The organism is Paraburkholderia phytofirmans, from assembly GCF_046028095.1.
GTDB classification, from domain to species: domain Bacteria; phylum Pseudomonadota; class Gammaproteobacteria; order Burkholderiales; family Burkholderiaceae; genus Paraburkholderia; species Paraburkholderia phytofirmans_A.
This window is the reverse complement of record NZ_JAQQDJ010000003.1, coordinates 56,288-171,203: the sequence shown is the minus strand read 5'-3', so window position 1 is coordinate 171,203 and position 114,916 is coordinate 56,288. Positions and strand designations below refer to the sequence as shown.

Genomic DNA, 114,916 nt, shown 5'->3' with positions numbered 1-114,916 from the left:
AGCCCTAATTAATCCGTGTATTGCGAAGCGCGCACCGTTTGATTCGCGGTGCGCGCTTTTACTTCGATTAGAAACTCACGGTTGCAGGACCTGCACGTGGACGAGGCTATTTCCCTCTGGCAAACATCGGCAGAATCGACTGCACGTCAACCCTCAACGGAGCAGTAGATGAAAAAGATCGTCGTGATCGGCGCCACCGGCACGCTGGGCCAGGCGGTGAGCGCGGAGCTGAAGGCGCGCCATGAAGTGATCGAAGTGGGCGCGACGCGCGGGCAATACCACGTCGACAGCACCGACCCGGCGAGCGTCGAGCGGCTCTTTCGCGAGATCGGCAAAGTGGATGGCGTGGTCACCGCGACCGGCAAGGTGCATTTCGGTCCGCTGCCCGAGATGAGCATCGAGCAATTCTGGGTCGGCCTGCGCGACAAGCTGATGGGCCAGGTCAACGTGGTGCTCGCGGCTCAGCAATATGTGAACGACGGCGGCTCGTTCACACTGACAAGCGGCATCCTCGCCGAAGAACCGATTCTGCAAGGCGCGAGCGCGACCACCGTCAATCTGGCACTCGAAGGTTTCGTGCGCGGCGCGGCGATCGAATTGCCGCGCGGCATTCGCATCAACCTGGTGAGCCCGACCGTCCTCACCGAAGCGATGGACGCTTATGCACCCTACTTCCGCGGCTTCGAGCCCGTGACGGCGCAGCGCGCAGCGATGGCTTATCTGCGCAGCGTGGAAGGCGCGCAGACTGGCCGCGTGTATCGCGTCGGTTATTGAAGTGAGGATTCACGCGATGCGGTTATTGAGCCGCATCGCGCCCTGTTCCCACGTTGTCGACGCGCTGCGCTCTCGACGGCCCTTAATGACTCAGTGAATCTCCGGCTCGCCCGTATTGTTCGCGGCTTCCGCATCCGGGGCCGCGTGCGCGCCGCCGCGTTGCAGGAAATCGAAATCGCAGCCTTGATTCGCCTGCATCACATGCACCTGATGCATCGCGCCGTAGCCGCGCGTGAAGCGCGGCGCCGGCCTGACCCACGCAGCTTTCCGACGCGCGAGTTCATCATCCGTCACCAGCAGATTGAGTTTGCGTCGCGGCACGTCGAGCTCGATCATGTCGCCGCTCTCCACCAACGCAAACGGCCCGCCGATGAACGACTCCGGCGCGACGTGCAGCACGCACGCGCCGTAACTCGTCCCGCTCATCCGCGCATCCGATATGCGCACCATGTCGCGCACGCCTTTCTGCAGCAATTTCCGCGGGATGGGTAATTGCCCCCATTCGGGCATCCCGGGAGCGCCGACCGGTCCCGCATGCTGAAGCACGATCACGCAGCTCTCGTCGATGTCGAGCGCGTCGTCGTCGATGCGCGCGGCCATGTCGTTGTAGTCCCTGAACACCACCGCGCGCCCGGTATGCACGAGCAGATGCGGTTCGGCGGCGCCGGGTTTGATCACAGCGCCGTCGGGCGCGATGTTGCCGCGTAGCACGGCGAGCCCGCTGTTGGGCAGCAGCGGCTTGTCACGCCGGCGGATCACGTCGTCGTTGAAAATCTCTGCGCCTTCCAGATTCTCACCGAGCGTGCGGCCGTTGACGGTCTTCTGCGAACGGTCGATCAGCTCGCCCAGTTCAGCGAGCAAGGCCCGCAAACCGCCCGCATAGAAAAAGTCCTCCATTAGATACGTGCCAGTCGGACGAACGTTCGCCAACACCGGCGTGTGGCGCGAGATGTCGTCGTAGCGATCGAGCGTCAACTCGATGCCGGCGCGGCGCGCAAGCGCGATCATGTGCACGATCGCGTTGGTCGAGCCGGACAGCGCGAGGCAGGTGGTCACAGCGTTATCGACGGAACCTGCCGTAAGCAGGTCGGACGGCTTGAGGTCCTCCCACACCATCTCGACGATACGCTTGCCGGTTTTTGCCGCCATCTGCGCATGACGGGAATCCGCTGCGGGAATCGACGCGAAACCGGGCAGCGTGAAGCCGAGTGCTTCGGCCGCGCTCGTCATGGTCGACGCGGTGCCCATGGTCATGCAGTGCCCCGGCGAGCGCGCAATGCCGCCTTCGATGCCTTGCCAGTCGTCCTGCGTGATCGTGCCCGCGCGCAATTCGGCCCAGTATTTCCAGACGTCGGAACCGGAGCCGAGCGTCGTGCCGTTCCAGTTCCCGCGCAGCATCGGGCCGGCGGGCAGGAAGATCGCCGGCAAGTCCATCGAGATCGCGCCCATCAGCAAAGCGGGCGTAGTCTTGTCGCAACCGCCCATCAGCACGACGCCGTCGGCGGGATAGGAGCGCAGCGTTTCCTCGGCTTCCATGGCGAGGAAGTTGCGATACAGCATCGTGGTGGGCTTCTGGAACGGCTCGGAGAGCGTCTGCACCGGCAGTTCGACCGGAAAGCCGCCGGCCTGCCAGATGCCGCGCTTCACTTCCTCGACACGCTGCTTGAAATGCGTATGGCAAGCGTTGATCTCGCTCCACGTGTTGAGAATCGCGATGACCGGTTTGCCGGCGTATTCCTCGCGGTCATAGCCCATCTGCGCGGTGCGCGAACGGTGGCCGAACGAACGCAGATCGTTCACGCCGTACCAGCGGTGGCTGCGCAGTTCTTCGGGTGTCTTTCGCTTCGTCAACGTCTGCTCCACGATGTCTTTCGCCATGCCGCGAGAGCGGGTTATGTTCGGGCGTATTCAGCGCTTCTGTTCTTTCACGCGCGACACGATCTGCGTCGGGCTCACGAATTGCAGTGCGATCAGCACCCAGATCAACGTGATCGCCATGTAGATCATCGCCATCGCATCGATCGATTGCGGCGCGCGCACGCCGGTTGAAAATACAGCGTAGTACAGCGCGACCACGAGCGTTTGCGTCGCGGGGCCGGCAGTGAAAAAAGTCAGTTCGAACATGCCGATGGTGCGCACCAGCACCAGCAAGCCCGCCGCCAGCATGCCGGGCACGAGCAGCGGCAGCAGCACGTAGCGGAAATAGCGGAACGTGTTGGCGCCGAAAATACGCGCCGCCGCTTCGAGATTCGGATCGATCTGCTCGATGAAGGGCGTCATCACGAGAATGACGAACGGCAACGCCGGCACGAGGTTGGCCAGAATCACGCCGCTCAGCGTACCGGCCAGGCCGACCTTGTACATGACCGTCGCCATGGGAATGCCGTACGTGACGGGCGGCACCATCAGCGGCAACAGAAAGATCAGCATCGCGATGCGCTTGCCGCGAAATTGCACGCGCGCAAGCGCATACGCCGCCGGCACGCCCAGCAGGACCGACAGCAGCACGACTGCGCCGACCACTTCGACGGTCACCCACAACACGCTCGCCAACTGGAAGTCGCTCCACGCCTGCGCATACCAGTGCAGCGTGAAGCCCTGCGGCAGCAAGGTGCCGAACCAGCGCGTCGCGATCGAATTGACCGCGACGGTCGCGATCAGCAGCACTACGTTGACGAGAAAGAACACCATCGCGCCCCACACCAGCACGCGCCAGATGCGGCCGGGCACGCTGGTGCGTTGCCGGGTGTGACCGGTGCGCTTTTCCGGCTCGCGCGCGCCGTCGTCGTGATCGTTCGATGTGGACGCGGACCACGAAGGCTGCGCCGCGTGATGATCGGTCGTCATCAGCCTTTGCCTCCGGTTGCCGGACCGCTGTAGAAGAAGCGGCGCGCGCCGAGCAGCGCGGCAACCACCAGCAACTGTACGAAGCCCATTACCATCGCGATCGCGGACGCCAGCGAATAATCGTAGCTTTCGAACGCGGCTTCGGCGGCGGCGATCGACATCACGCGCGTCGGCCCGGCGGGCACGCCGAGCAGCACCGCGGATGGAAACACCGAAAACGCCTGCACGAACGACAGACACGCCGCCATGGTCAGCCCCGGCACCAGCAGCGGCAGGTAGATGCGGCGAAACTGCTGCCACGGACTCGCGCCGAGCGTCGCGGCCGCGGCGGCGAGCGTCGGGTCGATGCCGGTCACGTACGAGAGCGTCAACAGAAACGCAAACGGAAAACCCGATACGATCAGCGAAATCAGCACGCCCCAGAAGTTATGCGTGAGGCGCACTTCGCGCGTATAGAGATGCAGGCCCTGCAACGCTTGCGGAAACCAGCCGTTCGGGCCGAAGTATGTGAGCATGCCGTCGGCGATCAACACAGTGCCGAGGGTCACGGGAATCACCAGCAGCGTCGTGACGAACTTCTGATAGCGCGAGTAGCGGCGCAGCGCGAACGCCACCGGCACAGAGACACCGACGTTGATCAGCGTGGCCGGCACCGAGAGCTTGAGCGTGACGAAAATCGTCGGCCACATCGACGTGTCGGTGAAGAAGGCCAGATAGTTGGCCCAGACGCTGCCGCCGTTCATCGGCCGGAACGACAGCACCAGACCGTACGCGAACGGATAGATGAACAACGCGACGATGAAGAGCAACGCCGGCGCGACCAGCCACGCCTTGGCATCGCGCGGCACCAGCGGCGGCGACAGCGTGGGCGTATTCATGCCGCCTCTGCGTCGTAGACAAGCGTGCGCGACGGCGGCACGCGCAGGCTGATGCGCTCGCCTTCTTCGAATTCTCCGCCGACGCGCGCCCAGATATCGCCAAACGCGGTCTTCACGCGCAGCAGCGAATCGCGGCCGCCGTATTCGACGGTCGTCACCAACGCGTCGAAGGCGTTCTCCGCGCCGGGCGCGGCGCGCTCCATGTCCTCGGGACGCAGCGCGACGCTCACGCGTTTGCTATTGAAGCCGGCCATCGGCGTGCCGAGCAGACGCACACCGTTCGCGCTCACCATTACGCCTTCGCCTTGCGTGCCTTCGAGTTCGAACTCGGCCACATTGCGATAGCCCATGAAGCGCGCGACATGCAGATTCTGCGGCCGCGTATAGACCTCTTTCGGCGTGGCGACCTGCTGCACCACGCCCTCTCTCATCACGACGATGCGATCGGCCATGGAGAGCGCTTCGTCCTGATCGTGCGTCACGTAGAGCGTCGCGCGTTCGAGCTGGCTGTGGATGCGGCGAATCTCCGCGCGCATTTCTATGCGCAGCTTGGTGTCGAGATTCGATAGCGGTTCGTCCATCAGAATCAGCGGCGGCTCGATCACAATCGCGCGCGCAATCGCGACGCGTTGCTGCTGGCCGCCGGAGAGTTGTCCGGGCAGCTTGCGTTCATGTCCGACGAGTTGCACGAGTTGCAGCGCTTCGCGCACCCGGCGCACGGCTTCGCTCCTGCCGATGCCGCGCATTTTCAGACCGAAGCCGACGTTGTCGAGCACGCTCATGTGCGGGAACAGCGCGTAGTTCTGAAACACCATACCGAAGCCACGCTTCTCCGGCGGCAGCACGTCGATGCGTTTGTCGTCGAGCCAGATGCCGCCGCTGCTCAACGGCTGCAATCCGGCGATGCAATTGAGCGCCGTCGATTTGCCGCAACCCGACGGCCCTAGCAGCGCGATGAACTCGCCACGCTGGATGGTCAGATCGAGTCCACGCAGTGCCGCGATCGCCTGGCCTTCCGCATTCGTGAAACTGCGGCTCACCGAGTCGAGCCGCAACTGCTCAAAGTGATGCTTCATGGCGGTTTCCTGATACGCGCGATGCGTGCGCCGTCATGGATCACGTGGGGATCGAGACGGCATGCGTGCGTGCACGGCCGGCGCGAAGGCTATTTGGTCTTCTGCGCGCCGACCTCGGTGTCCCATTTCTTGAAAGCCGCAACCATCGCCGCGGCATTCAGCGGCAATACGTGCGGACGCTCGGCCAGCAGCTTCGCGTACTCCGGCCGGCCGTACTTCTTCAGCACGTCCTGGCTGTGCGCGGGCGCCTGCTCGACGCTCACACCCTTGATCGCCGGACCGGGATAGAAATAACCGTCGTCATAGGTCATGGCCTGCTGCGCCGGCTCGAGCATGAAGTTCATCAGCTTGTAGAGCACGTCGAGTTTTTCCTTCGGCACGCCTTTCGGAATCACCATGTAGTGCGCGTCGTTCACCCACGTCATGTTGTCGAACGCCTGCACGCGGAATTCCGCCGGCACGATGCCGAGCGCGCGCGGATTGATGTCCCAGCCCGTTACGGTCACGGTCATGTCGCGCGTGCCTTCGCCGAGCTCTTTCATCACCGCCGACGTGCCGCCCGGATAGTAAGGAATGCAATCGTTCAGCTGCTTGAGAAAGGCCCACGTCTTGTCCCAGCCGTGAATCGGATCCTGCGGATCCTTGTCGCCGAGCACATAAGGCAAGCCCATCAGGAACGTGCGGCCCGGACCGGAATTCGCCGGCCGTGCATAGATCAGTTTGTCCGGATGCGCCTTGCACCACTGCAGCAATTGTTCAGGCGTCTTCGGCGGGTCACTGACTTTGGCGGGGTTGTATTCGAGCAGCGGGCCGGCGGGCATATACGCCACTTCGAGCCCGTAGCCTTGCGCGAGATCCTGCATCTTGCGCGGGCCCGGCGCGTATTTGTCGAGCACGCCGGGGAACGCCGCCGCGTTCTCGGGCAGCAGCTTCATCCATAGACCCTGTTCGATGCCCGCGGCGAGCGCGTCGGTGCCGGTCAGCACGAGATCGATATCGGAGCGGCCCGCGCCTTGCATCGCCTTGATCTTGCCGGGCAACTGCGGCGCGGGCGCATTCGTGAAGGTGAGATTGGCGACGAGGTTCGGGTACTTCGCCTTGAAGGCCTCGAAGCCCTTTTGCGTGAGTTGAAGGTCACCGGCCACGTCGACGATATTGAGCGTGACCGGGTCGGCCGCGTGCGCGGCGGATGCGAAAGCGGCGCTCGCCGCGAGACATACGGACACCAGCCTGAGCGCCAACCTGTCTGAAACAGTCATTGCGTCTCCTCGCTTCTTGGTATGGAAGTCCGCCGGTCGAATGCGCTGCGGGCGGTGTCTTTCTACCAAAGGAACATAGCGAAGCGGGACAGCTGATGTCAAGCAAATACTCGTGGCGGCAATAGGCTCGCGAAAACCGCAGTTTTCGTGATGAATGCTTGCCGCTCAACGGCTTGCGCGCTGCATCCAAGGGCAAACCCGAAGCTGCGCATGAACTCTGACGACAACTTGTCAGGCAACTAGCCGCCTTGCACGCCTTGCGTATTCACGTAGAGCGAATAGAGCCCGTGGCTTGCCGCCATGAACAGCCGGTTGCGATGGCGCCCTCCGAAGCATACGTTCGCGCAGCGCTCCGGCAACGCAATGTGGCCGAGCGGCTCGCCTTGCGACGTAAAGACGCGCACGCCGTCGAGTTCGTCGGTGCCCATCCCCCAGCCGCACCACAGATGGCCGTGGACGTCGACGCGAAAGCCGTCCGGCGTGCCCGGGCCCGCGTCGATCAGCACGCGGTTGTTCGACAGCGCGCCGCCGGTGCCTTCGACGTCGAATGCACGGATTTTGCGATTCGGCTCGCCGCGCGATTCGACGATGTACAACACCGACTCGTCCGGCGAGAACGCCAGACCGTTGGGACCGAGCACGTCGTCGGCGACGACGGTGACTTCGCCGGATTGCCCGTCGATGCGGTACACGCACGCCGGCAATTCCGACTCCTGCCGCTCGCCCTCATAGAAGCTGTCGATGCCGAAGGTCGGATCGCTGAACCAGATCGAGCCGTCCGATTTCACGACCACGTCGTTCGGCGAATTGAAGCGCTTGCCGCGATAGCGGTCGGCGAGCACGGTGATCGAGCCGTCGTATTCAGTGCGCGTGACGCGTCGCGTGAGGTGCTCGCAACTGACGAGGCGGCCCTGACGGTCGCGCGTATGGCCGTTGGCATTGTTCGACGACTGGCGAAACGTCGACACCGTGCCGGTGGGTTCGTCCCAGCGCAGGATGCGGTCGTTCGGAATGTCGCTCCACAGCAGATAGCGGCCGTCGCCGAACCAGACCGGGCCCTCGGACCAGCGCGCGCCGTGATACAGGCACTCGACGGACGCGGAAGCCAGGATCAACGGTTTGAAGCGCGGATCGAGCACGCGGATGGAGGGATCGGGATAGCGTAGGCTGTTGTCGGTCATGCTGGCGTTCAAGGCTCGAGGTAGGGGTTGGCTTGCGCGAATTCATGCTCCAACGCGAGCAGCACCCGCGCGGCGTGCTCGATCTTCGCACGATGCTCGGGCGGCGTCGAACTGAGCAACGGCAAAATCGGCCCCATGTCGGCGATCCTGGAATACGTTACGGCGTCGTGGAGCACGCGAATCAGTGAGATGTCGTCGCGCAAAGTTTCGAGCGGCAGGAAGGCGTCGTAAAGACGTTGCGCCGTCTCGCGAGCGCCGGTTTTGACCGCTTGCAGCAAGGCGGTGACCATGCGCGGCGCGATGCATCCTGAGCCGGTGGTCCATGCGGCAAGGCCGAATTCGCGCAGATGCGTGAGCGCCGGCCGCTCGCCCATGCCCGACACCACCTTGGCCGCCGGTACGTGTTGCAGTAGCCGGCGCAGGTAAGGGTCGTCCGCCGGATTCTCGCGCACAATCGCGTATTTCACGGCGATGAGCGTGCCGCGATCGATCAGGCGAGCCAACGCATCGACGTCGATGTAATTCTCGCTTTTGACATACAGCGTGAGCGACATGCCCGCCATATCGGCGATGCGCGTGAGGCCCGCCTCGACGCCTTCGGACGTCGTGAAGCCGCCGAGCGGCAGCACCATGGCCGTCCGGTAACGGGTTTGCGCGAGGATGCGCGCCTGATCCAACATTTTTCCGTAGTCCGGGCCGATTGCCGGAATCACGCGCGTGCCCTCGCCCGCGGCGTCGGCCAACAGGTCGAGCAAATCCCGATATTCGCTGACGGCGATGTGATACAGATTCGCGTTGCCGCCATACAGCAAGGTGCGGACGCCGCCGGCTTCGATATGGCGGATCAGTGCGCGATTTTGCGCGGCGTCGAGCGTGTAGTCGGCGCGGCGGGCGAGCGGCGGCACAGCCATGACCGAAGCGGCCAACTCGTCGTCGCGGATCGGGGATTCGTTCATGATGGATCGCACCGTGAGCGGAGCGCTTACGGTAGCACTGGGTCGAGAATGTTGTCAAACAACTTGCTGAGAGCCCGCTTGGCGAATTCTTCGCATGGATCGCGAACGGCGCAAACTACGCGAGGCTGCTTTTGTATGACAATAGAGCTTGGTTGCGACACTTATCTCGCGATAGATCGCGACGCATTGGAACAAACCATATCGGCAATCAGTGCGATTTTGACTGAAATTTTGGCAGCGGCCGCTTATTAAAATGCTTCGCAATAATGTGTCCAGTGAATGGCATCAAATCGGCTACCACGAGAAAATTAACCACATAAACGATCGGTGAATGTTATTTCGATCAGAAAATCAGTTACAAAGAGCGATTCATGCGCATTCTCACCAAATCACCCTCGCGAGCATTTTGTTAAAAATCAGTTCTCGCTTTGCGAAATAAATTTTGGTGATAGATTATGAAGACAAAAAACCATCGGACGGAATGCCGTACCGCAATTCACCGCAACGGGATGTCTGTGAGCCTGAGAGAGTAAAAATTGTCGCTACATTTTATCGAGCAGATGGCACCGCTACTGAACGCCGCCGACGAAGCGGAATGGTTCGGTGCAATCGCGGGCCTTGCCGAGACGTGGGGCTTCGACAGGCTTTTGATCGCCATGCTGCCGCGCCCGACCATTCGTCTGGAAGACGCTTACGTGCGCAGCACGTACTCACCCACCTGGCGACGTACTTATGACGAGCAGGGACTGGTTCACATCGATCCGACCGTTGCGCATTGCGCGACGCGTGCCGTGCCGCTGATCTGGTCACCGGATATATTCAAGACCGCGCCGCAGCTGTCCATGTACGAGGAAGCCCGCGCGCACGGGTTGCGCTCCGGCATAACGTTGCCGATTCACGGGCCGAACCAGGAAGCCGGCATGATGTGCTTCGTCAATGACAACAATCCCAACGACGAATTCTGGCGCCATATCAACGAGGCATTGCCGAACCTGGTGTTATTGCGCGACCTGGTAATCGATACCAGTCAGCGCCATTTGAATACGCACGCTCAGACCTTATTGCCCAAGCTAACGCCGCGTGAACGCGAATGCCTGAAATGGACCGCACGCGGCAAATCCACCTGGGAAATATCCCACATCCTGAACTGTTCGGAAGCCGTGGTGAACTTCCACATGAAGAATATCAGGACGAAATTCGGGGTGAATTCGCGGCGTGCGGCGGCCGTGATTGCCGCACAGCTCGGACTTATTGACCCGGGTTGAGCAAGGCGGCCGCGTCGCGGCTGTACAGCACACGTTCGGCGCGGCCCAGATCGGCGTCGGACACGGTTTTGGTGAAGTACAGACCCAGCAGGATCGAAACCGGCGGCGGGATTTCAGCACCCGATTCGAAGCGGCTGCCGCGCGATTGGGTGACGCCGAAGCGCGCCCAGAAACGGCGCTGGCTTTCTTTTTTCTTCTTGCGATAAGCAATGATCAGAACGCGGTCAACCGCCGTGGAAGGCTCAGCCGGACGGAGTTGAAGGCCGGTTTGCGGTTGCCAATGATTTTCGAGGAGTTCCATTTTTTCGGTCCTGTCGGTTGAGTGCAGTGCTTGTCTCGAATTCTGCGTTACCCGATAAGCATGCACACCTATCCAGGTAGGTAGGTGGCGGAAACATTCAAAATGCATAAGTTTTCTTGCGTATTGGGTACCCCAACACGTTCAGGAGAACGTCATGCAAACAGCAATCCGGATTGGAATGCGTCAGGAATTCGATAACGCGGACATTAACGAGATGTATCGCCTGCGGGCGCGGGTGTTTCATGGGCGGCTCGGGTGGGATATTCCGACCATCGCGGGCATGGAGATCGACGGCTATGACGCGCTCGGGCCGCATTACATGCTGATCCAGGCCGACGACGGGCAAGTGCGCGGCTGTTGGCGCCTGATGCCGACCGAGGGCCCCAACATGCTGAAGGACACCTTCCCGCAGTTGCTGCATGGCGCGGCGGCGCCGGTGGGACGGCACATCTGGGAATTGAGCCGGTTCGCGATCGAAACCAGCGGCGAGGAGCAGTCGTTCGGCTTTGCTGACCTGACCATGCAGGCGATTCACGAACTGGTGACGTTCGCCGACCAGATGGGCATCACGCGGTATGTCACCGTGACCACCACGCCGATCGAGCGACTGCTGCGCAAGACCGGCATCGACATCAGCCGGCTCGGGTCGCCATTGCAGATCGGTGTGGAGCGAGCGGTGGCGCTGGATATCGCGGTGAGTCCGAAGACTCGTACCGCGCTGTTCGGACCGATGGCCGTTGCTGCCTAGCTGTCGCCTGGCTGCCTGCTAGTTGCAGCCTGCTTGCTGCCTGGCTGCCAGTCGGCGGCCGGGTCGCTGCCGCGAAAGCGGCGATTCGCCGCCGCGTCGAGCCGCCTTGGGAGTGCATATGCCCAGTGGCGCGGCAGCTCGCCGCAGTCTTGGCGCGCGGCGAGAGCTGGCGGCAGGTCAGGAGCCGAACATCCGCTCGAGCGCGTTCTCGAGATGCGCTCGCATGGCGCTCGCCGCGCCTCGCGCATCCTTGCGGCGGATCGCGTCGAGCACAGCCCTATGCTCCTCCTGCACGAGCCGCTGCCGCGCCACCGTCTTCACCAGCGAAAGATTGCGCGACAGGTTCATGCTGAACAGAATCTGCTCCTCGATGAACGACATGACCGTGATGAAAAAAGGGTTCTTCGATGCACGCGCCACCGCCAGGTGGAACATAAAGTCGTCTTTCGCGCCGATCCCTTGCGTCTCGATGATCCGCTCCAGTTGGTCCCATGCGTGCTGGATGGCGGCGATGTCGTCGGCGTCGGCTTTGAGCGCCGCCTGCTCCGCGGCACCCGCTTCTGTCACGATGCGAAACTCATAGCAGCGACGAATATCGGACAGCGTTTCGAGCGGCGCGAAGCGGCGCACGTCCGGGTCCGGCCGGCGCGCGACCGTCGTGCCCGAGCCGTGCCGGGTCATGATGATGCCGTCCGCCCGCAAGCGCGCCAAGGCTTCGCGGACCGTCGGCCTGGACGTCGCGAAACGCTCGGCCAGCGCATGCTCGGTCGGCAAGCGCTCACCTTCCTTGTACTCGCCTTCGACAATGCGGTTGAGAATGTCGCCGTAGATCTTGTCGGGCAAGCCCGTCGTTTTGCGCTCGTTCATCAGCGGACTGAAGCAGCTTGTCTGAATAGGTTGTAATTGTAAGGCAAACTTTCCCTTGTCCTGGTCGTGGATATGCATTGCGAATGGGAGCGAAGTCCCGTCAACGCTTGCCCACAGGCGCTCGCCGAACCCGACAGCGCCGTCGAAAAATTTGACAAGAGTTTGATTTACATCCAGGTCCAGCGCATGTTTTTCAGCGATGATTCAGGCTTACATCAGCGATGATCGTCATTGCGCCCAGCCGGTTGGAAACGGCTGAGGCATCCGGATTCTTCAGACGCGGAGTCGATATGTACACACGCATTCTTGTAGCGGTCGACGGCAGCAACACCTCCCGCCGTGCATTCGAAGCGGCGCTCGCGCTCGCCAAAGCCAGCGGCGCGGTCTTGCAGCCGTTATATGTCGTCGAGAACACACCGATGTATTTCGAAGCGCCCGGCTACGACCCGTCCGTCTTGCGCAATCGTCTCGTCGAAGAGGGCAAGGAACTCGGCGCCGAATTCGCCAAGGCCATGGCCGAGCAAGGCGTGAAAGGCGACCTTGTGGTGAGCGAGGCGTCCACGATCGACGACGTTTCGGTGGTCGTACTCAAAGCCGCGGCCGACTTCAACGCCGATCTCCTGGTCATGGGCACGCACGGGCGGCGCGGTTTTCAGCGCCTGATTCTCGGCAGCGTCGCCGAGCGCTGCGTGCGGCAGGCGAGCCTGCCCGTGCTGCTCATTCCGTCCGCTGCGGGCAAGTCCGGCGATGCGGACTGATGAGCGCCGCGCTGGTGCGCCATGCGATTGACTGTCGTATCGGCCGCGCGTGCGCTCGATCGGCAAAAGCGTTCTTCTTCTGCCAAGGTATGAGCCGGGTTTGCCTGCTCACCTTCGTAGCAGTCCATAAACAAACTCACGAACGCCGGTGTGACATTGCTCAACACGCCTGACTGCCCGAACGCGTCATTTTGACGCGAAGCGGGCAACGCGGTCGATGGGACAATCTGTCAATACCCTCACTGGCTGCAGAACATGCTCACTCCTACTGCTGTTACGCACTCCGCCGGCACTGCCGATTCCGCAGCCTCTGCCGCACGTTCGTCGCCGGTGCGCGGGAGCCGCCGCGCGGCGCCGTCACGGGCAAGCGCGCGTTCCGCCGCTCGCTGTTCGAGTTGCGCGATGCGGCAGCTCTGCATGCCCCAAGGTTTGTCGCCCGACGAACTGATGAAACTCGAAACGCTCATCTGTTCCGCGCGTTCCGTTCAGCGCGGCGAAGCGCTGTATCGCAGCGGTGACCGCTTCGACAACATCTACGCCGTGCGCTCCGGTTCGATGAAAACCGTCATGACGCACCGCGACGGCCGCGAACAGGTCACCGGTTTGCGGCTCGCGGGCGAAGCGCTCGGCCTCGACGGTATCAGCGACGACGTGCATGCCTGTAGCGCGCTCGCCCTCGAAGACAGCACCGTCTGCATCGTCCCCTATACCGCGCTCAAGTCGCTGTGCCGCGAAATCAGTTCGATGCAGGAACGTATGCACAAACTGCTGGGCGAGCAGATCGTCCGCGAAGCCGCTCAGATGATGGTGCTCGGGTCGCTTTCGGCGGACGAACGGGTCGCGGCATTCCTGCTCGATGTCTCCGAGCGCAACGCGCGGCGGGGCTATTCGTCGGCGGAATTCAATCTGCGCATGACGCGCGAGGACATGGGCAGCTACCTCGGCATGACGCTCGAAACCGTGAGCCGCACCCTGTCAAGATTTCAAAAGCGCGGCCTGATCGACACACAGGGCAAGCACATCCGGATCGTCGATCTGGACGGTCTGCGGCAAGTCTAGGCTCCCGGCGGGAGCACGGCCCGCGCCGCCGCGTCCCCCGCGCACGCTCTTTTCACGCGCTTTCGTCTTGGCATGGCTCCTGCGAGCGGGTACAGTCTTTAGTCCGTCCCCCGCAAGGAGACCCGGCGAAATGAATCGCGACCCCGCCCCGCATTACCCGCTCGTGCAGCGGCTGATCGAAGCGCGTCAAGTGACTGACGCACTGTTTTCCATAGTCAAACCCGAGTTTCTGTATGAACGGCCGATCCGTGAACGCCACCGGATCGTGTTTTACATCGGCCACCTGGAAGCTTTCGACCGTAATCTGTTCGATCAACGCCTGTGCGATCTGCCGGCGTTCGATCCAAACCTCGACCAGCTTTTTGCCTTCGGCATCGATCCCGTCGACGGCGGTTTTCCGACCGATCAACCGAGTGACTGGCCGTCGCTCGACGTCGTGCGCAGTTACAGCTCGCGTGCGCGCGAGCAGATCGACCGCGAGCTCGATGCGCTGACGCACGCCGCGCAACTCAGCCGCAGCGGTGCGCAAGCCGACGCCTCCGAGCAATTGCTGAACGTGGCGATCGAGCATCGGTTGATGCATGCTGAAACGCTGGCGTACATGCTCCATCAGTTACCGCTCGCGCAGAAGGTCACCGAATTGCGTGAGCCTGTCGTAACGCGCGCGGAACCGCGGGACGCGTTGTCGTCGATGGTCAGCATACCGGCCGGCGCAACGGTGCTCGGCATGCCACGCGACGGCGGACGCTTCGGCTGGGACAACGAGTTCGGTGAAATGCGGATCGAGGTGCCCGCCTTCGAAATCGACCGCCATATGGTAACGAACGGCGCATTCCGCGAGTTCATCGAGGCAGGCGGCTATCGCGAAGCGAAGTGGTGGTCGGAGAAGGATTGGGCGTGGAAGGAGGCCGAGCACATCGAGCATCCCGCGTGCTGGTCGCGGCACGATGCAGGTGGCCAAGGTAGCGCGTGGACGTTACGCACCATGTTCGACGAAGTGCCGCTGCCGCTCGACTGGCCCGCGTATGTGAGCCACGCCGAAGCGAGTGCGTACGCACGCTGGGCAGGCAAAGCATTACCCACCGAGGCGCAGTGGCAACGTGCGGCACACGGCGCGCCGCACGCCGCGTCGGGCAATTTCGATTTTCGCAGTTGGGATCCGCAACCGGTCGATGAGTATCCGGACAACGTCAGCGCGTTCGGCGTCGACGGTCAATTCGGCAATGGCTGGGAGTGGACCTCGACGGTGTTCGATGCGCTGCCCGGCTTCGAAGCTTTTCCGTTTTATCTGGGCTATTCGGCCAACTTTTTCGATGGTCAGCACTATGTGATCAAAGGTGGATCGGCGCGCACCGCGCAGTGCATGCTGCGGCCGGCTTTCCGGAATTGGTTTCAGCCGCATTATCAGTATGTGTATGCGGGGTTTCGATGTGTGAGGTGATGTAAATAACGCGATCTCGCCTCGTGAGATCGGAACACGATGAGGTACAGGCAGTCGCCGTAGTTATTTGCGGGCTCTGCGACCAGCGCGAGTTGGGTAATCTGTGCGCAAGTCGGGCCGAGCTTCGTACCGTCTAACAATGCTTCGACGGTGCATGCTCGGCGTCACCGCAGCGAATGTATCGTAATCTCCATCAAGGACGATGCTGACAATCGGCCATGCATCGGAGCCGCGTCACGTGCAACGTCTACCACCGCAGCAGCGCGACGATACCTTGGGAAAGTGCAGGGATATCAGTACCGCCGCGTACCGGGAAGTAAAGCTATAAAGCGTGAGCTCGCTTCAGAAACTATTCAAACACGACGACCTGTCGAATTGCTTTCCCTTCGTGGAGCAGATCGAAACCATGATTGATTTCATCTAGCGTCAGACGGCCGGTGAGCAGTTTGTCGACCGGCAGCCTGCCCTGCATGTAAAGATCGATGTAATGGGGAATGTCGCGCGCCGGCACGCATGTGCCGATATAGCTGCCTTTCAGCGTGCGCTCTTCGGCAACCAGACTGACTGCCGGCAGCGGCCACAGTGCGGTAGACGGCGGCAGGCCCGCGGTAACGGTCATTCCGCCGCGACGGGTAATACGATAAGCGAGGTCCAACGCTCGAATGGCGCCGGCGAATTCGAAGGCGAACTCGACGCCGCCGGAGCTCAATGCCCGGATCTGCTCGACAGCGTCATCGCCGCCCGCGTTCACCGTGTGCGTGGCGCCGAGGGCGCGCGCCTGCTCCAGTTTCGCATCGGACAGGTCGACCGCGATGATCTGTCGAGCGCCGGCCGCTTGCGCGCCGATCAGAGCCGCCAACCCCACTCCTCCCAGACCGACCACGGCAACAGAAGCGCCTACACGGACTTGCGCCGTATTCACCACCGCGCCGACGCCCGTGAGCACGGCACATCCGAATAGCGCGGCTTCGTCGAGCGGCACACTGGGATCGATCCTGACCACCGAGCGCCGCGATACGGTCGCGTATTCCGCAAACACCGAACATCCGAGGTGGTGGTTCAATGTCTCGCCATCACGCGTAAGGCGACGCCCACCAGAGAGCAGCGTGCCCGCGCCGTTCGCCGCAGCGCCCGGCTCGCACAAGGCCGGACGGCCCTCGGCGCAAGGTGCGCAGTGACCACAGCTCGGCACGAAGACCACCACGACATGATCGCCAATCTGAAGATCGGTAACGCCGGCCCCCAGTTCGGCGACGACGCCGGCGGCCTCATGTCCGAGTGCCATCGGCATGGGGCGCGGCCGATCGCCGTTGATGACGGACAGGTCGGAGTGACACAGCCCCGCGGCGGCGATCTTGATAAGCACTTCATCAGGCCCCGGCGGCGCAAGGTCAACCTCGTCGATACGCAACGGACGGGAATCGGCATACGGATACGCTGCGCCCATTGTTTCCAGCACTGCTGCCTTGATCTTCATTACGCGACCTCCATAACCCGATTGCCCAGTTCCTCGACAAAAACGCGGACGTTTTCCGAGTAGTCGACCGGGACGATAACAAGTTGCACCCCGCCTTCGCTGAATGCGCTCTCCAATGCCGGAGCCAAAGCCTCCGCCGTCTCGATGCGCCTGCCTTTTGCGCCGTACGCATCCGCATATTTGACGAAATCGGGGTTACCGAAAGTCAGTCCCCAGTCCGCGAACTTATCGACGGCCTGCTTCCAGCGAATCATTCCGTAGGCATCGTCCTGAATGATCAGCACGACGAGATTGAGCTTCAGTCTCACCGCCGTCTCGAGTTCCTGCGAGTTCATCATAAAGCCGCCGTCACCGCAAACAGCCATGACACGACGATCCGGATAAAGAATCGCGGCCATCATTGCCGATGGCAAGCCCGCCCCCATGGTTGCCAGCGCATTGTCGAGCAATAGCGTATTCGCGCTACGGGTTCTGTAGCACCGCGCGAACCAGAGTTTGTACATGCCGTTGTCGAGCGCAACGATGCCGTCGGCCGGCATGACCTTTCTCACGTCGTGAACGATGCGTTGCGGAGTCAACGGAAAGCGCGATTCTTCCGCCCGTCCCAGCGTGCGCCTCAGGATATCTTCGCGCAACGGCGCCAACGCCGCCGCGTGCGGCAGGTTTCCCTCCAGCAGATCGGCCAGGCGCGTAAGGCTCAAACCGAGGTCTCCAACCACTTCCGCGTGCGGGAAGAACACCTGCTCGACATTGGCCGGCGTATATCCGACGTGAATGACCATCGGCCCGCCGGGCCCCATGATAAAAGGCGGCTTCTCGACCGTGTCATGGCCGATGGCGAGGATCAGGTCGGCGCGATCGATCGCCTCGTGCAGGTAGTCGCGCTCGCTCAGCGCCGCCGTGCCCATCCAGAGTTCGGACGCCTCTTCGCGACCGATCGCGGACACGGTGCCCTTGCCCATTTGCGTGTTGAAGTACGGCATGCCCGTGCGCCGGATGAAGTCGGTCAACTGCCCGGCAAGACGGGGGCGGTTGCTGGCCGCGCCGAACATGACCAGCGGACGCCTCGCGCTCTTCAGCAAGGCCGCAGCCTGCTCGATTGCTGGCTGCCCGGCGACCGGCAGGTCGACCGCATGCAATGGAATCAACGGGACGTCGTCGCCTACTTCCGAGCCGGCCACGTCTTCCGGCAACTCGAGATGCACCGGACCCGGCCGCTCTTCCGCAGCCACCCGGAATGCCTCGCGCACCACAGTCGGAATGCTGGCGCCGTTGACAATCTGCCGGGACGCCTTGGTGAGCGGTTTCATCGTCGCCACGATATCGACAATCTGAAAGCGGGCCTGGCGCGCTGTCATGATGGCCTTCTGACCGGTGATCAGTACCATCGGCATTGCACCAAGATGAGCGTAGGCCGCGCCTGTCAAGAGATTCAATGCGCCAGGGCCGAGCGTTGCCATACAAACACCGGGCTTTCCGGTCAGACGGCCATGAGTGGCCGCCATGAAGGCGGCCGATTGTTCATGGCGAGTCACGATAAGCTCGATGCCCGAGTGCCGCAACGAATCCAGGACGTCGAGATTTTCCTCGCCCGGCACGGCAAAGATGCGTTCGACGCCTTCATTCTCCAGGGCCTTGACGAACAGGTCTGATGCTTTCACAAATGGACTCCTTGTTTCTTCAATACGCGGCCAGGCATTTCAGAACGGCTGGTGGCGTCGGCGTGGGAACTGGAGCACGCCGTCGCCGACAGCGTCGTTATGCTCCGTTGCAAACGCCATGGCGTCGGCATGCGTTTCACAGACATGGGATGCGGAAGTCGCGTCGCGGAAAGCCGCGCGCAGCTTTGCGCGCATGAACGCGCAGCTGGTAAAGCGGCTCACCGACTTGTAGTACTGCGATTGCAGCCGTGCTGCCATTTCAAAGTACTGATCGGCTACTGCGTGGTCCAGTCTGAATCCGTCATAGTTGACGATTAGCGAGACTTTCTTGCCGATGGGTTTGCAGAATGCGTCGAACACGCGGCGCACGCTTTCAATGTCGCTATGAGAGCGAACCGCCATCCCTTCGAAATTTGCAAACAGGGTGTTTTGCTCTGCTTCGTAGCTGAGCCTTCGAGCGAATTGCGAATCAAGCAACACGGTTGCCAGATTCATCAGTTGCGGCAGAAAGATGCGTGAATTCATGGGTCGCGGACTTGACACGATCGGGGCGAAGCCCATGTGCGGAAGAATGTCCCGATCGACGTCGATGCCCGGCGCGACTTCCGTCAACTCGAGCCCTTCTGACGTTAGCCGGAAGACGCAACGCTCCGTCACATAGAGCACTGGCTGGCCGCGTTCGGCAGCGAGCCGTCCGTTGAAGGTGATCTGCTCGACCGACTCGACAAGTTTCTTTTGTGAGCCTTCCGTGACGATACGAAGACGTCCCGCCTCCACCGCAACTTCAAGGCCACCCGCCGTGAACGTTCCGGCAAATACCACTCGCGAAGCGTTCTGACTGATATTGATGAAGCCGCCGGCACCGGCTAGTCGTGGACCAAACCGGCTCACGTTGACGTTTCCGCTTCGGTCGATCTGCGCCATACCGAGGCATGCGAGGTCCAGGCCGCCGCCATCGTAGAAATCGAACTGCTGGTTCTGGTGAAGCAGCGCGTCCATGTTGACGGCTGCGCCAAAGTCCAGGCCGCCCTGCGGCACGCCGCCGATGATCCCAGGCTCGGCGGTCAAGGTCAGATGGCTCAGCAGACGCTCCTCCGCGGCCACTGCGCCAACGACCTCCGGCACGCCGATACCCAGGTTGATCACGCCATCGAGCGGGAGTTCGAACGCGCAACGACGCGCCATCACCTTCCGCTCGTCGAGCAGCGGGCATGCGTTCGCTCCGGCTGAAATCCTGATCTCGCTCGAAAACGCCGGGTTATAGGCCGTGCCGTAAGTCTGCGGCTGCGCGTTGGGCGATGCGACTACAACACGGTCGACGAAAATGCCCGGAACCACGACTGCGCGAGGGTCGAGTGTGCCGCTCGCCGCGATCCTCTCCACCTGCGCGATGACGAGTCCGTTTGAATTGTGGACCGCCATCGCGACTGCCTGCGCATCGAGCACCAGCGCTTCGCGTTCCATCGTGATGTTGCCTTCCGGATCGGCCGTTGTGCCGCGAATCAACGCGACGTTCAGCGGAAAGACCTTGTATAAAAGCCAGGTCTTGCCATCGAGATCGATCGTGCTGACCAGATCTTCGGTTGTCCTCGCGTTGATCTTCCCGCCCGCCTGACGCGGATCGACGAAGGTGCCCAATCCCACTTGAGTGAGCGTGCCTGCCCTGTGAGCCGCGATATCGCGGTACAGATGCGACATCGTTCCAAGCGGCAGGTTGTAGGCCTCGATCAGATTGTCGGTCGCCATCCGGGCAAGCTTCGGCACTAACGACCAATGGCCGCCAATGGCGCGTTTGACCAATCCCTCCAGGGCGACCCGATTGAGCCCGCGGTCTTTGCCGTCGCCCGGCGCCGCCGCGAACACCAGCGTCAGATCGCGTGGGAAGCCGGATTCAGTAAAACGCCGGGCCAACGCCGTGATCAACTCGTCCGGCGTACCGATGCCGACAAAGCCTGAGCAGCAGACAGCGTCGCCGTCGCGGATCAATGCGATGGCGTCGTCAGCGGTGACAATCTTGTCTTGCATAGTGCCCGCCTGAAAGAGGTGAGGTCGCGGCGCGCGCCGCCCTGGCATCCCCGATGAAACGGACACGCCGTCCGTTCGTGCGACGCTTGCGACTTCGATGCCCGTCATCCTGCGCGTCCGGCTAGTCGACGGTCTTTCAACTTCACATGCACCAGGAACGGCAAATGGCTCTGCGCGAACGGATGAAGGCGGCAAAGGTCTGCCGCCAGCCTGGGCCACCCACGTGGCGCGCAATATTCGAACCTGCGCAACGCGGCTATATCTGGCGACCAGTCATGCAGAAGCTTCTCCACCTCATCGCCGTTGATGCCCCATGGCATAGGCGGCAAACGGTAACGCGGCGTTGTCATGACGCCCCAGTGGGTGAGCCCGGAAAACCAGCGCGGGATCGCGTCGAATGCAATCTCGGCGCCGGGAAAGCGCTCGGCGATCCGGATAAAAAGACGTCTTACCGCATCTGGCTGGAGATACATGAACAGCCCTTGCGCAACGACAAAAACATCGGCGCCGGCTTTGATCCCGTTCGCCCAGTCCGGCTCGAAAACACTTGCCGCGATACAGCGAAAGCGCCTCGAAGAAGGCAGGAATCGCTCGCGTAACTCAATCGCCGGTGGCAAGTCGACCGTGAGCCAGGTCATGTGGCCGTTATCTACACGATGAGCCTGTGTTTCAAGCCCCTCTCCCAGCGATATGACCATTCCTTTCGGATGCCGGGCGAGCCAGTCTTTCAGAAGACGATCGATTTCCGCGGCCCGCGCAGAGAAGGAGCCAACGGGATGGCCGAAGTGACCCGCGAAATCATAGTCAATGGCGTCGCAAATGCGCACGCTCTCCGGATCGACAAGAATGGCGTCGGCGCGACGCGATTCGCAGGCCCGGTCGTAGAGCGTCCACAGCATCGTTTCCGATACACCCTCCAGTCTCGAGGGGATGCGGGCTATTTCCCGATCGCTTCGCTTACGCGACGCAGGACGAGCCTTCGCGCGCTCCCGCTCTATGGCGGTGGTCATTCTGCGCCCAGGCGTCTTGCATTTGCGGTGGCACGGCCATGAATCGGTGCGAGCATGTCCCGGACCAGAGAGGTCATTGAACCTGCCAGATACAAGGGGTTCGACGGAGACTGAACGACGGCCGTCAAAAGGCTCGGCTGATGTTCACACCCTGGCGTGGCCGGACCCCTTGAGGCAAATCCGGTCGGCGCCGTTGACATTGCGCCGATGAGATTGCAGGTATCGCGAGTGAACTCGACGGCTAGCTTGATAAGCCCCGAGTTCATCGCCTCTATTGATTCGGATGTGGCCTCGCATTTCTCGATGCCCATGATGCTGAACTCAGCCCGGTCACGCGGATTGGGCACCGGACCAGCCAATACCATGCGCACGGTGCGCACGCGCACCACTTGCGTCGTTGCATTAAGCAGTTCACAAACCTCGGTAAAGAGACGGAACCAGTTGCAGGAGACGTCGAAGACGGGTCCATGGCGTGACGCAATAGGGGTTATGTTTTCCATATAAAGATCCATTTGATATGGATGCCTGAAAATATTGAATTTGGCACAGGCAAGACTTTGCCGGCACGGGCTTTAATGTTTGTTCCAACGATGACCCCAGCATAAGCGGATAAATGTTGCGCTGCAACACTTCTTTTGGTTCTGGCTAATAGATCGTTTTGTGTGACGGATCAGGCATGGGTGTTGCGCAGGCTGCAGGGCCGATGCGGTCATTCGTTATCACCTTTTCAACACCGGTTCTTTTGACGGGGCATGCCCCTGCGGCGCGAAGTGAATTCCTCGCGTTAAATGCCTCGCGGCGATTAGATCTGTTCGCTTATATCCAGTAACGTGATGTGCGCGCCTTTTTCGGAGATTGGCGACGCCAGGCACATCAGTTGCGCTATCCATGGTCACGCACGCCATAAGCGCGAAGTTGCCACGCTGCGCAAAAGGATGCTGTCAGTACGGTGCTGCCCAAGACCGGGACGATCTGAAAGGAGGCACTCCTAGAGGGAACCCGACTCGCCGGAATTTACCTCTGATTCACTGTACTGATAACACTTTGACCAACGAGGTCCTGGTCATTTTTTTAGCGCCAAACTGATCGGCTAGAAAAGCACGATCGACTTCAAAAGTAAGACGCCTACAATCAATTTTGCTGCATCGCACCAATTGACATCCACCAGCGGTGCGTGACCGTGAATTCATCAAGCTTCATGCACTCGCCGCCTTTTTATCTGGAGCATCCATGAACACGTCTATCCCCCAAGGTTTGGCAGACACACAAACCGCCGGTATCACGCAGCTATTCGCCTTCTCACATAATGCGCTGGATGGCATTGAAAAGCTGACCGCGTTGAATCTTCAGGTGGTCAAGGCGACGCTCGCTGAAAACCAGGCGCTGATGGCCAAGGCGTTGTCCTCCAGGCCTGAAGAACTGTTTGCTTTATCGACAAGCCTTGCGAAGCCCACCGCGGAAAAAATCGCGGCATACAGCTGCCACGTTTACGAAATCATGTCAGGCGTTCAGATTGCGCTATCCGCAAGCGCGCCGGCCCAGTACCAGCACTATCAGCGTGACGCACAGGGATTCGTCGAGAACCTCACAAAGGACGCTTCGCCTGGTACGAACATTATCGAAGCCGAATAAATGTGAACGGGGTACCGGTTTCGTGATGTTGCACGCGGGCCGCGAGCCTGCGCCTTAGGTGCTTTTTGCAGTCCGCAACGCGCACGCACAGACCTGTGCGTTGTGACACTTTGGGTCGCCGCGCAGTCGACCTTATATCGGTGCCTGAGAAAATTAAATGGACAACCTTGCGTTGACGCCGCCCCCAGCAATACTCCTTGCGCTGGAACCCCTTCGCGCCATATCGGATTACTTTGCAAGCCTTGCTCCCTTATCGGAGCCGTTGCCGTCAGGTGATGGTCACCCTGTGCTCGTCTTTCCAGGTCTCGGTGTCGGCGGATACGCGACTGAAGGCATGCGTGAGAGGTTGCGAGAGTTGAACTATGAAGTCCACGATTGGGAACAGGGCGTCAACCAATGGCCGGAGACCGATTTCGACAGCTTTCTCGACTTGTTAGGCGGGCAACTGAGGCAGATTTATGACAGGAACAGTCGCTCCGTTTCGTTAATCGGCTGGAGCCTTGGCGGAGTGTACGCTCGCGAACTCGCAAAAAAATATCCGCGACTGGTACGGCAGGCCATTACCCTCGCGACTCCGTTTGCAGACCAGCCGAACTCGACCCACGCCGGATGGCTTTTCACGCTGCTGAACGGCGGAGTGTCGCCGATGGACGAGGCGTTGCTCCGGCGGCTAAGCATAGATCCCGTGGTCCCTTGCACATCGATATATTCGCCATCCGACGGTATCGTGGGGTGGGCAGGATGTGTCGGGACCGAGTCAGAGCACCATCAAAACATCGAAGTCGAGAACGTCAGTCATTGGGGCATGGTTCACAATCCGGACGTGCTACGTGTCGTGGCTCGCCTTCTTGCCGAGCACCGGCACGGCACGTTACGCACGTTGCTCGATACCTGCGTCACCAAGCTTTTCTAGTGGAGAAAGCACAGCACGCTTGTCCTGTGCTTAATCGCGCGATCCGGAATATGTCGAGCATGGTCTTGTGCATGCTGCGAAGTCGCTGCTCGAGGGTCATGAGCGTTGCTTCGGGTTGGCAGGCGCGATGGTTATCGCGTTTTTGCATTTACACAGCGAGTGTCTTGTCGCCAACGAGTCTGCTACCTGCCGCGTCGAGCTTGCTCTGCAGTTCGGCCTTACGCTTCGCCATTTTTTCGCCTAGTGCGCGGAGATCGCAACTGGTTTTGCGCAGTTCCGGAAAGAGCTCCTCTTCTTCTTCCTCGACATGATGACCGACCATCTCGCTCATCACTTTGAAGGTCGCATCGAAGCCCTTGTCGCCGGCCTTCATGGTTTCAAATTTGGCGATCAAGGTCTTGACGAGGAAATGCTCGATATACGCTTCCTCGACGTCTATCGCGTCGCTGTCAGGTAATGCTTCCTGTGCGGCCGGATAAAGCAGTTCCTCTTCGAGCATCGTATGAATGGAAAGCTCTTCGCAGGCACGCTGCGCCAGTGCCGACTTCGCCTCAAGATCATCGTCGGCCGCTTTCTCGAATGCCTTGAAAAGTTTTTCCACTGCGCGATGCTCGGCCTCGAGAAAAGCCAGCGCATCGGTCGCGCCCGAGCCCGCTGCTGTTTTGTCCTGTTTGGTGGTTTCCATGTCGATCTCCTCGGCCATACGGTTGACTGCAACGCGGCTGGTTGCAGCGGTTGAGCACCCTGTCCCGCAACCCGCGTGCCTGGAAGCACCCAATTGGCGCGAACGCGTGAACTTTCGCTCCAGCGAGGCCAAGATTTCAACGCGTATGAAGCGTTGCCAGTAACCGCGACAAAGCGACAACCGAAAGCAGTGGTGTCGTAAAACAGCGGCACATAAAACACGCTCCTGTGCCGCTACACCACAGCAATCCGAAATCAGCGTTGGAGCAGTGGAAAAAGACTGCTAAAGCGCCGTCACTTCTCCACAACGCCCAACAACGCCTGTTTGCCGCCGACGTATTTGTACAGCGAGATCACACCATGCCGCAGATCGCCTCTCGAATCGAACTGCGTTTCACCGAGCACGCCGTGGTAATCGGTCGCCGGCATCGCGGCGAGGATCTTCGCGGAGTCCGTTGACTGCGCGCGCTTCATCGCTGCAACGATCACGCCGACCGCGTCGTATGCAAACGGAGAATTCAAGACCGGCGCGTAGCCGAAGCGCTTCTTGTAGCGTTCGACAAACGCCGGACCTTCGGCCATCTTGAGCAGCGGCGCGCCGGCAATCGAGCAGATCACGTTATCGGCGGCGTCGCCCGCGAGCTTCGCGAGGTCGTCGGCACACAAGCCGTCGCCGGCAAGCACTTTGATCGTGATGCCGAGTTGCTTCGCCTGCTTCGCAAACGGGCCGCCGGTGCCGTCGAGGCCACCGTACATGATCGCGTCCGGCTTTTCGCCCTTGATCTTCGTGAGAATCGCGCGGAAATCGACGGCCTTGTCGGTGCTCGCGTCGTGCGACAACACCGTGATGCCATTCGCCTTCGCCTGCTTTTCGAACTCGACCGCGAGGCCCTGGCCGTAGGCGGTCGAATCGTCGACGATCGCCACCGTCTTCACTTTCAGCGTTTTTGCGGCGTAATCGGCGAGCGTGGGTCCCTGCTGCGCGTCGGTGGCGACCACGCGATAGGCAGTTTTGAATCCCTGCAACGTATACGCCGGGTTGGTCGCGGACGGCGACACTTGCACGACACCGGCATCGTTGTAGATCTTCGATGCGGGGATGGTCGAACCCGACTGCATATGCCCAACTACCGCGACCACCTTGTCGTCCACCAGTTTCTGCGCGACCTGGGTCGCCTGACGCGGATCGCCCGCATCGTCCTGAGCGTCGAACACCAGCGTCACCTTCTGTCCGCCGATCACGAGCCCCTTCTGGTTGATTTCCTCGATCGCAAGGCGCGCGCCGTTTTCCGTGTCCTTGCCCAGATACGAAGCCGGTCCGGTCACGGGCGCGGCTTCGCCGATTTTCACCATCTCGTCGGCACGGGCGACGCCCACGGCAGCCGCCGCCAATGTACCCAGAATGCCGACAGTCGCCATGCCGCGACCCAAGGCTGTGCTTTTGCTCATGCTTCACCCGAATAGTAGTGATAGTTGGGGCACGCGACTGCATGCGGCCGATCGTCCTGCCTTCGTCGGATCGCCCGGGCCTCGCGGCGCGGCGTCGTTCGTCAGCGGTTCCAAATTTATGCAGCCAGAAAGCGGCGGCATTGAACCGATCTGCCGGAAAATAGAAGAATTGCGTCAGATGCCAATTGCGCGAATTCTCGGCACCTCACCGTATAATCAGCGCGAACCGCCCTCGAGTTTGCGCATGCCGACTGCCCGCTCTTCCTCTCCTGCGTCCCCTGCCACTGCGCCTGCCCTCGCGCCGACGGCTCACGAACTGGTCGAGCAACTGGACGCACTGCCGCGGGCGTTGCGGGCTCGCCCGAGCCGCTCGGAAGCCGAGTTGAGCGTGGGCATTCTGTTGTGGCCGCGTTTTCCGATGCTGTCGCTCGCCGGCTTGTGCGACGCACTGCGCCACGCGGCGGATCGCGGCGATCAGAGCCGCCAGTTGCGCTGTCTGTGGACCATCATCGGCGTTCAGGCTGAAGCGGTCGAAGCGAGTTGCGGCATTCCGGTGAAGGTGCAATCGGCGTTTCCGGATGTCACGCAATTCGACTACGTCGTCGTGATCGGCGGATTGCTGCCGCATCTGGATCAGGTCGACCGCCGCTACTGGGACTATCTGCAGCAGGCCGCACAGGCGGGCATTGCGCTGGTCGGCATGTGCACCGGCAGTTTCGTGCTGGCGCGGGCCGGTTTGCTGGAAGACCGCGTTGCCTGCGTGCACAGCTTCCATCTCGACGATTACCGGCGCATGTTTCCATCACTGCGCGTGATCACGCATGCCGACTATCTGATCGACGGCAACCGCATCACCTGCGCGGGCGGGATTTCGGTGGTCGAACTCGCCGCGCGTTTGATCAGCCTGCACTGCGGACCGGACCGCGCGTCGAAGGTGATTCATCAGATGACCGTCAGCCGTCAGGGCGGCTCATCGTTCGTCGAGCGCCGCGCCGCGCTGGGTTATCTATCGGTCGAGGACGCGACCGTGCGTCACGCGGTATTGCTCATGGAAGAGAATCTGGAAGCGCCGCTGAACATCGCGGTCATCGCGAAGATGATCGGCACGAGCGTGCGTAACCTCGAGCGCGCGTTCATGAGCGAGATGAACGCGTCGCCGAATGAATTTTATCGACGCATGCGGCTGCGCTACGCGCGCTGGATGCTCGTCAACACGGCGCGCAAGATCACCGACATCGCCTACGAATGCGGCTTCGCGGATTCGGCGCACTTTATCCGGGCATTTCGCGAAGCGTATGGCGTGACACCCGGCAAGCTGCGCGCCTCGCGCAGCGTTGCGACCGGCTGACCTCCCCGCCTACGACGCCGTCCCCGCGAGCGTTTCCTCTCATCAGGCAGGGACCTGTCGCGTTTCTTCTACTTTTCGGCAAATCAATGCAATTCCTCCGCACCGGCCCCGTCGTACAGTCGGGTCATCGGGCAAGCCATGCATTGTGCTGCCCCTAACGCAAAGATCGCAAAGACCACGCAAGAGAGCGAGTGCAGCGGTATGCGGATATTGATCATCGGCGCTGGCGTTATCGGCTTATCGAGCGCGTATTACCTGAGCCGCGCGGGCTATGACGTGACTGCGGTGGACCGGCATGCGGAGGTCGCCACCGAAACCAGTTTCGGCAACGGCGGACAGCTGTCGTATAGCTACGTCGCGCCACTCGCCGGCCCCGGCGTCGTGTCGAAACTGCCGCGCTGGCTGACGCAGCGCGATTCGCCGGTACGTTTCCGGCCGAAGCTGAGCGTCGAACAGTGGCGCTGGTGCTTCGAATTCCTGTCCGCCTGCACGCGCGAACGCAGCGAATTGACCACGCAAAAGCTGCTGTCGCTGTCGTTCCTGAGCCGCACGCTGATGCACGAACTCATCGCCGCCGAACCCTCGCTCGATTTCGACTTCGCACGCTCCGGCAAGCTCGTGCTGCATCGTGACGCCGACGCCATGCAAAGCGCGGTGGCTTTGCTGGCGTTCCAGCGCACGCTTGGTTGCGAACAGGAAGCGCTGAGCGCCGATGCATGCGTAGAAATCGAACCGGCACTCGCGCACGCCAGATCGTTTCTGGCGGGCGGCATTCATACGCCGAGCGAAGACACGGCCGATTGCCGGCGCTTCTGCAAAGGTCTCGAGGCGGTGCTGCGCGAGCGCGGCGTACGCTTTCTGATGAATACTTCAATAGATGCCCTGAAGCCCGGCGCAAGCGGCGTCGAAGCCATCTGCGACGGGGCGCCGCTTGCGGCAGACCGGATCGTCGTCGCCTCGGGTGCGGGCGCGGCGCGATTGCTCAAGCCGCTCGGCATCCGCGTGGCGATCTATCCGATCAAGGGCTACAGCCTGACGTTCGATCTTCAGCCGCACATCGCGGCGCCGCATGTGAGCATCACCGACTTCGCCCGTAAGGTCGTTTATGCGCGGCTAGGCGAACGGCTGCGGGTCGGGGGCATTGCCGATATCGACGGCTATTCGCTCGATGCGGACCCCGCGCGCTTCGCGACGCTGCGCAAGGAGACGGCCACGCTGTTTCCCGAGGTCGCCGAATCCGCCGCTACTGGCGAATGGACCGGCTTGCGTCCGGCAACGCCGCACGGCCTGCCGATTGTCGGACCGACGCGCTATCCGAACCTGTGGCTCAACGTAGGACATGGCGCGCTCGGCTTTACGCTCGCGACGGGCTCAGCCGCGCTTTTGGCGGATGGACTCGCGGGCAGCAACAACCGCGAACTAAGCAGCGCCTTCGTCCTATCGCATTGACGTTCTAAAGCCGACTCCCTAATGACCGCGTTTCGATTCCCCAACCTGACCAGACCCGCATGACAGCAAAAGCCAATATCGTGGTGATTGGCACGGGCGGCACTATCGCCGGCCAAGGTAAAGCCAGCGTCAATACTTCCACGTACATCTGCTCGGTACTCGGCATCGACGAAATTCTCGGCTCGATTCCGCACGCGAGCGAACTGGCGAATCTGCGCGCGGAACAACTGCTGCAAACCGGCTCCGAGAATTTCAACAACGCGCATCTGCTTGCAATCGGCAACCGCGTCGCCGAACTGCTGGCACGAAACGATGTTGACGGCGTGGTCATCACGCATGGCACCGACACGATCGAGGAGACCGCGTACTTTCTGCACCTCACCCTCAAGAGCGCAAAGCCGGTGGTGGTAGTCGGCTCGATGCGTCCGCCATCGGCGATGAGTTCCGACGCGGCGCTGAATTTATACGATGCGCTTGCGGTTGCAACGCATCCGTCGTCGCGCGGACTCGGTACGCTGGTCGTTGCCAACAACGAGATCCACACGGCGCGTGACGTGGTCAAGAGCAACAGTTTCAAGCTCGACGCATTTCGCTCGCCGTATGGTGCGCTAGGGTATGTGATCGAAGGCGCGCCGCGCTATTACCGTCGGCCCGCGCGCGTCCATACGCTCGACACGCCATGGTCCATCAATACGCTTCACTCACTGCCCAAAGTCGATATCGTCTATGCGTATGGCGCGCTCGAACCCGGCGCGATCAGCGCAATTGCCGCGAACGCGCGTGGACTGATCTATGTGGGGACCGGCAACGGCAACGTCGCCAGTCATCTGATCGACCCGCTTCGCGATGCCGCGAGGCGGGGCGTGCATGTGGTGCGCGCCTCGCGCACCGGCGGCGGCATCGTGTTGCACAACGGTGCGCAACCCGACGACGAATACGGCTGGCTCACAGTCGACGACCAGATTCCGCAAAAGGCCCGCATTCTTCTAATGTTGGCGCTGACGCAAACCGACGACACAGCCGCGTTGCAGGCCGTCTTCGAGCGCTATTGAAGCGCGCCTGCCTTCTTTCCGACCCACTCTCATCCGATTACATCAATCATGCAATTCATCACCGATGACCACGTGCGCCGCCTCATCACGATGCGCGACGCAATTGCCGAACTGCGCATCGCGCTCGCGGAACACGGTGCGGGCCGCGCTTCGGTTCAACCGCGCGTCAGAACAAAGAGCGAGCATGTATCCGTCAGCATGATGGGCGCGATCCTGCCGTTGCGCGGCGTGTGCGGCGCCAAGGTCTATTCGACGCATGGCGGCCGGTTCGATTTCGTCGTTCCACTCTTTTCGAGCGAAGACGGATGCCTGATATCCATTCTTCACGGCGACGCACTGACCGAATTTCGCACCGCAGCGGTCACGCGTATCGCCAGCGATGCGCTCGCCCGATCGGACGCACGCGTGCTCGCGGTGTTCGGTACCGGCCGGCAGGCGAGAGCACATATCCGTGCGCTCGCTGACGGGTCCAGCATCGAGCGGGTGCTGATCGTCGGCATCGATCACGTGGCGCAAACGGTTGCTGAAATGCAGGCGCTGTTCCCGGACAAACTGATCGAAGCCAGCCACGCGCAAGCGGCCGCCCGCGCCGCGGATGTGATCGTCACCGCCACGCGTAGCGTGACGCCGCTCTTCGACGGCACGTGGGTGAAGCCGGGTGCATTCATCGCTGCGATCGGTTCAAGCAAACCCGATGCGCGCGAACTCGACGACGCGCTGCTGGCGCGCGCGAATATGCTCGTCGTCGAGTCGCTGGAGCAGGCCCGCAGCGAAGCGGGCGATCTGCTGATGGCCGCGCCGGGTGTGGTCGCTTGGGACGACATTGTCGAACTGGGCGCGGTGCTCGCGAACCGCGGGATCGCGCATCGCGCACGAGGCGACGTGACGATTTTCAAGTCGCTCGGATTCGGCCTCGCCGACGTTGCGTTAGCCGGTTTGATCACGCGCCGCATGAGCAACTGAAGGCAGTAGCGCTGCCGTCCAGTTCATGCAGGAAAACGACGAGGCGCTAGTCGCAAACCGAACTTCAGCCAATGAGCTCCGCACCTGTCGTAAGGACGATTTTTCCAAAGTGTGTGCCGGAATCGATCAGCTCATGAGCGCCGCGAGCGTCGGCTAGCGCAAAGGTCTTGTAGACAACCGGCTTGATCTTGCCGCTCTCAATGTGCGGCCAGACCTGCCGCTCCAATTCATTGAGGATGGTCGCCTTGTCCGCGGAGGTGCGCGATCGCAATGTCGAGCCCATATGCGTTAGACGCTTCGTCAACATCGGCACGATGTTCAGATCCTTCGCCGGCCCCTTTATCACGCCCACCTGAAGGATCCGCCCGTCCATGGCGGCGGCGTCATAGTTTCTAGCCACGTAGTCGCCGGCAATGATGTCGAGGATCGCGTCGGCGCCTCTTCCATCGGTGAACCGTTTCATTTCGGCGACGAAGTCTTCCTCGTGGTAATTGATCGCGAGGTCTGCGCCTAACGCGAGGCTAGCCTCGCGATGCGCGTGCGAGCCAACTGTCGTGATGATTTTCGCAGCGCCGAATGCCTTCGCCAGCATGGTCGCCGTAGTACCGATACCCGACGCGCCGCCATGAATCAACACCGATTCACCCGCAACCAGTTTGCCGCGCTGGAACAGGTTCAGCCACACCGTCATGAACGTTTCGGGCATGGCGCCCGCTTCCACCAACGTCAGTCCTTTGGGGATATGCATCGTGTTGCAGGCATGCGCAACGGCATATTCCGCGTAGCCGCCGCCGGGAATCAATGCACACACCAGTTCGCCGATCCGGAATTGGGACACGTCTGCGCCCACGGCAACCACTTGACCCGCCACTTCCAGCCCCGGAAGGTTCGACGCGCCGGGGGGCGGATCATACAGCCCTTTGCGCTGGAAAGTCCTGGGATGCAAATTTGCATCAGGAGAGCAGCGCGATGAATTGGGACGACGCGCGAGTGTTTCTCGCGGTGGAGCGCGAGAAAACGCTCCGTGGCGCGGCCAGAACGCTCAATCTCGATCAGGCCACAATTGGCAGGCGGATTGCGGCATTGGAGCACGCCCTGCGCGCAACGCTCTTCCTGCGCACTTCCGAAGGTTACGCATTGACCGCCGCAGGCGAGGTCGCGCTGAAATCAGCGGAGAAAATGGAACACTCCGCGCACGAACTCGTCAGACGAACCCAAGGCGCGGATACACGGCTTGCGGGGGACGTCAGAGTCACCAGCACCGACTCGCTCGCGCTCGAATTCCTGCTTCCCGCCATCGAACGCCTGCATGCTGCGCATCCCGATGTGCGCGTTCTGCTCGACACCTCGACGCGCATGCTGAATCTGGCAAAGCGTGAAGCGGATATCGCGGTCCGGTCGGTCAGGCCGGACAATCCCGATCTCGTCGCGCGGCGCCTGGCTCGCTGGCCGATGGCGCTCTTTGCGTCGAATGCTTATCTCGAGCAACACGGCAAGCCCGTCGCTGGCTCAGCATTCGCGGGCCACGATCTTGTCGTCTATCAGGGAAACTGGACCGGTAATCGATCACCGACTCTTGCTGGCGAACCGACACACGCGGGGCGCATCGTATCGACCTTCAATTCCAGCCTCATGCTGCGGACCGCGGTTAGGGCCGGCATCGGCATCGGTGAGCTTCCGATCCATCTGGCGGAACACGACGGCCTCGTGCAGATATGGCCGGAACCCGCGCGTGGGGCGGTCTACGAAATCTGGCTCCTCACGCATCAAGACCTTCGGCATACCGCGCGCATCACAGCGATGATTGCCGGCATCGTCTCCGCGTTCGAAGATCACACCACCCACGCAAAATAGTCATGCACGGCTGGACTGCGTCGGCTGCTTTCCCGTCACCAGGAACTGCAGAGAAATCCAGAAAGGAAAGGCCAACTAACGGCCGACATCTCTGCCGAGATACGCAGTAACCGCCTTTGTCAGCGCGATGCCGTGCAATTCCTCCGGCGATGCCAGACGCGCGGCGACAATCTCACGATTATCAAGCCGCAGCTCGGGCATGCAATCGAGGTGCAGTTCAAAGAAATGCACCCGGTCTCTGCGCCCGTCCCAAATGCCGCAAGTGCTGCCCGCGGGGAGCAATGCGCCAGGCGACAGGCCAATCTCCTCCTCCATTTCGCGCCGCGCTGCCGCATCAGGCGACTCACCGGGGTGGACACTACCGCCGGGAAAATTCCACTCGGCCCGATACGATGACTTCACGAGCAACAGCGCCTGCCCGACGTAGATTGCGACGAGCGCGCCCTCATGGTGGGGCCGCCGAACGTGCCACCATGCGCGAGCCAACTGGAATCCGAGGCGAAGCGCAATACGCCAGACAGAGTCGATAAGCGTAGCTGGTCGTAGTCGCTCAAGGCTCGGCATAAGTTCTCTCCTTTCCTTTCGTGGCTGGAGGGTGTTCCTGGGCGATTCGTGAGTGCGGCTTGGGTCATTCAACGTTTGCCACGCCACAATCTGGAAACCGTAGTGTAGCCAGCGGCTGCTCCCGCTCGGGAGCAGCGATTATCAACAATTCAAGGGCGCAAGTCGACTGGCTGCGACGGAACGTACACGGCAGCCAGGATAGAAAAACGTAAGCAGGAGATTGGGCAAGCGTTCAACGCTCTCCCCACGCGCTCGAAACCGCAGACCGGACCAGCACGACAGGTTCGATGGGAAGACCGTTAGGCTGTACGAGAAGATGAGCCTTCAGATATTGGCCCGTAACAAGCTCAAGCGAGTCATGAACATACCTGGCGGTGCAGGGACAACGAAGGCCACGAAGATCGCTGGAACGCAAAGCCTTGCGGGGCTTTCTCGCCCGTCCAATGCGGCCTACGGCGTGTCGTAGTCAGCAAACAACTTGCACACCGCCTGTGCGTCGGCACAGGCGTGGAGTTGCTCGCGAAAGTGATGGTCGCAAAAGCGTTGCGCGACGTCAGCCAGCAAATGCAGGTGCGTCGTGTTGGCCCATTCCGGAACCAGAAGCACGACCATATCGGCTACGAGGTTTCCGTCTGGCGCATCAAAGGGAATGGGTGTCGCGGGACGAACATACAACGCCATGGCACGCCGCAGCCCCTTGATCTGACTGTGTGGCACGGCAACCCCTTGACCCAGCCCGGTTGAGCCTAGCGCTTCGCGCGCGAGAAGCCCCGCGGTCACGGTCGAAGCCGGCAGCGCGAAGCGTTGTTCGCATACCTGGCCGAGTTGCACGAAAAGTGAGTCACGATTAGTCACGTCGAGACCCAGCAGGACATGATCCCGAGATAGGAGTTGCGCGATACTGGCCTTTGCGCCTGCCATTTCGTCCGGTTGAGCGGCCGGATCGGCACCTTGAGACGCCGGGTTGATCAGATCCCGCCAGGCGTCAGTGGGCGTGTCGGGGACTTCGAACAGTTGCCCGAGTTCGGCGGTCGGAGCCAGATGCGCTACTCGTTGGATTGCACCGCTCACTGCGTCCCTGGGCAAATAGAGCGAAAGACGCATGCGGTCCGTTCCAGGCAACTGTGCGAGCCGAATGGTCCACGGCTGACCCGCGCAATCGCGGATCAGAGCTTGACGTAACGGGGTGGCGTGTTGCGCGTCGAGGGTGACGTGCATCATCACATTGCGGCCAGGCGCGGGGCGTGAGTGTCGAGGGGCAGGATTTTTACCCGATGCGAGAAGCGCCCGCAGGCCCGCCAGTGGGTGCGTCATATCGCTCGCCGTTTTCAGTCGCGTGTTTTAAGAGTATCAAGACTGGCGTCAAGTTGGCGTAAAAAAATCGCTGGTTCAACGCCTGCTAAGCCGTTGTAAAGCGCTCATGCAACCACCGCGCGGCCGACGATGTCGACCTCCATTGCCAATTTCGCGAGAACCGGCAATCCGGGCGTAGCGAATGCCCGGCAATGGCAGCAATATTCGTCGGCCCAACGGCAAGTGTTCAGCTTTGGCGACGCGCTGAACGGCAACTTCGATGCGTACACCGCGCATCAATGCGCGTACTGGTATCAGCAGACACCTTCGACGCATTTATAAGCTCGTACTGTACTCGCTACGACGGCTGATGATGCACAGCCGTCGTAGCGATCCGACCTTCATCACAATCGCAGCATGCGACTCATACGTCGTGTGAGCAGCGGCCGTTCAAAAGTTGCCGTGATTACCGTGGGCTTTTTATCTCGCCTGACCGAAGCGATTCCTTCAACGCCATCAACCCTTCCTCGTAGATGCCGTGAAAGAGCTCGACGATCTCTTCCTCGCTAACGCCGACCGGCGAAAAACTTCCGGACCATGTCACGAGTGACGAAGCGGTCCCAGCGACTTCCTGCGCGCTGATAGTGGCCAGGTAGTCACTAGCCGGAAAAGGTGCTTCCATACTCAAGTTTGCTGGCGCCGGGAATCACTGCGGCTACGGCAGGGTCGGCCAGCGAAAGCTGCAATGCCGCCTTGACGCTGACGCGGTGGCGTTGCGCGAGCGTCCTGATGCGCTCGACCTTCGCGAGAATTTCCGGCGATGCCCTCCTGGTATTCGAAGTGCCACGTCGACACCGGAGCGTTGACCTTGCAGTCGCGAAGTATTCATCGACCAGACGGCGAAACCGATTGACATCCCCATATTCCCCCGTACAATGGGTTTTGTTGCAGCGCAGCAATTTACGTTGCCCCTCTTGGCGCGCGGTTTTGTTTTCACTCAGAGCCCCTCGCACTCTTGCCGCCTTACCCTTACGGAGCAGTGATGAGCACTCTTATTCCCCAACAATTGGTTGCCGCCCAACAGTCCAGCCTCGAGGCGCTTTTCGGCCTGACGAACAAAGCATTTGAAGGTTTCGAACAGCTGGTCGCGTTGAATTTGCAAGTTGGCAAAGCAGTTCTGGCCGAAAACCAGGAAATCGTCGCCAAAGCCGTCTCAGCCGGCAACCCGGGCGCGCTGTTCGCCCTGCAAGCAAGCCTTTCCCAGCCTGCGGCGGAAAAGGTAGTGGCATACGGCCGCCAGGTTCATGAAATCGTGTCCGGCGTTCAGAGCGAAATCACCGCCGCAGCGACAGCGCAAGGCCAGCAGTTCCAACGGGACGCACAAGGTTTCGTCGAGAGCCTTCAGAAGAACGCGCCGGCAGGAAACGAATCTGCTGTTGCTGCGTGGAACTCGGTTCTCTCGGCCGCGAATGCGACCTATGAATCGGCTAACAAGGCTGCCAAGCAGTTCGTGTCGAGCGTGTCCGTCGTTCAGTAAGACCTGCGTCATTCTTAGACTTTTTGCGTTTACCAATGCGAACTTCGGTTCGCATTTCTTTTTCCTGAACCGGACGTATCGAGAAGCGACTAATGCTCTGTAGGGTCGCTTCAGAACAGAACCACGAGACAGCGCACTTCTAGCAAGGACGAAATGACCGGACACTCTGCGATGGACGATCGATTTGATCGACGAGAACTGCTGCTTCATCTTGGCGACATTCTCGCCGCGTTGAACTGTTTAAACGACGCGAACGAACCGGGCGCCTCGGTGGCGCATCTTGTGCAGAAACATGCTTCATTGCAGGACTTCGCGTTCCTTGGCGCCCTGCCGCCGACAATGACGGTGACCGAATTCAGCGCACGCGTCGCCCGTTCATTTTTCTCGTGGCCAAGTGAGTTGCTCGAGGCGGATCTCAACCGGGACACACTCGCGTCAACCGTTCAGCAGAATCTGTTTGACGGAAATCCCGACGGCTGGAACGCGTATATCGGCTACGTCCAGAAGAAAGTGAAGTGGTTCGGCACCGGACTTTCGATTCGTAGCAAGGACGCTCTGGCTGAACCGTCGCACGATGTCTCCAATGAGGTGAGTCCGGTCGAGGCACCGGCTAAGGTCGGAGCGGCCGCGGAAGCGAATGCGCGCGACGAGAAAAGAGGTTGGCCTTGGCCCGAACCGCGGTCGAAGTCCTGACACTTGCTGGCGGTGGCCAGCACCTCTAGATCAAGATTCCCGAGCGCTCCAACTCTGAGTGCAAAGCGCCTTCCGCTCGCTCCTGAAGTCAGCGGACGCTTCGCAAACACCTTCCCTATCAGGGCACGCGCGGATCTCAATGGATGAAAGGGGACACGGCCAGCCCGACCAGGCGTGCAGGTCCCTTTCCCAACGCGAGCAGACAGGACCATAGGCTGCAGACTCGCGCGCGGTCAGCTGGTTTTAGCTGCCCCCGAAAAAAACGTTGCATTGCGGGTCCACCCTGCACGGCCTGGCATGTCGCGCGCCGCTTTGCATCCGGGTATCAGGCGTGCCGCCGTAGGCCTCCATCCCCGTACTGGGCGAAGAATCAGCCTGAGTCGCGGCGCTTTGCTGGGGGGCGGGTTGTGCAGCATCGGGCGTGCTTTGCGCATACGCAAACCCGACCATGACAAACAACCCGAAAGCAGAAGCAACCATCAATCGTAATTTCATGTCGGCTCCTTAAGCTAGGTTGAGTTTTCCATCCACATGATTCGTAATTCGCGTGTCGCGCGATTGAAATCCATGCAGGATGTGCGGATGCGAAGCTGTCTTCGAATCCGCGGGCCAATCGCCCGGGGCCAAAGTTTCAGGCAATTGGGAAGAAGCGAAGCGCAGTGCGCCAGGCGAAGGTCGATGGACGCGAGATGGCGTGCGAGCAGGCAATGTCAATGGATTTCATGGACCCATCGACACGTAATAGTCGCCCCTGCAGATACGTTATAGGGCGCAGAAAGTCGAAACGAAAGCGAATGTTTAAACCCGCTGCCTCCATACAACGCGGATGCGGTCTTTTCGTGGCGGGTTGCGACGGGATCTGCCATCGAGGGTCGCGACGGTTTTGCCACTCTGGCTGCAACAGTGTTTTCAGAAATCGCACATCGACGCCGGTTTTTCTCGACACGATACTTCCCACATCCGAATTGTGTGGTGACGGGACGTGTCGGCAACGCAAGACGACACGAGACCGCTACGAGGCCGGAACTTCGAAGGGGAAACCGACATGGACGAGCAAAAACGCCTGAGCATGATTGCCTATCTGCGCCGCAAGATGACCACGGTCGGCATCAAGGTGGCGGACCTCAAGGCGGCGATCGCCGAAGACCGGGCGCGCCAAAAGTCGGCGCGATATCGCAGTGCTTTCGGCGACACCTGGGATGGCAAGGGCGATATGCCGCAGTGGCTAAAGCAAGCCACGAGCGCCGGGCAATCACTGGCGCACTTTGCGATCGACAAACCGGCGGCACCGGCTAGCCGTCAACGTTCTGCCATCGACTGGAGTCGAGACCCGTTCGCGGGCACGCGCCTCGCGACAGTTCGGGCGTCTTGAGCTGACGAGGTGTATCGCTCCGGGCGTTCAATGCGAACGCCCGTGGCCTCCGCCACCGCCATAGTAGTGGCCGCCACCCATACCGTGCCCTGGGTATCCGTGACCACCCCAGCCGCCATGACCGCCCCAACCGCCTGGATATCCGTGCCCCCAATAGCCGTGGCGACCCCAATAGCCATATCGGCCGCCTCCATAACAGCAGCCGCCCCAATAGCCGAAACTCAGTGACACCGAGGGTCCCCACCACGCGGGCGAGCCGTAGTAGGGATACGCGACCGGGTAATACGCAGGCGCAACGAAGACGGGCACGGCAGGTGCGATATAGGTGTTCGTCGACACAGTCGCATCTGACACAACGGCATCGGTTCCCGCTGTGTCGGCTGTCGAGAAATAATATTGCTGCGGCGCGGCCGTCGCTGGCACAGCGCCGTACGGAACGTAGCCATAGGGCACGTAGTAGTAGCAACCGGACAAAGCGGCGGACAGGACCACCAACGCAACGGCGCGGCCCATGCGCGACAGTGCGTCCAGCGTTTTCATAACGTGCTCCACGGTCTGATACGGCGCGGCATGCCGCGCCTTTAATACAGTCAGCTTACTCCAGAAAACGCGTTGCCCATGCGTCTCGGGTTCAGGCACTTATCCGGTTAGACTTGTCTTTCCGCACCGCCTGCACAGGTTCTCACATGCCGAATAGCCCGGAAATCAAGGCCCTTCTGTTCGACGTCTTCGGGACGGTTGTCGATTGGAGAAGTGGTGTCGCTCGCGAAGTCGGTCAATTTCTCAGCCGCCATGCCGTGCCGATCGACTTATTCGAGTTTGCAGACGCGTGGCGACGGCAATATGCGCCCGCAATGGAGGAGATACGGAGCGGACGGCGGCAGTTTGTCCGTCTTGACGTTTTGCACAGGGAAAACCTCGTCAAGGTCCTCGCCGACTATGGTGTCGACAACAGTTCAATTTCCACGGCAGAACTGGATGAACTGAATTACGCCTGGCACCGCCTCGACCCCTGGCCCGATTCAGTCGAAGGACTGCTGAGACTCAAGCGCCGCTTCATGATTGCCCCGTTATCGAACGGAAACATCAGGCTGATGATCGATATGGCGAAACGCGCCGCGCTTCCGTGGGATGCAATCCTCGGAGCGGAAGTCGTTCGGGCATACAAGCCGTCGCCGCAAGTCTACGTCGACACTGTCGAAATCCTGGGTCTGAACCCCGCGGAGGTTTGCATGGTCGCGGCCCATAACAGCGACCTCGCAGCGGCACGTCGATGTGGCTTGAAGACGGCATTTATCGTGCGCCCGGTCGAACACGGACCCGGCCAGCAAACCGACATGCAGGCCGAACAGAGTTGGGATTTTGCAGCAGCGGATATGAACGACCTGGCCACGCAACTCGGCTGCCCTACGTAGCGCCTCCGCTTAAATCGACCGGCGTTTTGTCGTACAAATTGCTTCCAGCGGCAATCGAATTCTCGTCATCGAACCTTCACATATTGACGGGACAATCGCGCCACTGAGAGAGCGGGGTGTCGCCACCCCAAAAAATTCAAATGCAAATCCTGCCGAACACACCGGCCACAAGAATCAGCTTTCATCGCGGGTATGGTCTGCGCGCAAGTACGACGCCGACCGGCGATGGCTTGCATTCCGCCGACCTCGTCATCGAACAACCAGGTCGGCCGCCGCAAGCATTCGCCTCGCTGGATCTGTTCTACGACCACGAACAGGCAATGCAATACGCCACTGTCTGGGGACGTATCTGGGTCGACTCAAAAACCTGAGACCAACCTGTCCCACTCAGGAACACCGCTTGCGCGCTACCGGTTTACCTTTTTTTAAAGGAGGTAAATCATGGGCTCAATCAACCCGCAAGGTGACACCCGCCGCGGAGCGGAAATCGTCGGCGGTGGTATGGGCGAAGGACCGGGACCGGACATCATGGCCGCGGCAACGCTCGACGGGAACAAGGTCATGTCCTCTGACGGCGAACACGTCGGGAAAATTTCGGACATCATGCTGGACGTCAGGAACGGACGTATCGCCTACGCGGTACTTTCCGAGGGAGGCTTCCTCGGAATGGGTTCCACCTTGCACGCCATCCCATGGAGTGCGTTGACGCTCGACACGGACGAGAAATGCTTCTTTGTCGACATTACCGCACAGCGTCTCAAGGACGACCCAGGTTTCGACAAGGACCACTGGCCGACGATGGCGGACGCGAAGTGGGGAGAGTCGACGTATAACTACTACGATCGCCAGCCGTACTGGGCAGCGACCCATGACGTGGTGGAAGGCGACCCTGCCATCAGACCGAGCGAGCACTGAATAACATCAGCAAGTAAGCCGTACCAGACGGACGGCTAGTATTTTCGCTCTGGCGCTTACGCCCACCGCGCTCCATTGCGGTGGGCGTAAGCGCATCAAACAAAGCATGAGCTGGCGGCTAACCACGCTTATGATCTGTTTGGAAAAGCAAACGTCAAACCGGATTCAAGGCAGGCCGCTCATCCAGCACAGCGGCAACATTGTCCAGCGCCGTAAAACCCATCTGATCGCGAGTCTCCATCGTGGCGCTGGCCATGTGAGGCGTCAGGAACACGTTGTCGAGTCCGGCGAACCGCTTATCGACATTGGGCTCGTTCCGGTACACGTCCAGACCTGCGCCGAACAGATGCCCTGAGGTCAGCGCTTCGTAGAGCGCGTCTTCGTCCACCAGTGCACCACGCGCCGCGTTGACAAAAACCGCGCCCGTCGGCAGGAGCGAAAATTCTTTTTTCGTCATCAGTGGGGCGCCTCCGCCCGGCACGTGCAGCGTCAGCACCTCGCAGTGCGGCAACATTTCGTCGAGACTGCTGTGATACGTTGCGCCATTTTCCAGCGACGCAGCCGCACGGTTGATGTCCGTATAGATCACCCGCATGCCGAAGCCCTGCGCACGCTTTGCAACCGCGCGTCCGATACGCCCGAATCCGACAATGCCGAGCGTCTTGCCATTCACGCGCGTACCCAGCATCTCGGTCATCCCGAATGATTTGCCCCAGCCGTTGCGCATGATCCGCTCGTATTCCGACGCGCGCCGGCAAGCCGCCAGAACGAGCAGCAGCGAAAAATCAGCCGTGCATTCGGTCAACGCATCGGGTGCGTTCGTGACGACGATTCCCCTCTCGCGGGCGGCCGCCACATCCATGTGATCGAAACCTGCGCTCGCGTTCGCGATGATCTTCACTGTCGAGGGCAGCGCGGCAATGTGCTCCGCCTGCAAACCTGACTTCTTCCCGATCAATACGGCCGGCGTTGCGTGCTTTTTGCAGAAGTCGACGACGGACCACGCGTCCATATCGGACTCGGTCACGAAGGCATGGAATTCGGCCTCGGCGCGATTCGCCACGGCTGTGGGCACCTTTCGCGCAATCAACAGCCTGGTGCGGTTATTTTCCGACATGGTTTTTCCTTGGGGTAAGCAGACGTCGAGAGACTACGAAACCGCAGACGAGACCGTCAATGTTGATTGGATGAATCAACTATCGAAAACGATTCACCCCTTTATTCGTTCCCGGCGCACCATGCACGTTGCGATTCGTTGTCTTCCATCTCCGAACCCGCCCGCTGCCGGCAACGCGCGCATCAGGAAAACCCTGGTGCGCGCCCCATCGGCAAAGCGCCCAGATGTTGATTCAATGAATCAAGATTGCTCGACGGATAGCGCGAATGCAACTCTGCTTCCCGTGTTCAACCGAACTGTCGAGAGGAAGTGAAATGCCTGCATCGAAGAAATTTGCAGCTGTGACCGGCGCCGGCTCCGGCATAGGCCGCGCCGCCGCCGTGGCGCTCGCCAATGCGGGATTCGCCGTTGCGCTGATCGGGCGCAGAGCCGAGCCGCTGCTGGAAACGAAGGAAACCATCGGCATGGCCGGTGGAGAAGCGCATGTGTTCCAGGCCGACGTTGCCGATGCGGCATCGGTCGAGCAGGCGTTTGCGCGCATTGCCGAGGCATTCGGCCGGCTCGACGTGCTCTTCAATAACGCAGGCCGCAACGCGGGCGCTGTGCCGCTGGAAGACTACGATGCCGATTTCTGGAACGATGTCGTGGCCACCAATCTGACCGGCGTCTTTCTGTGCGCCCGGTCCGCTTATCGTTTGATGAAAGCACAGTCTCCTCAAGGCGGACGGATCATCAACAACGGATCGATCTCCGCTCACTCGCCAAGGCCGCACACCATCGCCTACACGGCGACCAAACATGCCGTCACCGGCATCACCCGCTCGATCGCGCTGGACGGGCGTGCGTTCAACATCGCCTGTGGCCAGATCGATATCGGCAATGCGGCCACACCGCTCACGGAACGCATGAACCGCGGCGTACTGCAAGCGGACGGACGCATGGCGCCTGAAGCAAGAATGGATGTGACGCACGTCGCGAATGCCGTCGTGCATATGGCCAGTCTTCCGCTCGAAGCCAATGTGCTCAACATGACCATCATGGCGAGCGCGATGCCGTTCGTCGGCCGCGGATAAATCGCCCCACGCCGAATATAAAAAGAACAACCGGCCAATGTACTGGAGACACCGATGAAAGTCGTAGAGGAACAAACCTTGTCGGCGCGAAACCCGGCTTACGCGGACACCACGAAGCGCTCCAGAGTGCGATACGTCGTGCTCTCGATGCTGCTCGCGGCAACCATTCTCAATTACGTGGACAGGTCGGCGCTCGGCATCGTCGCGCCGGGACTCTCGAAAGGCCTCGCGCTGGACAAGATGCAGATGGGCGAGTTGTTCGCTGCATTCGGCCTCGCCTACTCCATCGGGCTGGTGCCCGGCGGCATACTGACCGACATTCTCGGCTCGCGTGTCGCTTATGCGCTGTCCCTCGTCGGCTGGTCGTTCGCCACGCTGACGCAAGGTCTCGCGACCGGCTATCACATGCTGCTCGGCTCGCGGCTCGCCATCGGCGCGCTGGAGGCGCCGGCTTTCCCTTCGAACGCGCGCGCCGTGACGTTGTGGTTTCCCGCCCGCGAGCGCGGCTTCGCGACCAGCGTCTATGTCATGGGGCAATACATCGGCACGCCGTTGTTCACCGGCCTGTTGCTGTGGATTTCCGCCGCGTATGGCTGGCGCACGGTCTTCTACGTCACGGGCGGCGTCGGTATTCTGTTCAGTCTTCTCTGGTACCGGGTTTATCGCGATCCGCATCAGCACGCGAGCGTGAATGCCGCCGAACTTCAATACATCAACGACGGCTCGACGGCTGCGCGCAAGCCCCGCGAGAGGTTCGACTGGCGCATGGCGCTCAAGCTGCTCGGTTACCGGCAGATTCTCGCCATCTGCATCGGCAAGTTCTGCAACAACACGCTGCTTGTCTTCTTCACCACGTGGTTCATGACCTATCTGATCGAAGCGCGTCACATGTCGATGATCAAGGTCGGGATCTTCCAGGCACTTCCTTTTATCGGCGCGACGGCCGGCATTCTCCTCGCGGGCTCCCTCTCGGACTTTTTCATCCGGCGCGGGGTGTCGATTTCCACGGCACGCAAGACGCCGCTCATCATCGGCACGCTGCTGGGAGCATCGATCGTGCTCGTCAATTTCGTCGAGTCGAACGAGGCGGTGATCGCCATCCTGACGATCGCGTTCTTCGCGCAAGGTGTCGGGTCGATGTCGTGGGCCGCGGTTTCCGAAATCGCGCCGCGCCAATACGTGGGACTGACCAGCAGCATCACCAGTCTCGCGGCCAATATTGCAGGCGTGACGACGCCGCTCATGATCGGCTATATCACTCACCACACCGGCCACTTCTACTGGGCTCTCAATCTTATGGGCGCGATCTGCCTGCTCGGCGCGTTCTCGTACTCCGTGTTGCTAGGGAAACTTTCCCGCATCGAACTGTGACGCTTTTGACTATCCGGTGAAATCGTATGATCGAATTCAAGTGGGACCATCTGCAACTGTGCTCGGCCGACGCCGAGGCAACCGCCGCATGGTTTGCGCGTTGTCTGAACGCGGAGATCGTGCGTCGTCCGGGGCGAGTGGATTTGCGCATCGGCAGCATCAACCTTTTCATTACGGCGCTGGCGAGCGCGCAAACCAGCCGCGCCGATGGTGAACGGAAACAGGGCATCGATCATTTCGGCGTGGTCGTGGACGATCTCGATGCCGCGTTCGAGCATCTGTCGCGCTGCGACGCGGAAATCGTCGAGCCCATCAAGCAGGTCCGCCCCGGCGTGAGAGCCTGCTTCGTGCGATCGCCGGGGGACATTCTCGTCGAGATCCTGGAGCGCCGACCCGCCGAGATGACTTTTACCTGAAAAGAAGTCAATATTGACGCTCGACCGGTAGCGTCGCATACACGGCGCGATCCGCATCGCAACGGCTTTGCTGCCCGTTCCGCCGCATCACCTTGCCTGCCATCCCATGCGAAACTGGATCACGCTGACTGAAGCGGCTCGACAACTCGGCGTGCAAGCGCAGACTATCTATGCGTACGTCAGCCGCGGCAACATCGCGGTCATGCCGGATCCGAATGACCCGCGCAAGAGCCTATATCGTGCGGAAGACGTGGCTGGCCTGTGCCGCAAAAAACAGGTTGGACGCAAGCGCGAGGCGCTTGCCGCCGGGACCATATTCGGCACCGAGCCCTGCATCTACAGCGGCATTACCACCTTCTCAAAGGGTCGGCCGTATTACCGCGGACGGGACAGCATCCGGCTGTCGGACACGGCGACGCTCGAAGACGTGGCGGCCATTCTCTGGAATGCGCGCGGGCCCGTCTCATTCGAACCCGGTGACCTGCCGCTGCAGGGCGACGAGCGCGGCCGGCAATGCGCGTTCACATCGCTGGCGGCGCTCGCGGCTTGCGGGCACTCGACGCTCGGTCGCACCGACAGCGCACTCCATGTCGAGGCTGGCCGCCTCGTGGCACTCATCGCGCAAGCGTTCGGCGCGCGCTGTGATGGGAATGCACAAACGACGCATGAACGGCTCGCACTCGGTTGGGGCCAGGGCCGCGAAGGCGCCGAACTCATCCGCCGCGCCATGGTTCTCGTGGCCGACCACGAGACGACGAGTTCGGCGTTCGCCGCCAGAATTACCGCCTCCACCGGCGCATCCCTGCCGGGATGCCTGCTCACCGGGCTCGCGACGCTCTCCGGCCCGCTGCATGGCGACGCGTCAGGCCGCGTGAGGGCCGTGTTCGACGACGTCGCAAGACTCGGTGCGGAGCACGTCGTCGTCCATCATTTGCAGTCGGCCACGCCCATTCCCGGATTCGGGCATCACATCTATCCAGACGGCGATGCGCGAGCGGCCGCACTACTCGACGCGCTCGATCCGCCTCGAGAACTCACGTCGTTCATCAACAAGGTGGTTGAACTGACCGGCTTCAAGCCGAATATCGACATTGCGCTTGCCGCATTGGCGGCGCAGTTGGCGTTGCCACGTGATGCGTCGTTCGCGCTGTTCGCAACGGCCCGCAGCGTGGGTTTGATGGCGCATTGCATCGAGCAGCTCCGGGTGGGCAAGGTCATTCGGCCACGGGGCCGCTACACTGGCCGCGCATTGGAAGATGCCAGCCCCGCGGTGCCCGCGGACGACGCCGGAAAGGCGCTCGATCCAGCCACGCTCGACAAGAATCGGGTGTTCAAGGTGGTTGAGCGCTGAGAAGCACGTATCGCCCGCTCTGCGCTAAAACAAGAAACCCTCGAAGCGAACTGTCGATTTCGCGCGCACTCGTTCGTCGTGTTGTTGAAGGCACCGAATGTCTTCCACATAATCTGAGCCTCAACTTTGGACAGGAGAATCCCAATGCGCGTCATGGTCATGGTCAAGGCGACCGCCGAATCCGAAGCCGGTCAAATGCCCGGCACGGAACTTATCGAGGCGATGGGCCGATATAACGAGGAGCTGGTCAAGGCCGGCATCATGCTCGGCGGCGACGGACTTAAACCGAGCTCGAAGGGCGTGCGCGTGAAGTTTTCCGGCAAGGATCGAACCGTCGTCGACGGTCCGTTTGCGGAAACCAAAGAATTGATCGCGGGCTACTGGATCTGGCAAGTGCAATCAATGGACGAAGCGATCGAATGGGTACGCCGCTGCCCGAACCCAATGGCAAGCGACTCGGAAATCGAAATTCGCCCGTTCTTCGAAGCCGCGGATTTTGGCGAGGCATTTACGCCTGAGCTTCAGGAACACGAAGAGCGGCTTCGGCAGCAGATTGAATCGAACCAGAGTAAAGACTAAGGAAGCTCTCCGCGCGCCGATCGTTGCCGCCTTTCGTCACACGCCTTCGACGAGAACCGCGCGGTAACGCGCGCCCTTGAACCGGTGCTGTGCGACTTCCTGATACGCCGGGCTGTCGTACCACGCACGCGCGGCTGCTGTTGACGGAAACTGAACGATCACCACACCCTCTGGCGCGTCGCCTTCAAGAACCTGCTGAGGTCCGTAGGCAGCGAGAACCGTGACGGGATGACCCTTGAAGGTCTCGCCCACCTTGCTTTGATAGATGTCGAGTTCAGCCTGATCCTGCGTGCTTTCCTTGGTGAAGACGATATATGTCGCCATAACTTACGCTCCTGAAGTGAGGTGAAGTGAAGATGCGCACGACGTTCCCCCGCGAGCGTAGCGGACTTCGATACGCAACATCGGCGCATAGTCGAATCTTATTGCATCTTCGATTTCAGCGCCGCGATAGCTATCCCGCCGTCGTAGCGTGAATCGCCTTGACGACCTCATTGGTGAAGCGGGTGTCGCCCGCTTCGATGTCTCCGGACAACCTCATCGTTACCTCCTGCAATAGCCAACCGTTGCCGTCCGGATCGCTGAACGAAGCGTACGAGGCATAACTTTGTCGTTGCGGATTCAAGCCGCTAACCACGCATGTCGCGTCGGCGTGGTGGAACACGCCGCCCGTGTCGTGGAATGGCTCGCTGATCTCGATGCCGCGACGGAGCAGTTCGTTGCGCGCCGCCACGATGTCGGAGACGACCAGATGAAGCGCCTGGGCCGAGCCGGGCGCGGCCGCGGTTATGTTCTTGCCGAACATGACCGAGCATCCTGAACCGGGTGGCGTGAACTGGATCACGCGGTAGCCGTCGCCTGCCTTGAAGTCGAGATCGAGCCGCCAACCCAACTCGCTATAAAAGCGCTTGGCGCGATCGACGTCGGAAACAGGGATCACGACGATCTCGAGCTTCATGTCGAACGCGCTGACGTCTGCGGTCTGAACTGTGCGTTCGCTCCGCATTGAAATGTTGCTCATGGCTGGCTCCTGAGAGACGTTGACCACCGGTTCCCCGTTTACTGCGTCGGGTATGTGGAAACACGATATGTGAAAACGCAACGCGAAAACACGGCACGTAACGACATAATCTTTCGCATTGATGCCAGCGTGAAAACAGCAGCGCTACCGGCATTGCGCCACGGCGTCACAGGTCGATCAGCAAAGCGCCGCGCATACCATCGCATGGTCAGGCGATACCTTGGTGTGATGGCGCGACTCGAGAGCCGGACCAAAATACAAGCGGTCATCACATGCGTCGCAATAGGAGGCCGCGGTGACAGCGCGCCTGTCATCGCGCCTGGACGGACCCCAGCCTCCAGGCTCGCGCGCGCCAATTCCGCGGCATGGCGAAGACCACGAACATCTGCTCCGAGGAACGACTTCGACCTCCAGCATTCCCTGCGGCGAAGCCGCGCTTAAGCACTGGCCTCAATGAACGGAGACTGCAATGAAAATCCTGTTGGTTTTGACTTCGCACAACGTGCTCGGCGATACCGGCAAGCCGACCGGCTTCTGGCTCGAAGAATTCACCGCGCCCTACTATGCGTTCACGGATGCCGATGCGCAGGTCACCGTGGCCTCGCCCAAAGGCGGCCATCCACCGATCGATCCGAGAAGCGACGATCCCGACAATCAGACCGACACGATGCTGCGCTTCAAGAAGGACCCCGCGACCCAGAAGGTGCTGGCCAACAGCGTCAAGCTTGCCGACGTCAAGGCGGCCGACTACGACACGATCTTCTACGCCGGCGGTCATGGCCCGATGTGGGATCTGACCAATGACAAACACTCGATCGCCTTGATCGAGGATTTCTACAACGCGGGCAAGCCGGTCGCCGCCGTCTGTCACGGCCCTTGTGTTCTGCTCAAGGCGACCTACCAGGGGCAGCCTCTCGTCAAGGGAAAGCGCGTCACCAGTTTTACCAATGATGAAGAAGAAGCCGTGGGCCTCACCAAGGTCATGCCCTTCCTCGTCGAGGATGAACTCAAGCGTCTGGGCGGGCACTTTGAAAAGGTGGCGAACTGGGCCGTGCTCACCATTGTCGACGGACGGCTGATCACCGGCCAGAACCCGGCCTCATCCGGTCCGACTGCCAGGGAACTGCTGAAGGTTCTGCAGGCCTAGTTTCAACCGCACGCGGGCCACGAAGTCCGCGCATCTGTCAGCGATAGGAGGCTCTGCCGTTTCGAGGTCTTGAACATCTGAAGCTATACCTGTTGCTCCAAAATGGCCGGGCGTTCACACGTCCGGCTTTTTTTTGGCATTCGCGGTAGATTGATCGCGACATTCGCGATCAGTCGAGCCGGTCAGCGGCAAATGATTTTTCACGCGCGACCCATCTGGGCATCAGATTTGCTGAACAATCGTCTGGCGTGCGTAACGCGTCTTGCGACGCTCGCTACTGAATGTCCGACACCCCGGCGAATCGTTCGCCAATGGGTCCAAATCCTGCTTCAGCCCGCCACCCGGCCGCGCCCCTTGTCGCCGGATCCTGGCCTCTCTCGCCATGAGGAGAACGCATGATGCAACAGACCGCCTCCAAAACCCCGCAACAGAGCGCCGACTCCGACGCCGCCCGGACCAGCCGCCAGCCCTCCGCGAACGCGACCATGCCGGTCGAGTTGACCGTCAACGGCAATCTCTACACGCTGTCGCTGGATCCGCGCACCACGCTGCTGGATGCGCTGCGCGAGCATCTGCACCTCACCGGCACCAAAAAGGGTTGCGACCACGGCCAATGCGGCGCGTGCACGGTGCACGTGAACGGACGGCGCGTGAATGCGTGCCTGTCGCTCGCCGGCACGCACGCCGGCGACCAAATCACCACCATCGAAGGAATCGGTCAGCCCGAAGCGCTGCATCCGATGCAAGCCGCTTTTGTGGAATGCGACGGCTATCAGTGCGGCTACTGCACGTCGGGGCAGATCATGTCCGCGGTCGCGCTGCTCGGTGAAGCGGTCGGGCCGGACGACGCCGAAGTGCGCGAAGCGATGAGCGGCAATCTGTGCCGCTGCGGCGCCTATCAGAACATCGTCGCGGCGATCCAGCGCGTACGCGGCCAGTCCTGAGGAGCGCCATCATGGAAATCTTCCAGTTGTCGCGCGCCAGCGGCGTGCGTGACGCGATCGCGACCGGCGCGACTTCCGCAACGGCCCAGCAAGGTGCACAAGTGCGCTTTCTCGCCGGCGGCACGACCTTGCTCGACCTCATGAAACTGAACGTCGAGCGGCCGACGCGAGTCGTCGACATCAGCCGGCTGCCGCTAGACAGTATCGAAGCGCTGCCCGATGGCGGCGTGACGATCGGGGCGACGGCGCGCAATGCGGACCTCGCATTGCATCCGCTGATCCACGCACCGTACACGGTGCTGTCGCAGGCGCTGCTCGCCGGCGCCTCGGCCCAGTTGCGCAACATGGCGACGACCGGCGGCAATCTGCTGCAACGCACGCGCTGCGTCTACTTTCGCGACACCGCGATGCCATGCAACAAGCGCGAGCCGGGCTCGGGCTGTCCGGCGATCCAGGGATTCAATCGCACGCTGGCCATTCTCGGCGCCAGCGACGCTTGCATCGCCACCAACCCGTCGGACATGAACGTCGCCTTGACCGCGCTCGACGCGACCATACACGTTGAAGGGACCGACGGCGCGCGCAGCATCGCGATCGACGACTTCTTCGTGTTGCCGGGCGCCACGCCAGAGCGTGAGAACGTGCTCGAAGCAGGCGAGCTCATCACGCACGTGACACTGCCGCCTCTACCCGCGGGCGCCCGCTCGGTTTATCTGAAACTGCGCGATCGCGCGTCGTACGAGTTCGCGCTGGCGTCGGCGGCCGTGGTCGTGACGCTCGACGGTGGACGCATCGAACATGTGCGCGTCGCGCTCGGCGGCGTCGGCACGCGGCCCTGGCACGCGCTCGAAGCGGAAGCCGTGCTGCGCGGCGCAACGCCCGATGCCGCAACCTTTCGCAAGGCCGCGGATGCCGCGCTTGCGAATGCGAAGCCGCAAAGCCAGAACGGCTTCAAAGTCGAACTCGCGCGCCGCTGCATCGTCCATGCGCTGACCCAGGCTACGGCCGCGACGCCCTGAACCGTCCATCGAGAGGAACGCACCATGTCTACCTTGCCCGACTCCGTGCTGTCCGTGATCGGACAGCCTCAAGCGCGCGTCGACGGACCGCTGAAGGTCAGCGGCAGCGCCACCTATACCTCCGACGTGGATCTGCCCGATCTGCTGATCGCCGTGCCGGTATGCAGCACGATTGCCAGCGGCCGGCTCGTGTCGCTCGATATCGCGGACGCCGAGGCGATGCCCGGCGTGCACGCGGTGCTGCATCGAGACAATATCGGCCGCTTCTACCGGATCTCCGGCAACTCGATGGAGACCGGCTACGTCGACGAAGCGCGGCCGCCTTTCGAGGACGACATCATCCGCTATTACGGCCAGTACATCGCAGTTGTGATTGCCGACACCTTCGAGGCGGCGAGCGCGGCATCGGCGGCGATCGGGGCCCGCTACGAAGTCACGCCGCACGACGTGCGCGACGAACTCGAGGCCGACGACAAGCCCAAGGTCGAAAGCGAGCGCGGCGACCCGGACCGTGCGTTCGACGCTGCGCCGGCGACGCTCGACGCAACCTACGTGACGCCGACGGAGACACACAACCCGATCGAACTGCATGCAACGATCGCGGACTGGGACGGTGAGAACTACACGTTCTACGAGACCACGCAGGCGATTACGGTCCACCTGGGCACGCTTTCGCAGATGCTCGGCGTGCCGAAGGAAAAGATCCGCGTAATCTCCCGCTATCTCGGGTCAGGCTTCGGCGGCAAGCTGTGGATGTGGCCGCACTCGCTACTCGCGGCGGCGGCGACGCGTCAGATGGGTCGTCCCGTGAAGCTGGTCGTGAGCCGCAAGATGATGTTTCAGAACGTCGGCCATCGCCCCGTCACGCAGCAGCGTGTGCGGGTGTCCGCCGAGCGCGACGGCAAACTCACGTCATTGCAGCACGACTACGTCAACCACACCGCGATTGCCGACGACTACCAGGAAAGCTGCGGCGAAGTCACGCCGCTCATCTATAGCACGCCGAATCTGCGCGTGACCTCGGGCGTCGCGCGCCGCAACGTTGGTTCGCCGACGTCGATGCGCGGCCCAGGCGCCGTGCCCGGCCTGTACGCAATCGAATCGGCGATGAACGAATTGGCGCATGTGCTGAACCTCGATCCCGTCGAGTTGAGGCTGCGCAACGAACCCCGCGTCGACGAGAGCACGGGTTTGCCGTTCTCTTCACGGCATCTCGTCGAATGTTTGCGCACTGGCGCCGAGCGCTTCGGATGGTCGCAGCGCACGCCGGGCGTCGGCTCGATGCAGCGCGACGGCCTGACTGTGGGCTGGGGCGTCGCCGCTTGTGTCTGGCCAGGGATCCGTTTTTCCGCCGCGGCGGACGTCGATCTACGAGCGGATGGCAGTGCGCGTGTAGTGTGCGGCACGCAGGACATCGGCACCGGCACGTACACTGTGCTCGCGCAACTGGTCGCCGAGGAAACCGGCATTCCGCTCGAGCGCATCGAGGTCGGTCTCGGCGATTCCGTGTTGCCACTGGGACCGATTTCGGGCGGCAGTGCGGCAACGGCATCGGTGATTCCCGCCGTGCTCGACGCGGTGCGTGCGGCCATCAAGTTGTTGCTGTCGCGTGCGGCAGCCGTCGAAGGATCGCCGTTCAAAGGCGCCGATGAAGACGAGCTCGCGTTCAGCGCGGGACATGTGCATCGCAAGGGCGAAGCGCCTGAGCGCGGCGTGCCGTTCGTCCAGATTCTCGAAGCAGCGAAGATGCGCGCCGCGTCGGGCAGCGGCAGCGCCAAAGGCGGCTTTGACGATCCGCTCAAGAAACGCTTCTCCATCTATTCGTACGGCGCGCACTTCGCTGAAGTCACGTGGCAGCCGGAGATCGCGCGCTTGCGCGCGACCCGCATCGTCACGGTGATCGATGGCGGGCGCATCGTCAATCCGCGCGCCGCGCGCAACCAGATCGAAGGCGCACTCGTGATGGGCGTCGGCATGGCGCTGTTCGAGCACACCACGTACGACAAACAGACGGGCGCACCGATCAATAGCAACCTGGCCGATTACGTCGTCGCGACGAACGCGGACACTCCCGAACTCGACGTGACCTTTCTCGATCATCCGGACACCGTATTCAACGAACTCGGCGCTCGCGGGATTGCGGAAATCGGGCTTGCGGGCATCGCGGCGGCGCTTACCGATGCCACCCATCATGCCACCGGCGTGCGCGTGCGCAAGCTGCCGATCATGATCGAAGATCTGCTGGCGGCGGAAATGACTTGAGGACAGATGTTTATTGGAAGTCGTGGCCGGGAAAGCTATCCTAATAGCTTGTCTTCTGATGATCGAAGACGAACCAGGCATTGCACGCCGGGAGTCGAAGCGAATGCTTCCGCCCTCGCGCGCGCCGGAGAACGCCATGACGCCTTTGCAAACCCTGAGGGCCGCCGCGCTGGTGGCCCTCGCAATATGTCTCGCTGTCCCAAAGTCTTTTGCTCAGACGGCGCCTGGCGTAGTGGGTTCATGGTCTCTGGTTTCGCTGACCGTCTCGAGAAGTGGCAGCGACGCCGACGTGCTCGGTTCGCATCCGTCCGGGCAACTCATCTTCGGCAGCGATGGCCGCTATGTTCTGCTCGGCGTTCGTGCAGACTTGCCGAAGTTCGCATCGGGTAACCGCTTATTGGGTACTTCCGAAGAGAACGAACGCATCGTGCAGGGCAACTTCGCGCACTTCGGCACCTATACCGTCGATCCGGCGGGACAGGTGATCGTTTTCCACATTCAGAAAAGTACCTTTCCGAACTGGGACGGCGATGTTCAACGGCGCCCGTTCACACTCGATGGCGACCGGCTGACCTACGTCACGCCCGGCAGCTTCGGATATGGTGCGTCGAAAGTGGTGTGGCAACGAATGAAGTAAGCAGCCGCACGCGAACTGCATGGGCCGAACCGCCAGCGCCGAGTCCCGAATGCGGCGCACTTCGATCCGTCGATCCGTCGATCAGGAACCACAAGGCGAATCTAAAGACCTTTCTTGTAAGCGAATTGTCGTCCATCATATTTAAGCCAGAACGATCATGCACCGTCATCGAAGTCGGATTGACACGGTGGTGGCTAAACACATCCCTCCGGCGCGGCGTCCGCTTAAAACGGTAGTTATGCCTGGCGATATCAGGGATTACCATGCTCGACGATTCGCCCCTAACCCGAAAAAGCTCGATGACGGCCCACCAACGCTGGACCATTCTGGTCGCCAGCACGGGAGGAGCGCTCGAAGTATTCGACTTCGTCATCTTCGGGTTCTTTGCAAGAAGCATCGGCAGCGAGTTCTTTCCGACGGGAACGGGCGTGCCGGCGGAGGCGTTGTCGTTCACGGTACTGGCCATTGGCTACCTTTCCCGACCGGTCGGCGGCATCCTGCTTGGGCGATTCGGCGACACGCACGGCCGGCGCCTCGTCTTCGTATCGTCGGCGATGATCGCTTCCGTTTCGACGCTTCTCATCGGAATACTTCCTTCATACGCGGCATGGGGCGCGGCCGCTCCGGCGCTTCTTCTGGTGCTGCGGCTCATTCAGGGTCTTTGCCTCGGCGGTGAATTGCCAGGCGCAGTCGTCTACGCCGTCGAAACCGCGCGCGGCAGGCCGGGGCTTCTGTGCGGCATCGTGTTCGTCGCGGTCAACCTCGCGTTGCTTCTGGCGACGAGCATGAACCTTGCCATGCAATGGGCGCTCACACCCGGGCAGGTCAACGCGTTCGGATGGCGGCTCGGCTTCCTGCTAGGTGGAATGGTCGGCCTGTTCAGCTTTGCTTTGCGGCGCACGCTTGCGGAGACCGACGAGTACGCGCAGGCCATTGGCGAGCGGCACCGCGAGCCTCTTGCTGTCCTGTTTCGCAACCATTTCGCTCCCCTGATGACAGGTGCCGCCGCGTCTCTTCTGGCGGGCGCATCGGGCGGCATCTTTATCGGTTTTACGCCGAGTTATCTGCAAAAGCTTCAATACGACACGCAACAGATCGCGAGTGCCCAGACGTGCTATCTGATCGTCGTGGCCGCATGCATTCTCGTGACGGCGCACGCTGGCGACCTGTTGCCGCGCCGCTACGTGTTCAGGTCGGGAACCGTCTTGTCCGCGCTTTTCGCGCCCTTCTTCTTCATCGCGGCCGCTCGTCATTACGCGAGCCTCACTGCACTGTTCCTGATGGCCGGCGTCGTCAGCTCGTTCGCCAACGGAACCTTCGCGTGTGCGATTGCAGAGATGTTCCCTATCGATGTCCGCTTCAGCGGCGTTGCCACGGCTATGAATCTCGGTCTGTCCGCTTCGCTGGGACTGACGCCGCTCGCGGCGCATTTCCTCGTTTCCGGTCTGCACTGGATGCCCGCACCCGCGCTCGTCATGGTGTTGTGCTCGGCGCTTGCATTCGCGGCATCATTCGGAATGAAGCGCGAGCGACGGCGCGCCGACGCAGTCGCCATGAGCAGGAACTCGCGATGGCAGGAACGCAGATGAACACGCCAGAATCCGTCCGGATCGCGGATGTCGAGCTGAACATTCAGCGCTACGAATTGCGCCGCGCGGGAGAGAAGGTCAGTCTCGAGCGTCTGCCGATGGAGTTGCTGATTCTGATGGCATCTCGCAACGGGCAACTCGTCACGCGCGCGGATATCGTCAGAGCACTGTGGGGTGCGAATGCGTATCGGGAAACGGATAACTGCATCAACACGGCAATCCGGAAAATCCGCGTCGCGCTTCACGACGATCCGGTCAATCCGCAGCACATCATCACGGTAAAGGGCAAAGGCTATCGACTGAACAACGTACGGCCCGTGCCGGAGGAATCGGTGCCCGCTCCGCAGGAAGCCGCGCGAATACTGGTTCTGCCGTTCGAAAACCAGACGGGCGACTCCGGCCAGAACAGCTTCTGCGATGCACTGGCCGACGAAACATCCGCCAGCATCGGCATGCTCGATCCGCAGCGCATCCTTGTCATTTCGAGGACGACTGCCGCCCACTGCAGACGAGTCAGTATGAGCATCGCGGAGATCGCGCGCGAGTTCTCGATCGACTATGTCCTGGAAGGCGCGCTCAAACGCGACGGCGTGAGGATTCGCATTCTGGCGCAATTGATCCGTTGCTTCGATCAGGTGCAGATCTGGAGCCGTGCGTATGAGCCGATGACGCGTGGCGCACTGGATATCCAGAAAGAGGTGGGCGCGGCGCTCGCCCAGGAGGTATCGCCCGCGCTCGCGGAACAGCAGCGGCACATGCTGACGAGACGTTTGCCGGTCGATCCGACGGCCCACGATGCGTATCTGCGAGGCCGTTACTACTGGACCCGCCGCGTGCACTTCGATGCGGGGTTTGCCGCGCATCACGCGTTGAGCGACGAGGACTTCGTGCGCGCGCGCGGCTACTTCGAGCGCGCGATCGAACAAGACCCGACTTACGCGCTCGGCTATGTGGGGATGTCGAATGTTTTAGGCGCCACGGCGACGCATGGGGTCTGTGCACCGTCGGAGGGCCATCCGCTAGCGCGGCAGGCGGCGCTGCAAGCACTGGAACTGGACGCCAGTCTTCCCGAAGCTCACCAGGCGCTAGCCGGCGTGCACTATTTCTACGACTGGGACTGGCGGCGTGCCGAGGAGGAGTTCCTCGAAGCGTTGCGGCTGAACCCAAGCCACGCTGAAACGAGCCGCCTGTATGCACGCCTGCTGCTGGTGCTCGGGCGAGAAGCGGAAGGCAGAGCACAGTTCGAGCGCGCCGAAAAGGTCGACCCGCTCGGGTTCGAAGGATCACGCGTATTCGGACTCGTACAGGCAGGCAAATACGACGAAGTGATTCGGGAGTGCCTGCACGCCGGACGTGGCAATCGCTCCCCGCTCGTCTATCAACTGCTGGCGACCGCGTATGAAGAGCAGGGTCAATACGAGGAAGCGGTCGACGCGACCATTGACGCGTTAACACGGTGCGGCGAATTCGCGCGTGCAGAGACTATTCGCACGGTCTGGGAGTCCGGCGGTTATCAAAAAGTCCTTCAATGGTATTTGCAGGATCTGACGGCGAGGCGTCAAAGGCGCTATACGTCGCCGTTTCTGTTCGCCGAAATTTACGCGAGGCTCGACCAGCCGGACGAGATGTTTCATTGGCTCGACCTCGCGCTTGCGGAGCATTCGCCGCGCCTGTGCGAGCTTCGCACCAATGCATGGTTCAATCGCTACCGGTCGATGGGGCGATTCCGCAACGTCGAAAAGCGTATCGGGTACTGAGCGCTGAGCATGGCTCCGTCAGTAGCCGGTTAATAGTACGCGCGATGAGTGTATTCACTGGCACTCATCGCGCGTAACGCGCGGTCGCGCAAAGCTGTTGCGCTGCAGTCAATGGTGGCGGAACGTATTGGCCACGAGACGGCTTTGCTCCCCGGATTGCAGGCTGTTGAGGTCCGGATAGGACTGCCGCGCCGGATTCATTGCCATTCCCGTCTCACTCCTCGACGCGTCGGTGACGCCACCGACATCCTGAACAGACGGCTCGGTTCCCGATGGTACGGGTTTGTCTTGCGCCCACGCTTGCCCCACGAACATGCTGATCGAGCAGAGCGCCACGATTCGAAGCGTTTTCATGTCAATTTCTCCTTCCCAGAAGTGCGTAAACGGTCAGTGCATGACCGGCCGTAAGGCGATCCCGGACGGTCCCCGCGAGGATGCGGCGTCGCGTTGCTATCGCTTTGTCAATCCTGCGATCAGATCGTCTTCTGCACCATCGACTGAGTCTAAAGAAATTGTTAACTCGTGCCAGATTGCGGGTTGGTGGAGCGTTGTCGCGCAATGTGCTCGTTCAAGGCGAGCGTGAATCGGGAAGGATCCCAATCCTCGTCGAGTGCGCGATGCATGAGTTCCTGCTGGCTCTCCGGCGCCAACCCGCCGACCGGCGGGTCGCGGTCGAGGTTGGTCGGGAACGGGTAGCCCTCAGCGCAGGATGCAATTGCCGCGGTGATTTCCGTGTCGCTTATCCGCCCCGACGCACGGCGCTCGCGCAGTACCGGATACAACGCCTCGCACATCCCCCTGCGGTCGAGCACTTCCATCGCCCGGCCATAAGCCGATGAGACCTGCAAGAGATTCGCCATACGCTGCACGTCCGCAGTGCGATTTGCGCCGGCCGCATGGAACAACGCGGGATTGAAGAACACGGCATCGCCCTTGGAGAGCGGCAGTTGGACGAAATGGTCCTCGAAATATTCCCGAAACTCGGCTCGACGCCACGCCAGATATCCCTCGTCATATCGCTGCGAATACGGCAGGAGCTTCGTCGGTCCGCTTTCAACCGGCATATCGCTATGCGCCACCGCGCCCTGCAGAGTGAGGAAGGGGGACATCCGATGGACGTGCGCGGGATAGCGTTCGGCCCTTTCAGCCGTCTGGAAACCGAGGTGGTAATCGCGATGAGCCTGTTGGGCAGCGCCGCCGGGCCGAACCACATTCACCTGTGACGTCATCTGGTAACACGGCCCGAGCCACGCTTCCGACACAATCATCAGCATTGGATTTGAAAAGTATTCCGCGAAGACGTCGGGCGCTCGCAGGCAGAGCTTTTCCTGGGCGTTCCAGATCCGGTCATTCGCGCCTGCCTTTGCGAAATGGTCTGCCGCACTCGAGCCTTGATCGCGTTCACCACGAATAATGGATTCGAAGACGGCCGTTGCATCGTCGACCGGTCCGGTATCGACAAATGCCCGCCGAAGCACGAGTACCCCTGCGCCAGCGTGAAGCACGCGAGCCCATTCCGCCTGCAACTGCGCTCTCTGCGATGCATTGCGCGTCATGCCATCGAGCTGTGGACAGTCGTAAATGGGAATTCGCTGCGTAGTTTCAGCCGCATAGCGCGTGGGGCCGTGGTCATCGCCCTCCAGCAAAGCGACGAATTCGTTTAAAGCGCAATCGCGCTCGCGGTACCAACTCTGCTCGGGCTTTTCGATGCGATTCTGGCTGCGGTCCATGTCTCTCTCCTCTGTACGTCAAGGATAGCCCCATGTCGATGCACTCGCCAGGCGCGTAACGAATCGAAGTGCAGTGCTGTATGCCAGGTTTCGCGAACTCAAAGTCGCCAGGCTCTCGAAGAAAACTGCCTCTGCCCAAGCCTGATCGAAGCTGTACATCGCAGGGCCGGCAATCCATGAAAGCATTCGCCGCCCCGCGACAGCGTCGTGAGCAATTTGAATCAACTGGACTAGCTTATGTTCTTCTCGCCTATCGAATTTGTGTTTGCAAGCGTCTGAACCGCCGCAGAAACACCTGCACCGTAAGCCGCATCCGCAAGACGGCAATGTTCGATATGAAGCTGAACGACCGGATCCGACACGCCCTGCAATGCGCGTGCGGTGTTCTCGAACAACACTTGCTGTTGCGCCGCTGACATGTTGCGGAACAGAACGCCCGTTTGCGAGTAGTAGTCGTCATCGACCCGATGATTCCAGTGATCCGCAGCGCCTTCCAGGCTAAGCGGCGGTTCACGGAAGTCCGGCTGCTCGACCCACTCGCCACGCGTGTTCGGTTCGTAGGAGATGGTGCCACCCTGGTTACCGTCGGTACGCCCTTGACCGTCACGGTGATAACTATTGACATAGCTCGCCCCTCTTGGCGAATTCACCGGAATCTGTGCGTAGTTGACGCCCAGACGATAACGCTGCGTGTCCCCATAAGAAAAGAGTCGCCCTTGCAACATCCGGTCCGGTGAGAAGCCGATTCCCGGCACGACGTTCGACGGCGCGAATGCGGCCTGCTCGACATCGGCGAAATGGTTGTCGGCGTTACGATTGAGTTCCATCACACCGACTTCGATCAACGGATAATCGGACTTCGGCCATACCTTCGTGAGATCGAACGGATTGATCCGGTACGCGCCTGCTTCCTTCTCGGGCATGATCTGCACGAACAGTGTCCAGCGCGGGAAGTCTTTGCGCTCGATGCTCTCGTACAGATCGCGCTGATGCGATTCGCGATCCCGGCCCACCAGCGCCTCGGCCTCGGCGTCCGTCAAGTTCTTGATACCCTGCTGCGTGCGGAAATGAAACTTGACCCAGAAGCGTTCATTTGCCGCGCTGATAAAGCTATACGTGTGGCTTCCAAAGCCGTGCATGTGACGGAAAGAACTCGGCAGGCCGCGATCGCTCATGATGATCGTAATCTGATGCAGTGCTTCAGGAAGCTGAGTCCAGAAATCCCATTGATTCTGCGCGCTACGCATACCCGTACGCGGATCACGCTTGATCGCGTGGTTCAGGTCCGGGAACTTCAGCGGGTCGCGAAAGAAGAACACCGGCGTGTTATTGCCGACGATGTCCCAGTTGCCTTCTTCGGTGTAGAACTTCAATGCGAAGCCGCGAATGTCGCGTTCAGCATCCGCCGCACCGCGTTCGCCGGCAACCGTCGAGAAGCGCGCGAACATCTCAGTGCGCTTTCCGATCTGCGAAAAAATCTTTGCGCGCGTGTATTTCGTGATGTCGTGCGTCACAGTGAACGTGCCGAATGCGCCTGATCCCTTTGCGTGCATCCGCCGCTCTGGAATGACTTCACGATCGAAGTGCGCCAGCTTTTCGAGGAGCCACACATCTTGCAACAGCGCCGGGCCATTCGGACCCGCGGTCTGAGTGTTCTGATTGTCGGCGACAGGTGCGCCAAATGCTGTCGTCAATTTCCTATTCATGTTCATGTTCCAAACCTCGCATGGGGGTGATGAAAAGCGATGCAAACCGTTGCGAATCACAACCGTCGTTCGTCGATTCAAGAATAGCAGCGCAATGCATCTGCCATGTTTGGAATTATTTACTGATTGGATAACAGAATACTAAGTCCCCCATGCCAGGTGATACGTCGAATAAGGACAATCTACGTAGGAAAACTGCCAGCCTGCGTGGAGCTGGCAGTTGCGGCTTATAAAAGCGCTGGAAAATGCGGCTTGAACTCGCGGCGCCGCATTGGAGATGATCGGCGCAGAGGATGGGTAGTCAATCGATGTGACCGCTCAGCCCGAAAATGGATCCGACGGCTAACTTATAGATGCGGCGAAATAGCGCTCCCGCTCTATTCAATTTCTAATGGACTGCAGGAAATAGTGATCCGGCAGCGCAATGCCAAGACCCAGTCGCGACGCTTCGCGGTACACATGCCCGCCCACCGCCGCAAACTGCACGCCCCAGTTACCCACCGTGTAATAGAAGGTGATCTGCCGGGCATTCGTGCGGCCCGGCGCGCGGCCGGTTATCACGTCGGTATAGACCGGCCAGCCGGTCGTATCCACTCTCTCTCCGCGCGACACTGGCAGACGCTCCCGCTCCTCGCCGCTTCCACCGATGAACGCATTCGGGCTGCCCGACACACGCTGGCTGAAGCGCGCGCTCTCCTCCATCGGCAAGCGTTCATGGCCTTGCGCGATGCACACGTCGAAGCGGCTCGCCACCCTGGCGTCGAATTCACGCGGCGTGAGCGCCACCACATGCATGCCCGGCTCCAGCCAATCGGCGTCGATCACGGGCGTCATGCTGTCGGTGCAGGTAGCAACGATGTCGGCGCCGCGTACCGCTTCTTCGGGCGAGCCGACAGCATCGACTTCGATCCCAAGTTTCGCCGCCATGTCCCGCGCAAAACGCACACGGTTCGCCTCACGACGGCTGAAGACGCGCACGCGACGAATATCGCGCACGGCCACCAGCGCCTCGAGAAACGTTTCCGCCATACCGCCAGAACCGATCATGCCGACGGTGTGCGAGTCCTCGCGCGCGAGCAGCCGCGTGCCGAGTCCCGCCGCGCCGCCCACGCGCATGTGTTGCAGGTGGCCGTCGTTGAGCATCGCGAGCGGCTTGCCGTTTTCGGTGCTGAACAGCATCACCAGTCCGCAATACGTGCCGGGCTCGACGCAGTACTTCTGCTCGCTGCCCGCGCGTCCGTCGGCACCACGCGGCCACACCATCACGTCCGATTTCAGGCGCACCGCCAGAATGCCGCCGGTCGCGCCATCCACCGAGCCGAAGCGGTAATAGCTGTCGTCGCGCTGCGTCGGCACATAAGTGTCGATACGCGGACGCCCGATCGACGCGCCATCCGGCAATCCGGCGAACGCGCGCTCCTGCACGTCGATGCAATCGCGCATCGTCAGCACGCGCGCGACGCAATCGTTATCGATAAGCAGCATCGTAGTGAGCCCCCCGAGCGTTTTCCGTTCGTTAGTTTTCGAATCAGCGTGCGACCAGCCGCGCCGCTCCTGCCCCGGCTCGCCGCCCGAACACCACGCCGGCGACGAGCCCCGTGCCGCTGCCGTAGTTGTGATAGTAAAGACCGCCGACAATCTCGCCCGCCGCGAATAGCCCGCGAATTGGCGTGCCCGATGTGTCGAGCACTTCCGCCTCGGTCGACACCTTCAGTCCACCGAACGTGAAAGTCACGCCAGTAGTAACGCCGTAGGCTTCGTAAGGCGGCGTGTCGAGCCGATTGGCCCAGTTGGTTTTGTCGACGGCGAGCCCACTCGTGCGCAGACCGTCGTGAATGTTCGGATTGAATGACACATCTGGCCGCGGCGCCTCGTTATACGCGCGCACGGTGCGCAGAAAACCTTCGGGATCGACGCCCGTGAGTTTCGGCGCCAGTTCTTCGAGCGTATTCGCCGTCTCTTTGGTGATGCGCGCAATCCGGTACTCGTCGCGCAGCAACTTGACGACTTTCTGATCGAAGATCTGCCACGCGAAAAGACCTGGTTGGCGCAAAACCTCTTGCCCATATTTCGCGTACGTGAAGCTGTGAAAGTCAAGTCCCTCGTCGAGAAAGCGCTCGCCCTTCGCGTTCACCAGAATCCCGAACGGATAGTTATGCTTCTGGAAGCGATCGCCGATCGTCAGATCGCCGTACTCGGGCGCATTCATGTCCCATTGCACCGCATGCGCGCCGGACCAGTGCCCCGTTACCGCAGCGCCGATTTCCATCGCCATCTTGTGGCCCCAACCGGTGTTGTAGCGCGTGCCGCGCACTTTCGCCAGGTCCCAGTTCGGCCCGAGATAGCGCGCGCGCATTTCCGCACTCGACTCGAAACCGCCGCACGCGAGCACCACCGCTTTCGCGCGGATGTCGACCTGCCTGCCTTCATGCATGGCGCGCACGCCTTCGATGCGCCCGTCGCCATGCAGCAGGCCCATTGCCTGCGTGCGATAGAGCACGCCGATTCCCGCGTCCTTCAGCGCATGATGCAGCGTTTCGACCAGATGCGTGCCACCGCCGAGAATGTGGCAGGCCAGCCCACCCCAGAAACGAAACTTGCCTTCGACACGAAACGCCTGCCGCCCCAGCGCGGGTTGAAAACGCACGCCATGCTGTTTTAGCCACAGCGCGGCGTCGTAGCTGTTGCCGATCAGTACGTCGGTCAGATCCGGGTCGGCGCGGAACTCGGTCAGCCGGCCGATATCGTCGAAGTACTGCTCGCGCGTGTAGGTGCCGAAATCGATGTTAGGCAGATCCAGTTCCGCGATATCCGGTGCGAGCTTCATCAGGTCGTCGACGGAATCGTAGACGAAGCGGAACGCGCCGCCCGTGAATGCTGAGTTGCCGCCGCGCGCTTCTTCCGGCGCGCTTTCGAGCAGCGCGATGCGCTTCGCACCGCCTTCGCGTGCGGCCAGCGCCGCGTTGGCCGCGGCGTTGCCCGCGCCGATTACGAGCACGTCGATATCGTTGAGTTCGTCGATGGTCATCAGTTGGCTCTCCAGTTCCAGTGTGATCTAGCGTCGCGGGTATTCGGCGAGCGGCGTCAGTGACGCCGCGTCTGCGTCATCCACGACCGGGTTCAGTGTTTCGAGGCTGCGGCCGGTGGTGCGCGGGCCGAAGACGAGCGTGATCAACGCGGTCAGGAACCACGCGCCCGCGATATACATGAACACGGTCACGTAGCCGTAGTTCGTGTAGATCGCGGCAATCACGAAGGCATTCGCGACATTCGCGATCCGGCCCGCGCCGTACGTGAGGCCGGTTGCGCTATTGCGCACGCCAGTCGGAAACTGTTCGGGCGTGTACGAATAGAGCAATGTCGCGAAGGTCTGCGTCAGCATGCCGACCGCAAAGCCGAAGGTCACGATCAGCACCGGTGTAAAGCTCAGCCCGTAAAGCAGGCCGAATCCCGCGATTAATAGCGCGACTAACGCGATCAGATGTTTGCGTTCGAAGCGGTCGGCGGGATAAACCGCGAGCAATGCGCCAAGCGGCGCGCCCACGTTGATCAGCGTGAAATACGTGAGGCTGCGTGCAATGGTGATGCCGTGATGGACCAGCAAGGTCGGCACCCATGCTTCGAAACCGTAGAAGCCGATGGTCTGCAGCAGCCAGATTGCGCAGAGCGTGAGAGTGCGGCGACGGTAGACGCTGTTGAACATGGTCATCCACGGCTCGCGGGTTTCGGGCGGGCGTACGACAACCTCCGGCGTGGTCAGCACGTTGCCTTCCGCGATGCTCCTTGCCTCCATCGCCGCGAGCGCGGCTTCCGCTTCGTCGAAGCGTCCGGCTCGCGCGCTCCAGCGTGGCGACTCGGGAAGCCGCTTTGCGATCAGTGGAAACGCGACGCCAAGCGCGCCCCACACGAAGACCCAGCGCCAGCCGTCCGGACCGTACGGCACGAGTAGCCGCGCGACAAAGTTCGTCAACGGAATCGCGCACAGGTTGATGACCATGGCCCACGACTGCCACGTGCCGCGCGAGCGCGCCGGGAACAACTCGGCGATATAGGTCATCACCGTCACCATGCCTGCGGAAATGCCGAAACCGGTGACGACTCGCGCCGCGAACAGATACGGGACACTCGGCACAACCGCCGTCGCCAGCGATCCGAGCGACGAGATCAGCACGAACAGCATCAGTGAGCGTTTGCGTCCGAACCGATCGGATAACAGTCCGCCGAGCGTTGCGCCGAAGAACATGCCGATGAAACTCGCCGACGTGATCAGCGCAATCTCATTGATCGCGATATGCCAATGCCGGATCAGCGCGGGCGCCGCGGATGCGAACGTGTTGATATCGCAGCTATCGAAGAAGAGCGGAATCGCGAACAGGAACATCCATTCGCGATGCATCCGCGAGTTCGGCAAACGGTCGACGCGCGCGGCGACGAGTGAATCGTTCATGCCTGTCTCCATCTAGTCATGCGGTCGTGGCCGCGCGATTGTCTTGCTCGTTCGAATGCAGCTATCCAACGTGATCCCAGCGCCTTCGTCAGTGCCGCAACCCTGCTTCGAGTAAACCGGTCAACGTGTTGATGTCTTCCATGCTGTCGATGCGCCACAACATCTCCAACGCGTCGCGGCTCGCATCGGGCGTCAATACATGATTCGCACAGTCGAGAAACTTGGCTTCGATCCGCGCATTCGGCAGCGGATTGGCCGAGGTCCGCCCTGCCGCACGCGCGACGCGTTTCGACACGCGTTGTCCGTCGCGCAACTGCACGACGATTTCCGCGCCGAAATGATCCGGTTGCTGGTCCGCCAGAGGATCCGGCTCCGCGACGATCTTCGACATGAGCGCGCGAATCGCCGGATCGGCGTACGCGTCGCCTTCGAAATCGGACAGCACCACGCGTCCTTGCGCGAGTGCGCGCGCCACGCAGTACTGCACGCTGAATTTCGCGTCGAGCGCACTAGCCGGCTGCGGGCGATTGGTATGCTGAAGGCGTCGCGGATGCGTCCACGACACAACGGATTCGACATCGTCCGGCTTCAGGCCGTATTCGCTGACGAGCATCAGCATCGCGTCGATCGCGGGGTGCGTGCTGCCGCAACAGGGGTACTGTTTGATCGCGATGCCTGGTTCAACGATATCGAGCGGATCGGCCCAATGCGTCAGCGCCGCCTCGGCGTCGTAATGGCCCGCGCCGTTGTACACGTCGAAGAAGCCTTGCCGATGTTCGAAGGCTTCGTCGCCCGCGCTAAAGCCTTCGCGCGCCAGCAGTGTCGCGATCAAGCCGTTGCGCGACGCATGACCGACATGCAACGGCTTCGTCATGGTGCCGAAATTGGCCTTGATACCCGAAGCGAACGACGCGGCAATCGACAACGCGGTCGCCGTCCGCGCCGCATCGAGTCCGAGCAGATGCGCCGACGCGGCACACGCGCCGAATACGCCGAGCGTCGCCGTCGGATGCCAGCCCTTGTCGTAGTGGTGAAAATTGACCGCATGCGCAATGCGCGCCTGCGCTTCGAAACCCGCCACGTAAGCAGTGACGAGGCGCAAGCCGCTCGCGCGCGCTTCTTCGGCCAACGCAAAGAGCGCCGGCAGGATCGGTGCGGAAGGATGACCGCCCAGCGTATTGCTGCAATCGTCGAAGTCGAGCGCATGCGCGGCCGTACCGTTGACGAGCGCGGCGTCGCTGGGCTTCATCCGTTCCCGCGTGCCGACCACGAGCGCGGCTCCATGCGACGGCGCCGCCACGGTCCGCGCAATCCGCGCGCACGGTTCCGCCGAACCCGCCAGTGTCACGCCGATCGTATCGATGATACCGATACGCGCCCAGCGCAATGCTTCGTCGGGAACGTCTGCGGGAGTGAACGCCGCGATGCGTTCGCCCAGCGTCTTCGCGATGCTCATCAACGGTCTCCTCGTACAAGCGATAGATCGGGCGACGCCCTGTGCAACGAATCGGGCGACGATGCCGGCATTGCGTCGAGCCAGTGCAGATCCGTTTCGTGCTCCACCCGATCCAGCCGCTCGAACAACGTGTGCGCCGCGCTGCCCAGCCGTTTCGTCATCCGCATGAACTTGGCGCGCAATTGGGCTGGTGTGAATGGCGTCGACGGACAGCCCGGGAAATCCGTTTGCGCCAGTTCGTATGTCGTGCCGTTTTCGAGCGTGATGCTTGTGACAGTGGCAAGACCGGTGGCTTCGGTCGAGACGAGCGTCACGCGCTGCGCTAGCTCGCGGATGGCTTCGTCTTGCAACAGGCGCTCACCGAAGGTCGACGGATCGTCGGCATCGTGCAGCAGCGCCGCCGCCACGCACACCGGCACGCTGTATTGCGCGAGCACCTGATTGGCGGGCAGCTTGATATCGTGATTCGCGGCAAGACGCGGCGCGCCCTCGATCCGGATCGCGACGATACGGCGCGCGTCGATATCGTGCGCGGCGCGCAGTTGTTGCGCGGCATGGACCGGCGTGTGCGCCACGATGTGACACGCGTAGCGCTTCAGGCATAGCGTCGGCGTTTCATAGCGCGTGCCTAAGCCGTCGGTCAGACGCGCCGCGTCCGAGGCCTCGCAATACGCGTGCAGAAAGCCGTAGCGCCCTTCGAGCGCCGTCGACGGTCCGTCGAACCCCGCCTGAGCCAGTTGCACGGCAACGATGCCCGATTGCGCCGCGCGCCCCAGGTGGATGCGCTTGACGAGACCACCATCGCCGGACTTCGCGAATTCGAGCAATCCGCCGCTCAACGATCCCGCAATGCCCAACGCGCGACTCAGCGTATCCGCATCGACGCCGGCCAGCTTGCCCGCGACGATCGCGGCGCCGAACGGTCCCGTCAGACCCGGCGCATGAAAGCCGCGCGCTTCGGCGGAATGTTTCGTCGCCGTGCCGATACGAAACAGCACTTCGATACCGGCGACGAGCGCCGCCAGCACTTCGCGCCCGGACGCGCCATAAACCTGCGCGGCGGCCAGCGCTACCGGCACCAGCGACGCGCCCGGATGAACGCCCGCGCCTGGCTGCCGCAAACTGTCGAGTTCCGCCGCGTGGACCAGCACGCCGCCCGCGAACGCCGCCGCTTCGGGCGCGACGCGGCGGCTCGTGCCAGGGATCGCGCACGGGCCCGCGGCCGCGTGGCTGACATAGCGCAGCGCGGCCTTGCCCGCTTGCACTTCGTGTCCGTACAGCGCCGCGCCGATCGCATCGATCAGGCAGTCTTTGGCGAGCCGCACGATGTCGGCGGGTAGCTGTTCGAAGCGCACGCTGAGCGCGTACTCCGACAACAATTGCGCAGCGGTGCGTCCAGCGGATGAAGCCGGTTGCATGAAAGCGTCTCCGTTGACCTTCGTGGCCACCTTCCAGCGACCACATGAGCGATCACATTACTGGCGCGCTTCTTCGTCGATCACCGACCGATGGCGCGTCTCGGGCATCAGCACGTACGTGAGCAGCGAAACCGCCGCGCACGCGCTGACGTAATAGAAGAACCACGATTCGTGGCCCGCGTGCTTGAAGCGCAACGCGAGATATTCGGTGGTGCCGCCCATCACGGAGGACACGATCGCGAACGGCAGACCAACGCCAAGCGCTCGAACCCTGGCTGGAAAAAGCTCCGACTTGACCAGCCAATGAATCGACGAAAAACCGCTGAGAATGCCGAGCGCCGCGAGATTCAGTGCGAATGCGGTGAGCGCGCTATGCGTCGCGCCGAGCGCATGCATCAGCGGCACGGTCAGGAACGTACCGCCGACGCCGAAGATCATCATGACCGGACGCCGTCCGATCAGATCGGACAACAGGCCGAAAAGCGGCTGAAAACCCATGTAAATGACGAGCGCGGCGGTTGCGATCAGCGTCGCCGTATCGCGGCTGAAGCCGGTCGTGTTGACCATGAACTTCTGCAGATAGATCGTGAACGTGTAGAACGCAACGGTTCCGCCGATGCTGATGCCGATCGTCCACAGCGTCTGGCGCCGGTGCTGGATCAGCAGCACCAGCAAGCTGCCGCGCTGCGTCTGCGTGCGCGCGCCGGCACATCCCTCGCGCTCGAATGCTTCAGTCTCCGCAATGCCGCGCCGCAGATAGAGCGCGAATACAGCGAGCGCGCCGCCGATCGCAAATGGAATGCGCCAGCCCCACTGTTCGAGTTGCGTGGGCGTCAACAGGAGCCGTTGCAGCACGAGCATCAGCGCGAGCGCCACCAGTTGCCCCATCACCACCGTCACCTGGACGAAGCCAACAAAGAAACCGCGCCGGCCCGTCGGCGCCATTTCGCTCAGATAGGTCGCGCTCGTGCCCGCTTCGCCGCCCATGCTGAAGCCTTGCAGCAGACGCGCGCAGACCAGCACGGCGGGCGCGGCCACGCCGATCGACGCATACGTCGGCGTCAACGCGATGATCAGCGAGCCGACGCTCATCATCGCGACCGACACGCTCAACGCCACGCGCCGCCCATGCCGGTCGGCGAGCGCGCCGATTGCCCAACTGCCGAGCGGCCGCACGACGTAACCGATAGCCGCGACGGCCGCCGCGTTCAGGAGTTGCGCGGTCTGATTGCCGCCCGGGAAGAAAGCCTTGCTGAAATAGATCGAGAAGATCGAATACGCGAGAAAGTCGTACCACTCGATGACGTTGCCGGCACTGCCGCCGATGATCGAGCGCAACCGTTCACGCCGCGCGGCGCGCGTGGCGGACAACGGCAGAGTGTGCGCAGTGGCGGCCACGTTGGCTCCTCAGGCCGCGCTCGCGAGAAGGCGCGCGAGTTCGCTGGCATCCGGGTGATCTTCGGCGTGCATCACCCAGTCGACGATGCGCGATATTTGCCGTGCGTCGATCCGATGCGCGGCGAGCTTTCTCATCTTGCCGACGATATCCGCTTCGCTCGCGAACGCGTGCTCGCTGCCGCGCTGCGCCTCGACCGTTTCTTCGAGGCGCGTACCGTCACGCAATTGCACCTCGACGCGCACCATATGCCGCAGCATGGAACCGCGCGCCGTGATCGACGGATCTTCGACCACCTGCACGCGATCGGCCAGCGCCATGCGCTGCGGGTCCGCGACTTTGTCCTCGCTGAACTGGTCGACGAAGACGTCGCCTTCGAGCAGCAGCGTCGCGACGCAATACGGCAGATTGAGTTGCGCGGAGGTCAGCCCCTGCGGCACGTATTTCCAGCCGACATGATCGACCGTCACGCGCGAACCGTGCACGACGATCCGCTCGATATCGTCCGGACCGAACGGATGACGCGCCTGCATCGCGCGGATCGCATCCAGCGTGGTGTGATTGCTGCCCACGCACGAGTAGAACTTCAGCGCGATACGCATGGTCTCGAAGCGCTCGTCGAGGCCGTCCACGAGTTGCGTCAGATCGAAGCGGTCCGACGAACGCGAGAACGTGCTGCAAAAGCCGCCGTACGGGTTCTCAAATACGTCGACGATACCCGTGAAGCCGTTTTGCGCGAGCAGCGCGCCGTACAGGCCGCTTTGCGCGGCTCGCCCCGCATGCATGCGTTTGACCATCGCGCCGAACTGCGCGGCCATCAGCCCAGCCGCCTGCGTGCCGCCGATGCCGAGCGCGTGCACCGTCTGTTCCGCGTCGAGCCGCAACGCGGCTGCCGCGCCCGCCGCGGCCGAAAATACACCGACCGTCGCGCCCGAATGCCAGCCTTGCGCGATATGCTCAGGTCCCATGCACATGCCCACGCGCGGACCGATCTCATAGCCCGCCACGCAGGCACGCAGGAAGTCGCGACCTGACATCGGCGCATCGGCGGATAGCAATTCGGCGACGGCCAGCACGGCCGGCAAGGTCACCGCGCCGACATGCAGCACGCCGACGCGATGCACGTCGTCGAGTTCGAAGCTCTGGATCAAGGTGCCGTTGACGAGCGCCGCGTGCGGCGCGGACAAACGCAAGGGCATGCCCCACACGTGGCAACCCGGCGTGCTATCGACGCGTTGCAAGGTGTCCGCAAGAATGCGGCTCCACGGCAAGCCGGCGCCGAAAATGGCGCAGCCGAGCGAATCGAGAATCAGGAGTTTGATGCGCGCGCGCACTTCGTCCGGTATCGCCTCGTACCGCAAGCCCGCGACGAACGCGGCCACGCCGCCGGTATAAGGGTTTGTGCCTACGTCGTTGTGCTGGTTCATCGTATCGGGTGCCGGTTCGGGTGCAATCGCGTGGATCTGATTGCACGGAAATGTCGTGCCTTCAGTATCCGCAGCCCCGACGCGTTTGTGAATTGCACGCGACGTGATTATTATTGCGTCACATGCAAGAGTCAGCGGGGTGCAGATGAACCGTTTTCCGGGTGTCGATCTCGACGCATTGCGAGCCTTTGTCGCGGTCGCGTCGCATGCGTCGTTCAACGATGCGGCGATCGAATTGAACCTGTCCGCGTCCGCTTTGACGCGGCGCATCAAACGGCTCGAAGAAGCGCTCGACACCATGCTGTTCGAACGCACCACACGCACCGTCGCGCTCACCAGTTCGGGAGAATTGCTGCTGCCGCGCGCGCAGGGCGTGTTGCGTGAGCTCGATGCATCGCTCGAACTGGTGAGCGAAGCGACGCGTATCCGCACCGGCCAGTTGACCATCGCGTGCATTCCGACGGTAGCCAAATTCATGCTGCCGAAGATCGTCAGCAGTTATCACAAGCGGCGTCCTGAAGTACGGCTCCGGCTTATCGAGGCCAACCTCGCGACGGTCGTGCAACGTGTCGCGCTCGGCGAGGCGGAGTTCGGCATTGCGTTTCTCGTGAACGAATCGCCGGAGCTTGAAATCGACGAACTGCTGGTCGATCCGTACGTGCTGGCCTGTCCCGTGGATCATCCGCTCGCCGCGAGCGAACATGTGACGTGGCCCGAATTGCGGCCGTGGCCGCTGATCGTGTCGGGCACGTCGAGCGGCAACCGGCGCATGCTCGACGCGGCGCTCCGGGATATCGACTGGCGTCCCGACCGGCTGATCGAGATCGAGCATCTGACCACTTCATTGGGGCTCGTCGAAGCGGGACTCGGCATCTCGATCATTCCGCGTTGCGCGGCGCCGCGCGATGCGCACGCGCGCATCGCGATCCGGCCTCTGGTCGATCCGACGGTCGCGCGAACCATCGGTCTGATTCGCCGGCGCGATGCCGCGCTCTCGTCGATCGCACGCGACTTTCGTCTCGCGCTGCGCAGAATGGCGCCATTCGATCCGTCGATCCTGCATGAAACGGCCTGAAGCGGTCAGCACGTTGACTGAAAGGCTCAAAGAGTGTGCGATCGAATCATGGCGTCTTTCGAAGGCTTCCTGTTCGTAGGCACCCCTTCGTCAGTGGACTCCAACGCATCGATGCTCGTGTCGGCACGGTCGAGCATCGCGCGGGCCTTGTTCATATCGAGCGCCCCTTCCCATCGAGCGACCACAATGGTCGCCACCCCGTTGCCGATCAGGTTGGTCACCGCACGAGCTTCGTTGAGAAAGCGATCGACACCTAGCAGCAAAACCAGTCCGGACACCGGGATTTTGTGCATCGAGGCCAGCGTGGCAGCCAGCGCGACAAATCCGGCTCCGGCCACACCCGCGGACCCCTTGGATGTCAGCAGCAGCACGCCGAGCAGCAGCAGCTGGTCCCAGATCGTCAGGTGGATATTCATCGCTTGCGCGACGAACATCGAGGCCATGGTCAAGTAGATCGCCGTACCATCGGCATTGAAGGTATAGCCCGTCGGCAACACCATCCCGACCACGGGCCGTGAACACCCCAGCTTCTCCATCTTGATGAGCATTTGCGGGAGGACCGCTTCAGTCGAAGCGGTACCGAGGGTGATGAAGATTTCGTCCTTGATGTAGCGAAGATACTTCCACAGCGAGAGCCCGCTCATCCGCATCACCAGACCGAGCACCACGACGACGAAGAAAATCGAGGTCAGGTAAAGGCACAGCATCAATTGACCGAACGAAGCCAGCGTACCGATCCCGTACTTCGCGATGGTGAATGCCATGCCGCCAAAGGCACCGATGGGCGCGACATACATGACGATTCGCACCACGCCGAACATGCCCTGAAGGAACATGTCGAGCATATCGACGAACGGCGCAGTGCGCGGCCCCAGCCTGGCGAGCGCGATGGCAAACAGAAGCGAAAAAAAGATGATCGGCAGGATGTCGCCATTCGCGAACGCTCCAACAACGCTGTTCGGAACGATGCTCATGAAGAAGTCGAGCATCCCGTGCTGTTGTGCCGCGTGCGTATAAGTGGAAATCGCTGAACTGTCTATATGCGCGGGGTCGATGTTCATACCGCTGCCCGGCTTGATGACGTTCACGATGACAAGGCCGATAGCGAGCGCAATCGTCGATGCAATTTCGAAGTAAACCACCGCCTTGACACCAACGCGGCCGGCCTCATGAAGATCGGTCATGCGGGCAATGCCAACGACAACGGAAGCAAAAATGATCGGAGCAAGCAGCATCCGGATCAGTTTGATGAACAGGTCTCCGAGTGGTTTGAGTTGCGAACCGATGTCAGGGTAGAAATGCCCGACGAGCACCCCGGCAACAATGCCGATCAGAACCTGTACATAGAGCCTGGAAAGAGATTTTCCGATCTTTGAAACCCGCATGACTGTCTCCTATGCGTGGCATCTTCTAATGAAAGTCAGGCTCGTACTCTCCACAGCGGGATCTACCGCTTTGAAAAGTACGAACCCATCTTCGCCAGCGTTCTTTTGTCTATTCTTATCAACGCAAAGCCGACGCTTGTTGTCGGCCCGTTTTTGCCGCGAGTTAGCCGATTAGCGGCTCATGCGGACAGCTTTTGCATCTCGGCGAGGAGATCGGCTTTGCCTTCGAAACCGATGCCTGGCAGATCAGGCATCGTGATGAAGCCGTTTTCCACCTTCACGCCGTCAGGGAAGCCGCCATATGGCTGGAACAGGTCCGGATAGGATTCGTTGCCACCAAGGCCGAGTCCGGCCGCGATGTTCAACGACATCTGATGGCCGCCGTGCGGAATGCAGCGGCTCGATGACCAGCCGTGTTGATGCAGCATGTCGAGCGTGCGCAGATATTCGACGAGGCCGTAGCTGAGCGCGCAGTCGAATTGCAACCAGTCGCGATCCGGGCGCATGCCGCCGTAACGGATCAGGTTGCGGGCATCCTGCATCGAGAAAAGATCTTCGCCGGTCGCCATCGGCTTGTCGTAGTAGTTGCGCAGCGTGGCCTGCAATTCGTAATCGAGCGGGTCGCCCGGCTCTTCGTACCAGAACAGGTCGTATTGCGAGAGTGCCTTCGCGTACTGGATCGCCGTGTCGAGATCGAAGCGGCCGTTGGCGTCGACAGCGAGTTTTTGTCCGTCGCCCAGCACGCTCAGAATCGAGTCGATGCGGCGCAGATCTTCGTCGAGCGAAGCGCCGCCGATCTTCTTCTTCACGACCGTATAGCCGCGGTCGATATAGCTGCGCATTTCGTCTTTCAGCTTCCCGTGGTCCTGGCCCGGGTAGTAGTAGCCGCCGGCCGCGTACACGAAAATCTTGCGATCGGGCTGACCATTGCCATAGCGGTCGGCCAGCAACTGGAACAGCGGCTTGCCTTCGATCTTCGCCACCGCATCCCAGATCGCCATGTCGATGGTGCCGATCGCGACCGAGCGCTCGCCGTGGCCGCCCGGTTTTTCGTTCGTGAACATGGTCGCCCAGATCTTGTGCGGGTCGAGGTTGTCGCCGGCGTCGTTGACGAGCGTGGCGGGATCGGCTTCGAGAATGCGCGGAATGAAGCGCTCGCGCATCAGTTTGCCCTGGCCGTAGCGGCCGTTCGAATTGAAGCCGTAACCCACCACCGGCTTGCCGTCCCGAATCACGTCCGTCACGACGGCGACGAGACTCAGCGTCATCTTGCTGAAGTCAATGTAGGCATTGCGGATGGGGGAACTGATCGGAACGGTCTTCTCGCGGATTTCTACGATTCTCATGACGGGGTCTCCTGAGTTTTGAACACGTATCGCATGCGTCTGGCTGCAATGGAAACTAGCTTATCCGCGAAATGAGGCGTTAGAATTCGCTTAGATTCATTTCATTTTTTACTTTAAGTGAATAGCCAAAGTGACCGCTGACCCGGCATCCGATTTCGAGTTTTTCATCCTCCTCGCCAAACTCAGAAGCTTGTCGGGGGCGGCGCGGGCGCTCGATCTCACGCCGCCGGCCGCGACCAAGCGCCTTGGGCTGATGGAACAGAAACTGGGCGCGCGCCTGGTCAACAGAACGACGCGCAGTGTCAGCCTGACGCCGGAAGGCGAGACCTACCTGCGCTACGCCACACAGATCGTCGGGCAAGTCCGGCAGATGGAGGATGAGATATCGGGGGCTCGCTCCGATCCCCATGGACTGCTACGCGTGAATGCGACGCTCGGTTTCGGGCGCACGACCATCGCGCCGCTCGTGTCCGACTTCGCGAAGCGCTTTCCCAATGTGGAAATCCAGTTTGAAGTGACGGACCGGCCCATCGATCTGGTCGAGGAAGCGTTCGACATGGCAATCCGTTTTGGAACGCTTCCCGACAGCCGGCTCAGCGCCCGGCGCATCATGAGCAATCGCCGCTTTCTGTGCGCCTCGCCGAAATACCTCGAACGATTCGGAACACCGGAGCGTATCGAGGATCTGGTGCGGCACCGTTGCATCATCCATCGCCAGAACGATGATGCTTATGGCGTGTGGCGGTATATGCAAGGGGACCACACCGAGGCGTTGAAGGTCAAAGGCGCGCTTTCGAGCAACGATGGCGACATCGTGCTGCGCTGGGCGCTCGACGGACACGGAATATTGATTCGTTCCGAATGGGATCTGGCCAAGTACGTTCAGAGCGGCCGGCTAAAACTGGTGTTACCCAATACGGTACTGCCCTCAGCCGACCTGTTTGTCTACTATCCCAGCCAGCGAAACCAGACGGCGCGAGCCCGGGCATTCATCGATTTCCTGATCGATCATTTTCAGGCGCCGTTCATTCCGGTTGAGACGGGCGCTTTGCTTTACGACCAAAAGAAGAAAGCAGGCCGCAAAGCCTGAGCCGCCCGCTGTCATTGCGCGGGCGCCGTCTGCCCCAACTGCTCGCCGAACTGCAATGCAGCGAGCTGAGCATAAAGCGGCGAACTCAAAAGCAGTTCCGCATGACGCCCCTGCGCGACGATCCGCCCCTGTTCCAGCACGATAATGCGGTCGGCCTGTTGGACGGTCGCGAGCCGGTGTGCGATGACCAGTGTGGTGCGGTTCTGCGCGGCATTGTCCAGCGCCTTTTGCACCAGCCGTTCGCTGGCGGCATCGAGTGCACTGGTCGCTTCGTCGAGCAGCAGGATGGGCGGATTCTTCAGGATCGCGCGAGCGATCGCGATGCGCTGGCGCTGTCCGCCGGACAGCCGCACGCCGCGCTCGCCCAGAAAGGTGTCGTAGCCTTGCGGTAGTTCTTCGATAAAGCCGGCCGCGGCCGCCATGTCGGCGGCCCGTTGTACTTGCGCGAGCGTGGCTTCCGGCGCGCCGTAGCGGATATTGTCGAGCACGCTCCCAGAAAAAATCACTGACTCCTGCAGCACCACGCCGATTTCCTTGCGCAATTCGACGAGCGGCACGTCACGCGTCGGGACGCCGTTGATCAGAATGCGGCCCGCTTGCGGATCGTAAAAGCGCAACAGCAACTGGAACAGCGTGGTCTTGCCCGCGCCGGACGGACCGACCAGTGCCACATGTTCGCCTGGGCGGACCTCGAGCGAAAGTGAAGAAAGCGCCGCGATGCCTGGGCGCGATGGATACGAGAAGCTGACATCGTCGAAGCGGATGCCCTCGCCTAGCGCAGGCAGCGTGATTGTCGTTTCAGCCTGCACCACCGGCGAGCGCGCCGCCAGCAATTGCAGCAAACGTTCGGTGGCGCCGGCTGCGCGCTGCAAATCGCCCCATACCTCGGCGACCGCGCCCACGGCGCCGGCCGTAAACACGGCGTAGAGGATGAACTGGGACAATTGGCCCGCTGTCATCCGACCGGCCAGCACCGCCTGCGCCCCGAGCCACAGTACGAAAACGATGGCGGTGAACACCAGCACGATCACCACGGCGGTCAACCAGGCGCGCGCGCGAATGCGCGTGAGCGCGGTCTCGAAGGCCGCCTCCACCGCGCCGGCATAACGCCGCGCCTCGAATGGCTCCTGCGTGTACGACTGCACGGTCGGCATGGCATTGAGCACCTCGCCCGCCACCGCGCTCGTGTTCGCGATCTTGTCCTGGCTCGCGCGCGAGAGCCGCCGCACGCGCCGGCCGAAGATCACAATAGGTGCGACCACCACGACCAGCGTGGCGATGATGTAGCCGGACAGCACCGGGCTCGTCACCGCCAGCATCGCCACGCCGCCGGTCAACAGGAAGAAGTTGCGCAATCCCAGCGACAGACTGGTGCCCACTACCGTCTGGATCAAGGTGGTGTCGGCGGTGAGCCGTGACAGCACCTCGCCGGTCTGCGTGGTCTCGAAGAATTGCGGGCTCATGCTCAGCACGTGATCGTAGACCGCACGCCGCAGGTCGGCCGTGACCCGCTCGCCCAGCCATGAGACGAGGTAGAAGCGCAGTGCCGTAGCGGTGGCCAGTACCAGCGATACGACAAATAGCGCGAGGAAATAGCGATCGATGTGCCCCCGGTCGCCCGCGGCGAAGCCACGATCGATCAGGTATTTGAACGCCACCGGCAACACCAGCGTGGCGCCCGCCGAGGTCACCAGCGCGAGGAACGCGAGCGCCCAGCGGCCGGCATACGGGCGCAGGAAGGGAAACAGTGCAAAGAGCGGGCCGATACGGGGTGAAGGCGGCGACGGCGACGGCATAGCGTCTGGCATGAGGATTCCCAAGCGGATCGAATATCCTCTCGATTGTAGGCGGCGGCTAACCAAGGCAGGCGAATGACCTTAACGATGGCCGAAATTCATCGCGACGGCGGTTTCGTCAATCAACTGGGCGGCAACGAACCTACGGGAGCAACTAAACAGTTGCGTGTGGTCGCCTCAAATCGGACAATTTCCGTCAGACCGGCGTGTTGCAGCGATGCGCGATGCGCGATGCGCGAACCGACGAGCATATGGCGGCCGACCGCCGCATCTAGCGCGTATGCTCCGAAAGCGTCGCAGTGGAATAGTAGCCAGCAATAAAAGAAAAACCGTAGCACTCACACTCTTGCGAGGTCGGCATGTTTTCGTTCATTGGCACAGTGATTGTGGGGCTGGTCGTCGGATTGATCGCGCGGGCGGTGAAGCCCGGAGACGACCGCATGGGCCTCATTATGACCATCGTCCTCGGCATTGCCGGCTCGCTGATTGCGGGCTATGTGGGGCGTGCGCTGGGCTGGTACCAACCAGGCCAGACGGCGGGCTGGATCGCCTCGGTAATCGGCGCGATCATCTTGCTGGTCATTTACGGGCTGGTGCGCCGGCGGAGCTAGCGCGTTTGCGCGATCTTCCCGGCTGGACAGGACGTGTGGCGCCTGAGATGAATGGAGGCGGACTGACTGTCCGCGACCTCATCAGCCCGTTGCATCAAGGGACGGCTGCCAGCATCGACTGACGGCAGCCCGCCACGGCACACCGGCAAGCGTATTGGGCTCGAACGTCCTCGTCCGCGGGATCGTCGGTCGTCAGCAGGTATTCGATAAACAGTTCTTCGCCCGCCTCGATCGGCCGGATCGTGTGAATGAAGATGCGGCCATCATCCTCGATGGTCTCGCAGTTCGGCGCGCAGGCGTGGTTCAGCCATCGCGCACTATTGCCGCCACGGCTTCCGTCGATCACGCGTCCGTCCGACAGACCGAAAAGAAACGTGTGCCCCGCGACACCTTCGCGCCGATGCCGGCGCACGGCTTCCCGCCAGCTCGTCAATTCGCCCCGGTATTCAAGCACGCATTCACCCGCCGCGAGCGGCCGCATCGCGAACACACCCTTTCCGTGGACTGACGACCGCCGTACGATCACGCGCCGCATACTGTTTCCTCGACTGATTGACGCACCAGTATACGAGTGCAAATTTTGCGTGTGCATGATTTTGTGCCGGCTATCGGCGACTTTGAGATGCGGCGCGAATCTAGTGCTGCGGCGCTGCTTCCAGAAGGCCCTTGAGTTGCGAAACCGCCGTATCGGATTCCGCTTGAATCCGTGCGCGCAGCACTAACCGGTTGAGTATCGCAAACCACAACGACGGCGCGCGATAAGTGAATTCACGTTCGAAGCGGGTTCCATTCGCGGTGGACGTCAGCGAATAAGTGACGGTGCCGGCCGGTCTGCCATCAATCGTTCCTTCTATCGACCACTTGCCCGGAGGCTCCCGTGCAGCGACTGTCCACACGACGCGGCCACGCCTTCCCGCTACACGGAATTCCTCCGTTACCTGCTCGCCCAGATCGAGTGAATGATCAACCGAGCCGCTGACCGCAAGCGATGACGGATGCCAGGCGGGCCAGTGAGCCGGGGTCGTCACATAGTCGAATACGACAGTGGGAGAGCGTTGAATCGACGCAACCGTCACGATGCGCGTGTCGAGCCCGATTCGCTGCGGCAATGGGATAAAGAGCAACGCGATGATGATGAGCACGGCCAGTATCGCCGTGACGAACCGTGTACGGTTTTTCATATCGCTTGGTACTCTGCGTGCGCCAGACGAAGTTATTTTACTGCGGAGCGGTGGGTCAGGCGGATTGAGCGCGAGCCTTGTCGTCCTGCGTCAGCGGATGACGTGCTGTCCGACAGCGCGATGATCGAACCCGGGGACTGGGCCTCGATAGATCTCACTGACAAGCACATCAACCACCGTGATACATCGGGTTGATGCTATCGCCCGGGGCACGCCCACCGGATTGCGACTTACCGGATTCGCTACCGCCGACGCCGCTATGGTTCACGTCAACCACGCTGCCGTGGCCCTCGGCTGCCGCCTTCGCTTGAGCGGTTTGACCGCGATGCGATGCTGACGCAGCGACGTCGCTTCGATAGGAGGGAGTCTGGTCGTTATCGCCCGCGAACGCAGAAGCTGCCAGCAATGCGGAGCTTGCGACTAACAGAGCGGCAATAGATCTCACTTTCATGGCGACTCCCATAAGCTTGTCGAACATTCAAAGGCACCCGGATCAGGTCCATTGCGGCGCGCGCGATGCTCAACGTTGGTGGGTCGACGTGTAGGGCTTTACCGCGCGCTAATAAAGTGGCTCGAACGAACAACGAGTTTCCCCGGCATCTGGGCTATGCACGCCAATGCCGCGGCGATAGCGTTAAACCGTGCGTCGTTGTGCCTACAGTTATCAATGCACGGGTTGTGCCAATGCTTGTTCGCTCATCTTCCGAGCGACCGCAACTGCCTGAAAATGAACGCTCTCGATCTCTACCATGAGAGCTTTCCAGTTAGGTTGAGGAACCGAGACGTCTGGCTATAGGCAACGTTTCCTAAGCCGCTGTGTGTGGTCATCCAACATATCGAGCAACTGAGTCGGGACTCAAACGCTCATTCATTTGCGCGCCTGTCAGCCTGGCCGGTCATGGCGGCCGTGCTAGAGTCGAGCATCTCTCTTTATGCGTCGCCCTGAAGCCGCCCCGGCGCAAAACGTGAACATGCAGATTCCAGCGATCGTTCCTGAACAAACCGCTCTGGTGGTCATGCATTATCAGACGGATATCATGCGATTATTTCCATCGGTCGCATCTGCTCTGCTCGCCAATACGCGCGAGCTGTGCGACGCCGCGCGGGTCAAAGGAGTCAGCGTTTATTTCGCCAGGATTCACTTCAGTCCGGGCTATCCGGAAGTCAGTCCGTTGAACAAAAACGGGCAGGGAATCAAGCAACTGGGTCTTTTCGTCGACGACGAGATCGCGCCGGAACTCGGCCAGCGAGCCACCGAACCGCTCATCATCGCGCATCGTGCCAGCGTGTTCTTTGGCACCGATCTGCAGGCGCGGCTTGCCGCGCAGGGGATCGATACGCTAATCATGGTGGGCATAGCGTCGACCGGCGTCGTGCTGTCGTCGGTGGCGTACGCGAGCGATGCGGACTTCCGCCTGTTCACTGTGAAGGATTGCTGCTACGACCCGGACCAGGTCGTGCACGATCATCTATTTTCAACGGCCTTCGATTCGCGCACCACGGTGCTCTCGCTCGCTGATGCCTTGTCGCTGCTTGCCTAGCAAGTGCTGGCATTTTTTCGGCTTTCGCCGCATGGCAGCCGCTGCGCTGCGCGGTGTTGGGCGGTGTTAAGGTCGATCTTCGACGCTCAAGAAAACAGCGGTAAAGATTCAACTGCCGTTTGGCGCTTGCGCCGCGAAGCCGCGGCTCGGCTAGTTCGCGCGGGAGCGTATTCGCCGACGGTGCCGAGGCGTTTGTTGAGATCAAACAGTGCTTTGCAGACAGACGTGCGATCGGGCATTGCGACCAATGCCAACTCGAGCCGGTTCAGCAGTTCCGGCAGACTCGATTCCCCAGTCATCTTTCCTGCGAACTTCCGCTTCCGCATAAGACCGCTCCCTGATTCGACAGACGCTGCGCGCACAGTCTCTCATGCTACCAGGTCGACCGGGACACGTCCAGGCGGGTTCGGGAGATCGACCTCATCTAGCCTGCGCGTGCAGCATCTGCCCGGCCCCGATGTTGAATAACACCGACCGGCCAGATTCTGGCTGCCATCCCAAGCGACTGCACAGCGCGAAATAAGGGAAGCCAGCCATTTCATGCCCCCGATGCGTTCGACATGCCTCCTCCCTGGAGGTGGTTGGGCGTATCATTTCCTCGGCGACGCACCGGTCCCGGGCGTGCCCGGCTAGCCTGTCACGCCGCGCAATATCCCCCGTACAGGGGAGCGCACCAGGGAGAACCCAAATACCCGGAGCAGTTCGTGCGTATGACCAAGGAACCCATGCACTCCGAGAAGCTGCCCCTCCTGCTCGCTACGAAGGTTCTGCCGCCGCGCCTGTCGCCGGGCTTGATCGATCGTCCGCGTCTGTTCGATCTGGCGGCTCAGGCGGAGAACAAGCGGCTCACCGTGATCAAGGCGCCCGCCGGCTTCGGCAAGACCTCGCTCGCGATCACCTGGCTCAACCGGCTGCGCGCGAGCGGCGCGCGCGTCGCGTGGCTCTCGCTCGGGGACGAGGACGACGAACCCGCGCGTTTCCTCCACCATCTCGCGCAGGCATTGCGGCATGCGTGCGGCAACGTCGGCGCGTCGGCGATCGGCCTGACGGAAGCCACCTCTCTGGTTCCCGCTCACGCCGTCGTCGCGACGCTGATCAACGACCTCGTGGAAGTCGAAGACGAGGTGTGTCTGTTCGTCGACGATTACCATCTGATCAACCTTCCGGAGATTCACGACGCGATGTCGTTCTTCATCGCGAACGCACCGTCGCACGTGCACGTGATTGTTTGCACCCGTGTGGATTCCGCGCTGCCGCTCGCAAGACTCCGCGCGCAAAACGAACTGCTGGAAATCGACACATCGACACTGCGTTTCAATTTCGACGAGACGCGCTGCTTTGTCGAACGCGAATGCCCAGGCAGGCTGGGCATAGCCGGCGTGAAATCGCTGCACGCGGCCACGGAGGGTTGGGCGGCGGCGTTGCGCATTGCGGCGTCGGTGCTGTCGCGCGAAGAACCCCGACCGGGTTGGGAGTCGAGTGCGCCATCCGGCGCTTCACGGCCGTTCGCCGACTACCTCGAAGACATGCTCACGCGCTTGCCCGACGACATGGTCGCCTTCATGCTGCGCACGGCGATACTCGACCGGTTGACTGCCCCGCTGTGCCAGGCCGTAACCGGCGTCAAGGCCAGCCAGAGCATGCTCGAAGCGATCGCCGCGCGTCAGTTGCTGCTGGAGCCAATGGATCTGGAAGGGCACTGGTTCCGCTATCACCCTCTGCTGGGCGAGTACCTGCGCCAACGGCTGAGCGCGCAGTCCGGCGACGAACTGGCGCATCTGCATCGCCGCGCGTGCCGATGGTATGCGTCGCAGGAACTCTGGACGGACGCGGTCGGGCACGCAATCGCCGCAGGCGACACGGACGACGCGATCAGCCTGATCGGCAACTGCGCGATGGCGCTCGTCAAGAAAGGCGACCTGCTGACCCTGCTCGGCTGGCAACGCCGTTTTCCGGCGCACCTGATGCAAGGGCGGATCGAGGTCACGCTGGCGATCGCGTGGGGCATGGCGCTTTCGATACGCGCGGACGATGCGCTCGCCATGCTGGATGTCATCGAACGCGACGCGCAAGCGAGTGCCGAGGCCGACAACATCCGCTGGGAATGCCAGGTGATCCGCTCGGTCGCGATCGCGCTGCAAGACGATCCGCAAGCGGCGCTCGAGATCGCGCAGGCGTGCCTCGAACGGCCGTCGAAGGATATCTGGAGCACCAACGTTGCCTCCAACGTCGTGCGTTTCGGGCACTGGAAGGCAGGCAACCTCGAAGCGCTTTACGCGACGCCGTGGATACCCTATTCGATCGAAGAGGACCAGCGCAACGTATTGGCGTCGACCTACCGGCTATGCCTGCTCGGCCATGCGGAAATGCAACAGATGCACTTCGGCGTGGCCGAGCGGTATTTCACCGAGGCCATGCAACTGGCCGAGCGACATTCCGGTCCGCAATCCGTCTCCGCGGCGCTGTGCGCGCCGATGCTCGCGCAGATCCGCTACGAACAGGGCCGGCTCGACGAAGCCGAAGCATTGCTCGTCGATCTCATGCCGGTGATCGATCTGGCTGTTCTGCTCGACAGCGCGTTGATCGCCTATCGCATGCTCATCCGGATCGCGGCCGCACGTTCCAATACCGTGCAGGCCTACGCGCTGCTCAACCGGGGCGAGGCGCTCGGTCACGCGCGCCACTGGAACCGGCTGATCGCGGGCGGCCTCGTCGAGCGCACCCGCCTCTATCTGCTGGAAGGACGCATAGCGGAAGCCGCGGGATGTGTCGCGCAACTGGAACATCTCGCCGCGCCCGGCGCCGCAGGCTCACCTGTCGCCTCGCCGGAAATCCGCACCTACCGCTCGCTCGCGGCCGCCTATCTCGCGATGGCTCAGAAGCGCAAGCAGGACGGCGTTGAAATCGTGACCGCCGCGCTGGAACTCGTCGACGCACGGCATGAGAACTATCTCGCGCTGCGCCTGCGAAGCGTGCTCGCTCTGATCTGTCTGGGCGCCGACGAACGCGACCGTGCCGTCGAGATCTTTCGCGATGTGCTCAAGGACGCCGCGGCTGCGGGCATCTACCAGTCGATCATCGACCTGTTTCCGGAAATCGGCGCGCTGCTGCAGGCCGTGCGCGACGACACGCGCGCGACCGCGCAGACGAAAGTGCTGTTGTGCTACGTGGATCGCCTGCTCGACGGCTGGCGCGCGCTGTACCAGCCCGGCAGCAAACCCGCGCGGGACTGCGAACTCGAATCGCTCAGCGCACGCGAGCGCAACATCGTCGACCTGATCGCCGACGGGCAGTCGAACAAGGAAATCGCGCGCACACTCGGCATCGCGCCGGAAACCGTCAAATCGCATGTGAAGAGCATCTTCATGAAGCTCTCGGTCGACAAGCGCGCGCAAGCCGTTGCGCGCGCGCAGGCGCTGGGACTTGTGAAGCAAACCTAGCGGGCTATTCACGCACTATCGGCGTGCCGCTTCGATCTTCGCGTTCACTTCACCCGCGTTCCAGCTTTTCACGACCTCCGTGATCAGCGCCGACAGTTCGCGCCGATAACGCACGACCAGTTGGTGCGCCAACGCGAGCCACCAGGCGTTCAGCTTGTGCTGACTCGCGGCCTCGCTGCCGATGCCTCTCCAGCTCGCGGCCGACGAAGTCGTCGATCGTCGCGATGCGATATTCGTTGATGCTCATCGTGCCTGCTCCTCGTGTCCGGTTAGGCGAACTGCGCGCGCAGCCACTTCTTGTTCATCTTGCCGACGCTCGTCTTCTCCAGCGCGTCGATGAATTTGACGATCTGCGGCACGGCGTACTTCGAGATCTGCCCGGTGCGGGTGAACTTGAGAACGTGCTGCATGATTTCGTCCTCGGTGACCGTGGCGTCCGCCTTGAGGACCACCAGCGCCACCGGCCTTTCGCCCCACTTCTCGTCCTTGACGCCGATCACGGCGACTTCCGAAACAGCCGGATGCAACGAGATCAGGCTTTCGATTTCGAGCGACGAAACCCACTCGCCGCCGGACTTGATCACGTCCTTGATGCGGTCGGTGATCTGCAGATTGCCGGTCGTGTCGATGTTCGCGATGTCCTGCGTGTGCAGGTAGCTGCCCGCCCAGAGCTGTTCCGACGCTTCCGCGTTGCCGAGGTACCCCTGGGTCAGCCATGGGGCGCGCACGACGATCTCGCCATAAGCCTTGCCGTCGTGCGCGACGTCCTGCATCGATTCGTCGACGATGCGCAGATCGACGAGCGGAACCGCCAGGCCGGTTTTGCAACGCAGGCGCACCTGGTCTTCGGTGTCGAGTTGTTCATACCCCGGCGGAAGCTGCGCGAGACTCAGCACGGGACCGGTCTCGGACATGCCATAGCCGGTGAACACGTCGATGCCACGTTCCAATGCGGCATGGGCGATGCCGTGCGGCAGCGCGCTTCCGCCGATCACGACCTTCCATTTGCTGAAATCCGAGGACTTCGACTCCGGGCAGTTCAGCACCATGTGGAGAATCGTGCTCACGCAATGCGAGAACGTGACGCCCTCGTCACGCAATAGCTTCACCAGTCGCTCAGGCACATAGCGGCCCGGATAGACCTGCTTCACGCCCAGCACCGTCGCGATGTACGGCATGCCCCATGCGTGCACATGGAACATCGGCGTCAGCGGCATATAGACGTCGCCGCGATGAAAGCGCTGTCCCGACACCGGGCTCGCGAGCGCCGCCATCAGCGTGATGGTGTGCAGCACCAGCTGACGATGCGAAAAGTACACGCCCTTGGGCAGGCCGGTCGTGCCCGTCGTATAGAACGTGGTGGCGCGGGTGTTTTCGTCGAAGTCGGGAAAGTCATAGGTCGTTGCGCTCGCCGCCAGCATCGCTTCGTATTCCGTCGCGAACGGGATGGTGTGATCGTAGGCCTCGCTGTCCGGCTCGTCGATTCGTACGAATGCGCGCACCGTTTCAAGCTGATCTTTGATCGCTTCCACGACGGGCAGGAAATCGGCGTGAACGAACAGCACTTCGGCGCGCGCGTGATTGATCGTGTAGACGATCTCCGCGGGCGACAGCCGCACGTTGACGGTCTGCAACACGGCGCCCATCATCGGCACGGCGAAGTAGCTTTCCAGATAGCGATGACTGTCCCAGTCCATCACCGCAACCGTGCTGCCGTAACGCACGCCCAGTCCGTCGAGACCGTTGGCGAGCCGCGCGATCCGTTCCTGCAACTGGCTGTAGGTCATCCGCAGCTGATCGCGGTAGACGATTTCCTGATCCGGCGCCTGAGCGAACGGCGTGTGCAGCAGGTTCTTGATCAGCAACGGATAGGTATAGGCGGACGGCGCCGCGCTGTGTACGGTGTCCTGCATCTGTCTCCTCGCATCTATGAATGGATAGCGGGCCGGCACCGGCTTGTCGTTTGCGTCTTGCATACGGTGGCGTCCCCGAGTCATGCCATGATCGCGGCGATCGGACATGCGGGACTATCCCCTGAACGGGGGATGGGTGGGGTTCTGGCGAAGTTCGAACACTGGCGGGCGCTCGCGCGGCGGCAGGGGTGGCGCTGAGGCGCGGCGTACGTGGCAAATAGAGGGGCGATGCTGAGGGCGACGTTGCATCGCCCGCAGAGAATGTCCGAAAAGCTCCGGCTTATGCCCTTACACCGGCGTCGTCAGATAAGGGTTCGTGCTGCCCGGCTCATATCGCCGGGCCTTGATTTCCATACGAGCGATGCTTTGCAGGTGAACCTCATCCGGGCCATCGGCAAAGCGCAGCGCACGCCCCCAGGTCCAGCTATCGGCCAGAGGCGTATCCGGACTCAACCCCATCGCGCCGAATACCTGGATCGCCCGCTCGCAGACGGCGGTATGCACGCTCGGCACGAGCGCCTTGATCATCGAGATTTCCTTGCGCGCTTCCTTCGCGCCCACGTTATCGATCATCCACGCCGTCTTCAGAACCAGCAGCCTCGCCTGATCGATTTCGATTCGCGACTTCGCGATCCACTCGGCGACCGAGCCGTGCTCGTGCAGCGCCTTGCCGAATGCCGTGCGTGCCTGAGCCCGCTCCATCATCAATTCGAGCGCGAGTTCAGCGGCGCCGATCGAGCGCATGCAGTGGTGAATCCGTCCCGGTCCAAGGCGCGCCTGGGCGAGCGCGAAGCCGCTGCCCTCCTCGCCGAGCAGATTCGACCGCGGCACGCGCACGCCTTTGAACTCGATCTCGCAGTGCCCTTCCGGCGCCACGTGATTGACTACCGTGATATTGCGGACCACCTTGACGCCCGGCGTATCACGCGGCACGAGAATCATGCTTTGCTGACGGTGCGCCGGTGCATCAGGGTCGGTTTTTCCCATCACGATGAAGATTTTGCAATTCGGATGCGCCGCGTTCGTGATGAACCACTTGCGCCCATCGATCACATAGTCGTCTCCGTCACGGCGAATCGACGTGGTGATATTGGTCGCGTCCGAGGAAGCCACGGCCGGCTCCGTCATCGCAAACGCCGAGCGGATCTTGCCGTCGAGGAGAGGCTCGAGCCACTCTTCGCGCTGAGCCGGTGTGGCGAACATATGGAGCAGTTCCATATTGCCGGTGTCCGGAGCATTGCAGTTGAACACCTCGGACGCCCACGACACGCGCCCCATGATCTCGGCCAACGGGGCGTACTCGAGATTCGTCAGACCGCTGCCTGGCTCGTCATCCCGCAGATGCGGAAGGAAAAGATTCCAAAGGCCTTCCGCACGCGCCTGTTCCTTCAAGCTCTCCATGAAGGAGACGGGATATTGCCCCGCGTTCACTTCGTCGTGCCATTGGCGGATACGCGGAACGATATGCGTGTCCATGAACGCGCGCACCTGCGTGCTCAGCGCTGCCACTTTCGGGCTATATGAGAAGTCCATTTTTCATCTTCCTTGCTGGTAAATGTCGTCGATGCATCGGCCAATACCGTGCATCGACCTGGTGACTAGATCGTCAGTCCACCGTCGACGACAATGCATTCCCCATTGGTATAGCTCGCGGCATCGGAGACCAGATAAAGCACGGTACCGGCCATTTCGCGAGGCTCCGCGTGACGGCGTAGCGGGATTTTCGACATCCAGCTTTCGTAGATGCCCTGATCGTCGAACAACGCCCCGGCAAATCGTGTTTTGGTCAAGCCTGGGAGCAGCGCATTCACTCGGATCCCCAACGGTCCACACTCTTTCGCGAATGCCCGCGTCATGTTGACGACGGCGGCTTTCGTGATCGAGTAGATCCCCTGCTTGTCACCAGGTTGTAACGCGTTGACGGAAGCCGTGTTGACAATTGCCCCGCCGCCGTTCTCCCGCATCAACTTGCCGGCTTCGACAGACATGAAGAAGTAACCGCGCAAATTCACTTCGACCGTCTTTTCGAAAGACGCCAGATCGGTATCGAGAATGTGGCCGAAATAGGGATTCGTCGCCGCGTTGTTGACCAGGATATCCAGACGTCCATGACGCGCGCGAATATCCTGGAAGATCGCGAGAATGTCCTCGATGCGACCGACGTGACACGGTTTTGCCTCTGCGCTGCCGCCCGCGTTCCGGATCTCGCTCGCCACCGCCTCGCAATCTTCGAGCTTGCGGCTCGATACGATGACGTGGGCGCCCTGCTCGGCGAACAACCTGGCAATCTCCTCACCGATACCGCGACTGGCGCCAGTCACCAGTGCGATCTTTCCTTTCAGATTAAACAGATTAGTGGTCACAGTCTGCCTCCATGTGTTTTTTTCAGGTGCCCAGTCTTCGGCCTGCTGTCAGATCAGATCGACGCCCATCTTCGCAAGCGCCCCTGCCATCTCTCCGACCTGGCGCGCCTTGTCATTCGACGCGTTGCCGCCTAACGCCCGCTTCTTGACGCCCTGCGCGATAGCCGCAAGCCGGAAGAAGCTGAACGCAAGGTAGAAGTTCCAGTTCTCAATCGAAGCGATTCCCCGCAGCCGGCAGTACTGTTCGATGATCGCCGCCTCATCCGGCACGCCCAGCTCCGTCCTGTTCAGTCCTTGAAGCCCGGCGATATGACCGCTTGGAGGGAGTCGCAAACACATGCAGAAGTAAGCGAGGTCGGCGAGAGGATTGCCGAGCGTAGAGAGTTCCCAGTCGAGAACCGCGCGAACCTGTGATGAGCCACGCTCGAAAATAAGGTTGTCGATGCGGAAATCGCCGTGCACGAGCGAAGGCTTGCCGATTTCGACGGGACAGTGCGCGGGCAGCCACTCGATCAGTGCCTCGACGGATTCGAGCGCGTCGGTCTGCGCTGCACGATACTGTTTGGTCCATACGTCGATCTGGCGCGCGAAATAGTTTCCGGGGCGGCCGTAGTCGCCCAGACCAACCGCTTCGACATCCACGTCATGGAGTGCGGCCATCGTGCCGAGAAGAGCATCGTAAATGGCGTCGCGCTCTTGAACGGCCACTTCCGGCAACGCCGGATTCCAGAGGATGTGTCCGTCCTCGAAACTCATGACGTAGAACATGCTGCCGACGACGTCACGATCCTCGCAAAGGTGAAATGCGCGCGCGACAGGAACCGGTGTTTGTTCGAGAGCCGTCAGCACGCGGAATTCACGGTCCACCGCATGCGCGGACTTGAGCAATGTTCCGGGTGGCTGGCGCCTTAGGACATAACTGCCGCTGTGCGCTTTCAGAAGAAAAGTCGGATTGGATTGTCCGCCAACAAATTTCTCGACGGACAACGGCCCCTTGAACCCGGGCACGTGCGCCGTCAAGTAACGCGTGAGTTTTTCGACATCGAATTGAAGGCCAGTATTCATCATGTTGCGGAGTCTCGATTCGAATCAACCGTAGGTGACGAATTCGCGCCTCTCGATAGGCTCGAGATGAGGCAGCGAGTTGAAGGTGACTAGCGACATCGCAGTGTCGTTAAAGACGTATTGGCAAACGCTGCTATTTCGAATCTGCATGTTGAGCGCAATAGCGGCCGCCGCCGGCGCCTGCAGAATCTGCTGCGCGAAGACAGCGATCGGACCGCCTGAACTCACCACCAGAACCCGCTTGCCACCCGCTTGCTGGATTGCCAGACGCGCGCGCTCGACGCGTGCCTGGAACTGTCGCCACGTTTCAGGAACTCGTCCCGGCAAGAGATCTTCGGACCAAAGTTGCAGCACTTTGTTGAGCCGCTTGTAAAAGCTCTTCTTCGAACTTTCGGCAGAAGAGCTCAGCGGCAATTCGTCTTCACCGAGAGCCGCGAACAAGCCCTGGAAATCGTATTCGTTCAAACCCGCGTCTTGCACGACCTCGACCTGCAAACCTCGCATTGCTGCGAGCAGTGCGTCAGCGGTTTGCTCGTGCCGTCGCATCGTGCCGATGACAACCCGATCGAACTCCAGGTTGTTCTGCGCAAAGTGCTCTCCGAGCCATCGTGATTGCTGGCAACCGGAAGGTGACAGTTCGTCATAATTGGCCGCGCCGAACGACGCCTGACCGTGCCGTACAAGGTAGAGTTCCGCCATGCCGTCCTCGTCTATACATCACCAGAACGATACCGAGCATCCCCGCATTCAGGAAATTTATTGTTGTGATAGATGACGATAAATTTCGGTGATACTGGCTACGGCCTCGCGGCCCGCATAAGACGGCCAATTTGCTCGCGTAGCCAACGATGCGCCGGATCCGCGGTGACGCTTCGGTGCCAGTAGCAATGTGACTCGAGATGGGGAAGATCGAACGGCAGCTTCAGGATACGTGCGTCATAACGCTGAAGCAGCGTGAGCGGTGCGGTGAGGACGAGATCGGTCCGCATCGCGATCAAGGGCGCGACCAGATAGTGCTGAACCCGAGTCTGGATCGAACGCCTGAGCCCGAGTTTGTTGAGTTCGGTGTCGACCAGACCGGGCCCCTGCCGCCGGCTGGACACGTGGATGTGACTGAAGCCGAGGTAGTCGTCGATGGTCAGCTTCTTCTTCGAAAACGGGTGGTCCTGGCGCAGCATGCATGCATAGCGATCCCGGCTCAACGGCTCCTGTTCGAGGGAAGGGTCGTCGAGCAGAGGCGCATCGATCGCCAGATTGACCGCGCCGCTCGCCAATGCTTCGGGCACATCTCTGCGCGTCGTGAAGTAGCTTTCGATGCGTATGCCGGGTGCGAGGCGCTGCAGAACTTCCTCCAGCGCGGGGAGCAGCAACGCCTCGGTCAGGTCGTTCATGCTAAGCCGGAAGGTCCGTTCCGACGACGCCGGATCGAATAGTTCGCCGGCATGGGTACTGGAGTCGAGCAGTTGTAGCGCCTCGCGCACGCGCCCAATGATGTTTTCGGAAACCGGAGTCGGCACCATGCCGGCCGACGTGCTCACAAAGAGTTGATCGTCGAACGTCTTGCGCATGCGCGCCAATGCATTGCTGACCGCAGGCTGCGTGATGAAGAGCAGTTCCGCTGCACGCGTCAGGTTGCGCGTTTTATAGATCGCTTCGAAAACGACAAACAGATTGAGATCAATCTTTGATAAAGGCATTTTTCGGGTTCCCTGACGCCACCTGGAGTGGCAGTCCCTCTGTCGCTGGAAGTCAGCGCTTGCCCTGCTCTTCTTTCAGCGCGAGCTTATCAAGCAGCGCCTGACGATTCGCGTTCAGTATTTCCTCTCCAAGCTGGGGATTGGCGTCGGCTACCGCCCGCGAAAGGATCAGCGCACCGACCATTTCGCTGTAGAACGCAATCGCCTGCCGGCGCGCTTCGTCCTTATCGCCGCTTTCGGCGCGCTGTTCCGCGACGAGCGCCGTCAACGTTTCAAGCATTGTTTGCAGACCGCTTGCGAAGTGCGACTGTGCCTCATGGCCAAGCCGGCGCACATCCGCGGTCAGGCCGGCTATCGCGCAACCCTGCTCGATATCGCTGCAATGCGTCCCGGACAGGTAGAAATCCACCTGTCGCTTCAGGCGGTTCCCGCCCGGCTCGAGCGGCGCGGCTATGGCTTCTTGCAGGTCGCGGTTGGACTTGTCCATCGCGGTCGCCACGACTTCAGCGGCCAGCGCATCCTTCGATTCGAAGTGGTTGTAAAAGCCGCCCTGCGTGAAGCCCGCGGCCTTCATCAGCGCGCTCAGGCCCACACCGTCGATGCCATGCGCACGGAACAACTTCTCTGAAGCTGCAATGATGGTCCTTCGGTTCTCCGCCGCCTGCTGTTTTGAAACGCCCATCGTTCAAGGCTCCCACGCTGTTGTCGCCTCGATTATAACCGTCTTCGAAAAATACAATGGTGATCGACATTGACTTTTCCGACCTCGCCCATCAGACTCGATGTCGATTACCATTGTGTTTGGGTGAAGCTCTCAACGGGCGGCATGACGCGCCGCCATGGCACCCACCTATCAGGAGAACCATCATGACCACCACAATCGAAGCAGCCAACAAGGCCTTCGTACTCGAAGCGTTCGACACGCTTTTCAACCAACGCGACTACGCCGCAGCCGAGCGTTTCTGGTCGCCCGACTATATCCAGCACAGCGCGCATATCGCACCGGGGCGTGACGGCCTGTTCAATCTGATCAAGACGCTGCCGCCGACCTTGCGATACGAACCCGGCGTGATCGTGGCGGATGGCGACTACGTGATCGTGCATGGACGCTTTTCAGGTCATGGGCGCCCCGCCGCATGGATCGCGGCCGATATCCTGCGCTTTGCGGACGGCGTGCTCGCCGAGCACTGGGACGTGCTGCAGGACGAGGCAACCGAGGCCGAATCGAATAGCGGCCTGCCTATGTTCGGGGATAGCTTTCCGAACTGACTCGCCCGCCATTTGCATCCGGACCGCTTATGATAGTGACGGACAACATCGCTGAATCACTCTGCAAGCTCGGCAACCAGGTCATGATTTCGGCGCGCGCAGCAACGCGCCCGCAGTCCGATCATGCCTCACAGGAATAAGCATGAACGACAAATCCCTCATCAAGGTAGCGGTCCTCGACGACTATCAGAACGTTGCGCTAAGCATGGCAGACTGGTCGCCCCTCGCGAACCGCGCGGACGTGACGGTGTTTAACGACCACGTCGCCGATATCGGGAATCTGATTCAACGCCTGCAGCCATTCGACGTCATCTGCGTGATGCGGGAACGCACACCGTTGCCCCGCGAGGTCATCGAAAGCCTGCCGAATCTGAAACTGATTGCGTCGACCGGCGCAGGCAACACGTCGATCGATCAGGATGCGGCGGCGGAACGCGGCATCGAAATTCGTCACACCGGCTATTCGTCCACGCCGACGATCGAGATGACGTGGGCGCTGATTCTTGCGATGGCCCGCAATATTCCTCTCGAGAATCAGTCGGTGCGGCAGGGAGGCTGGCAGCTTTCGCTTGGCGATGAACTCGCGGGCAAGACGCTCGGATTGCTGGGCCTTGGCCGCGTCGGTTCGGCTGTCGGCATCATCGGGCGGGCATTCAGAATGAACGTTATCGCGTGGAGCCAGAACCTCACCGACGAACGCGCCGCCGAAAAAGGCGTGCAGCGCGTCAGCAAAGACGAGCTGTTCTCAACGGCGGATTTTCTGTCGATCCACGTGCGGCTTAGCGAGCGAACCACCGGTTTGGTCGGTGCGTCGGAATTCGCACAGATGAAACCCACGAGCCGGCTGATCAATACGTCGAGAGGGCCGATCGTTGACTCCGCCGCACTGCTTGCGGCGCTCACGACCGGCCAGATTACCGGCGCCGCACTGGATGTGTACGATGTCGAACCGCTCGACAACCCGCACCCTCTACGCGAATTGCCCAACGTGCTCGCGACGCCTCATATCGGCTATGTATCGAAGGAGTTGTATCGAACGTTCTACGGCGATACGGTGCGCAACATCGTTCAATGGCTCGATGAAAGCGGAGGTTCCGCGCGAGGCTAGCGCAGGAGAGGATCTTCGCAAGCTTTAGCCCGATTAGCCCTGTACCGCCGCGGGATTCAATTCGATATGCAGGACGACGAGCCACCGCTTCGGGCAGTCGTCCGCGATCTGCACGTCCTGCGCGCCTTCGCCGCTCTTCTTCACAAAGCCCTTCTCGCGCGCGAAACCGAATGCGCGCCGCGCATCGGCCTGCAGCCATAACGTCACCATCCCGCACGTCACACAGCTGAAAATCCAAACCGCTTGATGCGGTGGCGCGGAATCGAGTTGCTGCACGAAATACGTGAAAATCGTCGTCAGCACCTGGTTCGTGACGAAGGCGATGGCCACCACCTTGCACAGCCCCCTGAACATCATCGCGGGTCTCGACTGTGTCATGAAAGTCAGACGCCGAACTCGACGGTCACGCGACCCTTCGTTTGCTTGAATGCCATATCGACTCCAGTTGATCGCTTCATCTCCGCACGGTGCAAAGCGAGTCACCCACTATACGAAGTCCGTGGTAAAGAACGCGCAACGATAGCCGGCAATGCCGTAAAAATTGTGTGAAATGGCCCGCGTCTAAGGAGCCGTCTGCGCTTGTGAGTACATAGCTTCGCGTTCGAGCCATGCGCGGAACAGCACGACCAGTTCATCGGCCGACTTCCCATCCGGAACGTAAGTGCAATAGCTCCGCGACGGCAAACGAGGACCGGCGAACGGCGCGACAAGCCGGCCAGCCGCGAGATCGTCGGCGACCAGGGCGGTCGGTCCCATCGCGATGCCTATTCCGTCGATGGCCGCTTGCAACGTCAGAAAGAAGTGATCGAAGGTCAGCGCGGCGGCCGGCCTGAGTGCCGGGATCTTTGCGCTCGCCAGCCAGTCCGGCCAAACCCGCGGAAGACTCGACGTATGCAGCAACGTATGCTGCCGCATATCGTCCGGCGTTCGAAGCGGCAGGCGCTGCAAGAGCGCCGGACTGCAAACAGGGATTCGCTCCTCTGATAGGAACGGCCGCATCGCGTAGCCATAGAAGGTGTCCGGACCGCCCCGGACGATCACGTCGTACGTCTCCTTCAGACTCTCCAACGACTCGTTCGACGTCTGCACATTGACGTCCACGTCGGGATGCGCGGCGCGGAATGTCGCCAGTCTCGGCACCAGCCAGCGCAATGTGAAGGTCGCGGGCGCATTCACGGATAGTGTCCGGGAATGCGTTTCAGGGAATCCGTAGCGGGCCGTGGCCTGCGAGAGTTCCTCGAACAAAGGACCGATTTCCGCCAGATATGCCTTCGCTGCCGACGTCAGCGCGACGCGCCGGTTGTGCCGTTCGAACAACGATGCGCCGAGCCACTCTTCGAGCGCGCGCACGTGCTGGCTCACCGCACCGTGAGTCACGTGTAATTCAGCGGCGGCTTCCTTGAAGCTGCCGAGACGGCCCGCGGCCTCGAAGGCGCGCAAGGCATTGAGCGGTGGCAGGGTCCGTTTCATTCACAACAGTTTATCTAACGCGATGCCTCAATTTAACTGGTTTGCGGGCCCCCTACAAGATAGATATCCTTCTTAATGCGCCGCTGATTCCGGCTCCTTTGCACTCTTTTCTCCGGCCTTTAACCTGCATGCTCAGTTACACCGGCGGTCTCGTCCTCTTTGCCGCTCTGCTCCACGCGAGCTGGAACGCGATGCTGCACGGCAACCGCGACCGCTTCCTCTCCATGACGTGGATGAGCATCGCCATCGCGGCGGTCGCCACGCTCGTGATCCTGTTCACGCCTCTGCCCGCCAACGCAGCCTGGCCGTACATCGCCGCATCGGGGCTCGTGCATATCGTCTACAACGTCAGCCTCGTGCGAGCTTATCGCCGCGGCGATCTGGCGCAGGCGTATCCGATCGCGCGCGGCTCGTCGCCGCTGCTCGTCACGCTCGGCGCGGCGCTCTTCGCGCATGAGGCGATCGGCCCCTTGCACGCGCTCGGGATCGCGATGATCTCGGGCGGCATCATCGCGCTCGCGCTGCAGGGCGGGCGCGTGTCGCGCGCGGGTGCACTGGCCGCGCTGACGACCGGTGCGTCGATCGCGCTCTATACCGTGATCGACGGCATCGGCGTGCGCTTATCCGGCGGCGAGGCGCTCGCTTACACCGCCTGGATGTTCCTGTTCTATTGGCTGATGCCGGTGCTGTTCGTCGCGATGCGCGGGCTCGCGGCGTTGTGGACACCGATACGGGCGGCGCCCATCGCCGTCGGGTCGTCGCTCGCCGGCGGCCTGGTGTCGATCGCGGCGTATGGCATCGTGATCTGGGCGATGCAATCGGGCGCGATGGGTACGGTATCCGCGTTGCGCGAGACCAGCGTGGTGTTCGCCGTGCTGATCGGGCGCGTGATTTTACGGGAAGCGGTAAGCGCAAAGCGCTGGCTCGCGTGCGTGATCGTCGCGGCCGGGGCGGTTTGCTTGGGCCTTTGACCAGACAAGATCCCAACCAGCCCAATCGAAGTGCGAGGCCGCTTTCTTCGGAGTACAAGCAACTTCGCTGCCACGACGGCGGATTCACCCTACAGTCTGCCAACTGCGAAAGTCTTTTTTGTTCTACGCTATAGGTGCGGCCCGCAGCGCGTCCCGATGTCTGTCCCGCATCACGGCTATCCGGGAAAGCCTTAGATTCCGCTGCACTCCGTAGACGATATTCCGGCGCGGTACGGTGCAACCGGCCGGAAGCAATCTCGAGCCAGTCCTATCGCCACTCAACACTCCGGCAGCCCGGCGGACCTCGCTCCGGCCGTGGCACTCGAACCTTGGTGCACCCAACCTATGGAGACTAACGATGTCTATTCGATTAGGAGAAGACGCTCCCGATTTCACCGCGGAAACCACCGAAGGCACGATCCACTTTCACGAATGGATCGGCGACCATTGGGCAGTCCTGTTTTCGCATCCGAAGGATTTCACGCCCGTTTGCACCACGGAACTCGGATACCTCGCGGGCCTCAAGCCGGAATTCGATAAGCGCAACACGAAAATTATCGGGCTCAGCGTCGACCCGGTCAGCGACCATACGGCGTGGGTCAAAGATATCGCCGAGACGCAGGGCCACGCAGTCAATTACCCGCTGATCGGCGACTCGGACCTGAAGGTCGCGAAGCTCTACGACATGATCCACCCCGAAGCTAGCGGCGGCGGGCCGCGCACCGCGGTCGACAACGCGACTGTGCGCTCGGTGTTTCTCATCGGCCCGGACAAGAAGGTCAAGGCCATGCTTGTCTATCCGATGAGCGCGGGCCGCAATTTCGACGAAGTATTGCGCCTGCTCGATGCGCTGCAACTCAACGCGAAACACACGGTGGCGACACCGGTGAACTGGAAACCGGGTGAAGACGTCATCATTCCGACATCCGTTTCCAACGATGCCGCAACGCAAAAATATCCGCAGGGTTTCAAAACCGTGAAGCCTTATCTGCGCTACGTTGCGCAACCGAAGTAACGCGCGCGAACTGGAGCGGTGCGCGCCGGACGGTGCGAAGTCCGGCGTGCGAAGCGAGCCCGGGTGCATTCCTGCACCCGGGCCTCTGAACGGGGCAGCGCTCTATTAGACTGCCTGTGGAGTAATCGGCGACACCGTATGGGCCGCCATCTTCAAGCGCTCGCAGGAGCGGGCCGCGGAGCGAAATCGTGTTGATCTTCCGGCAGCTATTCGATCAGCAATCGTCGACCTACACCTATCTTCTTGCCGATAGCACGACGCGAGAGGCGGTACTGGTCGATCCGGTATTCGAACAGGTGCGCCGGGATGCCGCCCTGATCGAAGAACTCGGCTTGCATCTGCTTTATACGATCGACACCCACGTCCACGCCGATCACGTAACCGGTGCGTGGATGCTGAATCGCCGCATAGGCAGCCGCATTGCGATATCGGCTGCGAGCGGCGCCGAAGGCGCGGACCGCTATCTGAGCCACGGCGACAAAGTCGAGTTCGGCACGAGATATCTGACGATACGCGCGACACCGGGGCATACCGATGGCTGCATCACGCTCGTACTCGACAACGAGACCATGGCGTTTACCGGCGATTGCCTGTTGATCCGAGGCACGGGCCGCACGGATTTCCAGCGCGGCGACGCGCACACCATGTTTCGCGCGGTGCATGGGCAGATTTTCACGCTGCCCACCGCGTGCCTGCTCTACCCGGCTCACGACTATCGCGGTTTGACGGTCACGAGCGTGGGCGAAGAGCGGCGCTTCAATCCGCGCCTTGGCGGTGAGCTGTGTGAAGAGGATTTCACCGGATACATGACGAACCTGCACCTGCCGCATCCGAAGCAGATCGACGTAGCGGTGCCCGCGAATCTGAAATGCGGCTTGGCGGCGAGCGTCCCCACGCAGATGACCGAGCCCGATTGGGCGCCGCTGACCTGCAGCTTTGCGGGCATCTGGGAAATCAACGCGCAGTGGCTTGAGGAAAATCTGCGCGCGGTCGAAATCGTCGATGTGCGGGAGCCTGAAGAATTCAACGGACCGTTGGGGCGCATTCCCGCAGCCAGGCTCATTTCATTGGGCGAACTGGCCGGGCGGACCGCAGAACTGACGAAGGACCGCCCGATCGTGACGGTTTGCCGGGCCGGTGGACGCTCGGCACAAGCCACGGTCATGCTGCGCCAGGCCGGATTCGAACGGGTCGCCAACCTTCCAGGCGGTATGCTGCGCTGGCGTGCGGAAGGCCGCGTCGTTGAAAACGGCAGCGTGTAGCGGTGTTGTCGATGCATGCCTTCAATGCCGGCGACTATCGAGGCGTCGGCGCGTCCTCGCGAATCAGTCCGCGGCGCTTCAATTCGGCCCAGAATTCCGCCGGGATGTCGGCCCGGAAGGTTTGCAGGTTGTCTTCGAGTTGCGCGACGCTGCGCACGCCTGGGATATTCGTCGGAATAGCCGGGTGACCGAGCACGAATTGCAGGGACGCGGCTTTGAGCGGCACCGAGAAGTCGTGGCACACCTGCTCGATCTTGCGCGCACGTTCGAGAATCGCTTCCGGCGCGGGCGCGTAATTGTACTTTGCGCCGGGCACGGCGCCCGTGGCGAGAATGCCGCTGTTGTAACCGCCGCCGAGAATCACCGACACCTGACGCTCCTCGCACAATGGCAGGAAGCCGTCGAGCGCGTCCTGTTCCAGCAACGTGTAGCGGCCGGCCAGCAACAGGCAGTCGAAGTCGCTGCGCCGGATCGCTTCGTGCGCGACCTGCCACTCGTTCACGCCCACACCCACGGCCTTGACGACACCCTCGTCGCGCAGCTTGAGCAGCGCCTTCGCCGCGCCGTTCATGGCGGCCTCGAACACCTGCGGCTGGCCATCGCCGTGCGTGAACACGTCGATGTCGTGAATCAAGGCGATATCGATATGCTCCAGCGCCATGCGCTGCAGGCTGTCCTCGATCGAACGCATCACGCCGTCGTAGCTGTAGTCGAAACGCATGTCGAACGGCAGCCCGTCGACCCACGGTGTGAAGTCGATTTCAGCACGCTTGCGCGGCTTGAGCAGACGCCCCACTTTGGTCGACAGCACGAACTGGTCGCGCGGATACCAGCGCAGAGCCTGCCCGCAGCGCGCTTCACTCAGACCGTGGCCGTACATGGGCGCAGTGTCGAAGTAACGCACGCCCGCGTCCCACGCGGCTTTGATAAGCGCCGCCGAATCCTCTTCGCTGATCGGCCTGAAGATGTTGCCGATCGGCGCTGCGCCGAAACCCATCAGCGTCGTTTCGAGTCCCGAACGCGGCCATTTACGCTTTGCTGCTGGATCCATCTTTGTCTCCTGCCAAGGTGTTGAGCGGTTCGTTCCGCACACTTCGATTTTGTCATGCAGATAGTTTAACGCCGGCGCATGAGGCGTCGCCGCCAGGACGACGCCGACGGTCGCGATTCGGGTCTTGCGCGGCCTGATCTCGGTGTGTGAAATGCTTCAGACCGATGCGGTCAGCTCTGGGACTGTGTCGAACAGATCGCCCACCAAGCCGTAATCGGCGACGCTGAAAATCGGCGCTTCTTCGTCTTTATTGATCGCGACGATCACCTTGCTGTCTTTCATCCCTGCCAGATGCTGGATCGCGCCCGAGATGCCGACTGCGATGTACAACTGCGGCGCGACGATCTTGCCGGTTTGTCCCACCTGATAGTCGTTCGGCACGAAGCCGGCATCGACCGCTGCGCGCGATGCGCCGAGTGCTGCATTCAGCTTGTCCGCCAGCGGTTCGAGTACCTTCGTATAGTTCTCGCCGTTGCCCAGACCGCGGCCACCCGAGACGATGACCTTCGCCGACGTCAGTTCCGGACGATCCAGCTTCGTCACTTCACGGCTCACGAATGACGAGATGCCACTGTCCGCTGCCGCTTCGATTTTCTCGACTGCTGCACTACCGCCTTCGGCTGCGACGGCATCGAAACCGGTCGTGCGCACCGTGATGACCTTGATCGGATCAGCCGATTGAACGGTAGCGATCGCGTTGCCGGCGTAGATCGGACGCTCAAAAGTATCAGCCGAATCCACCGCCGTGATGTCGCTGATCTGCGCGACATCCAGCTTCGCTGCGATACGCGGCGTGATGTTCTTGCCGTAGGCCGTTGCGGGCGCGAGGATGTGCGTGTAGTCCTTCGCGATGTTCAGCACCGTTGCTTCGATGTTCTCCGCGAGGCCTGCTTCGAGTTGCGGCGCGTCGGCCAGCAGCACTTTGCTCACGCCTGCAATCTTCGCTGCTGCATCTGCTGCGGCTTGTGCGTTGTGGCCTGCCACCAGCACGTGAATATCGCCGCCAATCTTCTGCGCGGCTGCAATCGTGTTCAGCGTCGCGGCCTTGATCGACGCGTTGTCGTGTTCTGCTATTACAAGATTAACCAGATTCGTCATTTGCTCTGTCTCCGTGTCGACTGGAGTTAGCGCTTTAGCGCTTACTCCAGCCCCATGCAACATCGTTGCCGTTCTACTTAAAGCACCTTGGCTTCGGTCTTCAGCTTCTCGACCAGCGTCTTCACATCCGGCACCTTCACACCGGCGGAGCGCTTGGGCGGCTCGACAACCTTCAGCGTTTTCAGGCGCGGCGTGACATCAACGCCGAGATCTTCCGGCTTGAGGACTTCCAGCGGTTTCTTCTTCGCCTTCATGATGTTCGGCAGCGTGACGTAGCGCGGCTCGTTCAGGCGCAGGTCGGTCGTGACGACAGCGGGCAGCGTCAGCGACAGCGTTTCAGCGCCACCGTCCACTTCACGCGAAACGGTAGCTTTGCCGTCAGCGACGACAACCTTCGAAGCAAACGTCGCTTGCGGCAAACCAGCCAGCGCAGCGAGCATCTGCCCAGTCTGGTTCGAATCGTCGTCGATGGCCTGCTTGCCGAGAATGACCAGAGAAGGTTGCTCCTTATGCACCATGGCCTTCAGCAGCTTCGCAACCGCCAACGGTTGCAGGTCCTCAGAAGACTCAATCAGAACCGCCCGATCCGCGCCAATAGCCAGCGCCGTCCGCAGCGTTTCCTGCGACTGCGCAACCCCACAAGAAACCGCCACCACTTCGCTAACCACGCCCGCTTCCTTCAACCGCACCGCTTCCTCGACCGCAATCTCATCGAACGGATTCATCGACATCTTCACGTTCGCGATATCCACACCCGTGCCGTCCGACTTGACCCGAACCTTCACGTTGTAATCCACCACTCGCTTAACCGCCACCAGAACTTTCATCTATTCCCACTCCATCACAGTCCAAAGACTTCCACATCGAGCGCCTCACGCGCTCACTTGATGATCAACACCTTCGAGCGATCGAACGCCACCGTCACCGCGACGATCAGAATCACGCCGAACACGATCTGCTGCGCAAACACGCTGACGCCGACGAACGTCATACCGACCCGCGCGACCGACACCAGCAGCGCGCCAATCAGCGTCCGGCCGATGCCACCCGCGCCGCCCGTCAACGCAGTCCCGCCGACAATCACCGCGGCGATCGCCGGCAACAGGAACTGGTCGGCGAGCGTCGGCGATCCGCTGCCCAACCGCCCCGCCATGATGACGCCCGCGAGCCCGGCAAACAGCGACGACGTCGCGAACACGAGGCAGCGCGTCACCGGCACGCGCACGCCCGATGCAATCGCGGCCGGTTCACCCGCACCGATCGCGTCGACGCGCCGCCCGAACACCGTCGAACGATGCAGGAACACGCACAACAGGAAGACCACCACCGCGAGCATGATTTCATGCGGAATGCCGAACGAAGAACCCGTAGTCCAGCCGAGCGACGCGTTGCGCATCTCGTCGCTGATGCCGATCGAGCGCGTACCCGACAGCGTCAGCGCAGCGGCCGACGCGATCCCGCCGACCGCCAGCGTCGCGATGAACGACGGAATGCGCAGCACGGTTTGAATCACGCCGCTCAGCAGCCCAATCCCGAACGACGCCGCCAGCGCCACCACCGCGGCCCACGCGCCGTAACGCGGCAACAGCATCGCCACGATCACACTGGAAAGCGAAGCCACCGCCTGCAACGACAAATCGATACTGCCCAGCAACACGACAAAGGTCGTGCCGGCCGCCATGATGAACAGCGTCGAGCTGTCCGCGAGCAGGCCGAGTTGCGTCGACGGCGCGAGGAAGGTCGGCTGCGCGATCTCGATCAGCAGATACAGCGCGATAAGCGCGATGAACGGCGCGTTGTCGCCGAGCCGTGCTTTCAGTGATGCATTCATTTGTGCCATGTTGCCCTCACACCATGTGTTCGACGACGTCGATCTGCGACGGCTTGTGGCCGACTTCGCACGCGAGAATCTTCTGCGCGCGGCCGTCGCGCATCACCATCACGCGATGACTCAGGCCGAGAATTTCTTCGAGCGTGTCGCCGGTCAGCACGACCGCCACACCTTCCGCCGTCAGTTCGCGAATCAGTTGATAGACCTCTTCTTTCGCACCCACGTCGAGGCCACGCGTCGGATGATCCAGCACCAGAATGCGGCTGCCCGCAAAGCGCCACTTCGCCAGCACGACTTTCTGCTGATTGCCGCCCGACAGATTGCGGCACGACGCAGTGGGGCCAGGCGTCTTGATGTGCAAGCGCTCGATCCATTCGTTGGCGACCGCGCGCTCGCTGCGCTTGTTGACCACGCCGCCGCGGCTCACCGCGGCAAGACGCGGGAGCGTCAGATTCTCGGCCACGCTCATCTGCGTGACGAGTCCTTCGACCTTGCGTTCGCGCGGCACGTAGCCAATGCCGAGCGAAACCGCGTGCGTAGCCTGCGGACGCAAGCGCGTTTCGCCGACCAGCACCTCGCCCGAGTCGAGCGATTCCAGCCCGGCGATCACGCGGCACAACTCCTCGCGCCCCGAACCGACCACGCCGGCCACGCCGAACACTTCGCCGCAATGCACGTCGAACGACACGCCTTTCAGCGTATGACCGAGCGACGCGTTGCGCACCGACAGCGCGACTTCGCCGCGGCATGGCTTCTGCAAATTCTCGCGGTAGTACTGGCCATCCATCGTGCGGCCGACCATCAGTTCGTGCAGTTGTCCGACCGACGCATCCGCCGACGCCATGCCGGCCACCACCTTGCCGTCCTTCATCACATAGACGCGGTCGCTCAGCGACAACAGTTCGTCGAGCCGGTGCGAGACGAATACGAACGACGCGCGCGCCTTCAACTCGCGCACAAGGCGAAACAGAATCTCGATCTCCGCCGCTTCGAGCACCGAGGTCGGCTCGTCGAGCAGGATGACCGGCATGCCGTCGGTACGGCTCGCAAGCGACAGCGCCTTGGCGAGTTCGACCATCTGCCGCTGCCCGAAGGTCAGGTCTTCGCATAACGTCAATGGATCGATGTCGAGGTGCACGGTGGCCAGTTCGGCTATCGCGGCACGCTTGAGCTTTACCCAGTTGACGCGGCCGAGCGTGAGAAACGGCTCTTCCCGGCCGAGAAACAGATTTTCCGCCACCGTCAGATTCGGCAGGATCGACTGTTCCTGATAGACCATTGCAATGCCTTTCGAGGTGGCATCGCGCGGGTTCTTGATGACGAGCGGTTTGCCGTCGCGCAGAATCTCGCCCGAGTCCTGACGGTAGCCGCCGGTCAGCAGTTTCATCAACGTCGATTTGCCCGCGCCGTTTTCGCCGATCAGACCGACGATCTCGTTCGGCCGGATTTCGATAGACACGTCGTTAAGCGCCAGCACGCCGGGGAAACGTTTGGTGACGTTCTTGAGAGTGAGCATCGTGGTGTCTCCCTATCCGTTACTTGACGATGCGGCGGCGCGAGCGATTCAACGCCAGCGTCACGGCGACGATGATCAGCACGCCCTGAATGCCCTGCTGCACATACGGCGGCACACCGAGCAACACCATGCCGTTGGCGAGCACGACCACCACCAGCGTACCGATCAGCGTGTTGAGCGGACCGCCATTGCCGCCCGCGAGCGACGTGCCGCCCACCACGATCGCGGTGATCGCAACGAACAGTTGGCCGTTGGCGATCATCGCGTGACCTTGCCCATACTGCGCGACCGCGAGAATGCCGGCCACGCCGTAGAACGCGCCGGCAAGCGCGAACACCGCGATGCGCACGCGCGAGATCCGTACGCCACTGAGCCGCGCCAGATCCTCACCGCCGCCGATCGCGAGCGTATGGCGGCCGAGGATCGTATGGCGGTGCACGAACCACGCGAGCCCGAGCGCCAGCACGCCGATCCAGACAGACAGCGGCAGACCGAAGTAGCGCGTGATCGAAATCGCGCGCAACGCCGTGTCGCTCACGCGGATCGTGTTGCCCGACAACACCGCCGTGCCGATGCCGGTCGCCACGAAGCCGACCGCGAGCGTGGTGATGAACGACGGGATGCGCAGAAACACGTGCAACACGCCGTTGGCCAGCCCCAGCACCACGCCCGCCGCGACGCCGATGGCCAGCACCCACAGGCCGAAGTGGCTGTCGTTGTACGAGTTCTCGACCAGCATCGACACGGCGATCGCCGCCACCGCGACAATCCCCTCCGCCGACAGATCGATGCTGCCGAGCTGGATCACGAACGTGCCGCCGAGCGCGATCGTCAACGGGATCACGGCGGCAATCGCGATCCGCGACAGGTTCATCGGGTCGAAAAAGTCATGATTGAGCACGCCGATGCACAGGCCCAGCGCCATCAGCACCAGCAACGGCGAGTAACGCCGCAGCAGTGCCCGCACGGCTGCGGGGCCGTGCGCGGATGCGGGGGATCGAGCGGCCTCTACGGCGTGCCGGGAAGGAGTCGCGGTGAGCTTGTTCATCGATACACCACTGGCCCGGCAACGCGGGCATAAAGGTTGTTCCATTCCACCTTCGGAGACGCGGCGCGCGCGATCACGTCCTGAACGTTGGTCTTCGTGACGAACGTCGCGGTGCAAAACGACTCACGGCGGTCCTTGGGCAGCGTCGCCAGATCGACTTTCTTGTCCTTCGCCTGGAGCCCCATCGAGAGACCGATGCCGCCGAGCCAGAACGGGTCCCAATCGACCGATGCGACCAGTTCGCCGGTCTTGATCGCGACGAGCCCCGGCTGGGTGCCGTCCATGCCAGTCACCGGAATCTGGCCGGCGAGACCTTCGGCGCGCAACGCTTCGATCGCGCCGAGCGCCATGTCGTCGTTGGCGGCCCACACGCCTTTGATCTTCGAATTGAAGCGCGTCATCCACGCCTGCATGATTGGAAACGCCTTCTGGGAATTCCAGTCGGCGACCTGAAAGTCGAGCAGCTGGATGCCTGGGAATTTTTTCAGTGCTGCATCGAGACCGGCCTTGCGCTCGATCGCCGGCACGTTGCTGAAGATGCCGCCGAGCGCGACCACGCCGCCCTTGCCGCCCATCGACTTGAAGAGCTGCGTGGCCGTCTCCTCGCCGTATGCGACGCCGTCGTAAGAAAGATGCGCCACGTAGTTCGGGTTGTAATCCCACGGGTGCAAATCCTTCGGCTTGTTCCAGATCGTCGTGACATAGGCGCCGGCCTTCGAACAGGCCTCGACGATCACGCGTGCATCGGCGGAATCGTTCGGGTCGACGTTGAGGATCAGATTGCCGCCGGTTTTCTGCAGCAGCGCGCGGATATCCGCGATGCCTTTCTCGGAACTGCCCTCGGTCGTGAGCGGCACGTACGGCAGGCCGACGCTCTTCGCGAAGCTCTGCGCGCCCTTGTTGAATGCCGTGTAATACGGGTTGGTCAATGAACGGAACGAGCAGGCGAGCGTGGTCTGCCCCGCGCCGAATGAGAGGCCGGACATGCCGCCGCCCGCCACGGCGAATGCCGCACCCGCGCCGAGCTTGATGAAGTCGCGGCGTGATACGCCTGCGCGTTGATCCTGTCTGTTCATGATGTCTCCTCCGAGCAAAAGCGCCCTCCGATCAGGGCATGTATAAATAACCGGATATTTACCCTATGCAAAAGGTACGTGAACGTTTCGCGTACCTTCCCTGGTCTTGCTTGCGCTATCGCGGCGTCAAACCGCAGCCGCGGCGGACTCGCGCGCGACGCGTCCTGACGTGCCCGCGAGCGCGCCTTTCGCGGCCACAGGTTGCGCTACCAGCCCGCGGATCAGATCGGCAGCCTTTTCCGCGATCATCAGCGTGGGCGCATTCGTATTCGAACTGACGATGCGCGGCATCACGGACGAATCCGCGACACGCAAACCTTCAATGCCACGCACGCGCAGTTGCGGATCGACGACCGACATCTCGTCCACGCCCATCTTGCAGGTGCCGACCGGGTGATAGCCCGTGCGCCCGTACTGCTGCGCATACGTCTCGTACTCGGCCTGCGTGCGCACCTTGCCGCCCGGAAAATGCTCGCTCCGGATGTACTTGCGCAACGCGTGCTGACTCATGATTTCGCGGCTCTGCCGAATGCCGTCGACCGCCACCTTCAGGTCGTACGGATCGCGAATGTAGGCGGGATCGATCAGCGGCGCATCGGCGGGATCGGCGCTGTGCAACGTCACGCTGCCGCGGCTGCGCGGACGCAGGAAGTACGAGTTCAACGTGCAGCCCGAACCGGACGGCACGGGCGGCACGCCGGCCTCGACGCCTGCGCCCGGCAGGAAATGGAATTGCAGATCGGGCGTCGGCACACTGCTATCCGAGTACCAGAACGCGCCGCCTTCGGCGATATTCGAGGTCACCGGTCCCTTGTTGAACAGTTTGTACTCGAGGCCGGCGAGCAGCATCATGTGCTTTTTCGCGTACTTGTCGAGGCTATAAGGGCCGTTCAATTCGTAGACGATGTCGATGTCGAAGTGGTCCTGCAAATTTTGTCCGACACCGTTCAGCGCATGCACCGGCTTCACACCGACGCGCTCCAGATCTTCGGCGCGGCCGATTCCGGAGAGCATTAACAGTTTCGGAGAACCGATCGCACCGGCGGTCACGATCACCTCGCGTTCGGCGCGCGCAATCGTCACGTTCGCGCGCTCGCCGCGCGGCGCAAATTCGACACCAATGGCGCGGCCGTTCTCGATCACGATGCGCGACACGAGGCAGTCCGTGCGGACCGTGAGATTGGACCGCGAGCGGGCATCACGCAGATAACCCACCGCCGCGCTGCAGCGTTTGCCGTTGCGCTGCGTGACCTGATACACGCCCACGCCTTCCTGCTGCGCGCCGTTGAAATCGCTGTTGTACGGCATGCCGGCTTCCTGGCCGGCAAGCACGAACGCCTTCGTCAATTCGTTGACGCTGATGAGATCGGACACGCCGAGCGGGCCGCCCACGCCGTGATATTCGTTGCTTAGACGCTCGTTGTCTTCCATGCGGCGCAGGTACGGCAGCACGCCGTCGCGAAAGCCCCAGCCGGTGCAGCCGTCGCGTTCCCAGCCATCGTAATCGGCGGGCTGGCCGCGCGTGTAGACCATCGCGTTGATCGAGCCGCCGCCGCCGAGCACGCGGCCTTGCGCGAACGGAATCTGGCGGCGCTGCGTTTCCGCTGCCGCCGTCGTGCGATAGCCCCACGTCAACGGACCGCCCGTCATCTTGAAGAAGCCGACGGGCATGTGGATATACGGATCGGTATCGGCGGGTCCGGCTTCGAGCAACAGCACACGGTTGCCGGCGTCCTCGGTCAGACGCGCCGCCAGCGCACAACCCGCCGCGCCGCCACCTACGATCACATAGTCATACATTGCTGTCTCCGATACGGTTTTCTACGATCACACGCTGCGCGTGATCCGGATGTTGCGTGCGGCTCTCGACGGCCGCTCCATAAATTCGACGGCTGTTACGCGATCCAGCGCGGCCGCTTGCCGAGTTGGACGTGCACCGACTTCAGCTCCGTGTATTCCTCCACGCCATAGCGGCCAGTTTCGCGGCCGATGCCCGACTGCTTGACACCGCCTATCGGCATTTCCGGACCGCCGGTGATCGTGCAGTTCACCCAGATGCGGCCCGCCTGAACCTCGCGGAAGCTGCTGATTGCGCCTTGCAGATCGCGCGTCCAGATGCTGGCGGCGAGGCCATAGGGCACGCCGTTCGCCAACTGGATCGCTTCTTCGAAGGTATCGAACGGCGTGACCGACAGCACTGGCCCGAAGATCTCTTCCTGCGCCAGCGCGCTTTGCGGCTGCACGTTGCGGAACAGAGTCGGCTCGATAAAGAAGCGTTCGCCGTCGCTGGTCGCCGAGCCGCCGTGAACCAGTTGCGCGCCGTCACGGCGGCCTGCGTCGATGAAGCCACGAATCTTGTCGAACTGACGTGCTTCAACGATTGCGCCGACATGGTTCGATGCATCGAGCGGATCGCCCATGCGCACTTTCTCAAAGACGGCCTGCACACGCGCGACGAGTTCCTCTTCCACCGAGCGATGCACGACGAGCCGGCTGCCCGAAACGCAGCACTGTCCCGCGTTGAAGCAGATGCCGAAGGCGATGGCGTCGGCGGCATCGTCGAGATCGGCATCCGCGAAAACGATTTGCGGATTCTTGCCGCCGAGTTCCAATCCGACCTTCTTCATGTTGCCGCCGGCCGCGGTGAGAACCGAGCGACCTACGGGCGTCGAACCGGTGAACGACACCATGTCGACGTCCATATGTTCGGCGAGCGCCTGGCCGACCACCGAGCCGAGCCCCGTCACTACGTTCACGACGCCGTCCGGCAAGCCTGCTTCGGTGAGCAAGGCGGCGAGTTTCAGCGTGGTCGTCGAAGTGAGTTCGGCCGGTTTGACGACAGCCGTGCAACCCGCCGCGAGCACGAACGGCAGACGCTCCGAAAGAATGAAGAACGGAAAATTCCATGGCGTGACAATGCCGACAACTCCAATCGGTTGACGCACCGTCAAGCCGAACAGATCGGCGCCGAGCGTGTCGTGCGAATCGCCATGCACGACACGCGCGAGACCGGCCGCATATTCCCAGATGCCCGCCGCCGCACTGATCTCGCCGCGCGACTGACCGATCGGCTTGCCGCTTTCCAGCGTTTCCAGATACGCCAGCGTCTCCACGTTGTCGCGGATCAGACGCGCGGTTTTCAGCAGCACGGTGGCGCGCTGCTCGCCCGACAGGCGGGACCAGCGGCCGTCGTCGAAGGCACGGCGCGCGCTCGCGACCGCTGCGTTCAGATCGTCGACGGAGGCGCGCGGCGCGGCCGTGACCGGCACGCCGTGGCCCGGGCTCTTGCGCGTGACGAACTCGCCGGTGCTGCCGGCGTAGTCCTTGCCGTCGATGAACATCGGCGTGCGCAGCGGCTCCGCCGGAAGACGAAGCGTTGCTGCGAGTTCATTCAGATTGCTCATTCGTGTCTCCAGAGTTTGCATTCACGCAGGCGCTAAAATGCGCGCCGCGCGCGAGGGAAACCGCTTCGGCAAGACCATGCTTTTGGCATTTTTGGCGCCCATTCTGCACCATCCGGTTACTTCCTCGCAATGCCTTTTTGGTCTATAGTCGCTGACACGGCACCAGATCGACCGACTCAGTTTCCTCACACTTTTTTCCTGCGACCAGCCAACATGACTCTTGCGAGCACGCCCCCCGGCCGGGCATTGAAAACGGCCAAAGCCGGCGCCACGCAACCGCCCCGCCAACGTGACCCCGAGGTCACCCGGGCCCGCATTCTCGAAGCCGCCAAGAAAGAGTTCGCCAAACTCGGCCTCGCCGGCGCCCGCGTCGAAGCCATCGCGACGCGTGCCAAGGCCAACAAGCGGATGATCTATCACTACTTCGGCAGCAAGGAGGAGTTGTTCCAGGCCGTGCTCGAAGATGCCTATGCCGACATCCGCTCCGCCGAACTGAAACTGAACCTCGACCACCTGTCGCCCGAAGATGCGATCGTCGCGCTCACCACGCACACGTGGAACTACTACCTGAAGAACCCCGAGTTCATGACGCTCGTGAACAGCGAGAACCTTCACAAGGCGCGCCATGTGAAAAAGTCCGAACGGTTCAAGGAACTGCATCATGGTTTCATCTCGATGCTGCAACGCATAATCGATCGGGGCGTCGAAGCGGGCGTGTTTCGCGCGGGCGTCGATGCACGGCAACTGCATATCACCATGGCGGCGGTCGGCTATTACTACCTGACCAATCGCTTCACGAGCGGTGTGATCTTCGACATCGACTTCATGAGCAAAGAGGCTTTGAAGAACCGTCTCGACTTCAATATCGAAACCGTTCTGCGCCTGCTGCGCCCTTGATTGCCGCGAGGACTGAAGCGTCCGGATGCGACGCTTCATGTCACCACGGGCCGCGTCATGCCACTTTCGCGTGTGCTTCATTTGCGTGAACTTCGCGTGCTTCACTTTTGCCTCGCGCCAACAGTGCCTCGTCGACGAGCGGACGGAACGACATACGCGCCAGCACATCACGCTCGACGTCGACACCTTCCGCCACTTCGATCAAACGCACGCCGTTCTCTTCGAGCCGGAACACCGCGCGCTCCGTTACATACAACACCTCCTGCTTTGCGATCCGCGCCTGCTCGCCGCTGAACGTAATGTGCTGCACGCGTTCGACGAGCTTCGGCACGCTGCCGTGCGACACGATCTTCACGCCCGCGCCGGCCTGTTCGACCTGCAACCCTTTCGCTTCGAAACTGCCGCAGAAAACGATCTTGCGCGCGCCCTGCGTGATGTCGATGAAACCACCCGGCCCCACCACCGTCGCGCCGAGCTTCGACACGTTGATGTTGCCCTCGCCATCCATTTCGCCCATGCCGAGGAACGTGATATCCACGCCGCCGCCGCTATAGAAGTCGAACTGATCGACGCTCGAAAGAATCGCTTCCGCGTTGCGCGCGGTGCCGAACATCGGTCCGTCGAGCATCGCGCCGTTATGAATGCCCTGCTCTACCGAGCCCCAGAACGTGCCGAGCCGGCCCTGTTGCGCGAGCACTCCAGGAATGCCGCCCGGAATGCCGAAGCCGAAATTCGCCGACTGTCCCGCATGCAATTCCTGCGCGGCGCGCGCGGCGATGATGTAACGGATGCCTGTGGGCGTTTCGTAGAAACCGTCGTCGATCGGGCTCAGTGATTCGCCGCTCAGCGCCGGGTCGTAATCGGCGACCACGCATTGCACCTGCTCCCGCGTCTCGACAAGCGTATCGACGAGAATGCCCGGAATGCGCACGAGCCGCGCCGGCACATAACTCCGCGTGTTGCGCTCTTTGACCTGGACGATCACGCGACCGCCGCTGTTATGAGCGGCGAGCGCCGCGGCGTAAGTGTCGAGATCGGCAGGCTCGCGGCGCAGCGTGACGTTGCCGCTCGCATCGGCCGACGAGCCGCGCACGATCGCGAAGTCCACCTTGAACGGCTTGTAGCGCAGATACTCGCGTCCATCCAGTTCGATCAGTTCGACCAGATCCTCACTGGCGCGCGCGTTGATCTTGCCGCCGTCTATACGCGGATCGACGAAGGTGCGCAAACCGACATGCGTGACGAGCCCCGGCCGCCCCGCGCCGATTTCGCGCAGCAGCGTGGAAATCGCACCGGCGGGAAAACTGTAGGCCTCGAACGCGTTGTCTTTCGCCATCTGCTGCATGGCCGGCGACCAGCTCCAGTGTCCACCGATCACACGCCGCACCATGCCGGCGTGCGCAAACCGTGAGAGTCCGCTGCTCTTGCCGTCGCCGATGCCGAGCGCGTGAACCACCGTCAGGTCACGCGGATGTCCCGTCTGAAGAAAGCGCTGTTCGAGCGCCGCAAGCACAGCGTCCGGTTCGAGCAGACCGCCGCCGGAACCGGCCAGCGCGATGGTCGCACCGTCGAAAATCTGCTCGGCCGCCGCGGCGGCATCCATCCATTTATCCAAACCATCCTCCACTCAGATCGGCTTCAAACCTCGTTGACAGCGGCGATTCGTTGGTCTTAAATAACGAACCAGTTGGTTACTTGTTGCCAATGTTGGCACATGAAAACACGTAATTCAAGTAGCGATGCGCGAGGCTCGGGTTTACCTGAACGAGCCCAGTGAGGCGCAAAAACAGGTACCGATCGATACGATGGAGACAGCATGAAACTCTCAGACACGCACCAGCAGATTCGCGAAACCACGCGCCGTTTCGCGCAGGAAGTGATTCGTCCGATCACGGAAGAACTGGATCGCGACGAGCGCTTTCCGGCCGAGATCTATACGCAGATGGGCGAGTTGGGCCTGTTCGGCATTACCGTTCCCGAAGCGTTCGGCGGCGCCGGGCTCGACGTCACAGCGTATGCGCTGGTGATGGAGGAACTGTCGCGCGGTTACGCGTCGGTGGCGGATCAATGCGGTCTGCTTGAGCTGGTCGGCACACTGCTTTCGGTGCACGGCACCGGCTCGCAGCGCGCAAAATACATGGAGCCGCTGCTGCGCGCGAAGCTGCGTCCCGCGTATTGCATCACCGAAGCGGACGCCGGCACCGACGTGTCGGGCATCCGCACCACTGCGGTCCGCACGCCGGACGGCTGGGAGCTCAGCGGCGCGAAACTGTGGATCCACAACGCGCCGGTCGCGGACGTCGCGTTCGTGCTCGCGCGCACCGATCCCGCCGCGGGCCGGCGCGGCATGAGCATCTTCATCGTGGACTGCGCGCTCGCCGGTGTGTCGAAAGGCGCGAAGGAACACAAGATGGGCCAGCGCGCGTCGCAAGTTGGCGAACTGCATTTCGATCGCGTGAAGCTGCCGCAAGACGCGCTGCTCGGCCAGGAAGGCCGCGGCTTCCACATCATGATGAGTGTGCTCGACAAGGGTCGTGTGGGCATTGCGGCGCTCGCCGTCGGCATCGCGCAGGCGGGTCTCGAAGCCGCGCTCGATTACGCGCAGACACGCAAGCAATTTGGCAGCCATATCGCCGAATTCCAGGGCATTCAGTGGATGCTGGCGGACATGGCAACCGACATCCAGGCCGCGCGGCTGCTCGTGCACGATGCGGCGGAACGGCTCGAAGCGGGCGAACGCGCGAGCATTGCGTGTTCGATGGCGAAGTGTTTCGCGGGCGATGCCGCCGTCAAGCACAGCGCGAACGCCGTGCAGATTTTCGGCGGCAGCGGCTACATTCGCGGCTATGAAGTCGAGCGTCTGTATCGCGACGCGAAGATCACGCAGATCTACGAAGGTACCAACCAGATTCAACGCACCATCGTCGCGCGCGATCTGATCGCCAACGGAGCCACGCTATGAGTGCGCGTCCCATTGCTCTTGTCACGGGCAGCCGACGCGGCATCGGCCGCGCGATCGCCGTCGAACTCGGGCGCGCCGGTTTCGACGTCGCGTTGACCGATGCGGCAGCATCGCAAGAACTCGACGACGCCGTGCGCGAGGTCGAACGAACCGGCGCGCGTGCAATCGCGGTCATCTCCGATCTCGCCGACATCGACTCGCATGCTGCCACGTTGCGTGAGATCGAAGCCACGCTCGAAGGCCAGATCGATTGCCTCGTGAACAACGCGGGCGTCTCGGTGATGTCGCGCGGCGATCTGCTCGACGTCACGCCGGAGAGTTTCGACCGTTGTATCGCGGTGAATACGCGGGGCACGTTCTTTCTCACGCAGGCCTTCGCGAAACACTGCCTCGCGCGCTCCGGCGGCGCTGTCGCGCCGCATCCTTCCGTCATCACGATCACATCGTCGAACGCAATCGCCGCGTCGCCGTTGCGCGGCGAATACTGCGTGTCCAAGGCCGGACTTTCCATGGCGAACACGTTGTTCTCGCTGCGCCTCGCCGAACACGGCATCAGCGTGTACGAAGTGCAGCCCGGCCTGATCGAAACCGAAATGACGGCGCCGTCTCGCGCGCGCTACGACGCGCAGATCGAGCAAGGGCTCACCGCGATCAAGCGTTGGGGCACGCCGCAAGAAGTGGCGACCACCGTGCGCACGCTTGCAACGGGCGGGCTCCCCTATAGCGTCGGCCAGGCGATCCGTATCGACGGCGGCCTGCTCGTCACCAAATACTGAGTTGCATATGAACCTGTCAATCAAACTTCCGGCCGCATCCGGCACGATGGAAACGTATCGCGTAGAAGGCGTGCCGCTCGAGGTACGCTCGCCCGCACGCGCTTTCAACCGCATCGCGTATTCCGCGGCGCACGTGGTGGCCGACCCGCTGCGCGCGGGCGAACTGAATGCCGCGCCCGCCATCGACTGGGAGCGCACGATCGCTTACCGGCGCTATCTGTTGCAGCAAGGTCTCGGCATTGCCGAAGCGATGGATACCGCGCAGCGCGGCATGGGCTTGCCGTGGAGCACGGCGCTCGAACTGATCACGCGCAGCATCGAAGGCACGCGCGACATTCCGGGCGCGGCCATCGCGTCGGGCTGCGGCACGGACCACATCGCGCCCGCCTCGGTCGCGAACTGCGATCAGGTGATCCGCGCGTATGCCGAGCAACTCGAGGCGGTGCAGCGCGTGGGCGGTCGCGTGATCCTGATGGCGAGCCGCGCGCTCGCGCGGGTTGCGCGCACGCCGGACGATTACCGGCGCGTGTATCGCGAAGTGCTCGCCATGTGCGATCAACCAGTGATCTTGCATTGGCTCGGCGAGATGTTCGACCCAGAACTCGCGGGCTACTGGGGCGCCAGTGAATTTCCCGACGCGGCGCAGCTGTGTCTCGACATCATCGGCACGAGTGCGTCCAAGGTCGACGGCATCAAGATCTCGCTGCTCGACGAGCAGAAAGAAATCGCGTTCCGTCAGCGCCTGCCGCACGGCGTAAAAATGTACACCGGCGACGACTTCAACTATCCCGCGCTGATCGCCGGAGACGGCACGCATTTTTCGCATGCGTTGCTCGGCATCTTCGACGCGATTGCGCCGGCCGCATCGCAGGCATTGTCCGCGCTTGCCGCAAACGATAAGGCCAGCTTCAACGCGTTGCTCGCGCCGACCGTGCCGCTTTCGCGCCACATCTTTCGCGCGCCCACGCAGTACTACAAGACGGGCGTGGTGTTCCTCGCGTACCTGAACGGCTTCCAGGATCACTTCTTCATGCCCGGCGGCCACCATGGCATGCGTCCGCCCGCCTACCTCGCCGACGT

At 61.7% G+C, this 114,916-nt stretch carries 106 protein-coding genes and 2 pseudogenes (1 of these 108 only partly in view); 46 read left to right on the top strand and 62 right to left on the bottom strand.

Annotated features, from left to right (window positions below; genetic code table 11):
* The first annotated feature begins 168 nt into the window (after positions 1-168).
* Positions 169-774, top strand: a complete 606-nt coding sequence (locus PQR54_RS09660; protein ID WP_408245167.1) for a short chain dehydrogenase — start codon at positions 169-171, stop codon at positions 772-774.
* Positions 775-864: 90 nt separating this feature from the next.
* Here the strand turns inward: PQR54_RS09660 and araD are convergent, their stop codons facing one another.
* From araD to PQR54_RS09625, 7 genes are all read right to left on the bottom strand, one after another.
* Positions 865-2,652 (bottom strand): L-arabinonate dehydratase, encoded by a 1,788-nt coding sequence (araD, locus tag PQR54_RS09655; protein ID WP_408245166.1) that lies wholly within the window; start codon positions 2,650-2,652, stop codon positions 865-867.
* 30 nt (positions 2,653-2,682) lie between these two features.
* Positions 2,683-3,621: an ABC transporter permease gene (locus PQR54_RS09650; protein WP_408245165.1), complete on the bottom strand. Its 939-nt coding sequence runs from the start codon at positions 3,619-3,621 to the stop codon at positions 2,683-2,685.
* Entirely contained in the window at positions 3,621-4,499 is an 879-nt protein-coding gene (locus PQR54_RS09645; RefSeq protein WP_408245164.1) for an ABC transporter permease, read from the bottom strand. The genes PQR54_RS09650 and PQR54_RS09645 overlap by 1 nt, the downstream gene beginning before the upstream one ends.
* Positions 4,496-5,575 (bottom strand): ABC transporter ATP-binding protein, encoded by a 1,080-nt coding sequence (locus PQR54_RS09640; RefSeq protein ID WP_408245163.1) that lies wholly within the window; start codon positions 5,573-5,575, stop codon positions 4,496-4,498. The genes PQR54_RS09645 and PQR54_RS09640 overlap by 4 nt, the downstream gene beginning before the upstream one ends.
* An 89-nt stretch (positions 5,576-5,664) precedes the next feature.
* Positions 5,665-6,834, bottom strand: coding sequence for an extracellular solute-binding protein (locus tag PQR54_RS09635; RefSeq protein WP_408245162.1), 1,170 nt, complete (start codon positions 6,832-6,834; stop codon positions 5,665-5,667).
* A 239-nt stretch (positions 6,835-7,073) separates the two neighbouring features.
* Positions 7,074-8,015, bottom strand: a complete 942-nt coding sequence (locus tag PQR54_RS09630; protein ID WP_408245161.1) for an SMP-30/gluconolactonase/LRE family protein — start codon at positions 8,013-8,015, stop codon at positions 7,074-7,076.
* Between the two features lie 8 nt (positions 8,016-8,023).
* Positions 8,024-8,971, bottom strand: coding sequence for a dihydrodipicolinate synthase family protein (locus tag PQR54_RS09625; protein ID WP_408245160.1), 948 nt, complete (start codon positions 8,969-8,971; stop codon positions 8,024-8,026).
* 560 nt (positions 8,972-9,531) lie between these two features.
* On the opposite strand from PQR54_RS09625, the gene PQR54_RS09620 reads away from it, so the two are divergent.
* Positions 9,532-10,236 (top strand): helix-turn-helix transcriptional regulator, encoded by a 705-nt coding sequence (locus PQR54_RS09620; protein WP_408245159.1) that lies wholly within the window; start codon positions 9,532-9,534, stop codon positions 10,234-10,236.
* On the opposite strand, the gene PQR54_RS09615 is transcribed toward PQR54_RS09620, so the two are convergent.
* Positions 10,220-10,537, bottom strand: coding sequence for a helix-turn-helix domain-containing protein (locus PQR54_RS09615; protein ID WP_408245158.1), 318 nt, complete (start codon positions 10,535-10,537; stop codon positions 10,220-10,222). The two genes, PQR54_RS09620 and PQR54_RS09615, sit on opposite strands and share 17 nt — an antisense overlap.
* Before the next feature lie 154 nt (positions 10,538-10,691).
* Here PQR54_RS09615 and PQR54_RS09610 point away from each other — a divergent pair, with 154 nt between their 5' ends.
* Positions 10,692-11,285, top strand: a complete 594-nt coding sequence (locus PQR54_RS09610; protein WP_408245157.1) for an acyl-homoserine-lactone synthase — start codon at positions 10,692-10,694, stop codon at positions 11,283-11,285.
* A gap of 177 nt (positions 11,286-11,462) precedes the next feature.
* Here PQR54_RS09610 and PQR54_RS09605 read toward each other — a convergent pair whose 3' ends face one another.
* Positions 11,463-12,152, bottom strand: coding sequence for a FadR/GntR family transcriptional regulator (locus PQR54_RS09605; RefSeq protein WP_408245156.1), 690 nt, complete (start codon positions 12,150-12,152; stop codon positions 11,463-11,465).
* Between the two features lie 290 nt (positions 12,153-12,442).
* Between PQR54_RS09605 and PQR54_RS09600 the strand changes: the two genes are divergently transcribed.
* The 3 genes from PQR54_RS09600 (at position 12,443) to PQR54_RS09590 (ending at position 15,410) form a co-directional block, all read left to right on the top strand.
* On the top strand, positions 12,443-12,910 hold the full coding sequence (locus PQR54_RS09600; RefSeq protein ID WP_408245155.1) for a universal stress protein: 468 nt from the start codon (positions 12,443-12,445) through the stop codon (positions 12,908-12,910).
* Between the two features lie 402 nt (positions 12,911-13,312).
* On the top strand, positions 13,313-13,969 hold the full coding sequence (locus PQR54_RS09595; protein ID WP_408245154.1) for a helix-turn-helix domain-containing protein: 657 nt from the start codon (positions 13,313-13,315) through the stop codon (positions 13,967-13,969).
* A gap of 130 nt (positions 13,970-14,099) precedes the next feature.
* Positions 14,100-15,410 (top strand): SUMF1/EgtB/PvdO family nonheme iron enzyme, encoded by a 1,311-nt coding sequence (locus PQR54_RS09590; protein ID WP_408245153.1) that lies wholly within the window; start codon positions 14,100-14,102, stop codon positions 15,408-15,410.
* A 349-nt stretch (positions 15,411-15,759) separates the two neighbouring features.
* Here PQR54_RS09590 and PQR54_RS09585 read toward each other — a convergent pair whose 3' ends face one another.
* From PQR54_RS09585 to PQR54_RS09565, 5 genes are all read right to left on the bottom strand, one after another.
* Positions 15,760-16,887 carry a zinc-dependent alcohol dehydrogenase family protein gene (locus PQR54_RS09585; RefSeq protein ID WP_408245152.1) on the bottom strand — a complete coding sequence of 376 codons (1,128 nt, stop codon included), beginning with the start codon at positions 16,885-16,887 and terminating at the stop codon, positions 15,760-15,762.
* Entirely contained in the window at positions 16,887-18,548 is a 1,662-nt protein-coding gene (locus PQR54_RS09580; protein ID WP_408245151.1) for an acetolactate synthase large subunit, read from the bottom strand. Before PQR54_RS09580 ends, PQR54_RS09585 begins: the two co-directional genes overlap by 1 nt.
* A 39-nt stretch (positions 18,549-18,587) precedes the next feature.
* The gene (locus PQR54_RS09575; RefSeq protein WP_408245150.1) at positions 18,588-20,573 is read right to left on the bottom strand and encodes an acyl CoA:acetate/3-ketoacid CoA transferase; all 1,986 of its coding nucleotides are present in this window, start codon (positions 20,571-20,573) and stop codon (positions 18,588-18,590) included.
* Between the two features lie 104 nt (positions 20,574-20,677).
* Positions 20,678-21,583 (bottom strand): class I SAM-dependent methyltransferase, encoded by a 906-nt coding sequence (locus PQR54_RS09570; protein ID WP_408245149.1) that lies wholly within the window; start codon positions 21,581-21,583, stop codon positions 20,678-20,680.
* On the bottom strand, positions 21,580-22,083 hold the full coding sequence (locus PQR54_RS09565) for a polyhydroxyalkanoate granule-associated phasin (protein WP_408245148.1): 504 nt from the start codon (positions 22,081-22,083) through the stop codon (positions 21,580-21,582). Before PQR54_RS09565 ends, PQR54_RS09570 begins: the two co-directional genes overlap by 4 nt.
* Positions 22,084-22,813: 730 nt before the next feature.
* On the opposite strand from PQR54_RS09565, the gene phaP (PQR54_RS09560) reads away from it, so the two are divergent.
* Together phaP (PQR54_RS09560) and PQR54_RS09555 are read left to right on the top strand one after the other, a co-directional pair.
* Positions 22,814-23,215: a TIGR01841 family phasin gene (phaP, locus tag PQR54_RS09560; protein WP_408245147.1), complete on the top strand. Its 402-nt coding sequence runs from the start codon at positions 22,814-22,816 to the stop codon at positions 23,213-23,215.
* 157 nt (positions 23,216-23,372) lie between these two features.
* On the top strand, positions 23,373-24,128 hold the full coding sequence (locus PQR54_RS09555; protein WP_408245146.1) for a lipase family alpha/beta hydrolase: 756 nt from the start codon (positions 23,373-23,375) through the stop codon (positions 24,126-24,128).
* A 148-nt stretch (positions 24,129-24,276) separates the two neighbouring features.
* Here the strand turns inward: PQR54_RS09555 and PQR54_RS09550 are convergent, their stop codons facing one another.
* Complete coding sequence (locus tag PQR54_RS09550; RefSeq protein ID WP_408246033.1) at positions 24,277-24,813, bottom strand: hemerythrin domain-containing protein; 537 nt, start codon at positions 24,811-24,813, stop codon at positions 24,277-24,279.
* A gap of 293 nt (positions 24,814-25,106) precedes the next feature.
* Positions 25,107-26,261: an ABC transporter substrate-binding protein gene (locus PQR54_RS09545; RefSeq protein ID WP_494478080.1), complete on the bottom strand. Its 1,155-nt coding sequence runs from the start codon at positions 26,259-26,261 to the stop codon at positions 25,107-25,109.
* A gap of 244 nt (positions 26,262-26,505) precedes the next feature.
* On the opposite strand from PQR54_RS09545, the gene PQR54_RS09540 reads away from it, so the two are divergent.
* The 4 genes from PQR54_RS09540 to PQR54_RS09525 all read left to right on the top strand — a co-directional run bounded on the left by PQR54_RS09540 (position 26,506) and on the right by PQR54_RS09525 (position 31,073).
* Entirely contained in the window at positions 26,506-27,609 is a 1,104-nt protein-coding gene (locus PQR54_RS09540; protein ID WP_408245145.1) for a GlxA family transcriptional regulator, read from the top strand.
* A gap of 201 nt (positions 27,610-27,810) precedes the next feature.
* Positions 27,811-29,058 carry a D-amino acid dehydrogenase gene (locus PQR54_RS09535; protein WP_408245144.1) on the top strand — a complete coding sequence of 416 codons (1,248 nt, stop codon included), beginning with the start codon at positions 27,811-27,813 and terminating at the stop codon, positions 29,056-29,058.
* Between the two features lie 59 nt (positions 29,059-29,117).
* The gene (locus tag PQR54_RS09530; protein ID WP_408245143.1) at positions 29,118-30,110 is read left to right on the top strand and encodes an asparaginase; all 993 of its coding nucleotides are present in this window, start codon (positions 29,118-29,120) and stop codon (positions 30,108-30,110) included.
* A 48-nt stretch (positions 30,111-30,158) separates the two neighbouring features.
* Positions 30,159-31,073, top strand: coding sequence for an ornithine cyclodeaminase family protein (locus PQR54_RS09525; protein ID WP_408245142.1), 915 nt, complete (start codon positions 30,159-30,161; stop codon positions 31,071-31,073).
* Positions 31,074-31,137: 64 nt separating this feature from the next.
* On the opposite strand, the pseudogene PQR54_RS09520 reads toward PQR54_RS09525, so the two are convergent.
* Positions 31,138-32,013 (bottom strand): annotated as a pseudogene (locus tag PQR54_RS09520) (NAD(P)H-quinone oxidoreductase); the annotation flags it as partial.
* A gap of 29 nt (positions 32,014-32,042) precedes the next feature.
* Between PQR54_RS09520 and PQR54_RS09515 the strand changes: the two are divergent.
* Complete coding sequence (locus tag PQR54_RS09515; protein ID WP_408245141.1) at positions 32,043-32,927, top strand: LysR family transcriptional regulator; 885 nt, start codon at positions 32,043-32,045, stop codon at positions 32,925-32,927.
* Between the two features lie 75 nt (positions 32,928-33,002).
* On the opposite strand, the gene PQR54_RS09510 is transcribed toward PQR54_RS09515, so the two are convergent.
* Positions 33,003-33,491, bottom strand: coding sequence for an NUDIX domain-containing protein (locus PQR54_RS09510; protein WP_408245140.1), 489 nt, complete (start codon positions 33,489-33,491; stop codon positions 33,003-33,005).
* A 450-nt stretch (positions 33,492-33,941) separates the two neighbouring features.
* On the bottom strand, positions 33,942-34,805 hold the full coding sequence (locus PQR54_RS09505; protein WP_408245139.1) for a PTS sugar transporter subunit IIA: 864 nt from the start codon (positions 34,803-34,805) through the stop codon (positions 33,942-33,944).
* Between the two features lie 129 nt (positions 34,806-34,934).
* Between PQR54_RS09505 and PQR54_RS09500 the strand changes: the two genes are divergently transcribed.
* The gene (locus PQR54_RS09500; protein WP_408245138.1) at positions 34,935-35,126 is read left to right on the top strand and encodes a hypothetical protein; all 192 of its coding nucleotides are present in this window, start codon (positions 34,935-34,937) and stop codon (positions 35,124-35,126) included.
* 124 nt (positions 35,127-35,250) lie between these two features.
* On the opposite strand, the gene PQR54_RS09495 is transcribed toward PQR54_RS09500, so the two are convergent.
* Together PQR54_RS09495 and PQR54_RS09490 are read right to left on the bottom strand one after the other, a co-directional pair.
* A complete protein-coding gene (locus PQR54_RS09495) occupies positions 35,251-35,466 on the bottom strand; it encodes an SRPBCC family protein (RefSeq protein ID WP_408245137.1) in 216 nt (71 codons plus the stop codon).
* Between the two features lies 1 nt (position 35,467).
* Positions 35,468-35,627 (bottom strand): annotated as a pseudogene (locus PQR54_RS09490) (aldo/keto reductase); the annotation flags it as partial.
* Between the two features lie 199 nt (positions 35,628-35,826).
* On the opposite strand from PQR54_RS09490, the gene phaP (PQR54_RS09485) reads away from it, so the two are divergent.
* A complete protein-coding gene (phaP, locus tag PQR54_RS09485) occupies positions 35,827-36,321 on the top strand; it encodes a TIGR01841 family phasin (protein ID WP_408245136.1) in 495 nt (164 codons plus the stop codon).
* Positions 36,322-36,492: 171 nt separating this feature from the next.
* On the top strand, positions 36,493-37,014 hold the full coding sequence (locus tag PQR54_RS09480; RefSeq protein ID WP_408245135.1) for a hypothetical protein: 522 nt from the start codon (positions 36,493-36,495) through the stop codon (positions 37,012-37,014).
* Positions 37,015-37,257: 243 nt separating this feature from the next.
* Here PQR54_RS09480 and PQR54_RS09475 read toward each other — a convergent pair whose 3' ends face one another.
* The gene (locus tag PQR54_RS09475; protein ID WP_408245134.1) at positions 37,258-37,509 is read right to left on the bottom strand and encodes a hypothetical protein; all 252 of its coding nucleotides are present in this window, start codon (positions 37,507-37,509) and stop codon (positions 37,258-37,260) included.
* A 550-nt stretch (positions 37,510-38,059) separates the two neighbouring features.
* Here PQR54_RS09475 and PQR54_RS09470 point away from each other — a divergent pair.
* A complete protein-coding gene (locus PQR54_RS09470; RefSeq protein ID WP_408245133.1) occupies positions 38,060-38,386 on the top strand; it encodes an H-NS family nucleoid-associated regulatory protein in 327 nt (108 codons plus the stop codon).
* A 27-nt stretch (positions 38,387-38,413) separates the two neighbouring features.
* Here the strand turns inward: PQR54_RS09470 and PQR54_RS09465 are convergent, their stop codons facing one another.
* On the bottom strand, positions 38,414-38,926 hold the full coding sequence (locus tag PQR54_RS09465) for a hypothetical protein (protein WP_408245132.1): 513 nt from the start codon (positions 38,924-38,926) through the stop codon (positions 38,414-38,416).
* A 146-nt stretch (positions 38,927-39,072) separates the two neighbouring features.
* Here PQR54_RS09465 and PQR54_RS09460 point away from each other — a divergent pair, with 146 nt between their 5' ends.
* From PQR54_RS09460 to PQR54_RS09450, 3 genes are all read left to right on the top strand, one after another.
* A complete protein-coding gene (locus tag PQR54_RS09460; RefSeq protein WP_408245131.1) occupies positions 39,073-39,801 on the top strand; it encodes a haloacid dehalogenase type II in 729 nt (242 codons plus the stop codon).
* A gap of 140 nt (positions 39,802-39,941) precedes the next feature.
* Entirely contained in the window at positions 39,942-40,172 is a 231-nt protein-coding gene (locus tag PQR54_RS09455; protein WP_408245130.1) for a hypothetical protein, read from the top strand.
* 70 nt (positions 40,173-40,242) lie between these two features.
* Positions 40,243-40,716 (top strand): PRC-barrel domain-containing protein, encoded by a 474-nt coding sequence (locus PQR54_RS09450; RefSeq protein ID WP_408245129.1) that lies wholly within the window; start codon positions 40,243-40,245, stop codon positions 40,714-40,716.
* A 154-nt stretch (positions 40,717-40,870) separates the two neighbouring features.
* On the opposite strand, the gene PQR54_RS09445 is transcribed toward PQR54_RS09450, so the two are convergent.
* Positions 40,871-41,833 carry a 2-hydroxyacid dehydrogenase gene (locus PQR54_RS09445; protein WP_408245128.1) on the bottom strand — a complete coding sequence of 321 codons (963 nt, stop codon included), beginning with the start codon at positions 41,831-41,833 and terminating at the stop codon, positions 40,871-40,873.
* Between the two features lie 314 nt (positions 41,834-42,147).
* On the opposite strand from PQR54_RS09445, the gene PQR54_RS09440 reads away from it, so the two are divergent.
* The 5 genes from PQR54_RS09440 to PQR54_RS09420 all read left to right on the top strand — a co-directional run bounded on the left by PQR54_RS09440 (position 42,148) and on the right by PQR54_RS09420 (position 46,623).
* Positions 42,148-42,906, top strand: coding sequence for an SDR family oxidoreductase (locus tag PQR54_RS09440; RefSeq protein ID WP_408245127.1), 759 nt, complete (start codon positions 42,148-42,150; stop codon positions 42,904-42,906).
* Between the two features lie 54 nt (positions 42,907-42,960).
* Positions 42,961-44,277 carry an MFS transporter gene (locus PQR54_RS09435; protein ID WP_408245126.1) on the top strand — a complete coding sequence of 439 codons (1,317 nt, stop codon included), beginning with the start codon at positions 42,961-42,963 and terminating at the stop codon, positions 44,275-44,277.
* A gap of 26 nt (positions 44,278-44,303) precedes the next feature.
* Complete coding sequence (locus tag PQR54_RS09430; protein WP_408245125.1) at positions 44,304-44,693, top strand: VOC family protein; 390 nt, start codon at positions 44,304-44,306, stop codon at positions 44,691-44,693.
* Between the two features lie 106 nt (positions 44,694-44,799).
* Positions 44,800-46,044, top strand: a complete 1,245-nt coding sequence (locus tag PQR54_RS09425) for a citrate synthase (RefSeq protein ID WP_408245124.1) — start codon at positions 44,800-44,802, stop codon at positions 46,042-46,044.
* 144 nt (positions 46,045-46,188) lie between these two features.
* A complete protein-coding gene (locus PQR54_RS09420; RefSeq protein ID WP_408245123.1) occupies positions 46,189-46,623 on the top strand; it encodes a YciI family protein in 435 nt (144 codons plus the stop codon).
* Between the two features lie 36 nt (positions 46,624-46,659).
* Here the strand turns inward: PQR54_RS09420 and PQR54_RS09415 are convergent, their stop codons facing one another.
* Together PQR54_RS09415 and PQR54_RS09410 are read right to left on the bottom strand one after the other, a co-directional pair.
* Positions 46,660-46,947: a DUF1330 domain-containing protein gene (locus tag PQR54_RS09415; protein ID WP_134460204.1), complete on the bottom strand. Its 288-nt coding sequence runs from the start codon at positions 46,945-46,947 to the stop codon at positions 46,660-46,662.
* Between the two features lie 130 nt (positions 46,948-47,077).
* The gene (locus PQR54_RS09410; protein ID WP_408245122.1) at positions 47,078-47,644 is read right to left on the bottom strand and encodes a VOC family protein; all 567 of its coding nucleotides are present in this window, start codon (positions 47,642-47,644) and stop codon (positions 47,078-47,080) included.
* Positions 47,645-48,113: 469 nt separating this feature from the next.
* Between PQR54_RS09410 and PQR54_RS09405 the strand changes: the two genes are divergently transcribed.
* From PQR54_RS09405 to PQR54_RS09375, 7 genes are all read left to right on the top strand, one after another.
* Positions 48,114-48,791 (top strand): type 1 glutamine amidotransferase domain-containing protein, encoded by a 678-nt coding sequence (locus PQR54_RS09405; protein WP_408245121.1) that lies wholly within the window; start codon positions 48,114-48,116, stop codon positions 48,789-48,791.
* Between the two features lie 395 nt (positions 48,792-49,186).
* Entirely contained in the window at positions 49,187-49,735 is a 549-nt protein-coding gene (locus PQR54_RS09400) for a (2Fe-2S)-binding protein (RefSeq protein WP_408245120.1), read from the top strand.
* An 11-nt stretch (positions 49,736-49,746) separates the two neighbouring features.
* Entirely contained in the window at positions 49,747-50,754 is a 1,008-nt protein-coding gene (locus tag PQR54_RS09395) for an FAD binding domain-containing protein (protein WP_408245119.1), read from the top strand.
* A gap of 24 nt (positions 50,755-50,778) precedes the next feature.
* Entirely contained in the window at positions 50,779-53,016 is a 2,238-nt protein-coding gene (locus PQR54_RS09390; RefSeq protein WP_408245118.1) for a xanthine dehydrogenase family protein molybdopterin-binding subunit, read from the top strand.
* 22 nt (positions 53,017-53,038) lie between these two features.
* A complete protein-coding gene (locus tag PQR54_RS09385; protein WP_408246031.1) occupies positions 53,039-53,653 on the top strand; it encodes a lipocalin-like domain-containing protein in 615 nt (204 codons plus the stop codon).
* Between the two features lie 299 nt (positions 53,654-53,952).
* Complete coding sequence (locus tag PQR54_RS09380; protein WP_408245117.1) at positions 53,953-55,242, top strand: MFS transporter; 1,290 nt, start codon at positions 53,953-53,955, stop codon at positions 55,240-55,242.
* Positions 55,239-56,999: a winged helix-turn-helix domain-containing protein gene (locus PQR54_RS09375; protein ID WP_408245116.1), complete on the top strand. Its 1,761-nt coding sequence runs from the start codon at positions 55,239-55,241 to the stop codon at positions 56,997-56,999. Before PQR54_RS09380 ends, PQR54_RS09375 begins: the two co-directional genes overlap by 4 nt.
* A 108-nt stretch (positions 57,000-57,107) precedes the next feature.
* Here PQR54_RS09375 and PQR54_RS09370 read toward each other — a convergent pair whose 3' ends face one another.
* The 10 genes from PQR54_RS09370 to PQR54_RS09325 all read right to left on the bottom strand — a co-directional run bounded on the left by PQR54_RS09370 (position 57,108) and on the right by PQR54_RS09325 (position 70,579).
* Positions 57,108-57,353: a hypothetical protein gene (locus PQR54_RS09370; protein ID WP_408245115.1), complete on the bottom strand. Its 246-nt coding sequence runs from the start codon at positions 57,351-57,353 to the stop codon at positions 57,108-57,110.
* Positions 57,354-57,514: 161 nt separating this feature from the next.
* Positions 57,515-58,729 carry a phytanoyl-CoA dioxygenase family protein gene (locus PQR54_RS09365; RefSeq protein WP_408245114.1) on the bottom strand — a complete coding sequence of 405 codons (1,215 nt, stop codon included), beginning with the start codon at positions 58,727-58,729 and terminating at the stop codon, positions 57,515-57,517.
* Between the two features lie 230 nt (positions 58,730-58,959).
* On the bottom strand, positions 58,960-60,441 hold the full coding sequence (locus tag PQR54_RS09360; RefSeq protein WP_408245113.1) for a catalase: 1,482 nt from the start codon (positions 60,439-60,441) through the stop codon (positions 58,960-58,962).
* A 375-nt stretch (positions 60,442-60,816) separates the two neighbouring features.
* A complete protein-coding gene (locus PQR54_RS09355; protein ID WP_408245112.1) occupies positions 60,817-61,920 on the bottom strand; it encodes an ornithine cyclodeaminase family protein in 1,104 nt (367 codons plus the stop codon).
* 43 nt (positions 61,921-61,963) lie between these two features.
* The gene (gene tcuA / locus PQR54_RS09350; protein ID WP_408245111.1) at positions 61,964-63,463 is read right to left on the bottom strand and encodes an FAD-dependent tricarballylate dehydrogenase TcuA; all 1,500 of its coding nucleotides are present in this window, start codon (positions 63,461-63,463) and stop codon (positions 61,964-61,966) included.
* 27 nt (positions 63,464-63,490) lie between these two features.
* Positions 63,491-64,882 (bottom strand): MFS transporter, encoded by a 1,392-nt coding sequence (locus tag PQR54_RS09345; RefSeq protein WP_408245110.1) that lies wholly within the window; start codon positions 64,880-64,882, stop codon positions 63,491-63,493.
* Between the two features lie 88 nt (positions 64,883-64,970).
* Positions 64,971-66,338 (bottom strand): MmgE/PrpD family protein, encoded by a 1,368-nt coding sequence (locus tag PQR54_RS09340; protein WP_408245109.1) that lies wholly within the window; start codon positions 66,336-66,338, stop codon positions 64,971-64,973.
* Entirely contained in the window at positions 66,338-67,756 is a 1,419-nt protein-coding gene (locus PQR54_RS09335; protein ID WP_408245108.1) for an MmgE/PrpD family protein, read from the bottom strand. The genes PQR54_RS09340 and PQR54_RS09335 overlap by 1 nt, the downstream gene beginning before the upstream one ends.
* Before the next feature lie 57 nt (positions 67,757-67,813).
* Positions 67,814-69,154 (bottom strand): MFS transporter, encoded by a 1,341-nt coding sequence (locus PQR54_RS09330; protein WP_408245107.1) that lies wholly within the window; start codon positions 69,152-69,154, stop codon positions 67,814-67,816.
* Between the two features lie 9 nt (positions 69,155-69,163).
* Entirely contained in the window at positions 69,164-70,579 is a 1,416-nt protein-coding gene (locus PQR54_RS09325; RefSeq protein WP_408245106.1) for an MmgE/PrpD family protein, read from the bottom strand.
* Positions 70,580-70,724: 145 nt separating this feature from the next.
* Between PQR54_RS09325 and PQR54_RS09320 the strand changes: the two genes are divergently transcribed.
* Positions 70,725-71,654 (top strand): LysR family transcriptional regulator, encoded by a 930-nt coding sequence (locus PQR54_RS09320; RefSeq protein WP_408245105.1) that lies wholly within the window; start codon positions 70,725-70,727, stop codon positions 71,652-71,654.
* Positions 71,655-71,680: 26 nt separating this feature from the next.
* Here PQR54_RS09320 and dctA read toward each other — a convergent pair whose 3' ends face one another.
* Positions 71,681-73,039: a C4-dicarboxylate transporter DctA gene (gene dctA, locus PQR54_RS09315; protein ID WP_408245104.1), complete on the bottom strand. Its 1,359-nt coding sequence runs from the start codon at positions 73,037-73,039 to the stop codon at positions 71,681-71,683.
* 179 nt (positions 73,040-73,218) lie between these two features.
* Positions 73,219-74,385 carry a mandelate racemase/muconate lactonizing enzyme family protein gene (locus PQR54_RS09310; RefSeq protein ID WP_408245103.1) on the bottom strand — a complete coding sequence of 389 codons (1,167 nt, stop codon included), beginning with the start codon at positions 74,383-74,385 and terminating at the stop codon, positions 73,219-73,221.
* 130 nt (positions 74,386-74,515) lie between these two features.
* On the opposite strand from PQR54_RS09310, the gene PQR54_RS09305 reads away from it, so the two are divergent.
* A complete protein-coding gene (locus PQR54_RS09305) occupies positions 74,516-75,475 on the top strand; it encodes a LysR family transcriptional regulator (protein ID WP_408245102.1) in 960 nt (319 codons plus the stop codon).
* Positions 75,476-75,486: 11 nt separating this feature from the next.
* Here the strand turns inward: PQR54_RS09305 and PQR54_RS09300 are convergent, their stop codons facing one another.
* Positions 75,487-77,283: an ABC transporter transmembrane domain-containing protein gene (locus tag PQR54_RS09300; RefSeq protein ID WP_408245101.1), complete on the bottom strand. Its 1,797-nt coding sequence runs from the start codon at positions 77,281-77,283 to the stop codon at positions 75,487-75,489.
* A 347-nt stretch (positions 77,284-77,630) separates the two neighbouring features.
* Here PQR54_RS09300 and PQR54_RS09295 point away from each other — a divergent pair, with 347 nt between their 5' ends.
* Positions 77,631-77,882, top strand: a complete 252-nt coding sequence (locus tag PQR54_RS09295; RefSeq protein ID WP_408245100.1) for a GlsB/YeaQ/YmgE family stress response membrane protein — start codon at positions 77,631-77,633, stop codon at positions 77,880-77,882.
* 94 nt (positions 77,883-77,976) lie between these two features.
* On the opposite strand, the gene PQR54_RS09290 is transcribed toward PQR54_RS09295, so the two are convergent.
* The 3 genes from PQR54_RS09290 to PQR54_RS09280 form a co-directional block, all read right to left on the bottom strand.
* Positions 77,977-78,417, bottom strand: a complete 441-nt coding sequence (locus PQR54_RS09290; RefSeq protein ID WP_408245099.1) for an SET domain-containing protein — start codon at positions 78,415-78,417, stop codon at positions 77,977-77,979.
* Positions 78,418-78,517: 100 nt separating this feature from the next.
* Positions 78,518-79,063, bottom strand: coding sequence for an SRPBCC family protein (locus PQR54_RS09285; protein ID WP_408245098.1), 546 nt, complete (start codon positions 79,061-79,063; stop codon positions 78,518-78,520).
* 169 nt (positions 79,064-79,232) lie between these two features.
* Positions 79,233-79,541 (bottom strand): hypothetical protein, encoded by a 309-nt coding sequence (locus PQR54_RS09280; protein WP_408245097.1) that lies wholly within the window; start codon positions 79,539-79,541, stop codon positions 79,233-79,235.
* 454 nt (positions 79,542-79,995) lie between these two features.
* Here PQR54_RS09280 and PQR54_RS09275 point away from each other — a divergent pair, with 454 nt between their 5' ends.
* The gene (locus PQR54_RS09275; RefSeq protein ID WP_408245096.1) at positions 79,996-80,604 is read left to right on the top strand and encodes a cysteine hydrolase family protein; all 609 of its coding nucleotides are present in this window, start codon (positions 79,996-79,998) and stop codon (positions 80,602-80,604) included.
* 710 nt (positions 80,605-81,314) lie between these two features.
* Complete coding sequence (locus PQR54_RS09270) at positions 81,315-84,044, top strand: winged helix-turn-helix domain-containing protein (protein WP_408245095.1); 2,730 nt, start codon at positions 81,315-81,317, stop codon at positions 84,042-84,044.
* 49 nt (positions 84,045-84,093) lie between these two features.
* On the opposite strand, the gene PQR54_RS09265 is transcribed toward PQR54_RS09270, so the two are convergent.
* The 8 genes from PQR54_RS09265 to PQR54_RS09230 all read right to left on the bottom strand — a co-directional run bounded on the left by PQR54_RS09265 (position 84,094) and on the right by PQR54_RS09230 (position 91,764).
* Complete coding sequence (locus tag PQR54_RS09265) at positions 84,094-84,291, bottom strand: hypothetical protein (protein ID WP_408245094.1); 198 nt, start codon at positions 84,289-84,291, stop codon at positions 84,094-84,096.
* A gap of 22 nt (positions 84,292-84,313) precedes the next feature.
* Positions 84,314-85,957 (bottom strand): fatty acid--CoA ligase, encoded by a 1,644-nt coding sequence (locus tag PQR54_RS09260; protein ID WP_408245093.1) that lies wholly within the window; start codon positions 85,955-85,957, stop codon positions 84,314-84,316.
* A 288-nt stretch (positions 85,958-86,245) separates the two neighbouring features.
* Entirely contained in the window at positions 86,246-87,490 is a 1,245-nt protein-coding gene (locus tag PQR54_RS09255) for an acyl-CoA dehydrogenase family protein (protein WP_408245092.1), read from the bottom strand.
* A 65-nt stretch (positions 87,491-87,555) separates the two neighbouring features.
* On the bottom strand, positions 87,556-88,320 hold the full coding sequence (locus PQR54_RS09250; RefSeq protein WP_408245091.1) for an SDR family oxidoreductase: 765 nt from the start codon (positions 88,318-88,320) through the stop codon (positions 87,556-87,558).
* 48 nt (positions 88,321-88,368) lie between these two features.
* Entirely contained in the window at positions 88,369-89,388 is a 1,020-nt protein-coding gene (locus tag PQR54_RS09245; protein WP_408245090.1) for a phosphotransferase, read from the bottom strand.
* Between the two features lie 21 nt (positions 89,389-89,409).
* Positions 89,410-90,084 (bottom strand): histidine phosphatase family protein, encoded by a 675-nt coding sequence (locus tag PQR54_RS09240; RefSeq protein ID WP_408245089.1) that lies wholly within the window; start codon positions 90,082-90,084, stop codon positions 89,410-89,412.
* Between the two features lie 98 nt (positions 90,085-90,182).
* Positions 90,183-91,082 (bottom strand): LysR family transcriptional regulator, encoded by a 900-nt coding sequence (locus PQR54_RS09235; RefSeq protein ID WP_408245088.1) that lies wholly within the window; start codon positions 91,080-91,082, stop codon positions 90,183-90,185.
* 52 nt (positions 91,083-91,134) lie between these two features.
* Complete coding sequence (locus PQR54_RS09230) at positions 91,135-91,764, bottom strand: TetR/AcrR family transcriptional regulator (RefSeq protein ID WP_408245087.1); 630 nt, start codon at positions 91,762-91,764, stop codon at positions 91,135-91,137.
* Positions 91,765-91,949: 185 nt separating this feature from the next.
* On the opposite strand from PQR54_RS09230, the gene PQR54_RS09225 reads away from it, so the two are divergent.
* On the top strand, positions 91,950-92,351 hold the full coding sequence (locus PQR54_RS09225) for a nuclear transport factor 2 family protein (RefSeq protein ID WP_408245086.1): 402 nt from the start codon (positions 91,950-91,952) through the stop codon (positions 92,349-92,351).
* Between the two features lie 142 nt (positions 92,352-92,493).
* Complete coding sequence (locus PQR54_RS09220; RefSeq protein ID WP_408245085.1) at positions 92,494-93,459, top strand: D-2-hydroxyacid dehydrogenase family protein; 966 nt, start codon at positions 92,494-92,496, stop codon at positions 93,457-93,459.
* 33 nt (positions 93,460-93,492) lie between these two features.
* Here PQR54_RS09220 and PQR54_RS09215 read toward each other — a convergent pair whose 3' ends face one another.
* Positions 93,493-93,837 carry a hypothetical protein gene (locus PQR54_RS09215; RefSeq protein ID WP_408245084.1) on the bottom strand — a complete coding sequence of 115 codons (345 nt, stop codon included), beginning with the start codon at positions 93,835-93,837 and terminating at the stop codon, positions 93,493-93,495.
* A gap of 183 nt (positions 93,838-94,020) precedes the next feature.
* The gene (gene gcvA / locus PQR54_RS09210) at positions 94,021-94,929 is read right to left on the bottom strand and encodes a transcriptional regulator GcvA (protein WP_408245083.1); all 909 of its coding nucleotides are present in this window, start codon (positions 94,927-94,929) and stop codon (positions 94,021-94,023) included.
* Positions 94,930-95,057: 128 nt separating this feature from the next.
* Between gcvA and PQR54_RS09205 the strand changes: the two genes are divergently transcribed.
* The 3 genes from PQR54_RS09205 (at position 95,058) to PQR54_RS09195 (ending at position 98,177) form a co-directional block, all read left to right on the top strand.
* Positions 95,058-95,900, top strand: a complete 843-nt coding sequence (locus PQR54_RS09205; RefSeq protein WP_408245082.1) for an EamA family transporter — start codon at positions 95,058-95,060, stop codon at positions 95,898-95,900.
* Positions 95,901-96,258: 358 nt separating this feature from the next.
* Entirely contained in the window at positions 96,259-96,915 is a 657-nt protein-coding gene (locus tag PQR54_RS09200) for a peroxiredoxin (protein WP_408245081.1), read from the top strand.
* 191 nt (positions 96,916-97,106) lie between these two features.
* Positions 97,107-98,177 carry a rhodanese-like domain-containing protein gene (locus tag PQR54_RS09195; RefSeq protein ID WP_408246029.1) on the top strand — a complete coding sequence of 357 codons (1,071 nt, stop codon included), beginning with the start codon at positions 97,107-97,109 and terminating at the stop codon, positions 98,175-98,177.
* Positions 98,178-98,211: 34 nt separating this feature from the next.
* Here the strand turns inward: PQR54_RS09195 and PQR54_RS09190 are convergent, their stop codons facing one another.
* From PQR54_RS09190 to PQR54_RS09150, 9 genes are all read right to left on the bottom strand, one after another.
* Positions 98,212-99,228 carry an aldo/keto reductase gene (locus PQR54_RS09190; RefSeq protein ID WP_408245080.1) on the bottom strand — a complete coding sequence of 339 codons (1,017 nt, stop codon included), beginning with the start codon at positions 99,226-99,228 and terminating at the stop codon, positions 98,212-98,214.
* A 156-nt stretch (positions 99,229-99,384) separates the two neighbouring features.
* Complete coding sequence (locus PQR54_RS09185) at positions 99,385-100,317, bottom strand: electron transfer flavoprotein subunit alpha/FixB family protein (RefSeq protein ID WP_408246027.1); 933 nt, start codon at positions 100,315-100,317, stop codon at positions 99,385-99,387.
* A gap of 86 nt (positions 100,318-100,403) precedes the next feature.
* Complete coding sequence (locus PQR54_RS09180) at positions 100,404-101,153, bottom strand: electron transfer flavoprotein subunit beta/FixA family protein (RefSeq protein ID WP_408245079.1); 750 nt, start codon at positions 101,151-101,153, stop codon at positions 100,404-100,406.
* Positions 101,154-101,206: 53 nt separating this feature from the next.
* Positions 101,207-102,166, bottom strand: coding sequence for an ABC transporter permease (locus PQR54_RS09175; RefSeq protein ID WP_408245078.1), 960 nt, complete (start codon positions 102,164-102,166; stop codon positions 101,207-101,209).
* 7 nt (positions 102,167-102,173) lie between these two features.
* A complete protein-coding gene (locus PQR54_RS09170) occupies positions 102,174-103,673 on the bottom strand; it encodes a sugar ABC transporter ATP-binding protein (RefSeq protein ID WP_408245077.1) in 1,500 nt (499 codons plus the stop codon).
* 19 nt (positions 103,674-103,692) lie between these two features.
* Positions 103,693-104,721, bottom strand: coding sequence for an ABC transporter permease (locus PQR54_RS09165; RefSeq protein ID WP_408245076.1), 1,029 nt, complete (start codon positions 104,719-104,721; stop codon positions 103,693-103,695).
* Positions 104,718-105,797, bottom strand: a complete 1,080-nt coding sequence (locus tag PQR54_RS09160; protein WP_408245075.1) for a sugar ABC transporter substrate-binding protein — start codon at positions 105,795-105,797, stop codon at positions 104,718-104,720. Before PQR54_RS09160 ends, PQR54_RS09165 begins: the two co-directional genes overlap by 4 nt.
* A 126-nt stretch (positions 105,798-105,923) precedes the next feature.
* A complete protein-coding gene (locus tag PQR54_RS09155; protein ID WP_408245074.1) occupies positions 105,924-107,597 on the bottom strand; it encodes a GMC family oxidoreductase in 1,674 nt (557 codons plus the stop codon).
* A 95-nt stretch (positions 107,598-107,692) separates the two neighbouring features.
* Positions 107,693-109,201 (bottom strand): aldehyde dehydrogenase family protein, encoded by a 1,509-nt coding sequence (locus tag PQR54_RS09150; protein ID WP_408245073.1) that lies wholly within the window; start codon positions 109,199-109,201, stop codon positions 107,693-107,695.
* A 213-nt stretch (positions 109,202-109,414) separates the two neighbouring features.
* Here PQR54_RS09150 and PQR54_RS09145 point away from each other — a divergent pair, with 213 nt between their 5' ends.
* Positions 109,415-110,098: a TetR/AcrR family transcriptional regulator gene (locus PQR54_RS09145; protein WP_012426079.1), complete on the top strand. Its 684-nt coding sequence runs from the start codon at positions 109,415-109,417 to the stop codon at positions 110,096-110,098.
* Positions 110,099-110,153: 55 nt separating this feature from the next.
* Here the strand turns inward: PQR54_RS09145 and PQR54_RS09140 are convergent, their stop codons facing one another.
* On the bottom strand, positions 110,154-111,701 hold the full coding sequence (locus PQR54_RS09140; protein WP_408246026.1) for an acyl CoA:acetate/3-ketoacid CoA transferase: 1,548 nt from the start codon (positions 111,699-111,701) through the stop codon (positions 110,154-110,156).
* A gap of 213 nt (positions 111,702-111,914) precedes the next feature.
* On the opposite strand from PQR54_RS09140, the gene PQR54_RS09135 reads away from it, so the two are divergent.
* The 3 genes in view from PQR54_RS09135 to PQR54_RS09125 are tightly spaced (at most 7 nt apart) and all read left to right on the top strand, a layout consistent with a single transcriptional unit that may run on beyond the window.
* Positions 111,915-113,060: an acyl-CoA dehydrogenase family protein gene (locus tag PQR54_RS09135; protein ID WP_408245072.1), complete on the top strand. Its 1,146-nt coding sequence runs from the start codon at positions 111,915-111,917 to the stop codon at positions 113,058-113,060.
* Entirely contained in the window at positions 113,057-113,836 is a 780-nt protein-coding gene (locus tag PQR54_RS09130) for a 3-ketoacyl-ACP reductase (RefSeq protein ID WP_408245071.1), read from the top strand. Before PQR54_RS09135 ends, PQR54_RS09130 begins: the two co-directional genes overlap by 4 nt.
* 7 nt (positions 113,837-113,843) lie before the next feature.
* On the top strand, positions 113,844-114,916 hold the 5' portion of the coding sequence (locus PQR54_RS09125; protein ID WP_408245070.1) for a dihydrodipicolinate synthase family protein. It continues 97 nt past the right edge of the window; the window shows 1,073 of its 1,170 coding nt (coding positions 1-1,073); it begins with the start codon at positions 113,844-113,846; its stop codon lies off the right edge, out of view.

Coding starts and splice junctions, on each gene's coding strand:
- PQR54_RS09660 (WP_408245167.1), top strand. CDS start 169: ATGAAAAAGATCGTCGTGATCGGCGCCACCGGCACGCTGGGCCAGGCG.
- araD (WP_408245166.1), bottom strand. CDS start 2,652: ATGGCGAAAGACATCGTGGAGCAGACGTTGACGAAGCGAAAGACACCC.
- PQR54_RS09650 (WP_408245165.1), bottom strand. CDS start 3,621: ATGACGACCGATCATCACGCGGCGCAGCCTTCGTGGTCCGCGTCCACA.
- PQR54_RS09645 (WP_408245164.1), bottom strand. CDS start 4,499: ATGAATACGCCCACGCTGTCGCCGCCGCTGGTGCCGCGCGATGCCAAG.
- PQR54_RS09640 (WP_408245163.1), bottom strand. CDS start 5,575: ATGAAGCATCACTTTGAGCAGTTGCGGCTCGACTCGGTGAGCCGCAGT.
- PQR54_RS09635 (WP_408245162.1), bottom strand. CDS start 6,834: ATGACTGTTTCAGACAGGTTGGCGCTCAGGCTGGTGTCCGTATGTCTC.
- PQR54_RS09630 (WP_408245161.1), bottom strand. CDS start 8,015: ATGACCGACAACAGCCTACGCTATCCCGATCCCTCCATCCGCGTGCTC.
- PQR54_RS09625 (WP_408245160.1), bottom strand. CDS start 8,971: ATGAACGAATCCCCGATCCGCGACGACGAGTTGGCCGCTTCGGTCATG.
- PQR54_RS09620 (WP_408245159.1), top strand. CDS start 9,532: ATGGCACCGCTACTGAACGCCGCCGACGAAGCGGAATGGTTCGGTGCA.
- PQR54_RS09615 (WP_408245158.1), bottom strand. CDS start 10,537: ATGGAACTCCTCGAAAATCATTGGCAACCGCAAACCGGCCTTCAACTC.
- PQR54_RS09610 (WP_408245157.1), top strand. CDS start 10,692: ATGCAAACAGCAATCCGGATTGGAATGCGTCAGGAATTCGATAACGCG.
- PQR54_RS09605 (WP_408245156.1), bottom strand. CDS start 12,152: ATGAACGAGCGCAAAACGACGGGCTTGCCCGACAAGATCTACGGCGAC.
- PQR54_RS09600 (WP_408245155.1), top strand. CDS start 12,443: ATGTACACACGCATTCTTGTAGCGGTCGACGGCAGCAACACCTCCCGC.
- PQR54_RS09595 (WP_408245154.1), top strand. CDS start 13,313: ATGCGGCAGCTCTGCATGCCCCAAGGTTTGTCGCCCGACGAACTGATG.
- PQR54_RS09590 (WP_408245153.1), top strand. CDS start 14,100: ATGAATCGCGACCCCGCCCCGCATTACCCGCTCGTGCAGCGGCTGATC.
- PQR54_RS09585 (WP_408245152.1), bottom strand. CDS start 16,887: ATGAAGATCAAGGCAGCAGTGCTGGAAACAATGGGCGCAGCGTATCCG.
- PQR54_RS09575 (WP_408245150.1), bottom strand. CDS start 20,573: ATGCAAGACAAGATTGTCACCGCTGACGACGCCATCGCATTGATCCGC.
- PQR54_RS09570 (WP_408245149.1), bottom strand. CDS start 21,583: ATGACCACCGCCATAGAGCGGGAGCGCGCGAAGGCTCGTCCTGCGTCG.
- PQR54_RS09565 (WP_408245148.1), bottom strand. CDS start 22,083: ATGGAAAACATAACCCCTATTGCGTCACGCCATGGACCCGTCTTCGAC.
- phaP (WP_408245147.1), top strand. CDS start 22,814: ATGAACACGTCTATCCCCCAAGGTTTGGCAGACACACAAACCGCCGGT.
- PQR54_RS09555 (WP_408245146.1), top strand. CDS start 23,373: ATGGACAACCTTGCGTTGACGCCGCCCCCAGCAATACTCCTTGCGCTG.
- PQR54_RS09550 (WP_408246033.1), bottom strand. CDS start 24,813: ATGGAAACCACCAAACAGGACAAAACAGCAGCGGGCTCGGGCGCGACC.
- PQR54_RS09545 (WP_494478080.1), bottom strand. CDS start 26,261: ATGAGCAAAAGCACAGCCTTGGGTCGCGGCATGGCGACTGTCGGCATT.
- PQR54_RS09540 (WP_408245145.1), top strand. CDS start 26,506: ATGCCGACTGCCCGCTCTTCCTCTCCTGCGTCCCCTGCCACTGCGCCT.
- PQR54_RS09535 (WP_408245144.1), top strand. CDS start 27,811: ATGCGGATATTGATCATCGGCGCTGGCGTTATCGGCTTATCGAGCGCG.
- PQR54_RS09530 (WP_408245143.1), top strand. CDS start 29,118: ATGACAGCAAAAGCCAATATCGTGGTGATTGGCACGGGCGGCACTATC.
- PQR54_RS09525 (WP_408245142.1), top strand. CDS start 30,159: ATGCAATTCATCACCGATGACCACGTGCGCCGCCTCATCACGATGCGC.
- PQR54_RS09515 (WP_408245141.1), top strand. CDS start 32,043: ATGAATTGGGACGACGCGCGAGTGTTTCTCGCGGTGGAGCGCGAGAAA.
- PQR54_RS09510 (WP_408245140.1), bottom strand. CDS start 33,491: ATGCCGAGCCTTGAGCGACTACGACCAGCTACGCTTATCGACTCTGTC.
- PQR54_RS09505 (WP_408245139.1), bottom strand. CDS start 34,805: ATGACGCACCCACTGGCGGGCCTGCGGGCGCTTCTCGCATCGGGTAAA.
- PQR54_RS09500 (WP_408245138.1), top strand. CDS start 34,935: ATGTCGACCTCCATTGCCAATTTCGCGAGAACCGGCAATCCGGGCGTA.
- PQR54_RS09495 (WP_408245137.1), bottom strand. CDS start 35,466: ATGGAAGCACCTTTTCCGGCTAGTGACTACCTGGCCACTATCAGCGCG.
- phaP (WP_408245136.1), top strand. CDS start 35,827: ATGAGCACTCTTATTCCCCAACAATTGGTTGCCGCCCAACAGTCCAGC.
- PQR54_RS09480 (WP_408245135.1), top strand. CDS start 36,493: ATGGACGATCGATTTGATCGACGAGAACTGCTGCTTCATCTTGGCGAC.
- PQR54_RS09475 (WP_408245134.1), bottom strand. CDS start 37,509: ATGAAATTACGATTGATGGTTGCTTCTGCTTTCGGGTTGTTTGTCATG.
- PQR54_RS09470 (WP_408245133.1), top strand. CDS start 38,060: ATGGACGAGCAAAAACGCCTGAGCATGATTGCCTATCTGCGCCGCAAG.
- PQR54_RS09465 (WP_408245132.1), bottom strand. CDS start 38,926: ATGAAAACGCTGGACGCACTGTCGCGCATGGGCCGCGCCGTTGCGTTG.
- PQR54_RS09460 (WP_408245131.1), top strand. CDS start 39,073: ATGCCGAATAGCCCGGAAATCAAGGCCCTTCTGTTCGACGTCTTCGGG.
- PQR54_RS09455 (WP_408245130.1), top strand. CDS start 39,942: ATGCAAATCCTGCCGAACACACCGGCCACAAGAATCAGCTTTCATCGC.
- PQR54_RS09450 (WP_408245129.1), top strand. CDS start 40,243: ATGGGCTCAATCAACCCGCAAGGTGACACCCGCCGCGGAGCGGAAATC.
- PQR54_RS09445 (WP_408245128.1), bottom strand. CDS start 41,833: ATGTCGGAAAATAACCGCACCAGGCTGTTGATTGCGCGAAAGGTGCCC.
- PQR54_RS09440 (WP_408245127.1), top strand. CDS start 42,148: ATGCCTGCATCGAAGAAATTTGCAGCTGTGACCGGCGCCGGCTCCGGC.
- PQR54_RS09435 (WP_408245126.1), top strand. CDS start 42,961: ATGAAAGTCGTAGAGGAACAAACCTTGTCGGCGCGAAACCCGGCTTAC.
- PQR54_RS09430 (WP_408245125.1), top strand. CDS start 44,304: ATGATCGAATTCAAGTGGGACCATCTGCAACTGTGCTCGGCCGACGCC.
- PQR54_RS09425 (WP_408245124.1), top strand. CDS start 44,800: ATGCGAAACTGGATCACGCTGACTGAAGCGGCTCGACAACTCGGCGTG.
- PQR54_RS09420 (WP_408245123.1), top strand. CDS start 46,189: ATGCGCGTCATGGTCATGGTCAAGGCGACCGCCGAATCCGAAGCCGGT.
- PQR54_RS09415 (WP_134460204.1), bottom strand. CDS start 46,947: ATGGCGACATATATCGTCTTCACCAAGGAAAGCACGCAGGATCAGGCT.
- PQR54_RS09410 (WP_408245122.1), bottom strand. CDS start 47,644: ATGAGCAACATTTCAATGCGGAGCGAACGCACAGTTCAGACCGCAGAC.
- PQR54_RS09405 (WP_408245121.1), top strand. CDS start 48,114: ATGAAAATCCTGTTGGTTTTGACTTCGCACAACGTGCTCGGCGATACC.
- PQR54_RS09400 (WP_408245120.1), top strand. CDS start 49,187: ATGATGCAACAGACCGCCTCCAAAACCCCGCAACAGAGCGCCGACTCC.
- PQR54_RS09395 (WP_408245119.1), top strand. CDS start 49,747: ATGGAAATCTTCCAGTTGTCGCGCGCCAGCGGCGTGCGTGACGCGATC.
- PQR54_RS09390 (WP_408245118.1), top strand. CDS start 50,779: ATGTCTACCTTGCCCGACTCCGTGCTGTCCGTGATCGGACAGCCTCAA.
- PQR54_RS09380 (WP_408245117.1), top strand. CDS start 53,953: ATGACGGCCCACCAACGCTGGACCATTCTGGTCGCCAGCACGGGAGGA.
- PQR54_RS09375 (WP_408245116.1), top strand. CDS start 55,239: ATGAACACGCCAGAATCCGTCCGGATCGCGGATGTCGAGCTGAACATT.
- PQR54_RS09370 (WP_408245115.1), bottom strand. CDS start 57,353: ATGAAAACGCTTCGAATCGTGGCGCTCTGCTCGATCAGCATGTTCGTG.
- PQR54_RS09365 (WP_408245114.1), bottom strand. CDS start 58,729: ATGGACCGCAGCCAGAATCGCATCGAAAAGCCCGAGCAGAGTTGGTAC.
- PQR54_RS09360 (WP_408245113.1), bottom strand. CDS start 60,441: ATGAACATGAATAGGAAATTGACGACAGCATTTGGCGCACCTGTCGCC.
- PQR54_RS09355 (WP_408245112.1), bottom strand. CDS start 61,920: ATGCTGCTTATCGATAACGATTGCGTCGCGCGCGTGCTGACGATGCGC.
- tcuA (WP_408245111.1), bottom strand. CDS start 63,463: ATGACCATCGACGAACTCAACGATATCGACGTGCTCGTAATCGGCGCG.
- PQR54_RS09345 (WP_408245110.1), bottom strand. CDS start 64,882: ATGAACGATTCACTCGTCGCCGCGCGCGTCGACCGTTTGCCGAACTCG.
- PQR54_RS09340 (WP_408245109.1), bottom strand. CDS start 66,338: ATGAGCATCGCGAAGACGCTGGGCGAACGCATCGCGGCGTTCACTCCC.
- PQR54_RS09335 (WP_408245108.1), bottom strand. CDS start 67,756: ATGCAACCGGCTTCATCCGCTGGACGCACCGCTGCGCAATTGTTGTCG.
- PQR54_RS09325 (WP_408245106.1), bottom strand. CDS start 70,579: ATGAACCAGCACAACGACGTAGGCACAAACCCTTATACCGGCGGCGTG.
- PQR54_RS09320 (WP_408245105.1), top strand. CDS start 70,725: ATGAACCGTTTTCCGGGTGTCGATCTCGACGCATTGCGAGCCTTTGTC.
- dctA (WP_408245104.1), bottom strand. CDS start 73,039: ATGCGGGTTTCAAAGATCGGAAAATCTCTTTCCAGGCTCTATGTACAG.
- PQR54_RS09310 (WP_408245103.1), bottom strand. CDS start 74,385: ATGAGAATCGTAGAAATCCGCGAGAAGACCGTTCCGATCAGTTCCCCC.
- PQR54_RS09300 (WP_408245101.1), bottom strand. CDS start 77,283: ATGCCAGACGCTATGCCGTCGCCGTCGCCGCCTTCACCCCGTATCGGC.
- PQR54_RS09295 (WP_408245100.1), top strand. CDS start 77,631: ATGTTTTCGTTCATTGGCACAGTGATTGTGGGGCTGGTCGTCGGATTG.
- PQR54_RS09290 (WP_408245099.1), bottom strand. CDS start 78,417: ATGCGGCGCGTGATCGTACGGCGGTCGTCAGTCCACGGAAAGGGTGTG.
- PQR54_RS09285 (WP_408245098.1), bottom strand. CDS start 79,063: ATGAAAAACCGTACACGGTTCGTCACGGCGATACTGGCCGTGCTCATC.
- PQR54_RS09280 (WP_408245097.1), bottom strand. CDS start 79,541: ATGTTCGACAAGCTTATGGGAGTCGCCATGAAAGTGAGATCTATTGCC.
- PQR54_RS09275 (WP_408245096.1), top strand. CDS start 79,996: ATGCGTCGCCCTGAAGCCGCCCCGGCGCAAAACGTGAACATGCAGATT.
- PQR54_RS09270 (WP_408245095.1), top strand. CDS start 81,315: ATGACCAAGGAACCCATGCACTCCGAGAAGCTGCCCCTCCTGCTCGCT.
- PQR54_RS09265 (WP_408245094.1), bottom strand. CDS start 84,291: ATGAGCATCAACGAATATCGCATCGCGACGATCGACGACTTCGTCGGC.
- PQR54_RS09260 (WP_408245093.1), bottom strand. CDS start 85,957: ATGCAGGACACCGTACACAGCGCGGCGCCGTCCGCCTATACCTATCCG.
- PQR54_RS09255 (WP_408245092.1), bottom strand. CDS start 87,490: ATGGACTTCTCATATAGCCCGAAAGTGGCAGCGCTGAGCACGCAGGTG.
- PQR54_RS09245 (WP_408245090.1), bottom strand. CDS start 89,388: ATGATGAATACTGGCCTTCAATTCGATGTCGAAAAACTCACGCGTTAC.
- PQR54_RS09240 (WP_408245089.1), bottom strand. CDS start 90,084: ATGGCGGAACTCTACCTTGTACGGCACGGTCAGGCGTCGTTCGGCGCG.
- PQR54_RS09235 (WP_408245088.1), bottom strand. CDS start 91,082: ATGCCTTTATCAAAGATTGATCTCAATCTGTTTGTCGTTTTCGAAGCG.
- PQR54_RS09230 (WP_408245087.1), bottom strand. CDS start 91,764: ATGGGCGTTTCAAAACAGCAGGCGGCGGAGAACCGAAGGACCATCATT.
- PQR54_RS09225 (WP_408245086.1), top strand. CDS start 91,950: ATGACCACCACAATCGAAGCAGCCAACAAGGCCTTCGTACTCGAAGCG.
- PQR54_RS09220 (WP_408245085.1), top strand. CDS start 92,494: ATGAACGACAAATCCCTCATCAAGGTAGCGGTCCTCGACGACTATCAG.
- PQR54_RS09215 (WP_408245084.1), bottom strand. CDS start 93,837: ATGACACAGTCGAGACCCGCGATGATGTTCAGGGGGCTGTGCAAGGTG.
- gcvA (WP_408245083.1), bottom strand. CDS start 94,929: ATGAAACGGACCCTGCCACCGCTCAATGCCTTGCGCGCCTTCGAGGCC.
- PQR54_RS09205 (WP_408245082.1), top strand. CDS start 95,058: ATGCTCAGTTACACCGGCGGTCTCGTCCTCTTTGCCGCTCTGCTCCAC.
- PQR54_RS09200 (WP_408245081.1), top strand. CDS start 96,259: ATGTCTATTCGATTAGGAGAAGACGCTCCCGATTTCACCGCGGAAACC.
- PQR54_RS09190 (WP_408245080.1), bottom strand. CDS start 99,228: ATGGATCCAGCAGCAAAGCGTAAATGGCCGCGTTCGGGACTCGAAACG.
- PQR54_RS09180 (WP_408245079.1), bottom strand. CDS start 101,153: ATGAAAGTTCTGGTGGCGGTTAAGCGAGTGGTGGATTACAACGTGAAG.
- PQR54_RS09175 (WP_408245078.1), bottom strand. CDS start 102,166: ATGGCACAAATGAATGCATCACTGAAAGCACGGCTCGGCGACAACGCG.
- PQR54_RS09170 (WP_408245077.1), bottom strand. CDS start 103,673: ATGCTCACTCTCAAGAACGTCACCAAACGTTTCCCCGGCGTGCTGGCG.
- PQR54_RS09165 (WP_408245076.1), bottom strand. CDS start 104,721: ATGAACAAGCTCACCGCGACTCCTTCCCGGCACGCCGTAGAGGCCGCT.
- PQR54_RS09160 (WP_408245075.1), bottom strand. CDS start 105,797: ATGAACAGACAGGATCAACGCGCAGGCGTATCACGCCGCGACTTCATC.
- PQR54_RS09155 (WP_408245074.1), bottom strand. CDS start 107,597: ATGTATGACTATGTGATCGTAGGTGGCGGCGCGGCGGGTTGTGCGCTG.
- PQR54_RS09150 (WP_408245073.1), bottom strand. CDS start 109,201: ATGAGCAATCTGAATGAACTCGCAGCAACGCTTCGTCTTCCGGCGGAG.
- PQR54_RS09145 (WP_012426079.1), top strand. CDS start 109,415: ATGACTCTTGCGAGCACGCCCCCCGGCCGGGCATTGAAAACGGCCAAA.
- PQR54_RS09140 (WP_408246026.1), bottom strand. CDS start 111,701: ATGGATGCCGCCGCGGCGGCCGAGCAGATTTTCGACGGTGCGACCATC.
- PQR54_RS09135 (WP_408245072.1), top strand. CDS start 111,915: ATGAAACTCTCAGACACGCACCAGCAGATTCGCGAAACCACGCGCCGT.
- PQR54_RS09130 (WP_408245071.1), top strand. CDS start 113,057: ATGAGTGCGCGTCCCATTGCTCTTGTCACGGGCAGCCGACGCGGCATC.